This is a genomic window from Pseudarthrobacter lactosi (assembly GCF_055412785.1).
The window spans coordinates 914,292-1,027,759 of sequence record NZ_JBVAYS010000001.1; the positions used below are offsets into that span (position 1 = coordinate 914,292).

98 protein-coding genes, 4 tRNA genes and 1 pseudogene (1 of these 103 only partly in view) are annotated in these 113,468 nt (G+C 65.6%); 36 read left to right on the forward strand and 67 right to left on the reverse strand.

Features of this window, described 5'->3' with window-relative positions; all coding sequences use genetic code 11:
• Window positions 1-1,283, forward strand: partial view of a phosphomethylpyrimidine synthase ThiC gene (gene thiC / locus ACZY0Q_RS04245; RefSeq protein ID WP_463914959.1) — the 3' portion only. The gene continues 535 nt to the left of window position 1, outside the view; 1,283 of the gene's 1,818 nt are visible here — the last part of the coding sequence; its start codon lies off the left edge, out of view; it ends in the stop codon at window positions 1,281-1,283.
• A gap of 4 nt (window positions 1,284-1,287) precedes the next feature.
• On the opposite strand, the gene ACZY0Q_RS04250 is transcribed toward thiC, so the two are convergent.
• Window positions 1,288-2,022, reverse strand: coding sequence for an alpha/beta hydrolase (locus tag ACZY0Q_RS04250; protein ID WP_463914960.1), 735 nt, complete (start codon window positions 2,020-2,022; stop codon window positions 1,288-1,290).
• Window positions 2,023-2,125: 103 nt separating this feature from the next.
• Window positions 2,126-3,706, reverse strand: a complete 1,581-nt coding sequence (gene ffh / locus ACZY0Q_RS04255; RefSeq protein WP_463914961.1) for a signal recognition particle protein — start codon at window positions 3,704-3,706, stop codon at window positions 2,126-2,128.
• A gap of 88 nt (window positions 3,707-3,794) precedes the next feature.
• Here ffh and ACZY0Q_RS04260 point away from each other — a divergent pair, with 88 nt between their 5' ends.
• A complete protein-coding gene (locus tag ACZY0Q_RS04260) occupies window positions 3,795-5,198 on the forward strand; it encodes a glucose-6-phosphate dehydrogenase (protein WP_463914962.1) in 1,404 nt (467 codons plus the stop codon).
• 115 nt (window positions 5,199-5,313) lie between these two features.
• Here ACZY0Q_RS04260 and ACZY0Q_RS04265 read toward each other — a convergent pair whose 3' ends face one another.
• Window positions 5,314-5,652, reverse strand: coding sequence for a P-II family nitrogen regulator (locus ACZY0Q_RS04265; protein ID WP_056349123.1), 339 nt, complete (start codon window positions 5,650-5,652; stop codon window positions 5,314-5,316).
• Window positions 5,649-6,998 carry an ammonium transporter gene (locus tag ACZY0Q_RS04270; protein WP_463914963.1) on the reverse strand — a complete coding sequence of 450 codons (1,350 nt, stop codon included), beginning with the start codon at window positions 6,996-6,998 and terminating at the stop codon, window positions 5,649-5,651. The genes ACZY0Q_RS04265 and ACZY0Q_RS04270 overlap by 4 nt, the downstream gene beginning before the upstream one ends.
• Before the next feature lie 226 nt (window positions 6,999-7,224).
• On the opposite strand from ACZY0Q_RS04270, the gene ACZY0Q_RS04275 reads away from it, so the two are divergent.
• Complete coding sequence (locus ACZY0Q_RS04275) at window positions 7,225-8,472, forward strand: MFS transporter (protein ID WP_463914964.1); 1,248 nt, start codon at window positions 7,225-7,227, stop codon at window positions 8,470-8,472.
• On the opposite strand, the gene ftsY is transcribed toward ACZY0Q_RS04275, so the two are convergent.
• From ftsY to coaD, 9 genes are all read right to left on the reverse strand, one after another.
• On the reverse strand, window positions 8,469-9,671 hold the full coding sequence (gene ftsY, locus ACZY0Q_RS04280; RefSeq protein ID WP_463914965.1) for a signal recognition particle-docking protein FtsY: 1,203 nt from the start codon (window positions 9,669-9,671) through the stop codon (window positions 8,469-8,471). The genes ACZY0Q_RS04275 and ftsY overlap by 4 nt on opposite strands.
• 55 nt (window positions 9,672-9,726) lie before the next feature.
• A complete protein-coding gene (gene smc, locus ACZY0Q_RS04285) occupies window positions 9,727-13,317 on the reverse strand; it encodes a chromosome segregation protein SMC (RefSeq protein ID WP_463914966.1) in 3,591 nt (1,196 codons plus the stop codon).
• Window positions 13,318-13,420: 103 nt separating this feature from the next.
• Window positions 13,421-14,443, reverse strand: coding sequence for a TolB-like translocation protein (locus ACZY0Q_RS04290; protein WP_463914967.1), 1,023 nt, complete (start codon window positions 14,441-14,443; stop codon window positions 13,421-13,423).
• Window positions 14,440-15,711 carry an MFS transporter gene (locus tag ACZY0Q_RS04295; protein ID WP_463914968.1) on the reverse strand — a complete coding sequence of 424 codons (1,272 nt, stop codon included), beginning with the start codon at window positions 15,709-15,711 and terminating at the stop codon, window positions 14,440-14,442. The genes ACZY0Q_RS04290 and ACZY0Q_RS04295 overlap by 4 nt, the downstream gene beginning before the upstream one ends.
• 143 nt (window positions 15,712-15,854) lie before the next feature.
• On the reverse strand, window positions 15,855-16,802 hold the full coding sequence (mutM, locus tag ACZY0Q_RS04300; protein ID WP_463914969.1) for a bifunctional DNA-formamidopyrimidine glycosylase/DNA-(apurinic or apyrimidinic site) lyase: 948 nt from the start codon (window positions 16,800-16,802) through the stop codon (window positions 15,855-15,857).
• Between the two features lie 8 nt (window positions 16,803-16,810).
• Window positions 16,811-17,551 (reverse strand): ribonuclease III, encoded by a 741-nt coding sequence (rnc, locus tag ACZY0Q_RS04305; protein WP_463914970.1) that lies wholly within the window; start codon window positions 17,549-17,551, stop codon window positions 16,811-16,813.
• A gap of 21 nt (window positions 17,552-17,572) precedes the next feature.
• Window positions 17,573-17,776 carry a 50S ribosomal protein L32 gene (rpmF, locus tag ACZY0Q_RS04310; RefSeq protein WP_009356569.1) on the reverse strand — a complete coding sequence of 68 codons (204 nt, stop codon included), beginning with the start codon at window positions 17,774-17,776 and terminating at the stop codon, window positions 17,573-17,575.
• Between the two features lie 36 nt (window positions 17,777-17,812).
• On the reverse strand, window positions 17,813-18,337 hold the full coding sequence (locus tag ACZY0Q_RS04315) for a YceD family protein (RefSeq protein WP_463914971.1): 525 nt from the start codon (window positions 18,335-18,337) through the stop codon (window positions 17,813-17,815).
• Window positions 18,338-18,473: 136 nt separating this feature from the next.
• Complete coding sequence (coaD, locus tag ACZY0Q_RS04320) at window positions 18,474-18,974, reverse strand: pantetheine-phosphate adenylyltransferase (RefSeq protein WP_463914972.1); 501 nt, start codon at window positions 18,972-18,974, stop codon at window positions 18,474-18,476.
• Window positions 18,975-19,017: 43 nt separating this feature from the next.
• Between coaD and ACZY0Q_RS04325 the strand changes: the two genes are divergently transcribed.
• Both ACZY0Q_RS04325 and ACZY0Q_RS04330 read left to right on the forward strand, forming a co-directional pair.
• Window positions 19,018-20,247 carry an aminotransferase class I/II-fold pyridoxal phosphate-dependent enzyme gene (locus ACZY0Q_RS04325; protein WP_463914973.1) on the forward strand — a complete coding sequence of 410 codons (1,230 nt, stop codon included), beginning with the start codon at window positions 19,018-19,020 and terminating at the stop codon, window positions 20,245-20,247.
• Entirely contained in the window at window positions 20,247-21,035 is a 789-nt protein-coding gene (locus ACZY0Q_RS04330) for a spermidine synthase (protein WP_463914974.1), read from the forward strand. Before ACZY0Q_RS04325 ends, ACZY0Q_RS04330 begins: the two co-directional genes overlap by 1 nt.
• 1 nt (window position 21,036) lies before the next feature.
• Here the strand turns inward: ACZY0Q_RS04330 and rsmD are convergent, their stop codons facing one another.
• The 4 genes from rsmD to thiL are packed head-to-tail and all read right to left on the reverse strand — an operon-like array spanning window position 21,037 to window position 25,919.
• A complete protein-coding gene (gene rsmD, locus ACZY0Q_RS04335) occupies window positions 21,037-21,654 on the reverse strand; it encodes a 16S rRNA (guanine(966)-N(2))-methyltransferase RsmD (protein WP_463914975.1) in 618 nt (205 codons plus the stop codon).
• Between the two features lie 9 nt (window positions 21,655-21,663).
• Complete coding sequence (locus tag ACZY0Q_RS04340; protein ID WP_463914976.1) at window positions 21,664-23,946, reverse strand: ATP-dependent DNA helicase RecG; 2,283 nt, start codon at window positions 23,944-23,946, stop codon at window positions 21,664-21,666.
• Window positions 23,936-24,946 (reverse strand): DAK2 domain-containing protein, encoded by a 1,011-nt coding sequence (locus ACZY0Q_RS04345; RefSeq protein ID WP_463914977.1) that lies wholly within the window; start codon window positions 24,944-24,946, stop codon window positions 23,936-23,938. Before ACZY0Q_RS04345 ends, ACZY0Q_RS04340 begins: the two co-directional genes overlap by 11 nt.
• A 22-nt stretch (window positions 24,947-24,968) precedes the next feature.
• Window positions 24,969-25,919, reverse strand: a complete 951-nt coding sequence (thiL, locus tag ACZY0Q_RS04350) for a thiamine-phosphate kinase (protein WP_463916247.1) — start codon at window positions 25,917-25,919, stop codon at window positions 24,969-24,971.
• 211 nt (window positions 25,920-26,130) lie between these two features.
• Here thiL and ACZY0Q_RS04355 point away from each other — a divergent pair, with 211 nt between their 5' ends.
• Window positions 26,131-26,634 carry a DUF3515 domain-containing protein gene (locus ACZY0Q_RS04355; protein ID WP_463914978.1) on the forward strand — a complete coding sequence of 168 codons (504 nt, stop codon included), beginning with the start codon at window positions 26,131-26,133 and terminating at the stop codon, window positions 26,632-26,634.
• A gap of 74 nt (window positions 26,635-26,708) precedes the next feature.
• Here ACZY0Q_RS04355 and ACZY0Q_RS04360 read toward each other — a convergent pair whose 3' ends face one another.
• From ACZY0Q_RS04360 to leuC, 6 genes are all read right to left on the reverse strand, one after another.
• Window positions 26,709-27,857 (reverse strand): D-alanine--D-alanine ligase family protein, encoded by a 1,149-nt coding sequence (locus tag ACZY0Q_RS04360; protein WP_463914979.1) that lies wholly within the window; start codon window positions 27,855-27,857, stop codon window positions 26,709-26,711.
• 2 nt (window positions 27,858-27,859) lie between these two features.
• The gene (locus ACZY0Q_RS04365; RefSeq protein ID WP_463914980.1) at window positions 27,860-28,909 is read right to left on the reverse strand and encodes an NAD(P)H-dependent glycerol-3-phosphate dehydrogenase; all 1,050 of its coding nucleotides are present in this window, start codon (window positions 28,907-28,909) and stop codon (window positions 27,860-27,862) included.
• Entirely contained in the window at window positions 28,909-29,676 is a 768-nt protein-coding gene (locus ACZY0Q_RS04370; RefSeq protein ID WP_463914981.1) for a lysophospholipid acyltransferase family protein, read from the reverse strand. Before ACZY0Q_RS04370 ends, ACZY0Q_RS04365 begins: the two co-directional genes overlap by 1 nt.
• A 10-nt stretch (window positions 29,677-29,686) precedes the next feature.
• On the reverse strand, window positions 29,687-31,012 hold the full coding sequence (gene murA, locus ACZY0Q_RS04375) for a UDP-N-acetylglucosamine 1-carboxyvinyltransferase (protein WP_463914982.1): 1,326 nt from the start codon (window positions 31,010-31,012) through the stop codon (window positions 29,687-29,689).
• Window positions 31,013-31,170: 158 nt separating this feature from the next.
• The gene (gene leuD / locus ACZY0Q_RS04380) at window positions 31,171-31,773 is read right to left on the reverse strand and encodes a 3-isopropylmalate dehydratase small subunit (RefSeq protein WP_463914983.1); all 603 of its coding nucleotides are present in this window, start codon (window positions 31,771-31,773) and stop codon (window positions 31,171-31,173) included.
• Between the two features lie 9 nt (window positions 31,774-31,782).
• Window positions 31,783-33,237: a 3-isopropylmalate dehydratase large subunit gene (gene leuC, locus ACZY0Q_RS04385; RefSeq protein ID WP_463914984.1), complete on the reverse strand. Its 1,455-nt coding sequence runs from the start codon at window positions 33,235-33,237 to the stop codon at window positions 31,783-31,785.
• Window positions 33,238-33,350: 113 nt separating this feature from the next.
• On the opposite strand from leuC, the gene ACZY0Q_RS04390 reads away from it, so the two are divergent.
• Window positions 33,351-34,070, forward strand: coding sequence for an IclR family transcriptional regulator (locus ACZY0Q_RS04390; RefSeq protein WP_104061235.1), 720 nt, complete (start codon window positions 33,351-33,353; stop codon window positions 34,068-34,070).
• Between the two features lie 47 nt (window positions 34,071-34,117).
• A complete protein-coding gene (locus tag ACZY0Q_RS04395) occupies window positions 34,118-34,657 on the forward strand; it encodes a DUF1697 domain-containing protein (protein WP_463914985.1) in 540 nt (179 codons plus the stop codon).
• Between the two features lie 5 nt (window positions 34,658-34,662).
• On the opposite strand, the gene ACZY0Q_RS04400 is transcribed toward ACZY0Q_RS04395, so the two are convergent.
• The 4 genes from ACZY0Q_RS04400 to ACZY0Q_RS04415 all read right to left on the reverse strand — a co-directional run bounded on the left by ACZY0Q_RS04400 (window position 34,663) and on the right by ACZY0Q_RS04415 (window position 38,497).
• The gene (locus tag ACZY0Q_RS04400) at window positions 34,663-36,279 is read right to left on the reverse strand and encodes a GTPase (RefSeq protein WP_463914986.1); all 1,617 of its coding nucleotides are present in this window, start codon (window positions 36,277-36,279) and stop codon (window positions 34,663-34,665) included.
• Window positions 36,276-37,991 (reverse strand): dynamin family protein, encoded by a 1,716-nt coding sequence (locus ACZY0Q_RS04405; RefSeq protein ID WP_463914987.1) that lies wholly within the window; start codon window positions 37,989-37,991, stop codon window positions 36,276-36,278. The genes ACZY0Q_RS04400 and ACZY0Q_RS04405 overlap by 4 nt, the downstream gene beginning before the upstream one ends.
• A gap of 215 nt (window positions 37,992-38,206) precedes the next feature.
• Window positions 38,207-38,282, reverse strand: a tRNA-Glu gene (locus ACZY0Q_RS04410).
• 143 nt (window positions 38,283-38,425) lie between these two features.
• Window positions 38,426-38,497 (reverse strand) — tRNA-Gln (locus ACZY0Q_RS04415).
• Between the two features lie 296 nt (window positions 38,498-38,793).
• On the opposite strand from ACZY0Q_RS04415, the gene ACZY0Q_RS04420 reads away from it, so the two are divergent.
• Window positions 38,794-40,188 carry a hypothetical protein gene (locus ACZY0Q_RS04420; protein WP_463914988.1) on the forward strand — a complete coding sequence of 465 codons (1,395 nt, stop codon included), beginning with the start codon at window positions 38,794-38,796 and terminating at the stop codon, window positions 40,186-40,188.
• Between the two features lie 8 nt (window positions 40,189-40,196).
• On the opposite strand, the gene ACZY0Q_RS04425 is transcribed toward ACZY0Q_RS04420, so the two are convergent.
• The 4 genes from ACZY0Q_RS04425 to ACZY0Q_RS04440 are packed head-to-tail and all read right to left on the reverse strand — an operon-like array spanning window position 40,197 to window position 44,099.
• Complete coding sequence (locus ACZY0Q_RS04425; RefSeq protein ID WP_463914989.1) at window positions 40,197-40,934, reverse strand: HAD family hydrolase; 738 nt, start codon at window positions 40,932-40,934, stop codon at window positions 40,197-40,199.
• Window positions 40,934-42,448 carry a glutamate--tRNA ligase gene (gene gltX / locus ACZY0Q_RS04430; protein ID WP_463914990.1) on the reverse strand — a complete coding sequence of 505 codons (1,515 nt, stop codon included), beginning with the start codon at window positions 42,446-42,448 and terminating at the stop codon, window positions 40,934-40,936. Before gltX ends, ACZY0Q_RS04425 begins: the two co-directional genes overlap by 1 nt.
• A gap of 20 nt (window positions 42,449-42,468) precedes the next feature.
• Window positions 42,469-43,245: a fumarylacetoacetate hydrolase family protein gene (locus ACZY0Q_RS04435; protein WP_058932084.1), complete on the reverse strand. Its 777-nt coding sequence runs from the start codon at window positions 43,243-43,245 to the stop codon at window positions 42,469-42,471.
• A 56-nt stretch (window positions 43,246-43,301) separates the two neighbouring features.
• On the reverse strand, window positions 43,302-44,099 hold the full coding sequence (locus ACZY0Q_RS04440; protein ID WP_463914991.1) for an MBL fold metallo-hydrolase: 798 nt from the start codon (window positions 44,097-44,099) through the stop codon (window positions 43,302-43,304).
• Between the two features lie 99 nt (window positions 44,100-44,198).
• Between ACZY0Q_RS04440 and ACZY0Q_RS04445 the strand changes: the two genes are divergently transcribed.
• On the forward strand, window positions 44,199-44,801 hold the full coding sequence (locus tag ACZY0Q_RS04445; protein ID WP_463914992.1) for a hypothetical protein: 603 nt from the start codon (window positions 44,199-44,201) through the stop codon (window positions 44,799-44,801).
• A gap of 99 nt (window positions 44,802-44,900) precedes the next feature.
• Here the strand turns inward: ACZY0Q_RS04445 and ACZY0Q_RS04450 are convergent, their stop codons facing one another.
• The 7 genes from ACZY0Q_RS04450 to ACZY0Q_RS04480 form a co-directional block, all read right to left on the reverse strand.
• Window positions 44,901-46,013 carry a branched-chain amino acid aminotransferase gene (locus ACZY0Q_RS04450; protein WP_463914993.1) on the reverse strand — a complete coding sequence of 371 codons (1,113 nt, stop codon included), beginning with the start codon at window positions 46,011-46,013 and terminating at the stop codon, window positions 44,901-44,903.
• A 113-nt stretch (window positions 46,014-46,126) separates the two neighbouring features.
• Window positions 46,127-47,179, reverse strand: coding sequence for a 3-isopropylmalate dehydrogenase (locus ACZY0Q_RS04455; protein ID WP_463914994.1), 1,053 nt, complete (start codon window positions 47,177-47,179; stop codon window positions 46,127-46,129).
• A gap of 43 nt (window positions 47,180-47,222) precedes the next feature.
• Window positions 47,223-47,909 carry a class F sortase gene (locus ACZY0Q_RS04460; protein ID WP_463914995.1) on the reverse strand — a complete coding sequence of 229 codons (687 nt, stop codon included), beginning with the start codon at window positions 47,907-47,909 and terminating at the stop codon, window positions 47,223-47,225.
• Window positions 47,910-48,024: 115 nt separating this feature from the next.
• Window positions 48,025-48,879: a hypothetical protein gene (locus ACZY0Q_RS04465; RefSeq protein WP_463914996.1), complete on the reverse strand. Its 855-nt coding sequence runs from the start codon at window positions 48,877-48,879 to the stop codon at window positions 48,025-48,027.
• Window positions 48,880-49,200: 321 nt separating this feature from the next.
• Complete coding sequence (gene metG / locus ACZY0Q_RS04470; RefSeq protein WP_463914997.1) at window positions 49,201-50,760, reverse strand: methionine--tRNA ligase; 1,560 nt, start codon at window positions 50,758-50,760, stop codon at window positions 49,201-49,203.
• Window positions 50,761-50,794: 34 nt separating this feature from the next.
• Complete coding sequence (locus ACZY0Q_RS04475; RefSeq protein WP_463914998.1) at window positions 50,795-51,550, reverse strand: ABC transporter ATP-binding protein; 756 nt, start codon at window positions 51,548-51,550, stop codon at window positions 50,795-50,797.
• Window positions 51,547-54,342 (reverse strand): ABC transporter permease, encoded by a 2,796-nt coding sequence (locus tag ACZY0Q_RS04480; protein WP_463914999.1) that lies wholly within the window; start codon window positions 54,340-54,342, stop codon window positions 51,547-51,549. Before ACZY0Q_RS04480 ends, ACZY0Q_RS04475 begins: the two co-directional genes overlap by 4 nt.
• Between ACZY0Q_RS04480 and ACZY0Q_RS04485 the strand changes: the two genes are divergently transcribed.
• Window positions 54,272-54,478 (forward strand): hypothetical protein, encoded by a 207-nt coding sequence (locus tag ACZY0Q_RS04485; protein WP_463916310.1) that lies wholly within the window; start codon window positions 54,272-54,274, stop codon window positions 54,476-54,478. The genes ACZY0Q_RS04480 and ACZY0Q_RS04485 overlap by 71 nt on opposite strands.
• 68 nt (window positions 54,479-54,546) lie before the next feature.
• Here the strand turns inward: ACZY0Q_RS04485 and serA are convergent, their stop codons facing one another.
• The 5 genes from serA to ilvD all read right to left on the reverse strand — a co-directional run bounded on the left by serA (window position 54,547) and on the right by ilvD (window position 61,918).
• Complete coding sequence (gene serA, locus ACZY0Q_RS04490) at window positions 54,547-56,136, reverse strand: phosphoglycerate dehydrogenase (protein ID WP_463915000.1); 1,590 nt, start codon at window positions 56,134-56,136, stop codon at window positions 54,547-54,549.
• Window positions 56,137-56,263: 127 nt separating this feature from the next.
• On the reverse strand, window positions 56,264-57,289 hold the full coding sequence (gene ilvC / locus ACZY0Q_RS04495) for a ketol-acid reductoisomerase (protein WP_193342386.1): 1,026 nt from the start codon (window positions 57,287-57,289) through the stop codon (window positions 56,264-56,266).
• Window positions 57,290-57,388: 99 nt separating this feature from the next.
• Window positions 57,389-57,901 (reverse strand): acetolactate synthase small subunit, encoded by a 513-nt coding sequence (ilvN, locus tag ACZY0Q_RS04500; RefSeq protein ID WP_028271611.1) that lies wholly within the window; start codon window positions 57,899-57,901, stop codon window positions 57,389-57,391.
• A 2-nt stretch (window positions 57,902-57,903) separates the two neighbouring features.
• Window positions 57,904-59,811 carry an acetolactate synthase large subunit gene (locus ACZY0Q_RS04505; RefSeq protein ID WP_463915001.1) on the reverse strand — a complete coding sequence of 636 codons (1,908 nt, stop codon included), beginning with the start codon at window positions 59,809-59,811 and terminating at the stop codon, window positions 57,904-57,906.
• A 385-nt stretch (window positions 59,812-60,196) separates the two neighbouring features.
• On the reverse strand, window positions 60,197-61,918 hold the full coding sequence (ilvD, locus tag ACZY0Q_RS04510; RefSeq protein ID WP_463915002.1) for a dihydroxy-acid dehydratase: 1,722 nt from the start codon (window positions 61,916-61,918) through the stop codon (window positions 60,197-60,199).
• A gap of 181 nt (window positions 61,919-62,099) precedes the next feature.
• On the opposite strand from ilvD, the gene ACZY0Q_RS04515 reads away from it, so the two are divergent.
• The 3 genes from ACZY0Q_RS04515 (at window position 62,100) to ACZY0Q_RS04525 (ending at window position 64,584) form a co-directional block, all read left to right on the forward strand.
• Window positions 62,100-63,254, forward strand: a complete 1,155-nt coding sequence (locus ACZY0Q_RS04515; RefSeq protein WP_463915003.1) for a sunset domain-containing protein — start codon at window positions 62,100-62,102, stop codon at window positions 63,252-63,254.
• A complete protein-coding gene (locus tag ACZY0Q_RS04520) occupies window positions 63,166-64,395 on the forward strand; it encodes a PQQ-dependent sugar dehydrogenase (RefSeq protein ID WP_463915004.1) in 1,230 nt (409 codons plus the stop codon). Before ACZY0Q_RS04515 ends, ACZY0Q_RS04520 begins: the two co-directional genes overlap by 89 nt.
• Before the next feature lie 116 nt (window positions 64,396-64,511).
• Window positions 64,512-64,584: transfer RNA gene (locus tag ACZY0Q_RS04525), tRNA-Lys, on the forward strand.
• Window positions 64,585-64,933: 349 nt separating this feature from the next.
• Here the strand turns inward: ACZY0Q_RS04525 and ACZY0Q_RS04530 are convergent.
• Both ACZY0Q_RS04530 and ACZY0Q_RS04535 read right to left on the reverse strand, forming a co-directional pair.
• On the reverse strand, window positions 64,934-65,431 hold the full coding sequence (locus ACZY0Q_RS04530) for a DUF805 domain-containing protein (protein ID WP_463915005.1): 498 nt from the start codon (window positions 65,429-65,431) through the stop codon (window positions 64,934-64,936).
• A gap of 275 nt (window positions 65,432-65,706) precedes the next feature.
• Window positions 65,707-66,162, reverse strand: a complete 456-nt coding sequence (locus tag ACZY0Q_RS04535; protein WP_463916249.1) for a MarR family winged helix-turn-helix transcriptional regulator — start codon at window positions 66,160-66,162, stop codon at window positions 65,707-65,709.
• Between the two features lie 95 nt (window positions 66,163-66,257).
• Here ACZY0Q_RS04535 and bcp point away from each other — a divergent pair, with 95 nt between their 5' ends.
• From bcp to ACZY0Q_RS04575, 8 genes are all read left to right on the forward strand, one after another.
• A complete protein-coding gene (gene bcp / locus ACZY0Q_RS04540) occupies window positions 66,258-66,731 on the forward strand; it encodes a thioredoxin-dependent thiol peroxidase (protein WP_463915006.1) in 474 nt (157 codons plus the stop codon).
• 154 nt (window positions 66,732-66,885) lie between these two features.
• A tRNA-Leu gene (locus ACZY0Q_RS04545) sits at window positions 66,886-66,967 on the forward strand.
• A 256-nt stretch (window positions 66,968-67,223) separates the two neighbouring features.
• Window positions 67,224-67,895 carry a fasciclin domain-containing protein gene (locus ACZY0Q_RS04550; RefSeq protein WP_463915007.1) on the forward strand — a complete coding sequence of 224 codons (672 nt, stop codon included), beginning with the start codon at window positions 67,224-67,226 and terminating at the stop codon, window positions 67,893-67,895.
• 142 nt (window positions 67,896-68,037) lie between these two features.
• Entirely contained in the window at window positions 68,038-69,711 is a 1,674-nt protein-coding gene (locus tag ACZY0Q_RS04555) for an ABC transporter substrate-binding protein (RefSeq protein ID WP_463915008.1), read from the forward strand.
• 79 nt (window positions 69,712-69,790) lie between these two features.
• A complete protein-coding gene (locus ACZY0Q_RS04560) occupies window positions 69,791-71,293 on the forward strand; it encodes a malate:quinone oxidoreductase (protein WP_463915009.1) in 1,503 nt (500 codons plus the stop codon).
• An 82-nt stretch (window positions 71,294-71,375) separates the two neighbouring features.
• Window positions 71,376-74,609 (forward strand): efflux RND transporter permease subunit, encoded by a 3,234-nt coding sequence (locus tag ACZY0Q_RS04565; RefSeq protein ID WP_463915010.1) that lies wholly within the window; start codon window positions 71,376-71,378, stop codon window positions 74,607-74,609.
• Between the two features lie 112 nt (window positions 74,610-74,721).
• On the forward strand, window positions 74,722-75,831 hold the full coding sequence (locus ACZY0Q_RS04570; protein WP_463915011.1) for an LLM class flavin-dependent oxidoreductase: 1,110 nt from the start codon (window positions 74,722-74,724) through the stop codon (window positions 75,829-75,831).
• Entirely contained in the window at window positions 75,831-76,301 is a 471-nt protein-coding gene (locus ACZY0Q_RS04575; RefSeq protein WP_463915012.1) for a MarR family winged helix-turn-helix transcriptional regulator, read from the forward strand. Before ACZY0Q_RS04570 ends, ACZY0Q_RS04575 begins: the two co-directional genes overlap by 1 nt.
• Before the next feature lie 46 nt (window positions 76,302-76,347).
• Here ACZY0Q_RS04575 and ACZY0Q_RS04580 read toward each other — a convergent pair whose 3' ends face one another.
• Both ACZY0Q_RS04580 and ACZY0Q_RS04585 read right to left on the reverse strand, forming a co-directional pair.
• On the reverse strand, window positions 76,348-77,154 hold the full coding sequence (locus tag ACZY0Q_RS04580) for a transglutaminase-like domain-containing protein (RefSeq protein WP_463915013.1): 807 nt from the start codon (window positions 77,152-77,154) through the stop codon (window positions 76,348-76,350).
• A 69-nt stretch (window positions 77,155-77,223) separates the two neighbouring features.
• Window positions 77,224-78,039, reverse strand: a complete 816-nt coding sequence (locus ACZY0Q_RS04585; RefSeq protein WP_463915014.1) for a hypothetical protein — start codon at window positions 78,037-78,039, stop codon at window positions 77,224-77,226.
• A 94-nt stretch (window positions 78,040-78,133) separates the two neighbouring features.
• Between ACZY0Q_RS04585 and ACZY0Q_RS04590 the strand changes: the two genes are divergently transcribed.
• From ACZY0Q_RS04590 to ACZY0Q_RS04600, 3 genes are all read left to right on the forward strand, one after another.
• Window positions 78,134-78,796, forward strand: coding sequence for a DUF1684 domain-containing protein (locus tag ACZY0Q_RS04590; RefSeq protein WP_463915015.1), 663 nt, complete (start codon window positions 78,134-78,136; stop codon window positions 78,794-78,796).
• A gap of 68 nt (window positions 78,797-78,864) precedes the next feature.
• On the forward strand, window positions 78,865-79,713 hold the full coding sequence (locus ACZY0Q_RS04595; RefSeq protein ID WP_463915016.1) for a fumarylacetoacetate hydrolase family protein: 849 nt from the start codon (window positions 78,865-78,867) through the stop codon (window positions 79,711-79,713).
• A gap of 17 nt (window positions 79,714-79,730) precedes the next feature.
• Window positions 79,731-80,222, forward strand: a complete 492-nt coding sequence (locus ACZY0Q_RS04600; protein WP_463915017.1) for a GtrA family protein — start codon at window positions 79,731-79,733, stop codon at window positions 80,220-80,222.
• Here ACZY0Q_RS04600 and ACZY0Q_RS04605 read toward each other — a convergent pair.
• The 5 genes from ACZY0Q_RS04605 to ACZY0Q_RS04625 are packed head-to-tail and all read right to left on the reverse strand — an operon-like array spanning window position 80,219 to window position 86,134.
• Window positions 80,219-81,373 (reverse strand): cysteine desulfurase family protein, encoded by a 1,155-nt coding sequence (locus ACZY0Q_RS04605; protein WP_463915018.1) that lies wholly within the window; start codon window positions 81,371-81,373, stop codon window positions 80,219-80,221. The genes ACZY0Q_RS04600 and ACZY0Q_RS04605 overlap by 4 nt on opposite strands.
• A gap of 7 nt (window positions 81,374-81,380) precedes the next feature.
• Entirely contained in the window at window positions 81,381-82,253 is an 873-nt protein-coding gene (nadC, locus tag ACZY0Q_RS04610; protein ID WP_463915019.1) for a carboxylating nicotinate-nucleotide diphosphorylase, read from the reverse strand.
• Window positions 82,246-84,051 carry an L-aspartate oxidase gene (locus tag ACZY0Q_RS04615; RefSeq protein WP_463915020.1) on the reverse strand — a complete coding sequence of 602 codons (1,806 nt, stop codon included), beginning with the start codon at window positions 84,049-84,051 and terminating at the stop codon, window positions 82,246-82,248. Before ACZY0Q_RS04615 ends, nadC begins: the two co-directional genes overlap by 8 nt.
• 53 nt (window positions 84,052-84,104) lie before the next feature.
• Complete coding sequence (nadA, locus tag ACZY0Q_RS04620) at window positions 84,105-85,427, reverse strand: quinolinate synthase NadA (protein ID WP_463915021.1); 1,323 nt, start codon at window positions 85,425-85,427, stop codon at window positions 84,105-84,107.
• Complete coding sequence (locus ACZY0Q_RS04625; RefSeq protein ID WP_463916250.1) at window positions 85,424-86,134, reverse strand: NUDIX hydrolase; 711 nt, start codon at window positions 86,132-86,134, stop codon at window positions 85,424-85,426. The genes nadA and ACZY0Q_RS04625 overlap by 4 nt, the downstream gene beginning before the upstream one ends.
• 284 nt (window positions 86,135-86,418) lie before the next feature.
• Here ACZY0Q_RS04625 and ACZY0Q_RS04630 point away from each other — a divergent pair, with 284 nt between their 5' ends.
• The 3 genes from ACZY0Q_RS04630 (at window position 86,419) to ACZY0Q_RS04640 (ending at window position 89,410) form a co-directional block, all read left to right on the forward strand.
• Complete coding sequence (locus ACZY0Q_RS04630) at window positions 86,419-87,816, forward strand: amino acid permease (RefSeq protein WP_463915022.1); 1,398 nt, start codon at window positions 86,419-86,421, stop codon at window positions 87,814-87,816.
• Between the two features lie 90 nt (window positions 87,817-87,906).
• Entirely contained in the window at window positions 87,907-88,734 is an 828-nt protein-coding gene (locus ACZY0Q_RS04635; RefSeq protein WP_463915023.1) for an alpha/beta fold hydrolase, read from the forward strand.
• 28 nt (window positions 88,735-88,762) lie between these two features.
• The gene (locus tag ACZY0Q_RS04640; protein ID WP_463915024.1) at window positions 88,763-89,410 is read left to right on the forward strand and encodes a phosphoribosyltransferase; all 648 of its coding nucleotides are present in this window, start codon (window positions 88,763-88,765) and stop codon (window positions 89,408-89,410) included.
• Between the two features lie 105 nt (window positions 89,411-89,515).
• Here ACZY0Q_RS04640 and ACZY0Q_RS04645 read toward each other — a convergent pair whose 3' ends face one another.
• Window positions 89,516-90,850: an MFS transporter gene (locus ACZY0Q_RS04645; protein ID WP_463915025.1), complete on the reverse strand. Its 1,335-nt coding sequence runs from the start codon at window positions 90,848-90,850 to the stop codon at window positions 89,516-89,518.
• Between the two features lie 281 nt (window positions 90,851-91,131).
• Between ACZY0Q_RS04645 and ACZY0Q_RS04650 the strand changes: the two genes are divergently transcribed.
• The gene (locus ACZY0Q_RS04650; protein ID WP_463915026.1) at window positions 91,132-91,857 is read left to right on the forward strand and encodes an IclR family transcriptional regulator; all 726 of its coding nucleotides are present in this window, start codon (window positions 91,132-91,134) and stop codon (window positions 91,855-91,857) included.
• A 56-nt stretch (window positions 91,858-91,913) separates the two neighbouring features.
• Here the strand turns inward: ACZY0Q_RS04650 and ACZY0Q_RS04655 are convergent, their stop codons facing one another.
• The 4 genes from ACZY0Q_RS04655 to ACZY0Q_RS04670 all read right to left on the reverse strand — a co-directional run bounded on the left by ACZY0Q_RS04655 (window position 91,914) and on the right by ACZY0Q_RS04670 (window position 98,653).
• Window positions 91,914-93,206, reverse strand: a complete 1,293-nt coding sequence (locus ACZY0Q_RS04655) for an MFS transporter (RefSeq protein ID WP_463915027.1) — start codon at window positions 93,204-93,206, stop codon at window positions 91,914-91,916.
• A gap of 136 nt (window positions 93,207-93,342) precedes the next feature.
• Window positions 93,343-96,420, reverse strand: coding sequence for an AAA family ATPase (locus tag ACZY0Q_RS04660; protein WP_463915028.1), 3,078 nt, complete (start codon window positions 96,418-96,420; stop codon window positions 93,343-93,345).
• Window positions 96,417-97,598, reverse strand: coding sequence for an exonuclease SbcCD subunit D (locus tag ACZY0Q_RS04665; RefSeq protein ID WP_463915029.1), 1,182 nt, complete (start codon window positions 97,596-97,598; stop codon window positions 96,417-96,419). Before ACZY0Q_RS04665 ends, ACZY0Q_RS04660 begins: the two co-directional genes overlap by 4 nt.
• A 71-nt stretch (window positions 97,599-97,669) precedes the next feature.
• Window positions 97,670-98,653, reverse strand: a complete 984-nt coding sequence (locus ACZY0Q_RS04670) for an MIP/aquaporin family protein (RefSeq protein WP_463915030.1) — start codon at window positions 98,651-98,653, stop codon at window positions 97,670-97,672.
• A 142-nt stretch (window positions 98,654-98,795) separates the two neighbouring features.
• On the opposite strand from ACZY0Q_RS04670, the gene ACZY0Q_RS04675 reads away from it, so the two are divergent.
• Window positions 98,796-99,878, forward strand: a complete 1,083-nt coding sequence (locus ACZY0Q_RS04675; protein ID WP_463915031.1) for an ADP-ribosylglycohydrolase family protein — start codon at window positions 98,796-98,798, stop codon at window positions 99,876-99,878.
• Here the strand turns inward: ACZY0Q_RS04675 and ACZY0Q_RS04680 are convergent.
• On the reverse strand, window positions 99,865-100,383 hold the full coding sequence (locus ACZY0Q_RS04680) for a DUF4395 domain-containing protein (RefSeq protein ID WP_463915032.1): 519 nt from the start codon (window positions 100,381-100,383) through the stop codon (window positions 99,865-99,867). The two genes, ACZY0Q_RS04675 and ACZY0Q_RS04680, sit on opposite strands and share 14 nt — an antisense overlap.
• Window positions 100,384-100,486: 103 nt before the next feature.
• Complete coding sequence (locus ACZY0Q_RS04685; RefSeq protein ID WP_463915033.1) at window positions 100,487-101,479, reverse strand: 3'-5' exonuclease; 993 nt, start codon at window positions 101,477-101,479, stop codon at window positions 100,487-100,489.
• 127 nt (window positions 101,480-101,606) lie between these two features.
• Between ACZY0Q_RS04685 and ACZY0Q_RS04690 the strand changes: the two genes are divergently transcribed.
• The gene (locus ACZY0Q_RS04690; protein ID WP_463916251.1) at window positions 101,607-102,380 is read left to right on the forward strand and encodes a DedA family protein; all 774 of its coding nucleotides are present in this window, start codon (window positions 101,607-101,609) and stop codon (window positions 102,378-102,380) included.
• 102 nt (window positions 102,381-102,482) lie between these two features.
• On the opposite strand, the gene rdgB is transcribed toward ACZY0Q_RS04690, so the two are convergent.
• The 6 genes from rdgB to clpS all read right to left on the reverse strand — a co-directional run bounded on the left by rdgB (window position 102,483) and on the right by clpS (window position 106,879).
• Complete coding sequence (gene rdgB / locus ACZY0Q_RS04695; RefSeq protein ID WP_463915034.1) at window positions 102,483-103,139, reverse strand: RdgB/HAM1 family non-canonical purine NTP pyrophosphatase; 657 nt, start codon at window positions 103,137-103,139, stop codon at window positions 102,483-102,485.
• Window positions 103,140-103,150: 11 nt separating this feature from the next.
• On the reverse strand, window positions 103,151-103,909 hold the full coding sequence (gene rph, locus ACZY0Q_RS04700) for a ribonuclease PH (RefSeq protein ID WP_463915035.1): 759 nt from the start codon (window positions 103,907-103,909) through the stop codon (window positions 103,151-103,153).
• Window positions 103,910-103,996: 87 nt separating this feature from the next.
• Window positions 103,997-104,794 (reverse strand): MBL fold metallo-hydrolase, encoded by a 798-nt coding sequence (locus ACZY0Q_RS04705; protein WP_463915036.1) that lies wholly within the window; start codon window positions 104,792-104,794, stop codon window positions 103,997-103,999.
• The gene (gene murI / locus ACZY0Q_RS04710) at window positions 104,791-105,858 is read right to left on the reverse strand and encodes a glutamate racemase (RefSeq protein WP_463915037.1); all 1,068 of its coding nucleotides are present in this window, start codon (window positions 105,856-105,858) and stop codon (window positions 104,791-104,793) included. Before murI ends, ACZY0Q_RS04705 begins: the two co-directional genes overlap by 4 nt.
• A 69-nt stretch (window positions 105,859-105,927) precedes the next feature.
• Window positions 105,928-106,494 (reverse strand): DUF2017 domain-containing protein, encoded by a 567-nt coding sequence (locus ACZY0Q_RS04715; protein ID WP_463915038.1) that lies wholly within the window; start codon window positions 106,492-106,494, stop codon window positions 105,928-105,930.
• Complete coding sequence (clpS, locus tag ACZY0Q_RS04720; protein ID WP_463915039.1) at window positions 106,487-106,879, reverse strand: ATP-dependent Clp protease adapter ClpS; 393 nt, start codon at window positions 106,877-106,879, stop codon at window positions 106,487-106,489. Before clpS ends, ACZY0Q_RS04715 begins: the two co-directional genes overlap by 8 nt.
• A gap of 273 nt (window positions 106,880-107,152) precedes the next feature.
• Between clpS and ACZY0Q_RS04725 the strand changes: the two genes are divergently transcribed.
• Both ACZY0Q_RS04725 and ACZY0Q_RS04730 read left to right on the forward strand, forming a co-directional pair.
• Window positions 107,153-108,481, forward strand: a complete 1,329-nt coding sequence (locus ACZY0Q_RS04725; RefSeq protein WP_463915040.1) for a nicotinate phosphoribosyltransferase — start codon at window positions 107,153-107,155, stop codon at window positions 108,479-108,481.
• A 9-nt stretch (window positions 108,482-108,490) separates the two neighbouring features.
• Complete coding sequence (locus tag ACZY0Q_RS04730) at window positions 108,491-109,123, forward strand: isochorismatase family protein (protein WP_463915041.1); 633 nt, start codon at window positions 108,491-108,493, stop codon at window positions 109,121-109,123.
• Window positions 109,124-109,210: 87 nt separating this feature from the next.
• Here ACZY0Q_RS04730 and ACZY0Q_RS04735 read toward each other — a convergent pair whose 3' ends face one another.
• Window positions 109,211-109,645: a hypothetical protein gene (locus ACZY0Q_RS04735; protein ID WP_463915042.1), complete on the reverse strand. Its 435-nt coding sequence runs from the start codon at window positions 109,643-109,645 to the stop codon at window positions 109,211-109,213.
• A 453-nt stretch (window positions 109,646-110,098) separates the two neighbouring features.
• On the opposite strand from ACZY0Q_RS04735, the gene ACZY0Q_RS04740 reads away from it, so the two are divergent.
• From ACZY0Q_RS04740 to ACZY0Q_RS04750, 3 genes are read left to right on the forward strand one after another with little or no spacing between them, the layout of a single operon-like run.
• Window positions 110,099-111,202, forward strand: a complete 1,104-nt coding sequence (locus ACZY0Q_RS04740; protein ID WP_463915043.1) for a TerC family protein — start codon at window positions 110,099-110,101, stop codon at window positions 111,200-111,202.
• Window positions 111,192-111,656, forward strand: a complete 465-nt coding sequence (locus ACZY0Q_RS04745) for a hypothetical protein (RefSeq protein ID WP_463915044.1) — start codon at window positions 111,192-111,194, stop codon at window positions 111,654-111,656. Before ACZY0Q_RS04740 ends, ACZY0Q_RS04745 begins: the two co-directional genes overlap by 11 nt.
• On the forward strand, window positions 111,653-112,084 hold the full coding sequence (locus ACZY0Q_RS04750) for a MarR family transcriptional regulator (protein ID WP_463915045.1): 432 nt from the start codon (window positions 111,653-111,655) through the stop codon (window positions 112,082-112,084). The genes ACZY0Q_RS04745 and ACZY0Q_RS04750 overlap by 4 nt, the downstream gene beginning before the upstream one ends.
• Before the next feature lie 47 nt (window positions 112,085-112,131).
• On the opposite strand, the pseudogene ACZY0Q_RS04755 reads toward ACZY0Q_RS04750, so the two are convergent.
• Window positions 112,132-113,336, reverse strand: a pseudogene (locus ACZY0Q_RS04755) (IS110 family RNA-guided transposase).
• Window positions 113,337-113,468: the final 132 nt, after the last annotated feature.

A 113,468-nucleotide genomic window follows, 5' to 3' on the forward strand; every position in this document is an offset into this window, starting at 1 on the left:
ACAACATCAACCATCCGGAATCCGAACCGATGATTATCGGCAAGGCCTTCCTGGTCAAGATCAACGCCAATATCGGTAACTCCGCCGTGACCAGCTCCATTGCTGAGGAAGTGGACAAGCTCCAGTGGGCCACCCAGTGGGGCGCCGACACGGTGATGGACCTTTCCACCGGCGATGACATCCATACCACCCGGGAATGGCTCATCCGCAACGCTCCCGTGCCCATCGGCACGGTGCCCATCTACCAGGCCTTGGAGAAGGTCAACGGCGAGGCCAACGCACTGACGTGGGAAATCTTCCGGGACACCGTCATTGAGCAGTGCGAGCAGGGCGTGGACTACATGACCATCCACGCCGGTGTGCTGCTGCGTTACGTGCCGCTGACGGCCAACCGCGTCACCGGCATCGTCTCCAGGGGCGGTGCGATCATGGCGGGCTGGTGCCTGGCCCACCACCAGGAGAACTTCCTCTACACGCACTTCGACGAGCTGTGCGAGATCTTCGCCAAGTATGACGTCGCGTTCTCCCTGGGCGACGGACTGCGCCCGGGAGCGACGGCTGACGCCAACGACGCCGCCCAGTTCGCGGAGCTGGACACCCTGGCGGAGCTGACGCAGCGGGCGTGGGAATTCGATGTGCAGGTCATGGTGGAGGGCCCCGGGCACGTCCCGTTCCATTTGGTGCGGGAAAACGTGGAACGCCAGCAGGAACTCTGCAAGGGCGCACCGTTCTACACACTGGGGCCGCTGGTCACGGACATTGCCCCGGGCTATGACCACATCACGTCCGCCATCGGCGCCACTGAAATCGCCCGGTACGGCACAGCCATGCTTTGTTACGTCACGCCCAAGGAGCACCTTGGCCTGCCGAACAAGGACGACGTGAAGACCGGGGTGATCACCTACAAGATCGCCGCCCATGCAGCGGACCTTGCCAAGGGACACCCGGGCGCCCACGAACGGGACGATGCCCTGTCCAAGGCCCGGTTCGAGTTCCGCTGGCGGGACCAGTTCGCGTTGTCCCTGGACCCGGTTACGGCGGAGGCCTTTCATGACGAGACGTTGCCGGCCGAGCCGGCGAAAACGGCGCATTTCTGCTCGATGTGCGGCCCGAAGTTCTGCTCCATGAAAATCAGCCAGGACATTAGGGACGAATACGGTTCCGCAGATTCGCAGGCGGCCATCGCCGAGGCCTACAGCGGGATGCGCGAAAAGAGTGCGGAGTTCCTGGCCGCCGGCGGGAAGGTCTACCTCCCCGAGCTTCGGATCCCTGCCGGGAGCTGACGGCTCAGGAAGCCTGAACCGAGCGTGACTTGCCGACGCTGGCGATGAAGGACCGGATGGCTCGGTCACCTTCGGCAGAGTCCTGGGGCCGGTGTCCTCCCGCAGCAATGCGGTGCAGGGCACCGGTTTCCTGCAGGTATCCGGCGATTTCCTCGTAGAGCGGTTCCCAGCCGCCAGTCAAGACCATGGTGGGAACGCCAGGAACAATGTGCAGCGGGGCATCCCAGGACGGGGCCTGCAGCCGGAGCCGGCGAGCTGACCGTTTTTCCTCCGGCGTTGCGGGCTCCTGCAGGTCCGCCGCGAACATTCTCCTTACGAACTCACGCTGGAAGTCGTCATCGCTGAGTTGGTGCCGGATGTCGAACAGCGGTTGCATCAGCGCCCTGTGGGCAGACGTGGCCGGCAGTTCCGCGGTAAGTGACAAGCACGCCGGTTCAACCAGCGTGAGGGAAAACACCAGGTCAGGGCGTTCGACGGCGGCCATCATGGCCGCAATGGCGCCCTCGGCGTGGGCCACAACATGGCCGCCGGCGGCACCGCGGCCGTCGTCGGCCAGTGAGCGCAGGATGATGGCGGTGTCTTCGGCGAACGAGGACTCCAGGGGCTCAGCAACGGGGTCAAAGCCGTGCCGCCGCAGGAACAGGGCGTCGTACGTCAGCGCCATTCCGTGCTGGCGCGTCCACGCCGCCGCACCGAAAGGTCCGGCGCCGTGCACGAACACTACCCGCTGTTTGAACATGACCCAACCCTATTCCACGGCGCCGACATCCCGATTGGGCAGCAGTAAGTGTAGGCGTGAGTGCTCAACACAACACCTGCTGCTACCCGGCCGGGAGGGGTGGTTACTTGCCGAGGAACTTGTCGAATCCCTTGGGCAGGTTCAGCTGCGAAGGGTCGAAGTCGCCGCCCTGCTGGCCGAACGACGCCCCCGTGGGAAGTGCTTTCGCCGCGCCGGCCCGCCGGGCTTCGGCGTCCTTGAGCTCCTGGGCAGCCTTGGCAGGGTTGCCTGAACGGGCCTTCTTCTTCGGCGCGTTCTTACCGCCCTTCCGCGCACCGCCGGGGCCGGCCATGCCGGGCATCCCCGGCATTCCGGGCATGCCGCCGCCCTGGGCCATTTTCTTCATCATCTTCTGGGCCTGGCCGAAGCGCTCCAACAGGCCGTTGACCTCGGATACGTGCACACCTGAACCGCGGGCGATGCGTGCCCGGCGGGAGCCGTTGATGATCTTCGGGGCGACGCGTTCGTGCGGCGTCATGGAACGCACAATCGCTTCGACACGGTCGATCTCGCGCTCGTCAAAGTTCTCCAGCTGCTCGCGGATGTTCTGCGCACCGGGCATCATCATGAGCATCTTCTTCATGGAGCCCATATTGCGGATCTGCTGCATCTGGGAGAGGAAGTCGTCCAGGGTAAAGTCTTCCTGGTCGGCGAATTTCTTCGCCATCCGGGCGGCTTCGTCCTTGTCCCAGTTCTTCTCGGCCTGCTCAATCAGGGTGAGTACGTCACCCATGTCCAGGATGCGGGAAGCCATACGGTCCGGGTGGAACAGCTCAAAGTCATCCACACCCTCGCCGGTGGAGGCGAACATGACCGGCTTACCGGTGACCGACGCAACGGACAGTGCGGCACCACCGCGGGCGTCGCCGTCGAGCTTTGACAGCACGATTCCGGTGAAGTTCACGCCCTCGTCAAACGCGACAGCCGTGTTCACGGCGTCCTGTCCGATCATGGCGTCAATCACGAACAGCACTTCATTGGGGACAATGGCGCGGCGGATCTGGCTCGCCTGCTCCATCATCTCGGCGTCAACACCGAGGCGCCCGGCGGTATCAACAATCACGACGTCGTGCAGCTTCTGGCGCGCTTCCTCGACGCCGGCGCGGGCGACGGCAACCGGGTCACCGGCGGGGTGCTCCAGTTCCGAGGTGGCTCCGGGGTGCGGTGCGAAAACAGGCACGCCAGCACGCTGGCCGACAACCTGGAGCTGCGTGACGGCATTGGGCCGCTGAAGGTCACATGCCACCAGGAGGGGGCTGTGGCCTTGGGCCTTGAGCCATTTGGAGAGCTTGCCCGCGAGGGTGGTCTTACCGGCACCCTGGAGGCCGGCCAGCATGATGATGGTGGGGCCGGTCTTGGCCAGGCGGATGCGGCGGGTCTCGCCACCGAGGATCTCAACGAGCTCCTCATTGACGATCTTGACGATCTGCTGGCTAGGGTTCAGCGCCCCTGAGACCTCTGCCCCGAGGGCACGCTCGCGGACGCGGGCCGTAAATTCACGCACCACGGAAACGGCGACGTCGGCATCCAGGAGGGCGCGGCGGATCTCCCGGACTGTGGCATCAACGTCGGCCTCAGTGAGGCGGCCCTTGCCACGGAGATTCTTGAAGGTTGCTGTCAACCGGTCAGAGAGTGAATTGAACACGCGCCGCGCACTTCTTTCAGTGGATTTACAGGGGGGACTCGACTATCTAGGGTACCAAGTCGGGCTTGCCGGATGGCATGCTGGCAGGGTGACGAGCCAAACGAGTGTAAAAACCCTGCTCATTCTGGGCGCCTCAGGCGATCTGACCGGCCGCCTCCTGCTGCCGGGACTGGCCCGGCTGGTGGCTACCGGCCGCGCCGATGGCCTGACCCTGGTGGGCGCCGGATCCGACGCCTGGACACCGGAACAGTGGCGTTCCCGGGTGCACGAGGCCTTTGCCCCCGCCGCGGAGACCGCCGACGCGGCTGGAAAAAAGGCCCTCACCGCTTTGGCGAAGGCCACGGCTTACCACCAGCTTGATGTTACGGCGGACGGAGCCCTCGCGGCACTGTTGGCCGGACTGGAAGGCCCCACCGCCATTTATTTTGCGTTGCCTCCCCATGTCAGCCAGCTGACCTGCGAGTCCCTGCACCGCGACCAGGTTCCGGCCGGAACACGGCTGGTCATGGAGAAGCCCTTCGGCTCCAGTGAGGCCTCGGCCCGTTCCCTTAACCACACGCTCGCTGCGCTGGTGCCGGAGGACCACATCCACCGGGTGGACCATTTCCTGGGCAAGGCAACGGTGCTGAACATCCTGGGCCTGCGCTTTGCGAACAATTTCCTCGAACCCGTCTGGAACCGCGAGCATGTGGAAAAGGTCGAGATCATCTTCGACGAGGACCTGGCGCTGGAGGGCAGGGCAAGGTATTACGACAATGCCGGCGCCCTGCGCGACATGATTCAGAGCCACCTGCTGCAGATCATGGCGCTGATGGCCATTGAGCCGCCGGCCACCATCGGGGAACGCGACCTACGGGACGCCATCGCAGCCGTGCTCCGCGCCAGCAGCATCAGGGCGCCGTACGCGAAATCCACGCGCAGGGCCACGTATACGGCAGGGTCGATTGCCGGCAGGAACGTCCCGGACTATGTGCAGGAAGACGGGGTGGATGCCGCCCGCGGGACAGAGACCCTGGCGGAAGTCCGGGTGGACATCGACAACTGGCGCTGGAAGGGGGTTCCGTTCATCCTGCGTTCGGGAAAAGCCCTCGGAGTCAAACGCAAGGAGGCCGTGGTCACCTTCCGCCCCGTCCCGCATCTGCCGGGAGGCTTCACCGGCGTGGACTCACCCAACCAGCTGCGGATCGGGTTCGGGCCGGATACCCTGGCGTTCGATGTCGACGTCAACGGCCCCGGCAGCATCTTCAGCCTGAGCCGCACAACGCTGAATGCGGAGCTGAGCGCGTCTGAGCTGCTCCCCTACGGAGAAGTGCTGGAAGGCGTCCTGAGCGGCGATCCGCTGCTCTCGGTGCGCGGCGACACCGCCGAGGAATGCTGGCGGATTCTTGAGCCAGTCCTGAAGGCCTGGCAACGGGGCACGGTTCCGCTGGAAAAGTACGACGCCGGTTCGGCCGGTCCCGCCGGATGGTCAGGTTCCGCGGCGGCTGGATAAGTGCTGGCTGGCTAATGGGCGGCGGTTGGATACGCCGGAACAAACGGAACGGGCAGGGAACCTTTCGAGGTTCCCTGCCCGTTCCTACGTATGGATCTATAGACTGCTGGAACAGCTAGATGGCGGCGACGCCGCGTTCGCCGGTCCGGACCCTGACCGCTTCGAAGACGTCCACGGTCCAGACCTTGCCATCGCCGGCGCGGCCGGTGTTGGAGCTGGCGATGATGACGTCGAGGATGTCATCGGCCTGTTCGTCCGTGGCGAGGACTTCCACCCGGATCTTGGGCAGGAGGTCCACGTTGTATTCAGCACCGCGGTAGACCTCCGTGTAGCCGCGCTGGCGGCCGTAGCCGCTGGCCGCACTGACCGTCAGCCCCTGGACCCCGTAGGACTCCAGGCCTTCCCGGATGGCTTCGAGCTTCTCCGGGCGGACAATAGCTGTAATCAGTTTCATGCTTCCACGCTCTCCTTGCCGACTGCCGGCTCGGTCTTCTTGACGCCGGCAGCTTTGCCCTCAGTGGCCGTTGGCTTGCCCGTGATCAGTTCGTGGAGCGGCTGGAAGCTCCCGCCCTGGCCGCCCACACCGAACTCGTAGGCAGTCTCAGCGTGCAGGCTGAGGTCAACACCAACAGCTTCCTGCTCCTGCGAAACGCGGAAGCCCATAGTCTTGTGGATGGCGAAGGCGATGATTGCCGTAAGGACTGCGGAGTAGGCAATGGCGATACCGGCTGCTGCGAGCTGGGCCCAGAGCTGAGTCAGGCCGCCGCCGTAGAAGAGGCCGCCGCCCACACCGTCGGTGGGGAGGGCGATGAAGCCCAGTGCGACGGTGCCGATGATGCCCGACACGAGGTGGACACCCACAACATCCAGGGAGTCATCGAATCCCCAGCGGAACTTGAGGCCAACTGCAAGGGCGGATGCGACACCGGCTACGACACCGAGACCCAGTGCACCGACCGGGCTGACGTTGGCGCAGGCCGGGGTGATGGCCACGAGGCCGGCAACGACGCCGGACGCGGCACCAAGGGAGGTGGGGTGGCCGTCGCGGATGCGTTCTGTGATGAGCCAGCCGAGCATTGCCGCGGCCGGGGCTGCGAGGGTGTTGATCCAGATCAGGCCGCCCTGCTCAGCGGTGGTGGCGGCGCCGCCGTTGAAGCCGAACCAGCCGAACCACAGGATGGCTGCACCGAGCATCACGAACGGGATGTTGTGCGGGCGGTGGTTGGGGTCCTTGCCGAAGCCGCGGCGGTTGCCGATGATCAGCACGAGTACGAGGGCTGCCACACCGGCGTTGATGTGAACCACGGTGCCGCCGGCGAAGTCGATGGCCGGGCCGAGGGCCTGGCCAATGGCGCCTTCGGGGCCGAAGAGGCCGCCGCCCCAGACCATGTAGGCCAGGGGGCAGTAGACGAGGGTGACCCACACAGGGACGAAGACGGTCCAGGCGCCGAACTTGGCACGGTCAGCGATCGCGCCACTGATGAGGGCTACGGTGATGATGGCGAAGGTGGCGGCGTAGCCGACCTTGATGAGCCCGTCCGGGGTGGTGATGCCTTCAAGGCCGAAGGTGGCAAACGGGTTCCCGACAATCTGCAGGAATCCTTCGCCGGAGCTCATCGAAGCGCCCCAGAGGACCCAGACCACGCCGACCATGCCGATGGAGATGAAGCTCATCATCATCATGTTCAGTGCAGCTTTGGCGCGCGTCATGCCGCCGTAGAAAAATGCCAGACCTGGTGTCATGAACAGCACGAGTGCTGCTGCCACCATGAGCCATACGTGACCTGCGGTAAGTTCCATGGTGCACGTCCTCCCTATGATCGATGCTGCGGAATGCTCCGCTTTACTAACGCCTTTTGCGTCCTGTATCGAGTCTGTCGCTGCCGTGTTTCGCCCGCAGAGGATTTACATTGCGGGCTTGTTACAACAACCTCCCGGAAGTAAATGGTGCATATCTGGCTTGTTACGGTTATGTTTCACCGCTGCCGCCGACCCTCGGCTGCCTACTTTGCAAGGAAACCGCCCCATGACGGCACCATCTCGCGTGAGCCGCGCCACAATGCGGATTTTGTCCGTTATCCGCCCGCAGAGGCCCGCGCTTCCGCGCGACATCAAGGTGATGCTCGCTGCGGCGTTCCTGATTGCCCTCGGGTTTGGGCTGGTGGCGCCGGTCCTGCCCCAGTTCGCCACCACTTTCGACGTCGGGGCGACGGCCGCCGCCGTGATCGTGAGCATCTTCGCCTTCATGCGGCTGGTGTTCGCGCCGGCGGGCGGGGCCTTGATTGCCCGATGGGGTGAGCGGCCGATCTATGTGGCGGGGCTGCTGATTGTTGCGGTTTCAACCGCGGCGTGCGCCTTTGCCCAGGACTATTGGCAGCTCCTGGTCTTCCGGGGGCTTGGCGGTGTGGGCTCGGTGATGTTCACGGTGGCGTCGATGGCCCTTGTGGTGCGGCTGGCGCCGCCGGAAAGCCGGGGCAGGGTTTCGGGCGCTTACGCGTCCGCGTTCCTGATCGGCAGCGTCCTGGGCCCCGTGGTGGGCGGGCTGCTGGCCGGGTTCGGCTTGCGGGTACCGTTCCTTTGCTACGCCATCGCGCTGATCCTTGCTGCCGCGGTGGTGCAGACCCAGCTCAGCCATGCGCCGTCCGCGGCCCGGTCCAGTATGGGCCGCGCCCCTGACATGCCATTCATCGAGGCCTGGCGAGTTGGTGCGTACCGCTCGGCGCTGATGTCCAGCTTCGCCAACGGCTGGGCCACGTTCGGTGTGCGGATGGCCACCGTCCCGCTGTTTGCTGTCGCCGCGCTCGGCGCCGGTCCGGAGGCCGCGGGCCTGGCGCTGGCCGTCTTCGCTGCCGGCAATGCCGCAGCGCTGACGTTCTCCGGCCGGCTGGCGGACAGCCTGGGCAGGCGGCCGTTGATGGTCGTTGGGCTCCTGGTCGCCGGGCTCGCCACGGCCGCCATCGGCTTCACGTCCCACCTGGGTTGGTTCCTGGCCGCGTCGGTGGTGGCCGGGGTGGGGTCCGGCCTGCTGGGACCTGCCCAGCAGGCCGCCGTCGCGGATGTCATCGGCAATGAGCGGTCCGGCGGGCGGGTCCTGGCCGCGTACCAGATGACCTCGGACGTCGGTGCCATTGCGGGACCGGTGCTGGTGGGCATCCTGGCGGACCGGCTGGGCTACGGCTGGGCATTCAGCGTCACCGGCGCCGTGCTAATGCTCGCGGCCGCCTGCTGGTCCATAACGCGCGAGCCGCTGAAACGAATCGAACCCGCTCCCTAGTTCAGCAGGGCGTCGACAAAGCTCTCAACTTCAAACGGGGCCAGGTCATCTGCGCCTTCGCCAAGACCGATCAGCTTGACCGGCACGCCGAGTGATTTCTGGATGGCCACCACGATGCCGCCCTTGGCAGTCCCGTCCAGCTTGGTCAGGACAATGCCGGTGATGTTCACTACCTCGGCGAAGACGCGGGCCTGGTTCAGGCCGTTCTGGCCGGTGGTGGCGTCCAGAACCAGCAAAACCTCGTCGACCTCCGCCAGCTTCTCGATGACGCGCTTGACCTTGCCGAGTTCGTCCATCAGGCCGGTTTTGTTCTGCAGCCGGCCGGCGGTGTCGATCATAACAACGTCGACTTCCTGCTCAATGCCGGCCTTGACCGCCTCATAGGCGACGGACGCGGGGTCTGCGCCGTCGACGTCGGACTTCACGGTGGGTACACCCACACGCTGGCCCCACGTGGCCAGCTGTTCGGCGGCCGCGGCGCGGAAGGTGTCCGCCGCGCCGAGCAGGACGTCCTTGTCCTCGGCAACAAGCACGCGGGCGAGCTTGCCCACGGTAGTGGTTTTGCCCACACCGTTGACTCCCACCACCAGCACGATGGCCGGCTTGTCCGCGTGCCTGTCGGTGCGCAGCGCGCGGTCCATGGTGGGGTCCACCAGCTTGATCAGTTCCTCCCGGAGCAGAGCCTTGACCTGCTCGGGGGTCCTGGTGCCGAGTATTTTCACGCGCTCCCGGAGGGCGTCGACCAGCTGCATGGTGGGTTCCGTGCCGAGATCGGCCAGCAGGAGGGTCTCCTCCACTTCATCCCAGACGTTCTCGTCGATCTTGTCGCTGGACAGCAGCGCAAGCAGGCTCTTGCCGAGGATGTTGTTCGACCGGACCAGACGCTCGCGGAGGCGGGTCAGGCGGCCGGCAACGGGAAGGGGGGTCTCAACCGGGATAATTTCCAGGCCGGCCACGTCATCAGGAACATCGGTAACTTCAAGGTCGTCGAGGTCGACGCCGGCGGGAGCGTTGCGCTCGGCCGGAACCACGGGCGAATCCTCGAGCAGTGTTCCCCCGCCGGTGGCGGGGTCATTGGCGTCGCGGGTCCCGGGGTACTGGGTGATGTTCTTCCGCGTCTTCAACAGGACCGGGATCAGCCCGCCAATAACCGCCAGGGCAGCAACAATGGACAGAATAATGGGGAGGATGTCATTCACTCCCCTAGCTTCTCACAAACGTGGCAGGCCTTCGGGGCGGCCACCTGCGCGGACGTTATACGTCGGCGCCCAGCCGCTGGCTGATGACGGTGGACACGCCGTCGCCGCGCATGGTGACGCCGTACAGGGCATCAGCTACTTCCATGGTCCGTTTCTGGTGGGTGATCACGATCAGCTGGCTGGACTCCCGGAGCTCCTCGAAGATGGTGATGAGCCGGCCGAGGTTGGTGTCATCAAGGGCCGCTTCAACCTCGTCCATGACATAGAACGGCGAGGGGCGGGCTTTGAAAATGGCCACCAAAAGGGCGACGGCGGTGAGGGACCGCTCGCCTCCTGACAACAGTGAGAGCCGCTTGATTTTCTTGCCGGCAGGTCTCGCTTCGACTTCGATTCCGGTGGTGAGCATGTCCGAAGGGTCCGTGAGGACCAGCCGGCCTTCGCCGCCGGGAAAGAGACGTTCAAAGACGTGGACGAACTGGTCCCGGGTGTCCTCAAAGGCTTCGGTGAAGACACGCTGGACCCGGTCATCCACTTCCTTGATGATGTCCAGCAGGTCCTTGCGGCTGGATTTCAGGTCCTCCAGCTGGGTGCTGAGGAACTGGTGCCGTTCCTCCAGGGCGGCGAACTCCTCGAGTGCCAGCGGGTTGACCTTTCCCAGGGCTGACAGGTCCCTTTCGGCCTTACGGAGGCGTTTCTCCTGCTCCTCCCTAACAAAGAGCCTGCCTTCAGGGACCGGTGTGCCGTCGTCGTTAACGGGGGTCCGCAGGGCCGCCCATTTGTCGCCGCTTTCCTCTGCGGGGACGGGCACGGGAACGTCCGGGCCGAAGTCCGCCACCAGGATGTCGGGGGTGATCCCGAGTTCCTCGATGGAACGTGTTTCCAGGGCTTCAATCCGTGCCCGCTGCTGCGTGCGGGCCAGTTCGTCGCGGTGAACCGAGTCCGTCAGTTCCGCCAGTTCGCGGGTCAGAGTGTCATTGGATGTCCGGGTCTCATGCAGTGCACGGTCCCGTTCTTCCCGGTTCTCTTCGGCAAGGTCTCGTTCCTGCCGGGCCAGCTCAACAGACACGTCGATGAACCGGATTGCCAGCTCCACCGCAGCGGAGACCGCGGCCGCCCGTTGGGCCTGCATCCGACGGCGCCGCGCGCGTTCGGCGGCCTCTTCACGTGCCCGGCGTTCGGTGGCCGCGGCACGTTCCAGCGACAGAGCCCGGTTGCGGGTAGCCGTCAACTGCTCTTCCGTGCTGCGGAGCGAGAGCCTCGCGTCCATCTCCGCGGACCTGGCCAACGATGCCGCCAAGGCGAGGGCATCACGCTGTTCGGTTGAGGGTTCGTCTTCGGCTGGCGCCTCCTGTGCCGCAGCAAGGCGCGCCGCAACGGCGGCGAGCGCCTGCTCCTCTGCCACAACATTGGCCTCGGCCCTTGCCAGCGAGGTGGCCAGCCTGTCGCTTTCGCCGACGGCGCTGCGCAGGATGGAGTTCAGGTGGCCGAGTTTTTCGGCCACGGCCGCCAGCCGGGCGTCGGAATCGTGCAGGCGGTCCAGGGCAGCCTCTGCCCTCGTCCGGGCTTCGGCGCGCCGAAGCTCCGCGCCGGCCAGTGCGAACCTGTTCCGTTCCAGATCCGCGGTGACAACGGCCAGGCGGGCCTCGGCGTCGTCCACGGCGGCCTGCACCTCGAGCAGGGACGGCGCCTTCGCCGAGCCTCCGGTCACCGTGAGAGCGGTGAACACGTCCCCGGCACGGGTCACGGCTGTCAGGTCAGGGTGTTTGGCGACCAGCAGTGCCGCGCCCTCCAGGTCTTCAACAACTGCCACCCCGGTCAGGAGCGCGGCCACCACGGTGTCGGGCCCGCAGTTGGCGGATGCCAGGTCCACAGCCCAGCGTGCGCCCGCCGGCAAGGATGTGTCCGAGCCAGCGGTCGCGTCCCCTGTAGGCCCAGCAGACGCCAGCAGCAGGGAGGCACGGCCCGCATCGTCGTCCTTCAGAAACTGCACCACGACGGCGGCCACGTCAGGATCCCGGACCACGATCGCTTCGGCAGCCCCGTCCAGCGCCGCGGCAACCGCGGCCTCATAGCCCGGCTGAATAGTGAGGCTAGAGGCAAGCGTTCCCACAATGCCGTCCAGCCCGGAATTGAGGGCATGCGCCGCGCCGTCCTTGCGGTTAAGGCCGAGCTGCAGCGCATCCCGGCGGGCCACAAGGGCGTCACGTTCGCGGACAGCCTCTCCCCCCACGGAAGTCAGCTCGGCAATCTCCTGCACGACGGCGTCGAGCTCTGCGCTGGCGTCCTCGTAATCGGCGTCGAGGCTTTCCTCCCCTTCTTCCACCCCCGCCACCTGGGTTTCCAGGGCGGTGAACTCGGACTGCGCCCGGCGGCGGCGTTCCTGTCCGGCGGCGAGTGACTCCCGCAGCCGGCCCAGCTCGGCCTGCGCGGATTCAACCCGTGATCTTGCCGCACCCACCTGTCCGGCCAGCTTCGCCAGACCCTCGCGGCGGTCGGCGGCGGCCCGGAGGACGGCAGTGAGCCTTTTCTCCTCCGCGGACGCCTCGAGTTCGGCCGCGTTCTTCGCCGCCGTCGCTGAGTCCAGCGCGCTGCGCCGGTCCATAATGTGGCGCTCCAGCTCTCTCAGCTCATCCCGGACCCGGACGGCCTGCCGTTCCAGCTGTTCGGGATCCCTGCCCGAGTACGGTTCAGCATCAGCGGCACCCAGCAGCCGGCCGCGTTCCTGGGCCAGCGACCCCAGGGAACGAAGCCTTTCCCTGGACGCGGAGAGCCGGTACCAGGTATCCCGCGCGGCGTTGAGCTTTGGCGTGGCCTCGGCTGCGAGCTGTTCCACGGCTGCCTGTTGCCGGCGCCCCGCCTCCAGCTGCTGCTCCACTACCGCGCGGCGGGCCTTCAGTGCCGTTTCATCGGCCACATCCTGCTCGAGTGAATTCTGTTGCTCAACGAGGTCGTCGGCCAACAGCCGGGCGCGTGCATCGCGCACGTCGAACTGGACCCGCTGGGCGCGGCGCGCCACATCGGCCTGCTTTCCGAGTGGCGTGAGCTGGCGCCTGATCTCCCCGGTCAGGTCGCTCAGCCGCTGCAGGTTCGCCTGCATGGCTTCAAGCTTGCGGACGGTTTTTTCCTTGCGGCGGCGGTGCTTGAGGATCCCGGCCGCCTCCTCGATGAAGCCGCGGCGGTCCTCCGGCGTGGCGTGCAGGACCTTGTCGAGTTGACCTTGGCCCACAATGACATGCATTTCCCGCCCCATGCCGGAATCCGAGAGCAGTTCCTGGATGTCAAGGAGGCGGCAGCTGGCACCGTTAATAGCGTATTCAGAGCCCCCGGTGCGGAAGAGAGTCCGCGAGATGGTGACCTCGCTGTACTCGATGGGGAGTGCGCCGTCGGTGTTGTCGATGGTCAGGGAGACATGGGCCCGGCCCAGTGGTGGCCGCCCGGACGTCCCCGCAAAAATGACGTCCTCCATTTTGCCGCCGCGGAGCGTTTTGGCTCCCTGCTCTCCCATCACCCAGGAGAGGGCGTCCACCACGTTGGACTTGCCCGAACCGTTCGGCCCCACCACCGCCGTTACGCCCGGCTCAAAATCGAAGGTTGTGGCCGATGCAAACGACTTGAACCCACGGACGGTAAGGCTTTTGAGGTGCAAGGTGTTTCTGTTCTCCTGAGTGGCTGAAGCGGCGGCTTTGCTGCCCCAAATCTACTGCGTCATGGCGGAAATCCGCGGATTTGCGGCCTATCCGCTGTGACAGCTACTGCCGGACCACCGCCGGAGACCAGGCATGCTCGATGAAGAGCGAGGGCTGCGCCGCCGGATCAATGGACAGTGACCAAACATCGCTGTCCTGACCGGAATCATCCCGCGGAACGCCGTAGACAACTGTACTTGCGTCGAGCCACTCAAGCTGGTCGTCGATGTCGCGTTGTTCCGCAAGGACAGTTTCCGTGCCCGCGGCAACGTCCAGCACCGCGATGTTGCGGTGTCCCACGAGCGTGCCGGTGACACTCTTTTTGTAGGCAATCCGGGTTCCGTCCGGCGAGACCGAGGGACATTCAATGCCCGTTGCGGTCACTGTCAGGGTCCGGTCCTTCAGGCTCCCCAGCACAAGCCAGAATTTCCCCTGGGAGGAGGCCGTGGCGTAAAACGCATCGGGCTGGCCAGGAACGAAGGTCACACCCCAGACATTGCGGTCCGAGGCCTTGATCTGCGTTCCGCCCGAAATCAGTGCGAATTCTTCGAGGTTGCCGTGGATGGTGCCGTCCCGCCCACGGACCACTGTCTCCGTGGAAAACCCTGCGCTGGAGTATGAGTGCCCGGAAACAAACACGGTGCTTGCCAGCAGTGACCCGTCGGCGCTGATGCGGGTGCGGCTCGGAATTCCTGCCAACGGCCACGATTCGACGGCGTCCAGGGAGTCGTCGTACGTGGTCGCCTCAAAATTCGTGGGGATCTCGTTCCTCGTGCGCAGGCAGCTGACCAGGCCACGCACCGCGTAGACGCGGTCACACGCGTGTCCGCTGAGTGCCCGTTGGCCAGCGGGGTCAGAGAGCAGGACTGTGGCGGCCTCCCCGAAGCCCTGGCCCGGCGCAGTATTCCTGAACATCACAAAAGGTGCGGAGGGAAGGGATTGGGCGGCGACGGTTTCAACGGACGACGGCGCCGCCTGGCTGCTTCTTGCCGTCTGGAACGCCGAGACGGCGTACGCTGCCGTACCGGCCGCAACCAGAACCGCCACGGCGAGCAGGACAAGCCACCGTGCCCAGCGGCGGCTCACGCTGTCACCATCCACCGGCGGACTCCGCCCATCAGGACCGTGCCGGTGGCGAGTGCTGCGGCCAGAAGCACAGCCACGCAGATCATGGCTGTCACCGGTCCGAGCAGGAACCACAGCACGCCGAATCCGGCGGCCGCAAGCATTCGTGTCAGGGCAACCACTGTCTGCGCGGTACCAAGCGCCGTTGCCACGTTCGCTGCCGGTGACAGCTGGCTGACGATTGCGGCGAGGACCCCGTCGGTGGCGGCGTAGAAAATTCCCAGCAGGAGCAGGCACCCGAGGGTGGCGCCGAGGCCGCCGAAGGGGAGGGCGGCAAGGACGTAGCAGGCCAGCAGCGCCAGGTGGCCGCCCAGGAAAACCGGAACGCGTCCCCACCGGTCAGCCAGTTTCCCCAGCGGGATGGCGAACAGGAGGAAGACAATGTTCGTTCCGACATACAGCAGCGGAAACCACTGAACGGCAAAGGAACCCTTGTCCTGAAGGATCAGGTAGATAAAACCGTCGCCGATGGTAAGGATGCCCAGCAGGCCGGCGGTCACCAGGAGACGTGCCAGTCCGTGCCTCTTGAGCGTTGCCCATCGCAGCTGCGACCACCGGAATCGCGGACGGACCTCACGCGGCGGCGCACCAGGGCCCCGCCCGCGGCCCGGGACCATCAGCACCAAGACGGCCACGCCGAGGACCGAGAAGGCCAGCGAGACGATAAATACGGTGCTGAATCCGTTCGGAATCAGCACGAGCACCAGGAATGCCAGCAGCGGCCCGGTGGCGGCACCGATGCTGTCCAGCATGCGGTGAACGCCGAAGGACCGTGCAAGGTAGTCCGGTTGCGCAGCCCCGGAGATCAAAGCGTCGCGGGGCGCCGTCCGGATGCCCTTTCCGATCCTGTCACCGGTCACGACGCCGGCGATTGCCCAGAACCCTCCGGCAAACAGGAATCCGATGCGGGCCGCCGCGGAAAGACCGTAACCGGCAACCGCAACGCGCTTGGGCTGTCCCGTGCGGTCCGAGGCCCAGCCTGCGGCGATCCGCACCACAGCACTGGCTCCCTGGTTGATGCCGTCGATGATTCCGAAGGCGATAGTGGACAGGCCCAGGAAGCCCGTGACGTAAAGCGGAAGGATGGCAGCCACGGACTCGGTGGAAATGTCCGTCATCATGCTGACGATCCCGAGCCAGATGATCACCGGGGACAGCCGGAACGCCGTAGCGGCGACAGCGGGCGTGACTGACTGCCGGTCCTTCTGGCCGCCGGTGCGGTCCGACATCGAAAGGTACAAAGGCTTGCCTGGTTCCTACTCAGGGACAGGGCACGGAGAGCCGCCCGCAGGCGCCGAACCGTCTTATGGCCTCAGTCTGCCAACGGAATCCACATTGCGGAACCGCAGAATCCGCACACTTTCGCTTCGGGCTACCAGCGGCCGTTGCGCGGGCGCGGCTGACAAACCGGGCAGGAGTATGAGGATCGGTTCATGAACTGCTCACGGCGGATGGTGGAGTTAATTCCGACGGCGGCACAACGGCTGCAGGGTTTGCCTTCCCGCCCGTAGGCGCTCAGGGAGCGGTCGAAGTAGCCAGAAGCCCCGTTGACGTTGACGTACAACGCATCGAAGCTGGTGCCACCTGCTGCCAGAGCGTCCAGCATGACCTCGCGCGCGCTGGCGATGAGCCGTTCCGCGTCGCCGCGCCGCAGCGTATCGGTGGGCCTGGCGTAGTGCAGCTTTGCCCGCCACAGGGCCTCATCGGCATAGATGTTGCCGATACCTGAGACCAGTCCCTGGTCCAGCAGCGCGCGCTTGAGGCCCGTCTTGCGCTTCCGCAGCCTGCGGTAAAAAAGGTCAAAGGAAAATGCCGGGTCAAGCGGGTCCCGGGCGATGTGGGACGCTTCCTCGGCGATCAGGGCCACGGGAGATTCCGCTTGGCCACCCGGGCCGCCGTCATCCGTGGGAACCATGCCAGTGACGAACAAACCGCCGAAAATCCGCTGGTCAACAAACCGAAGCTGTTCAGGCATTCCGGCCACGGGACTCAGGCACAGCCTGACCTTGAGGTGTTTCTCGTCCGGCACTTCGCCGTCCTGCATCAGGAGCTGGCCGCTCATCCCAAGGTGGGCCATCAGTGCAACTGGCGGTGCGCCGGCGGACTCCGCAGCCTCACTCAGCGGCATCCACAGGAATTTTCCCCGGCGAACAACGTCCACAACCGTGGTGCCCTGGAGGTTGCCCCTGAAGTCCTCAGTGCCCATGGCATGCCGGCGGAGGGAGCGCGGGTCAAGCACGTCTACCGCAGTGATGGTTCGGCCGCGGACCCAACTCACCAGTCCGCGGCGGACCACTTCAACTTCAGGCAGTTCCGGCACGGCTCAGCCTAGACGCTGCGGGAAGACTCTGGAGGCGCGCCCTCCGCTGCAGGGGCAGAGGTGGCTCCCGCGGTTCCGGAGAGCTGACGCCAGGCGTCCGCGGCAGCTTCCTGCTCCGCTTCCTTCTTCGAGTGGCCTGATCCGTTGCCGTACGGTTTGCCACCAATATTCAGGACAGCTGTGAAGGTTCGGGCGTGGTCCGGCCCGGCACCCTCAACGGCGTAGTAGATAGTGCCCATCTGCCTGCTGGCTGCCAGTTCCTGGATGCTGGTTTTCCAGTCGGTGCCAGCACCGAGGGCGGCCGCATCCTTCAGGAGCGGGCCAATCAGTCGCATTACCAGCTGACGGGCAGTCTCGATGTCGTTGGACACGTAGGTGGCACCAATGAGTGCTTCCATGGTGTCCGCCAGGATGGAAGCTTTGTTCTTGCCCTCGGTGAGCTTTTCGCCCTGCCCCAGGTAGATATAGTCTCCGATGCCGAGGCTTCGGCCGATGCCGGCGAGGGCGCGCGTGCTGACAACCGCAGAGCGGCGTTTGGCAAGGTCGCCTTCTGGCAGGGTGGGGTTGTCCCGGTACAGGGCATCGGTCACGGAGAAGCCCAGAATGGAGTCGCCCAAGAATTCGAGCCGCTCATTGGTGGGGATGCCGCCGTTTTCGTAGGCGTAGGAACGGTGTGTAAGAGCAAGACGAAGCGTCCCGGCGTCAATGGAGACACCGAGACGCTTCAGAAGCTCTTCAGTTGAAGACATCATGTCAGCCCAAGCGGCCGATTAGACGTCTGCGACCTTGCGGCCCTTGTACTCAAGGAACAACGCAGTGCCAGCCGAGTCGGTAACGACCTTCGCCTGGTGCGGCAGGCTGTAAGTAACCTGGCCGTTCTCTACGGTCTTCACCAGGTGGGGGGCAGTTGCCTTCCACTGGGAGCGGCGGGCGCGGGTATTCGAGCGAGACATTTTCCGCTTCGGGACAGCCACGGCTAACTCATTTCTCTCTAGAAAAACACTTACAAATCAGTTTTGCCGGTCAGGCTTAGCCAAGTCGGCTAGGGCAGCCCAGCGAGGATCTACGACCTCGTGGTGGTGCCCCGGCTCGTCTTCCAGGCGTACTCCGCATTCGGAGCAAAGGCCCTGGCAGTCTTCCCGGCACACCGGCTGGAACGGCAGCATGGTTACAACTGCGTCCCGCAACACCGGCTCAAGATCGATTAGATCGTACTCGATTCGATATTGCTCTTCTTCGTCTTCTCCGTCGGAGAACGTAGCGCCCTCGTAGAAGAAAAGTTCCTGCACATTGACCTCAAGGTCATACGCAAGGGGATCCAGGCATCGGCCGCATTCGCCTTTAACTTCGGCGACCGCGGTTCCTGATACCAGAATTCCTTCGTGTACGGCCTCAAGCCTCAGATCCAGCTCGATATCCGAGCCTTCCTGAACGCCAATGAGTGCCACACCAAGATCACTTGGTGCGGGTACATGTTCTTTCAGTGTCCGCATGCTTCCCGGGCTGCGCCCGATATCCTTGACGTCGAACGCCAAGGGCGAACTAGCATCTCGTTTAATGAGAACTCCTGTTGAACATATGACCGACGTACCATCTTAGCCTGAAGAACCGCAGGGACTCAAACCAGGCCTGCGAACCACAAGGCAGCGGACGTCGAAGTACCGGACTAGCCTACCCTCTCGACAGCTGTTCGGGCGCAGACCCGCCCGCTAGCAACCTTTTATGTACCGACCGGGGCACATAGTCGGACACACTGCCGCCCAGACCGGCCACTTCTTTGATCAGGGTGGATGACAAATGCAGGTAGTGCGCCTCGGCCGGCAGGAACACCGTTTCGACGCCGCTGAGCTGGCGGTTCATCGTGGCCATCGGAAGTTCGTAGTCGAAGTCCGAGGATGAGCGGAGACCTTTGACGATCGCGGACACCCCGCGCTGGCGGCAGTACTCGGCCAACAGACCGTCGCCCACGGGTTCCACCACAATGCCTTTGAGGGACGCCAGCGTTTCGCGTGCCATGTCCAGGCGGTCCCCCAGGCTGAACATGTACTTCTTCGCATAATTGGTCGAAACCGCCACGATCACCTCATCGAAGAGGCCGGCGGCACGGGCGATGACCTCGAGATGGCCGTTGTGAATGGGGTCAAAGGATCCGGGGCAGACAGCGCGTCTCATGCACCGAACCTACCGCATGGGACGGCCGGGATACCATGACTGGATGCATCCACCACGGGACCTTTCCATGCCCACGGCGCCTGCCCCGTGGCAGCGCACCGCCTCAGGCGCCAACCTGCTGGGACCTGCCGGCCAACTCGGCGTCACGATCTTCGAGGAGATGACCACGCTGGCGGCGCAGACCGGCGCCATCAACCTCGGGCAGGGCTTTCCTGATGAGGACGGACCGCTGGAAATCAAGGCCGCCGCGATGGCCGCCATCGAGGCCGGGGCCAACCAGTACGCACCCGGCAAGGGCATCCTGGAACTGCGTGAGGCCGTGGCTGCGCACCAGGAGCGTTTCTACGGGCTGACTACGGACCCGCAGACCGAGGTCATCATCAGCACCGGCGCCACCGAAGGGATCGCCGCAACGTTGCTGGCCTTCGTTGGCCCCGGTGACGAGGTGCTGACGTTTGAACCCTTTTACGACTCGTACGGCGCCGTCATTGGCCTGTCCGGCGCCACCCACGTCACGTCCCCGCTGCTGGCTCCGGACTTTCACCCGGACATGACGGCCCTGGAAGCGGCCTTCACCGACCGCACCAGGGTGGTGCTGTTGAATAATCCGCACAACCCCACCGGCGCCGTCTTCCCCCGGCATGTCCTTCAGCGCGTCGTCGAGCTTGCCACAAAGCATGACTGCCTCATCATCACCGACGAGGTGTACGAGCACCTCACCTTCGGTGTCAGCCACATTCCTGTCGCCACCCTGCCGGGTGCGGCTGAACGGACCATCACGATCTCCTCCGCCGGAAAGACCTTCTCCTTCACCGGCTGGAAGATCGGCTGGCTGACCGGCCCCGAACACCTGGTGGCGGCCGTCCGCACGGTCAAGCAGTTCCTGACCTACAGTTCCGGCACACCGTTCCAGTCGGCCATTGCGACTGCGCTCGCGCTGCCGGACGAGTTTTACCAGGGCGTTTCGGCCACCCTCCAGAGGAAACGGGACATCCTCAGCGAAGGCCTCCGTGCCGCAGGATTCGACGTTTACACGCCGCAGGGAACTTATTTCGTCAATGTGGACACCGCACCCCTTGGCATCAGCGACTCCGTGGACCTGGCCCGAAGGCTGCCCGGACTGGTGGGAGTGGCCGCCATCCCCGTCCCTGTCTTCTGCCACCCGGCGGGCGCGGAACGGACACGGAGCCTGCTGAGGTTCGCGTTCTGTAAGAAAGTGGAGCTCCTCGAGGAGGCCGCTGCCAGGCTGGCGACCCTCAGTGGAAAGCTCTGATGGCGGAGCCGGGCGGCACACGTTCCACGCGGTTCCTGCGGACAACTGGCCAGCATGCCTCCATCGAGCCCGATGCTTTCACCGACGGCGGCTTCGTCCTGAGCATCGGCGGGGCCGAGCAGTCCCATGTCAATCTGGCGCATCCTGAGGAGATCTTCTACGAGTACCTGCGGCGGATCGGCCATCTGGTGGACCTAGCCGGTCCCGAAGGCCAGCCGATCGCAGCCCTGCATCTTGGGGCCGGGGCCCTGACCCTGGCGCGCTACATCCAGGCGACGAGGCCCGGATCCGTCCAGTATGCGGTGGAGCTGGAACGCGAGCTCCTCGACTTTGTCCTGCAGCAACTCCCCCTGCCTGACGGAACCGAGCTGCACACCGTCATCGGCGATGCCCGCGATGCCCTGGCGGACCTGGACCCGGAAATTCAGTTCGACGTCGTGATCCTGGACATCTTCTCCGGACCGGAGGCCCCGGCCCACATCGCCTGCCAGGAGTTCTATCAGGAGGGCCGTGCACGCCTGGCCCCGGACGGCTTGCTGATCGTCAACGTGGGCGACGAACCGGGCCTGACCCTGGTGCGAAGCCAGGCCGCCGCCATGCGCCGCGCCATGACCGACGTGGCGGCTTTCGCCGAAACCGGAATGTTCGCGGGCCGCTACCCCGGCAACATCATTCTCGCCGGAACGCAGACCCCGTGGCCCGAAGCCTGGACAGCCGAACTAACGGCACGAGGCCCGCACCCTGCCAAGGTTCTCGCCGGCGTGGACCTGGATGGCCTCGCCCGCTGAGCTAAACCTGCTCCTGCTCCTCGATAACAACGTCCGGCGCGATGGCGTCAGGCACCGAGGGCTCAGCAAACCAGAGCCGCGTTTCGCCGTACTTCTTCTCTGCGAACCGTTCCAGGCCGACCGGCCAGAACGGCTCGGGTGAACGCGTGGACCGCTCCACCACTACTACTGCCGCCGGAGCCAGGTGAGCGGCGAGTTTGCCCAGCACCGCCGACAGGGCAGGGTCATCCAGCGGATACGGCGGGTCCAGGAACACCAGGTCCCAGCTGGCCGTCTCCGCCGTACGCTCCAGGAAGGACTCCACCTTGGACCGGTGGACCGTCACGGCCTTGCGGCCCAGCACACCGTTGATCAGATCCGCATTACGCTGGCACACGGCACTGGCCTTGGCATCGAATTCCACGAGGTCAACGGCCTCAGCGCCCCGGCTGCCGCTCTCCACGCCCAACGATCCGGACCCTGCGTACAGATCCAAAACCCGGGCCCCGGCAATGATCCCGAAGGCATCGAGCCTGGAGAACAGCGCTTCCTTAACTCGGTCTGTGGTCGGCCTAGTGAGGGAGCCGGGAACGCTGACCAAGGTGGTCCCGCCTGCGGCGCCCGCGATGATGCGGCTCATGGCCGCCTCCTATCCGCGCTCAAGGAACGCCTCCTTCTCGGGGTTCAAATACTCGTCAATGGCCTCCGCCAGCCGCGGATGCCGCGTCAGGGCCGGATCTCCGCCCACAATTTCCTGGGCGTCCTGGCGCGCCTGCGCAATGATGTCCTCATGCTCCAGCACGCGCAGCAGTTTCAGGGTGGAGCGGCCACCAGACTGAGACGCGCCCAGGATGTCGCCTTCGCGGCGCAGCTTCAAGTCCTCCTGCGACAGCGCGAAGCCGTCGGTGGTTGCCGCCACGGCGTCCAGCCGGCGCCGGCTCGGGTGCCCGCGTTCCAAGCTGGTGACCAGCAGGCACGTTCCGGGAAGCCCGCCGCGTCCGACCCGGCCGCGCAGCTGGTGCAGCTGGGAAATACCGAAGCGGTCGGCGTCGAGGATCACCATCAGTGTTGCGTTATGGACGTCGACGCCAACTTCGATGACGGTGGTGGAGACCAGGAGCTTGGTCCTGTTGGCAGTGAAGTCTGCCATCGCCGCGGTCTTCGCGGCAGGATCCAGGCGGCCGTGCATGGGCCCCAGCGGCACGCCGGCCAGGGCCGGCTCCTGCTGGAGATGTTCGACGACGGCGGTCACCGACGCGAGTTCCCGCGCAGCGCCGTCCCCTGCCAGGTCAGCCGCGGAAGGTTCCGCTTCCCCCGGACTGAAGTCGCCGTCGTCGTCCGTTCCGATCCTGGGGCACACCACATATACCTGGTGCCCGGCGTCGATTTCCTCGCGGGAACGTGACCAGATGCGGTCTGCCCAGCCGGGGTTCTCGGCGAGGCCCACAACATGCGTGGAAATCGGCGCCCTGCCAGCGGGCAGCTCATCCAGGACGGAGGTCTCGAGGTCGCCGAAGACTGTCATGGCCACGGTGCGTGGAATGGGGGTGGCCGTCATGACCAGCAGGTGCGGCGGCTTGTTGGCCTTCGACCTGAGCACGTCCCGCTGCTCCACGCCGAACCGGTGCTGTTCGTCCACCACGATCAGGCCAAGGTCGTAGAACGCAACATTGTCGCTGAGCAGCGCGTGGGTGCCGATCACGATCCCGGCCGCGCCGGATGCGGCGTCCAGCATGGCCCGTTTCCGGGCGGCGGTGGGCATGGAGCCGGTGAGGAGAGTGACCTGCACGGCCTGTTCGGCCAGGCTGCCCAGCAGCCCGTCCGGGGACAGCATGGGGTCGCGGGACAGGGAGCCCAGGGTCCGCCGGATGGAATCGAAGTGCTGGGCGGCGAGGACCTCCGTTGGCGCCAGAAGAGCCGCCTGCCCGCCGGCATCCACCACCTGCAACATGGCCCGCAGCGCCACGATGGTCTTGCCCGAGCCGACCTCGCCCTGCAGAAGCCGGTTCATGGGGCTGTCCTGCGCCAGTTCAGTGGCAAGCGTTTTTCCGACGGCGGCCTGGCCGGCGGTGAGCGTGAAGGGTAGCTGGCTGTCGAAGACCGTCAGCAGCCCGTTGACGGCCGGGCGCCGCGCCGTGGCTTCCTCGGCGGCAAGCTGGGCACGGCGCCGTGCCAGTGCCGCCTGCAGGACAAGGGCCTCCTGGTAGCGCAACCGCTCCTGCGCCTTCTTCCAGTCAGCGGGCGATTCCGGCATGTGTATGAGCCGGTAGGCCTCAGCCACCGGCAGGAAGTTCTCCCGTGCGGCGACCCACTCCGGTAACGGATCCGGCAGGGCGTCAAGCTCCACGGTTTCCAGGAGCGTGGAGATGACTTTCTGAATCGACCAGCTGGTGAGTTTTGCGGTTGCCGGATACACCGGGATCGGCATGGCGGCGAGCTTTTCGGGGTTCGCGGCCGGCATGTCCGGGTCCTCGTCGAGGAGGTGGAAGTCCGGGTTGGTCAGGCCCAATGACGGGCCGTACCTGGTCACTTTCCCGGAGAACATCACGCGCCGGCCGGGCAGGAGCTGGGATTGGGCCCGGTAGCCGCTGAAGAACGTGATCTTGAGCGTGCCGTGCCCGCTGCCCGGGCCAACGGCCGCAAGGCGCGGACGGCCGTGGGAGGCGGCGTCGTCAGTAATCACGACGTCGGTGATGGAACCGCGGCGGGTATGCATCTTGCGGGTGCTGTTGGAGAGCACCCGCGCAATGAGGGTGACCTCTTCGTCCACCGGGAGCTCGCTGATAGGTGTCAGTTCGCCGCGGTTCAGGTAACGGCGGGGGAAGTAGTTCAGCAGGCCGCCCACTGTGGCGATGCCCAGGTGCTTCTCAATAGCCGACGCTGACCTTTTTCCGATCAGGCGTTCCAGGCCCAGGTCGAGTTCAGCGTTCATGCCCACTGGAGTTCACCGGAGCAGGTTCGGGATCCCGGGGCATGGCAAGTTCGCTGACCGAAATGTCGCTGGGTTCGCCGAGGGAACGGATCAGGGCGACCGCGGGTGCGGCGTCCGGGACGTGGACGTGGACCCGCCACCGGTAGCTGCCCTCAGCATCGGCGAGGCTGTCCACCTGGCTCATGATGACGGACTCACCGATTTCGTCGAGCCGCTGGCGCAGCGTGGCCGCGCTGAGCGGCGAAAGGCTGATGGTGCACATAACCTCAACGCCGTCGTCAACCGGCATGTCAGCGTGGATGTGGGGGTCCTGGACGTCATAGCCGTGCAGCCCGTCGAGGAGTTCGCCCTGCAGCCCTTCGCCCAGGACGGCGGAACGGAGGCAGTCGAGGATGAGCAGCATGCCAACGCCCCCTGCATCGACCACATGCGCGGCTTCAAGGGCGGCCAGCTGGCTCTCGGTGCTTACTACGGCTTCCAGTGCACCGTTGACGGCAGCATCGAGGGCTTTGCCCAGGGCTTGGTTGCTGTCGTCGCCATTGTGCCCGGCGTCAACTGCCGCGGCGGCGCGGGCGGCGGCTTCCATGACGGAAAGCATGGTGCCGGGTACGGGATCGCTCAACGCGGACCAGGCCCGGATCTGGGCGCGGTTCAGGGCGGCGGCCAGGAGGGTTGAGGTCAGGCGGGTGTGACCGGCCAGAGGCTCGGCCGCGGCGCAGAGGAAAACCGCGAAGAGGGTTCCGGAGTTACCGCGGGCCTGCTCCATCGCGGCCCGGCCGGCGCGCGCCAACACTGCTCCGACATCAGCCTGGCCGGCGTCAGCGGGGGCTGCCGCATACTGGCCTGGCGGGTCACTGTGCAGGGCCCGGGCGGCTGCCCGCACGGTGAGGTAAAGGTTCGTGCCGGTGTCACCGTCCGCCACGGGGAAGATGTTGATGGCATTGAGGCGGTCGCTGTGGTTGGCAACGGCGGTTTCAGCCTTGTCCAACCACCGCTTCATCGCTTGCGCGTTGGCGGCAACCTTAGTCTGCAAAGTGATCCCATCCCCCGGTGCCAGCTGCGTGGCCCGCAATTGTGACGCCCGGAAGTGTAGTGCTGCCCAGGGCTTGTACTGAGCCTATCGCAGTGAATCCGGCAGGCAGCTGAACGCCGGCCGGGAATGTGGCCAGCAGCCCGTGGTCCTCTCCCCCGCCCAGCACCCAGGCCATGGGGTCAGCCCTGAGAAGGTCCGACGCCGGTCGCAGGGCTTCTGCGAAGGGTTTCAGTGCGTCGGGGTCAAGGTCAAGGACCACGCCGCTGGCGGCGGCTAGGCGGCTGCCGTCGCGCACCAGGCCGTCAGAGACATCCAGCATGGCGGTGGCTCCGGCGGCCTTGGCCAGCGGCCCGGCGGTCAGCGGCGGCCGCGGTCTGCACTGAAGTTCCAGGAGCACCCGCTGCGCCGGTGCCAGTGACTGCACCGCGTTCTCCGATTCCAGGAGCGCAAGCCCGGCCGCTGCCCGGCCCACCGTCCCGGCCAGGGCCACAACGTCGCCGGCACGGGCCCCTGACCGCAAAACCGCTGTGCCGCCAGCGAGTGAGCCCAGCACGGCGACCGTCACGGAAATTTCCCTGCCGCGGCCCAGATCGCCTCCGGCGACCGAGCAGGCAGTGGCCCCGAGTTCCCTGATACCCGCAGTCAGGCCGTCCGCCAGGTCCGCCACCCAGCTGACTGGAGTTGCGGGCGGCAACGTCAAGCTCACCACCAGCGACGTGGCCACGCCGCCCATGGCGTTGATGTCGCTCAGGTTCTGGGCCGCCGCCTTCCAGCCGACGTCGAAGCCCGTGGTCCGGTACCCGTTGGGCCACTGAAGCCGGAAGTCCTGGTCCTGCACCTGGGTGTCGATGCTGATTACCGTCCTGCCATCCGGAGCGGCGACAATGGCGGCATCGTCTCCCGGGCCGAGCAAGGTTGCCGAAGCGTGAGCTCCACCCATTTCCAACCGCGGAAAGATCCGGGCAAGCAATTCGGTTTCGGACAGCGCGGCGACGGTCAGCGTTTCTTCGGTCAACGGGATTTCAGGCACGCCCCTACGCTACAGCGCGGCGCCGACATTGCTGATCCGCCAATGCCGGTCAGGTGCTCAAAGCGGCCCCACGGTCCATGGCACGTCCCGTTCCTCACGGCGGCGACGATAGGCTGGATGGATGCTCAATCCCCGTTTTCCCCTGCCTGTCCGCGTGTCCGGGATCCTGCTGACTGCGTCCCTTGCAGGAGCCCTTCTGTCCGCCTGCGCCCCGACCGTGGATGTCACCGCCGCCGGCGACGCGGCGAACCCGGCCTGCGCTCCCATGATGGTGGCCCTCCCGGACGCCATCGGCGATGCTGCGCTGCGGAAAACCAACAGCCAGGCCACAGCCGCCTGGGGGGACCCATCACAGGTAATCCTGCGCTGCGGCGTCAACGTTCCGGGCCCGACGACGGACCGGTGCGTGAGCGTCAACGGCATCGACTGGGTCATCAAGGAGGGCGATCCGGTGTGGACCCTGACTACCTTCGGCCGCGAACCCGCCACGGAAATCCTGATGGACCCGGAAAAGATCAGCTCCGCGACAGTCCTGGCGGATCTTTCCGCCTCAGCCGGAAAAATCCCGGCCAGCCGAAACTGCGTGGGTCAGGAAGACCTGCAGAACCTGCCCACCAGCAAGTAGGTCTCGACAAGCTCGACCACCGGGGACAGCGCTCGGCGACCGAGGTTTCGACAGGCTCAACCACCGCTGCCCCGTTAGCGCAGGCCGGTCTTCCGGTTCAGGGCCAGGTAGATCAGCTCGTCAATCAGGTCCGCGTAGTCCAGGCCCGATGCTGCCCACATCTGCGGGTACATGCTCTTGGGCGTAAACCCCGGCATGGTGTTGATCTCGTTGATGATCAGTTCGCCGTCAGGCGTATAGAAGAAGTCCACGCGGCTCAGGCCTTCAGCACCTACAGCGTCAAAGGCGGCTGCCGCGAGTTCACGGACACGAAGAATGGCTTCCTCGGGAATGTCGGCGGGACAGCTGAGTGCCGCCGCGTCGTCCTCAACATACTTGGCGTTGAAATCGTAGAATTCGTGCGTTCCGGCGGCGACGGAAATTTCGCCGGGCATGGATGTCCGTGGGGAATCGGTCCCGCGTCCTTCCAGGACGGCACACTCAATTTCACGCCCTACGATGCCGGCCTCGATGACCAGCTTGAGGTCGTGGCGCCGGGCTTCTTCGACGGCTGCGTCCAGCTCGTCAAGCGAGTCAACTTTGGAGATCCCCATGGACGAGCCTGCCCTCGCCGGCTTGACGAACACGGGAAAGCCGAGCTGATCCACCTGTTTGCGGACAGCCTCCGCGTCCTTAACCCACTGACGGTCCGTCACGGCAATATACGGCCCCACGTGCAGCCCGGCGGACTCGAAGACCACCTTCATGTAGTGCTTGTCCATGCCCACAGCCGACGCGAGCACGCCTGCGCCGACGTAGCGGGTGTCGGACAGTTCCAGGAGTCCTTGGATGGTGCCGTCCTCGCCAAAAGGACCGTGAAGCAGCGGAAACACAACGTCCACCGTGCCGAGTTCCTGCGGGACCTGGTTCGGTGCGGCGACGATCAGCTGGTGCTCGCCGCCGATCTCGGCCAGAGTCACTGTTTCCGACGACGGCGGGACCTCCGGCAGTGACGAGGCGGACAGCGACCACTGGGCGGTATCCCCCGCGGCCAGCACCCACTGCCCTGATTTCGCGATACCGATGGGGATGACATCGTATTTGTCTTTGTTGATGGCGCCGAGCACGCCGGCGGCGGTCACGCAGCTTACGGCATGCTCGCTGGACCGGCCACCAAAAAGCACCGCGACGCGGGGTTTGGCCCGGGGGGCTGAGTCCGCTGCGGTCAGGTTATCGTCGGACATCGTCAGTAATCGCCTTCGGGTTTCAGGTCCCGGGCCAGCAGCAGCGGCCCCAGTTGGTCAACGGATAGTTTGCCGGCCAGGACGGCCACGACGGCGGCAGTAATGGGCATCTCGACGCCCAGCTTCCCCGCAAGTTCATGCACGGCCTGGCCGGATTTGATGCCTTCGGCGGTTTGCGTCATCTTCAGGGCTAGCTCATCAAGGGTGAGGCCCTCACCCAGCAGCCGCCCGGCTGTATGGTTTCGCGACAGCGGCGAGGAACACGTTGCCACCAGGTCCCCCAGGCCGGCGAGCCCGGCCATGGTCCGGGCCTCGCCACCGAGTGCAAGGGCAAGCCTGGATGTTTCGGCCAGGCCCCGGGTGATCACGGAGGCCTTGGTGTTGTCCCCCATCTGTTTACCTTCACAGATGCCCACGGCCAGCGCTATAACGTTCTTGACGATGCCGCCGATTTCCACGCCGACCACGTCCGCCGTGGTGTACGGACGGAAGTACGGTGCGGTGCAGCTCCTCGCGATCCAGCCTGCGGCGGCCGCGTCGGTACAGGCCACCACGGAGGCCGTGGGTTCCTCGCGGGCGATCTCCATGGCCAGGTTGGGGCCGGAAACCACGGCGATGCAGTCCGCGGGAATCCCCAGTTCGTCGCTGATGACCTCGCTCATCCGGGCGTCCGTGCCGAGCTCCAGGCCCTTCATCAGGGACACCACCATGGCGTCGGGAGCGATCAGCTCTTTCCATTCACGAAGCTGGAGGCGCAGTGACTGGGCCGGAACGGCGAGGACCACCAGGTCCGCACCCGCCAGCACGGCACGGACGTCCGTGGAGGCTGAGATGCTGGGCGGCAGCACGGTGTCCTTCAGGTACTGGACGTTGCGGTGGGAGCCATTGATCTGTTCAACCACTTCGCTGCGGCGGCCCCAAATCCGGATGCTTCGTGCTTCCCCCGCTGCGCCCGCCGCATCGGCGAGGATTTTAGCGAATGTGGTCCCCCAGGAACCGGCGCCCAGGACGGCGACAGAGCGGGCCGAACCCTGGCGTGTTCCGTCCGCCATCAGGTGGCATCCGCGGCGTCGTCAGGATTTCCGCGCTCAACGAAGCGACCGTGCGTGGCCTGATTGTGCTTGGACGGGTCCCAGCGTTCAGCGGGAGGCTCCTCCCCGCGGATGCCGGCCAGCAAACCGGTCACAGCGTCCATGATCTTCTCGGTAGCCGCGGTAAGCGTTGCCTTGTCCAGTGGCCGGTCCATGAACTGGCTAAGATCCACGGGCTTGCCCACCATCACCCTGGACGTCTTGCGCGGGAAAAGATGGAACCGCTTCGCATAGCGAGGGAACACCTCGTGCGCGCCCCAATGTGCAATCGGGACAACGGGAATTCCACCCTCGAGGGCGAGCCGGGCTGCGCCGGTGTGGCCCTTCATCGGCCACAGCGCGGGATCACGCGTGAGCGTACCTTCCGGGTAGATGATGATCGCCCCGCCATCTGCAACGATCTCCTGGGCGAGCTGCAGCGAGCGGTTAGCTCCCGCCGTCGAGCGTTCCACCGGGATCTGGCGGGTGGCACGCAGGACCGCGCCCACGACCGGAACTTTGAAGAGCCCGGCCTTTGCCAGGAAGTGGGGCGCACGCTTCTGGTTGTACAGCACGTGGCCCACGATCAGCGGATCGATTTCCGTGCAATGGTTGGGCGCGGCAATGAACCCGCCGGCGGGGAGGTTCTCGAGGCCTTCCCACTTTTTGTTCATCATGGCGTTCAGCACCGTCCGCACGATGGCTGCGACCACAACGAATGTGGCCTGGCTCTTGGCCGATTCCTTCACGTACCCACCGCTACTTTGTCGAGGTGATGTCGAAGTCGGCGCCGAGGCCGGACAGCTTTTCGGTGAAACGCTCGTAGCCGCGGTTGATGATGTCAATCCCGGTCACGCGCGACGTGCCGGAAGCGGCCAGTGCCGCGATCAGGTGGCTGAAGCCGCCACGCAGGTCCGGTACGTCGATGTCGGCGCCCTTCAGCTGGGTGGGGCCGGAGATAACGGCGGAGTGCAGGAAGTTGCGCTGGCCGAAGCGGCACGGCACACTCCCCAGGCACTCGCGGTGCACCTGAATGCTAGCGCCCATCCGGATGAGCGCATCGGTGAAGCCGAACCTGTTTTCATAGACAGTCTCGTGAACGATCGAGACGCCTTCGGCCTGGGTCAGGGCCACCACGAGCGGCTGCTGCCAGTCGGTCATAAAGCCGGGGTGCACGTCCGTTTCCAGGACCAGCGGGTTGAGCTTGCCGCCGCGGTGGTAGAAGCGGATGCCGTCCTCGCCGATATCCATGCCGCCGCCCACCTTCCGGTAGGTGTTCAGGAACGTCATCATGTCCCGCTGCGAGGCACCTTCGACGAAGATGTCGCCGCGGGTCACCAGCGCTGCGGAGGCCCACGACGCCGATTCGTTGCGGTCCGAAAGGGCGCGGTGGTTATAGCCGCCCAGGTCCCGGACGCCTTCAATGCGGATGGTTCGGTCCGTCTGGACGCTGATGATGGCGCCCATCTTCTGCAGCACGGCAATGAGGTCGATGATCTCAGGCTCGGTGGCGGCGCCGGAAAGCTCGGTGATCCCTTCGGCGCGGGTGGCGCTGAGGAGCACTTGCTCCGTGGCGCCAACCGAGGGGTAGGGCAGATTGATCTTGGCGCCGTGCAGGCCCTTGGGGGCCGAGATGTGAATGCCGCCTGGCCGCTTTTCCACCACGGCGCCGAACTGGCGGAGCACGTTCAGGTGGTAGTCGATGGGCCGGTCACCGATCTTGCAGCCGCCAAGGTCCGGAATGAAGGCCTCACCGATCGCGTGGATCAGTGGCCCGCAGAGCAGGATGGGGATCCGCGAATCACCGGCGTGGGCGTCGATCGCAGTGCTCGGGGCGGTTTTGGCCGTCTTCGGATCCAGGGTGAGGTCGCCGCTGACGGGATCCTTGACCACCGTCACCCCGTGCAGCTGCAGGAGTGAGGTGACAACCTCCACGTCCTTGATTTCCGGAACGTTCCGCAACACGGACGGTTCGTTGCCCAGCAACGCGGCCACCATGGCCTTGGGGACCAGGTTCTTGGCCCCCCGGACGGTGACGCGGCCTGTAAGCGGGACTCCGCCGCGGATTGTCAGAACACTACTCATATACCGGTTTCCTTACGATTACTCGCCCCCAAATCCTTGCAAAGGCTCCAGCTAAGCATAGGAGGTTGCGTTACCGAACCGAAATACCGGCGCCGAAAGCCGCCTGCGCGGCGCCACGCAGGCGGCTCCGTCCGGGGCGGGAAATCCCGGGCTCCGGCTCAGGAAAGGCGGGCTGGAAGCGTGGCGGGCATAAAGGGCGGACGGGTGAACTCGAAGGCGGTGATGTCCTCTTCATGCTGGAGTGTCAGGCCAATGTCATCCAGGCCTTCCAGGAGGCGCCAGCGTGTGTAATCGTCGATTTCAAAAGGCGCCACGATGCTTCCGCAGATGACAGTCTTTGAAACGAGGTCGACGGTGACTTCGGTGCCTGGGGCGTTTTCCAGTTCTTTCCAGATCAGCTCAATATCGTCCTGGGCGAGCTCGGCGGCAAGCAGCCCCTGCTTGCCGGAGTTGCCACGGAAGATGTCAGCGAAACGTGAGGACAGGACGGTCTTGAAGCCGTAGTCCTTCAAAGCCCAGACGGCGTGTTCACGGGACGAACCAGTACCGAAATCCGGGCCCGCCACCAGGACGGAGCCGGCGTTGAACGGCGCCTGGTTCAGGATAAAGGCAGGATCCTTGCGCCAGGCGGAGAACAGGGCGTCTTCGAAGCCGGTGCGGGTGATCCGCTTGAGGTAGACCGCGGGGATGATCTGGTCCGTGTCAACGTTGCTCTGGCGGAGCGGGACGCCGATGCCGGTGTGGGTGGTGAACTTTTCCATGGCGGCCTCCTAGGCTGCGTCGGTGCGGATGGCGGCGGATTCGGGAGCCGGATCGAGGTCCGACGGCGAACTCAGGGTGCCCCGGATGGCTGTGGCCGCTGCCACCACCGGCGAAACCAGGTGCGTACGGCCGCCCTTGCCCTGACGCCCTTCGAAGTTACGGTTGGAGGTCGAGGCACAACGCTCTCCCACCTCGAGTTGGTCCGGGTTCATGCCCAGGCACATCGAGCAACCGGCGAAGCGCCATTCGGCGCCGAAGTCCTTGAAGACCTTGTCCAGGCCTTCAGCCTCCGCCTCCAGCCGCACGCGGGCCGAACCGGGTACCACCAGCATCCGGATATTGGGGTCCTTCTGGCGCCCGCGGATGATATCCGCAGCGGCGCGGAGGTCCTCCATGCGTGAGTTGGTGCAGGAGCCCAGGAAGACCGTGTCCACCCGGATGTCCTTCATCGGCGTCCCGGCCTCGAGTCCCATGTACTGCAGGGCGCGTTCGGCGGCCGCCTTGGCGTTTTCGTCGCCGAAGTCCTCCGGGGACGGCACCTTGGAAGAAAGCGATACGCCCTGCCCCGGGTTTGTGCCCCACGTTACAAACGGTTCCAGCGTGTCGGCATCCAGGTCCACCTCGACATCAAACGTCGCGTCGTCGTCGGTCCTCAGCGTGTTCCAGTACTCGACGGCGGCATCCCATTCCGCACCCTGCGGCGCGTGCGGGCGGCCATCCATGTAGTCGTACGTGATCTGGTCCGGGGCCACCAGGCCGGCGCGGGCACCGGCTTCGATGGACATGTTGCAGATGGTCATCCGCGCATCCATGGACAGCGCGCGGATGGCGGAACCGCGGTATTCCAGGACGTAGCCCTGGCCTCCGCCGGTGCCGATCTTGGCAATGACGGCCAGGATGATGTCCTTGGCGGTGACGCCGGTGCGCAGGGTGCCTTCAACGTTGATGGCCATGGTCTTGAACGGCTTCAGGGACAGCGTCTGGGTGGCCATAACGTGCTCCACCTCGGATGTGCCGATGCCCATCGCCAGGGCTCCGAAAGCACCATGGGTGGACGTGTGGGAGTCGCCGCAGACAACGGTCATGCCAGGCTGGGTGAGGCCCAGCTGCGGGCCAACAACGTGCACGATGCCTTGTTCCGCGTCACCGAGCGAGTGCAGGCGGACGCCGAACTCCGCGCAGTTGTTGCGCAGCGTCTGGATCTGCGTGCGGCTGGTGAGGTCGGCGATAGGTTTGTGAATGTCCAGCGTGGGAGTGTTGTGGTCCTCCGTGGCGATGGTGAGGTCCGGGCGGCGCAGCTTGCGGCCGGCCAGGCGCAGGCCCTCGAATGCCTGCGGGGACGTCACCTCATGGACAAGGTGAAGGTCAATGAACAGGAGGTCGGGCTGGGCGTTGGCTCCTTCGCCGTCGCCTTTGCGCACCACGTGCGCGTCCCAGACTTTCTCGGCCAGTGTCTTTGCCACGGCCATCTCCCTTCACTGCTGTTTGGCTGTTTGGTTCCACTGAACCAGCAGGGCCGCATTATGTGCCAGCCCAAAGATTTGCATCTCAGATAATGAGACGGCAATATCATTACATGGACAATTCTAGTGGAGTCGGCGTCATTGATAAAGCGGCCCATGTGCTTGATGCATTGGAGGCCGGACCCACCACGCTGGCACAGCTGGTGGCCGCCACGGGCCTGGCCCGGCCCACCGTGCACAGGCTCGCCCTGGCCCTGATCCACCACCGGCTCGTAAGCCGCGACATCCAGGGCCGGTTTGTCCTCGGCAGCCGCCTGGTGGAGCTTGCCTCAGCCGCCGGCGAGGACCGCCTCATCGCTTCCGCCGGGCCAGTCCTGATGCAATTGCGCGACGCCACCGGCGAAAGCTCCCAGATCTTCCGCCGCCAAGGCGAATGGCGCATTTGCGTCGCCTCCGCGGAACGGCCCATCGGCCTGCGCGACACCATCCCCGTGGGCACGAAACTTTCCATGAAGGCCGGCTCCGCCGCGCAGGTGCTGCTCGCCTGGGAAGACCACGACCGGCTCCTTGAGGGCCTGCAGGCGGCGCGTTTCACGCCCACCGTTCTGGCAGGCGTACGACGGCGGGGCTGGGGCCAGAGCCTCGGCGAACGCGAGCCCGGGGTCGCCTCAGTCTCGGCGCCGGTCCGGGGACCGTCCGGACGCGTCATCGCCGCCGTGTCAATCTCCGGCCCCATCGAGCGGCTCACCCGCCAGCCGGGCCGCCTCCACGCCGAGGTGGTCTGCAACGCCGCGCGGCTCCTCACCGAGGCCCTTCGCAAGAGCAACGATTGAGGCCTCGCCTTCGTCCGGACCCGGCAGCCCGCAGCTAGGCTGTCCGCATGAACAGCTACGCAGTCTTCCTCCGCGGTATCAACGTCGGCGGGATCAACATCAAGATGGCCGATCTCAAAAGCGCCCTTGCATCGCAGGGATTCGCCGACGTCAAGACACTGCTGGCCAGCGGCAACGTGGTGTTTGCCAGCGACGAGGATCCTGCCGCGGTCAAGCGGACCTTTGAGACGTGCCTGCGTGAGGCGTTCGGCTACGACGCCTGGGTGGTGGTTTTGACGGCACAACGGGTCTCCGAACTCGTGGAGGCATGCCCATATCCGGCGGACGACAAGGCAACGCACACCTACATCACGCTTGCCTCGGACACCGCCATGCTGGATGAGCTGGACGCGGCTGGCGCAGCCCTTGACGGGACTGAGCTAAAACGCCTCGGCCCGGAGGCGCTGGCCTGGCTGGCTCCGGCCGGCGGGACCCTGGACAGCCCTTTCAGCAAGATCTCGTCCAAGGCTAAGTTCAAGGCAACCACTACCACCCGCAACCTGCGGACGCTGATCAAGGTCAGTGACGCCGCCGCCGCCCTGGCGTAGCTGCCTTAAGTTCCGCCCGCGTTCTTCAGTGCTTTATTGAACGCAGTGAGCCTGGTGACCTCTACTTCCACCGGCTCCACGACCAAGTCACGGGCAACCTCGCCCACGGCTGCCCGCAGCCGTTTCCTGGCCCTGGCTGCGCGCGCCGTCGCGGCTCCTGCCCCAATGAACTTTCCGGTCAGCGCCAGGAAAATCCCCAGCACCACGCCGAGGGCAATCATCAGTGTTGGCACTGGCCAGCCTTCCACTTTGGGAACCTCAGGGACGGGCATCTGGAGATAGCCGATCCCCGCCAGCACGCCAAGCCAGCCCAGGCCGCCCAGGACCGTCAGCAGGGCGAGCCACTGGACCACGTTGAATATTCCCCACCACCATGACCTCCGGGACGCCATCAGGTCTGTTCCCGCGATGGCCTGGTCCAGGGCATCCGGCAACGCGTCCCTCCCTTCCCGGGCGGCACCCCGGATGGCCGCACGCCACGGGCCGGGCGCTCCCGCACTCGCCGCGTCCGCAAACTCACGGACGGCAGCATCCGTCCTGGCGCGTTCCGGGGCGCCGGCGGCCGGGAGCGAGGTCCGGTTAAGTTGTGACGGTGAAGAGCTTCTCAGATTGAGCCGGCGGAGCGGATCCGGCCGGAACCGCACCAGCCACCGCGTCACCGGCCATCCCGTGCGGCGCGTCGACTCGATGCGGTAGGACCGGGCGACGGCGTCCACCACGACGGGCACGTTGGCGGCCGTTGCCAGCTCATCGGTGAGCCGGGTTTTCGACGCCGGCCTGGCACCGGCGGCTTCCCCAGCACCGGCGGCTTCCCGGAGCTGCCCGGAGGCCCGCGAAACGTCCGCGGCCAGCCGCTGGGAAAGTGCCTGGCGCTGCACCGCCACGGTGCGGATGGCGCTCCGGACCTTGTCCACGCCGGTGCCCTTCAGCGCGGAGGCTCCCAGGACCTGGACCTTGCCCAGCCCGTCTCGGGCGAGGATACCTTTCAAGGACTCCAGCACAGGCTGCACGTCCCGTTCAGGCAACCGGTCCACCTGGTTGAGGACCACCAGGGTCACGGCGCCATGTGCGGACAGGGGTGCCAGGAAATCGTTGTGGACTGCCGCGTCGGCGTACTTTTGCGGATCCAGGACCCAGACCAGGACATCAACCAGGCCAACCATGCGCTCCACGATCTCGCGGTTCGCGGCCCTGGTGGAATCGAAGTCAGGCAGGTCCAGCAGGATCAGCCCCGTGCCCTCATCCGCGAAGCCTGCCACGGGCTCGGCACGGTGGCGGTTGCGCACCTCAAGCCAGTCCAGCAGCGGCTCGCTGCCGTCCGCTCCCCAGACACCTGCCAAGGGTTCCGACGTTGTGGGCCGGCGGGCGGCCGCCGTCGCGATTTCAGCGCCGCTGACCGCGTTGAACAGCGACGATTTGCCGCTGCCGGTGGCACCGAAAAACCCTACAACGGTGTGATCAGCCGAGAGGGACCGCCGGGAGCTCGCGCGCTCCAGGAGCCGGAACACCCCCTCAAGTGCGGCATCCGGCAAGACGCCCTCGGCGAGTTCGCGGGCATCATTGAGGGCTTGGAGCCTGCGGTCCAGCTGCGAGGCTTCACGGGCGACGCTGTGGCGGTTCATGCCGTGTCCGCCAGCCGGGCCAGGGCAGCGGCATGGTGGGTCAGGATCCGGACGGTGTCCGCGCCGCCCTCCGGCAGGCGTTGAAGGAACTTCTCCTGTTCGGCCTGCAGCAGCCGCTGGCACCGGGCGTGGAGGTCATCCCGCGCCGTCTGCGCGAGACGGCGGACAGCGTCTTCGCCGAACACTGCCTCCAGGAGTCGCTGGCCCACCACCGCGGTACCGCCCGCCACGCCGATCTCCAGCCCGGTGAGGCCGGCGGTCATGGAAAACACCACGATCATCAGTGCGGCACCCAGCCCGTTGATCCCGAAGGAAAGCCAGCGGGCCTGCGTCCGTTTGCCCTGCCCTTCCGTGCGGATCAGTTCCATCAGGCCGGCCTGCCAGGCCCTGATCTCCGCTGCGGCCACCTCGGCAAACCCGGGGCCGGTGCCGGACAGATCGTCCGTCCCCAGGAGCTCGCGGCCTGCCGGGTCCGAGCGCCAGCGCTGGTCGGTTTCTTCGCCGGCATTGGCGGCCTCGTCCAGGATGACGGCCTGCAATCCCGTTTCGATGGCGTCCTCAACCCGTACGGCTGGTGTCGGCTCGCCCCGGAAGAACGCTCCCATGCGGTCCCGCAGGCGTCCGATGTTCTGTTCGAGCGCCCGAAAGAATTCCCCTGTTCCGACAAAGTCCTGCCAGCGTGCCAGGACTTCCCCGCGGAGGAGCGCGCCGTCCTTAGTTGCGTCCAGGATCCGGGTCCCGGCATCGCGATAGGCATCCTCAGCTGCTGCCCGGAGCGTGGCTGCGGCCCGCTCCTGCCCCTGGACGGCGTGCGCCACGGTGCCGACCCGCCCGGCCAGCGCCTTCACCGTCCCGTTGAGGGTCCGGCGGGCAATGTCGGACCGCCCCGCGGCGTCGGCCGCAAGTTCCTGCAGCCACCGCCGCAACGGCTCCACGGCGCTCGATGGCAGCATGCCGAGACTGTCCAGGTCAGTCTCCGGCACAATGAACAGTCCGGCATTGCCGAGGCCTTCCTTCTGCAGCAACGTGCGGAGATCGGCGCTGACTTCGGCTTCCGCCTCCGCCGGTACACGATCCAGGACCACGGCCACCATGATGTCCCGCGAGGACGCGTCCAGGAGCAGCTTCCAGGGGACCGCGTCTGCGTAGCGGTTGGCAGTGGTCACAAAAACCCAGAGGTCCGCGGCGGCCAGCAATTGACCGGCGAGCCTGCGGTTGTCATCGGAAATGGAGTCGACGTCGGGAGCGTCCAGCAGCGCGATCCCCTGCGGAACAGCATGGTCCGCCACCAGCACGAGGGAAGAAATGGCTTCCGCATCGGGTGTTACGCCGGCCCGGCTGGCCGGGACGGCTTCCGTGGAGACGGTGCCCCGGATCCGGTTGAGGGTGGGCAGCACACGGTGGCCCTCGAACCAGCCGGCATCAGCCGGGTGGTGCAGCAGAATGGGCTGCCGGGTGGTGGGCCTGATGGCGCCGGAGCGGGTGACCGGGTGCCCCACCAGGGCGTTGACCAGCGTTGATTTGCCGGCACCGGTGGAACCCCCGACGACGGCCAGTAGCGGTGCGTCCAGGCTCCGGTACCGCGGGAGGATGTAATCGTCCAGCTGGGCGACGGCCTTCCGGGTGTCCTGGCGTGCCTGTTCAACATCCGGAAGGGCAAGCTGCAAGGACACCGCGGAAAGGTCTCCACGCACGGCCTCGAGCAAGGCCACAGTCGGCTCCGACTCAGCGTCTCGCTGGCCAGGCTGCGTTTTCGGTGCGCGCAGTGGCGGCGGAGGCTGGGTGGGACGAAGCCCGTCTGAGGAGGTCACAGCATCATCATGCCAGTCGCGGCAGCTTTTTCACCCGGGCCGGGTTTGCCCTGTTGCCGCCAGTGCGGGGTCCACCACGGAAAAACGGCCCCGGGCTGATGCCCGGGACCGTTTTATGGTGACCCCAGCGGGATTCGAACCCGCGTTACCGCCGTGAGAGGGCAGCGTACTAGGCCGCTATACGATGGGGCCGCGTACTTCCAGGAAGCTTTCACTTCCATCCGGCGCCAGGCCGGTTTGCTAAGTGAGTATTTCATACACTCAACGTCTGTTTCAAATCGGTGAACCGAATCAAAACCACTGATTTGCCGCGGTTAGCCTGCGACCAAACAGAGCTGGGATACCAGGACTCGAACCTAGAATGACGGTACCAGAAACCGTAGTGTTGCCAATTACACCATATCCCAATGATTACTTTCGGGCCGGAGTTTCGGGCTTCAAGCCGCGCTCCGTGCGCCTCAGCACGAGAAATTACTTTACCCGAGACTTTGGGCTGGCACAAATCGGCGCCGAAGTCGCGAAGGGCTGGACCCTTGCCAGATCGACCGGAATAAGTTTACTCTCGGTAAGTTACCCGAGAGTAACCACCCTCTGCCTTCGCTGCAGGCGCTTCGGAATTCAGTTTTTGGATCCGGACTGCCGCCCCTGGTTCAGATGGGTGGCCGGCAGCTTTCACTGCCGGCAAACCGTCGAGAGGACCCCCGTGACACAAAGTCGTGCCGCCGCGCCCAGCAAAACCCGAACCAGGGCACAGCAGCTGGCTATCGCTGTCCTGGCCCTGATGCTTATTGCTTTGCTTGGGTTTTACACCCTGGTCACGGGCAGGATCACTGACGGATCGGCCAAACTCCAGGACGGGGCGGGCCAGGCCTCGGCGGGCGCTGACAAGCTCAGGGACGGCGCCGGTCAGCTGGCGGCCGGCGCGGGCCTTGCCGACACCGGAGCAGGCAAGCTCTCCTCCGGCGCCGATAAAGTCTTCCTGGGTGTCAGCGAGAAGCTGGCCCCGGGCGCCGAAAAACTGCAGACCGGTGCAGACCAACTCGCCGCCGGCGCGGTCAAGATCGAAACTGACGTCAATAACAAGCTCGCGCCCGGTGTCTACAAAGTGGATGACGGCGCCCGCAAGCTCGCCGCCGGAGCCACCCAGCTCGCCGCGGCACTGACGCCTACGGCCGCAGGAAATGCCGAGATCAACCTGGCGGACGGCGCGACTGCGCTGAATGCAGGTGCCGGCCGTCTGGCCTCCGGAACCGGCGAGCTGGCCGCCGGAACGGCCCAGCTCAAAGGCTACCGGGGAGCGAACAACTCTCCAGAGGCAGGCACCGGCACGGCGGCCTTGGCACAGGCCCTCGAGCTGCTGGAAGCGGCAGCGTCGGACCCGCTTCAGGGGCTGGTTCCACTGGCCGTTGTCAAGGACAAGATCGCCAAGATCACCGCTGGAGCCCACAAGCTCGACGCCGGGGCGCAGCAACTGCAGGCTGGCGCCGGGAAGCTCAATGAAGGAGCCGGACAGTTGCACACGGGAACAGGCCGTCTCACCGCTGGCTTCGCCACGCTGGGTGAAAAGCTCAACAGCCGTGATCCCAACAACCCCGGCATGGTGCTGGGTACCGAACTGCTGGCCGCCGGAACGTCCCAGATCCGCACCGGCATGGATGGCGTCCCTGGCAATGCCGACCGCCCGGGCCTGATCAAAGCCGTCGCCAAGATCACGGACGGCAGCTCACGCCTGGCGGACGGCACGTTGGCACTGAATGCAGGGATCAAGGGCGATCCGGCCGATCCCTCAAACCCTGGCCTGCTCCACGGGTCCCAGGCACTGGCGGCCGGCGCCTCGGAACTGGCCACAGGCAACACGAAGCTGGCCTCGGGTTCGACAGAGCTGGCGAACGGTGCCGGGAAACTCGCCGACGGCAACGCCCGGATTGCTGACGGCACGGACACCCTGCACTCCAGCGCAGCGGCCATCTCGCCTACCAGCATGGTGGGGAAATCTGATACCGCCGTCGCCTTCGGCCTGGTTGCGGTGCTTGTGTTCGGATCCGTCGGCATCTACATGGTGCTGTGGAACAGGCGCAGACTGCGGCCTGCTGACTAAACGGCCGCTCAGCCCAGCAGCTGCAACAGCGAGGTGACCTCGTGGCCGGCGAAATCCGGCGCCGGCTCCCCCACCCTGTTGAGCCAGACGCCTACCAGGCCCGCCGCCGTCGACCCTTCAGCGTCCAGCATCCTGTTGTCCCCCACGTAGAGGGTCTCCTCCGGTGCGGTCCCCAACAGGCGGACGCCTTCGAGATAGATGGCAGGCTCGGGTTTGGCGACCCCTACGGTGTCCGTGCCAACCAGTCGCATGACGCGATCCAGGCCAGCGCCATCCAGTTTGGCCCGCTGGTAGTCGTGCACGTTGTTACTGACGGCGCCGTAGGGGATACCGGCAGCGTCCAGCACATCCAGGAGCGGCAGCACGTCCTCAAAGGCGCGCACATACGTGGGCTGCAGCCGGCTGTAGGCCGAGAGCCACCCGTGCGCTTCTTCGCCGTCGGCAAGATCCACGCCGAAGTGCCCCAGGGCGGCGCGACCCCGCAGGAGGCGCTGGTCGTTGAAGGTCAGCTCCCCCGCAAGGTACCTGTCGTAGTAGTGCGTGGTCTCGTGCGTGAAGATCCTGCCGAAACGCTCCCACCCGGTCTGGTCCAGACCGGGCAGGAGGTGTTCGCTGACCTCGCGCAGGGCTGTGGTCATGGCGTATTCAAGGTCCACCAGGGTGTCGTCGATGTCGAACAGGACGCCCCGGATGGTCCCGAAGCGCGACTGCAGGACTCCGCCAGAAGTGGTGCCGATGGCGGACATCAGCCGCGGAAGGTGCGGAGCCGGCTCAGGGACGAGTCTTTGCCCAGGATCACCATGGATTCGAAGAGTGGCGGCGAGATCCGGCGCCCGGAGATCGCCGTGCGCACAGGACCGAAGGCCAGCCGCGGCTTCAGCCCAAGGTCCTCCACCAGTGCCTGCTTCAGGGCCGTCTGGATCTCCTCAGGGTTCCAGTCCTGAACAGGCTCAAGGGCCGCCAGCGCGGCGTCCAGTACTTCGGTCAGGTTGGCGGGCAGGCCCTTGCGGGCGTCGTCCGCGACGTCGATCGCGTCGTCGGCCTTGAACAGGAAGGCGAGCATCTCGGGGGCCTCCCCCAGCAGGGTGATCCGCTCCTGGACCAGGGGTGCGGCCTCGGTGAGGATCTCTTCCTCCCGGTCCGTGAGGATCTCCCCCACCAGGTCTGCCGCCCGAAGGTACGGCACCAGGCGCGCACGGAAATCGGCGGCCTCAAGCAACCGGACGTGCGTACCGTTGATGGCCTCTGCCTTCTTCAGGTCAAAACGTGCCGGATTCGCCAGCACATCGTGGATATCGAAGTGCTCCACCAGCTGCTCGACGGTGAAGATGTCCTCATCGGCGCTCAGCGACCAGCCCAGCAGCGACAGGTAGTTCAGCAGGCCCTCGGGGATGAAACCTCGTTCGCGGTGCAGGAACAGGCTGGATTCCGGGTCGCGCTTGGAGAGCTTCTTGTTGCCCTGGCCCATGACATAGGGAAGGTGGCCGAATTCCGGCATGTACTCGGCCACGCCGATGGCGTAGAGCGCACGGTACAGGGCGATCTGGCGGGGCGTGGAGCTGAGCAGGTCTTCGCCGCGCAGCACGTGGGTGATTCCCATCAGGGCATCGTCCACAGGGTTCACCAGCGTGTACAAAGGTGCGCCGTTGGCACGGACCACCGCGAAGTCCGGCACGGAACCGGCCTTAAACGTGATTTCGCCGCGAACCAGGTCCTTGAACGTGAGGTCCTCATCCGGCATCCGCAGGCGCAGCACGGCCTGGCGGCCCTCTGCCTTGTACTGAGCCAGCTGTTCCTCGGTGATGTGCCGGTCAAACCCGTCGTACCCCAGCTTGGGGTCGCGGGACGCCGCACGGTGGCGGGCTTCGATTTCAGCCGGTGTGGAGTAGGACTCGTAAATGTGGCCGCCGGCCTTGAGCCGCGCGATGACATCCTGGTAGATGTCGCTTCGCTGGGACTGGCGGTACGGCTCGTGCGGGCCGCCCACTTCGACTCCCTCGTCCCAGGTGATGCCCAGCCACTTCAGCGCGTCCAGCAGCTGGTGGTAGCTTTCCTCGCTGTCCCGCGCCGAGTCCGTGTCCTCGATGCGGAAGACCAGGGTTCCCTTGGTGTGCCGGGCATAGGCCCAGTTGAACAGCGCAGTGCGGATCAGTCCGACGTGCGGGGTACCCGTGGGTGAGGGGCAGAACCGCACCCGGACCGGGGTTTCGGCAGTGACGGACGGGATGGCGGCAGGGTTCAGCGCAGGGGCAGTAGTCATAGTGGTTCCAACTTTACCCGTCAGCGGCGGACCACCGGGTTGGACAGGCGTCCGATGCCCTCGATCTCCACGTCGTAGCGGTCCCCCGCAGTGACGAGGTCGACGCCGGCCGGCGTGCCGGTCATGATGACGTCGCCCGGGAGCAGGGTGAAGGCTTGGGACACGATGGAGACGATTTCCCGGACGCCGCGGATCATCTGGCTGGTACTGCCGTCCTGGCGCAGTTCGCCGTTGAGCCAGCCCTTGATGGCTAGGTCTTCGGTATCCAGCTCGGTCTCGATCCAGGGTCCGAGGGGTGCGGAGGTGTCGAAGCCCTTGGCCCGGGCCCACTGCAGGTCCGTTTTCTGGACGTCGCGGGCCGTGAGGTCGTTGCCGCAGGTGTAGCCGAAGATGACGTCGTCGACGCGGTCTTCCGGGACGTCTTTGCAGATCCGGCCGATGACCACGCACAGCTCGGCTTCGAACGAAACTTCGTCGGAGAATTCCGGCAGCACAATGGGGTCGCCCGGGCCGATGACGGAAGTGTTCGGCTTCAGGAACAGCAGCGGCTGCTGCGGGACTTCATTGCCCAGCTCGGCGGCGTGCTCGGCGAAGTTGCGGCCCACGCCGATCACCTTGCTGCGGGGAATGATCGGCGCCAGGAGCCTGACGTCTTCGAGCTTGTGCTTGACGTGGGTGCGCTCCACGCCGTTGAAGAAGGGGTCGCCGTTGATGACAGTGATTTCCTCACTGCCGGGCTCGCCTTCAACAACGCCGTAGAGGGGATCAGAATCGACTACAAACCTGGCAATACGCATGGTTGCTAGCCTACCGTCTTGAGCTGGCGCCCCTGCCTTTGCGTCATGTTCTTCGGTCAGGCGCCGGGCAGTCCTCGGAGGTAGTCGAGCTGCGCGGCCACCGACATTTCGGCTGCCCGGCGGACGGAAGGGTCGACGTCGGCGTACACGGCGTCGGCCACGTCCGCCACGGTGGCGTCCCCGCCAAGCCGGACCAGTGTTGAGCGGATCTGCGCCAGCCGCTCCTGCCGGTGCTCGCGGTAGGCGCGGGTGATGGCCTCCAGGGAGGGTAGGACCGGGCCGTGCGCCGGCAGGACAGTGGCCTGGCCAAGGGCTTCGAGCCGGTCCAGGGACTCGAGGTAGTCCCCCAGCCTGCCGTCCGGGTAGTCCAGCATCGTGGTACCGCGGCCCAGGATGGTGTCGCCGGTCAGTACGGAACCGTGCGGGCCGTCGTGGGGAAGATGGAAGCAGACGGAATCGGAGGTGTGGCCCGGCGTCGCCAAGACCTGGACCGTCACTCCTGCCGCTTGGATGGTTTCTCCGTCCTGCAGGGGTTCGCCGCCGCCATAGCAGTGCCGGGGGTCGGCCGCGCGGACCGGGGCTCCGGTGATTTCATGCAGCCGCCGGGAGCCCGCGGTGTGGTCGGCGTGCCGGTGCGTCACGAGGATGAGCTCCACGGGGCCTGTGTCCGCGACTCGGCGGAGGTGGCCGTCGTCCGCGGGGCCTGGATCAACCACCACCGATGTACTGGCTCCGGGGGCGGAGATGACGTACGAGTTGGTGCCGTCCAGGCTCATGGGCCCGGGATTGGGTGCCAGGATGAAGGCCGTCAGTGGGCTGCACGTATGGAGAGAGCCGCTCGAGGTGGTGTTCACTGCACCATCTTCGCATCAGGCCGGCACGGAATAACCTCACCCCCGGCGCGGGTTATGGCTGGTGAACCCATTGCCAACAGAGAGTAGCCACGCACACCCATGAGCACTTCATCCAGTATCTCGTTGTCTGAACTCTTGTCCGGCGCCGACGCCGCGGGCCACGACCACGCACTGACGGAGAAGAACAGCGGCCTGCAGCACATCCACAACCACGCGACGGGCACCATTGTTTGGTTCCCGACGTGGCAGAAGTTCCGCCAGACCACCGACTGGCGCGAGGCGGTGGACGGTGTTGCCGAGGAATTCCGGTCACATATCGAGGACGTCGATCAATGGGCGGCCACGTTCCTGGCTGGAGACCTGGCCATACTCCTCGAGCGCGCTGCTGCCTCCGGCGACGCAAACATTTTTGTCCAGGACAATCTCACGCACCACCTGACCCGGACCTGGGCTCTTGCCGACGCCGTCGCCGAGGCAACAGGGAAGGACCTGCCCACCGGCGGCACCAAACCGGCCATCTTTGCCGACTATCCCTATGACGTATACGCGCAGGACGGCGGTGCCTTCGCCACGGCACTCTGGAACGACGTCATCGATGCCCGCCGCAACCGGGCTCTGGCCGACGAAGCGGCGCGCAAAGCCCTGAAGCCGGTCTCCCGCAAGGCCCTCAAGAACGCTGCCCGGAAGGCCGCCCGCCGCTGAGGCCATCCAGACACAGCAACGCGGGGTCACTTCATGCCCTATCCGATGGGAATATCGGGCGTGAAGTGACCCCGCGTTGTTGGCCAGGGTTGTGGAGGGTCAGGCCAGGCGGGTCAGCCAGCCGTGGGTATCCGGCACGGTTCCGGTCTGGATGCCCAGGAGCTGTTCGCGGATGGCCATGGTGGTCTCCCCTGCCTTCGCGTCCTCGGAGCCGATGAATTCGGTGGCGTCCTTGAGGACACCGATGGGCGTGATGACCGCCGCGGTGCCGCAAGCGAAGACTTCGGTGATCTCGCCGGAAGCAACGCCGTCGCGCCATTCATCAAGGGTGATCTTGCGCTCAGTCACTTCACGGCCCATGTCCTTGGCCACCTGGATGACGGACATTCGGGTCACGCCTTCCAGGATGGTCCCGCTCAGCGCTGGAGTGACCAGTGAGCCGTCCTTCATCACGAAGAACACGTTCATGCCGCCGAGCTCTTCGACGGCGTTGTCGTTGAACAGGTCCAGGAACAGCACCTGCTTGCAGCCGTTGGCTTCGGCTTCCTGCTGGGCGATCAGGGAGGCTGCGTAGTTGCCGCCGCACTTGGCGGCCCCGGTGCCGCCGCGTCCGGCACGGGCATACTCCCGCGAGATCCAGATGGATACGGGCTTGAGCTCGCCGCCGAAGTAGTTGCCGGCGGGCGATGCGATGACCCGGAAGGACACCTCACGCGCTGCCCGAACACCCAGGAACGCCTCGGTGGCGATCATGAACGGGCGCAGGTACAAGGCCTCGCCGTCACCGGCGGGAACCCATTCCTTGTCCGCCTGCACCAGTTCCCGGATGGCGCCCAGGAAGTACTCCTCGGGCAGTTCCGGCAGCGCGAGGCGTCGTGCCGACTTGTTCAGGCGGGCCGCATTCGCCTCCGGACGGAAGGTCCAAATGGAGCCGTCGGCGTGTCGGTATGCCTTGAGGCCTTCGAAGATCTCCTGGCCGTAGTGCAGCACTGCGGCGGACGGGTCCAGGGAAATGGGTCCGTAGGCCTCTACGCGCGCGTTGTGCCAGCCGCCTTCGCCTTGCTCGTCGACGCTGTAGTCGACGACCGCGGTGTGGTCGGTGAAGTAGTTGCCAAATCCCGGGTTCGCCAGGATGGCTGCACGCTCGTCAGCTGACTTCGGGGTTGCCGAGAGCTGCTGGTTAAATTCGACGCCATGGGCGGTCTGAGTCATGGTTCCTCCACGATCGGCTGCCTTTAGAACGTGGTTCAGCACTGAACCGCTGGGCAGCATTTGGTGATTGAAACTAGCTTACGCCGGTTAACCGAGTCTCAAGAGCGCACGGTCTAGAGCGCTGCAGCGATGGCGTCCCCGACGGCGCTGGTACTGCGGGCGCCGCCGTCGCGGGTTTCGACGTCGGCGATCACCGCAGCTTCGATCCTGCGGGCCGCGGCGGTGTAGCCGAGGTGGTCCAGCAGGAGCACCGCGGACAGGATGGCCGCAGTGGGATCGGCCTTCTGCTGGCCGGCGATGTCCGGGGCCGAGCCGTGGACGGGTTCGAACATGGACGGCGCGGTGCGGTCCATGTTGATGTTGCCGGATGCCGCCAGCCCGATGCCGCCGGTGATGGCCGCCGCGAGGTCAGTGAGGATGTCGCCGAAGAGGTTGTCGGTGACGATGACATCGAAACGGGACGGATTGGTGACCATAAAGATGGTGGCCGCATCAACATGCAGGTAATCGTGGGTGACCTCGGGGAATTCCTGGGCCACCGCCTCGACCGTGCGTTTCCACAAGTGGCCGGCGTAGACCAGGACGTTGTGCTTGTGCACCAGGGTCACATGCTTGCGTTCCCGGGCGCTGGCGCGGCGGAAGGCGTCGCGGACAACACGCTCCACGCCATAGGCCGTGTTCAGCGAGACCTCGGTGGCAACCTCGTGCGGCGTGCCGGTACGGAGGGAGCCGCCATTTCCCACGTACGGACCCTCGGTCCCCTCGCGGACGACGATAAAGTCGATAACGCCGGGATCCGCCAGCGGGCTGCCGACCGTTCCGTACAGCCGCGACGGCCGCAGGTTGACGTAGTGGTCCAGGCTGAAGCGGAGCTTGAGCAGCATTTCCCGCTCGATGATGCCGGACGGAATCCGGGTGTCGCCGGGAGCGGCGCCCACAGCACCGAAGAGGATCGCGTCCCGTGTGCGCAGGTCGGCGAGGACTTCGTCCGGAAGGGTCTCGCCGGTGGCCAGCCAGTGCTCGGCGCCGAGCTTGTAATGGGTCTGCTCAAGGACAACGCCTTCAGCGGCGACAGCCTTTTCGAGGACTTTCAGTGCCTCGGCAATGACCTCTGGGCCAATGCCGTCACCGGGAATGACAGCGAGATTGATCGTGGATGCGCTCATGCTCCAAGAATATTAAGATCATCCGCATGCCGGACAATCAGTCTCATTTGTTGAGACGAAGGGCTGGGTCCTCCGGCGAGGCAACCACCACCACGTTAGTGCCCCAGGGATCATCCGTGTAGCAGGAAATAAGGACCAGCCTGTTAGGTACCCCTTGCCAGATGGGACTGTCCTTAAGACCGGATTTGTCGTAGGTGGTCACCGAATCCACCAGGTAGGCCACTTCCCCCGTGGCCGTGATCACGGTCAGCCTGTCACCTACCGCCGCCTTGATGCTCAGGTGGTTGAACGGCGCGTCCCTGTCCGTCCAGCTGTGGCCGGCGATATAAGTGGTGTTGACCGAGCCCGTTCCGGGCACACCATACGGCGTGAGCCAGTAGCCGTCCATGGTGGGTGGCGGCACGATGGTCTGGGTGGCCTGGTCCGCGCCGGTGGGCTCGAGCGGATGGACCACCGCATCGATATCCGCGGCAGGGTACACCAGCCTCTGAGGCGGCGACGCTGCCGGACCGGCCGGGACAGGGGCGCTCGTGGCCATCGAAGGGGTGGGTGTAGGGGTGGATGTTGGTTGAGCCGGGGCCGTCTGCTGCACAGCAATCCCGGTCACCCCTGGCGATGGCGCCGGCCCGGCCAGGTATGGGAGGAATGCGAACGCCAGGTAGGCCAGCACGCCACAGAGCACCACAAAAACGATGCTTCTGGCGGTGAAGAGCCTTCCTTCGCTGTCCATGGTTACCCCGTATATCCGTCGGATTTGCCTGGTTTGCCGGCAGGCGCCGTGCCCATGCGGCCACGGCGCCTGCCAGTGTTTCAAACAGCGCCCCATCGGGCGCCTGAATCCCGCGTTATTCCTTCCGAGGACCGGACACGGTACCGCCGGCTGCCAGAGACTTGCGGGCAACAACTCCCGCTGCAGCGAGCAGCATCACAATGAGGCCGGCCGCCCAGGGAGCAAGCCCCGTGCCGGAAGATGCCACGGCAGTCTGGACGTTGAAACCGGGGTTGGCAACCACGACGGCTGCACCCGCCGGCGTTCCTACAACCGCCCCACGGGGAGTTTCGGCCGGCGTCACCGGAGTGACTACCGGCGTCTCCGGAGTGACTACCGGGGGAACAACCGGAGTGACTACCGGGGGAACAACCGGCGGTACCTCCGGGGAGCAGGTGCAGGGCTCGCAACCGTTGTTGTAGATCTCCTGCCCTGCCTCGTCCCAGTTCTGGCCACCCGGCACACTGTCATTTGGAGGAATGATGTCTTCACCATTCTGGTGCCCCGCGTGGGCCTCCGCCGCATGCACGTCAACCGTGATGGCCACGTACGGGTTGGTTTCCGAGCCGGTGGCGTGGCAAATGGTGATCTTGTGCCCGTCGTCGCCGTTCCCATGACCGTCATCGCCGTTCCCGTGCCCGCCAGGGACCGCGCAGCCGGCATTCCAGATATCTACCTTGTCAAGGTTCTGGCCCCGGGGAAGTACTTTCCCGTCGTTGGCCGGAATGATGTCCTCATCGTACTGGTGTCCCACGTGGCCGTTGAGCCCGTTGAGGTTGATGGTCACCGACACGTAGGGGTTGGTTGCCGAGCCGGTGGCGTGGCAAATAGTGATCTTTTTCTCATCGTCGGAAGGCGACGCGGTAGCCGGCGCTGTGGCACCCAATAGCGCAAGACCCGCGACACCAAAAGCGGCAAGGATCCGTTTCATTTCCGTCTCCATCCATTGTCTGATCCAAACAGATCCAACAAACGGGAGAACAGCGCCATCCCCGACACGGAGGACAAAAGGCAAACAGACAGCATCGGGGGTTGACGGTTCTCCCAGATGCGAATCATCAGTTTGCTAACCAGACAAGGCTAGGCAGGCGGCTAGCAACAAGTCTCCAGTACTCACTACCCGCCTTCCGAGCCCGGTCCTACTGCCGGCCCAGGAACCGTACTCAGTACCCGCCTGTCACGGCAGGCCCTACTTACGGGCCCCGGAAACATACTCAGACCGGGTACAAACAAGTAGCCAACCCGGAATGGACTAGGCTTCGGCCGGCTCCTCATACTTGGGGAAGACGGGTGCCGGAGCAGGCAGCAGCGTACCGGCCACAATCGGCGTGGTGAGGGCGGCGAACTGGCGGGATCCGCCGTCGGGCTGTCCCAGAGTCTCCAACAGCGCGGCCGTGGCCGTGGGCATGACCGGCTGCGCCAGGATGGCGACGATGCGCAGCACTTCCAGCGTCACGTAAAGAACAGTGTTCATGCGTTCGACGTCGGTCTTCCGCAACACCCACGGGGCCTGCTCGGCGAAGTAGGCGTTGGTGTCCCCCAGGACGCCCCAGATGGCCTCCAGCGCGCGGCTGAATTCCTGCTTTTCGAAGGCCGCGCGGGCCGTTTCGAGGAGGCCGTTGGCCTGCTGCAGAATCGCGGTGTCTTCAGCCGTAAACGAACCCGGAACCGGGACCCGTCCCTCGCAGTTCTTGGCCACCATGGACAGCGAACGCTGCGCCAGGTTGCCGAAGTTGTTGGCCAGGTCCGAGTTCATGCGGCCCACGATGGCCTCATGGTTGTAGCTGCCGTCCGCACCGAACGGGACCTCGCGGAGGAAGAAGAACCGTACCTGGTCCAGTCCGTACTGCGCCACGAAGTCTGCCGGCGCCACCACGTTGCCGAGGGACTTGGACATCTTCACGCCGTTGTTGTGCAGGAAGCCGTGGATCATCACGCGCTTGGGAAGTTCTATGCCTGCACTCATCAGGAACGCCGGCCAGTAGATGGCGTGGAAGCGTGAGATGTCCTTGCCGATCACGTGCACGTCGGCGGGCCAGAACTTCTTGAACGATTCCGATTCGACGTCCGGATAGCCGACGCCGGTCAGGTAGTTGGTGAGCGCGTCAACCCAGACATACATCACGTGCTTGTCGTTGCCAGGGACGGGGACGCCCCAGTCGAAGGTGGTGCGGCTGATCGACAGGTCTTCGAGGCCGCGCTTGACGAAGCTGATGACCTCGTTGAAGCGGGACTGCGGTGCACCGAATTCCGGCTGGGCCTCGTACAGCGCCAGCAGGCGGTCCTGGTAGGAGGACAGCCGGAAGAAGTAGCTCTCCTCAGCCGTCCACGTCACCTCGGTGTCCGTCTCCTTCGAGTACCGCACGCCGTCGTCCTTGACCACGGTGTCGTCCTCGACATAGAAGGCCTCGTCCCGGACGGAGTACCAGCCCTCGTACTTGGACAGGTAGATATCGCCGTTGGCTTCCATCTTCTTCCAGATGGCCTGCGACGCGGCGTAGTGGTCAGCGTCCGTGGTCCGGATGAAGCGGTCGTACGTGATCCCCAGCGCGGCGTGGGCAGACTTGTAGACTTCCGCGTTGCGGTCCACCAGCTCCTTGGGCGTGAGGCCTTCCTTCTCGGCCGCCTGCGCAATCTTCATGCCGTGCTCGTCCGTGCCCGTCAGGAACATCACGTCAAAACCGTCAAGCCGCTTGAAGCGCGCCATGGCGTCGGTGGCGATGTACTCGTAGGCATGCCCGATGTGCGGAACACCGTTCGGGTAGGTGATGGCCGTGGTGATGTAGAACGGGGTTTTGGCTGTTGCGCTCACGTGCGGACGTTACCTTTGGTGCGAAGGGGTAGGGCTAGATCAGTTCAGTCAGCGTATCGCTCAGGCGGACCAGTTCGTGGTCGTGTGAAGCGACCAGCACTGCGATTCCGTCCGAAGTAGTGTCCTTGAGGATGCTGATGATGCGGTTGGCGGAGGCCCGGTCCAGGCTTGCCGTGGGCTCATCAACCACCAGCACACGCGTGCCCAGGATCAGGGCGCGCGCAATCGCCACACGCTGGCGTTCACCACCGGACAGCTGGGCCGGGCGGTGCCGCATGCGGCGGCCCAGGCCTACCAGGTCCAGGAGGTCCTTGGCCATGTCGCGGCGCTGGTCCACCTCACCGTCGGGCACGGCCGGCAGGAGGACGTTTTCGAGGGCACTCATGCCGTCGATCAGGGCACCGCCCTGGTCAACGTAACCGATCAGGGCCCGACGGCGGTCGGCGATTTCGTCGTCGCCCATGCTTTCGAGGGAATCGCCTTCCCAGAAGACGCGTCCCGACGTCGGCAGGGTCAGGCCCGCGCCGACAGTCAGGATGCTGGTCTTGCCGGATCCGCTTCGGCCGGCCACGCAGTGCATCTCGCCGGCGTGCAGCGTGAGGTCGAAACCCTCCACGACACTGACTGCTTCGGCACCGCTCTTGCCGCCGCCGTAGCGGATGGTGATGTCGCTCAGTTCCAGCGGGGTCCCGTGGTCCGCGGCCTTGACGATGGTGTTGGCACGGGTCTGCAGGGGCGTCTCAGCCAGGCCGGACCTCCGGCTCCGGTGAACATTCGTCTCGTTTGTCATTGGACCACTTTCGTTGCAATCGGTATCCAGCAAAGTACAGCCACCAGGCCGGCGACTCCGGCCCACAGCGCGGCATACGGGGCAAGCAGCAGCCCGATGCCCAGCGCGCCCAGGACGCCCAGTGGCAGGGCCACCGTGCCCACCAGCGCGTTTTCGAAGAGACGGACCTGGCGCAGCATGTCCGGGTTCCAGCCCATGGCCTCAAGGATGCCCAGGTACTGGCGTTTGGCGTTCAGCTCAAACCTGCCGGTCACCAACGTCAGGGTGAGGCCCACGGCCACGCCGGCGAGGGCCAGGAGCATGCTGGGCAGCGCCACGCTTGCTGCGGCCAGCCCGCTGAGCGCACTCGCGCCCGCTGCACGGGGGATGTCAATAAGCAAGGCAACCAGCCCGCCCACCGCGGCTCCAAAAACGCCCACCGCGACGGCCAGGGACAGGGTATTGAACTTGTTCGTGCTGAGCTGCCGGTTGGCAAACGTCAATGGAGAGTCCACCGGGATCAGCCGCTCGTCGTGCTGCGGTTCCTGATCCACCTCATCACGGTGACGCAGCTGTTGCGCCGCGAAGAAGGCTGCTGCCGCATACAGGGCCAGGACGGAGGCCGAGACGATCGCTGTGGTCACGCTCCAGCTCACCAAGCTCAGGACGATCCCAGCTACCGCGAGCAGCGCAGCGCCTACGGCGAATTCCTCGAGCACCCACTTCCTGATACGCAGCTGGGTCCAGCCCATGGCGCGGAGGGTTCCGGCTTCACGTTTGCGTTTCCGGATGTAGCTGACGGTGGAGGCGCCGGTCAGCAGCGCGGCTCCGCAGAGGGTGAGGAAGAGCAGTGTGATGTTTGTCCCGGTCAGCGAACCGGAGACAGCGTCGGCAGCGTTCTGCCGGACCCAGGACTGCTGGACGGTGCCCAGCGCTGACTCCTTGCCGGCGTCGTCCTTTGAGTATCCGGGGACAAAAATGCTGGCGTCTTCACGGGCCGAACCGGCCACAACCGTAGCCTCAAGACCCATCTCGCGGATCTCGCTGGCAAGCTTTTCGACGTCCGGCTGGGCTTCCTTCCAGCTGCCAGGGGCCTTGGCCCGGACACGCACCGCATCGATCACGGAGGCGTTGTCCTTGTAGCCGCGGGCTGCGGCCAGGCCGTAGAAGTCCGTGATAGCGCCAGCCGACTGGCTTGCCAGTCCGGTGGCACTGAGTGAAGGCTTGAGGCCGGTGTCGGTGACCGTCTTGCCGTCGGCGTCCTTGGTGAGGGTAAACGGGGTGGGGTCGTAGCCACCCAGCGGGAGGCGGTTGACGTCGCCAGCAGCCTTCTCCACGGCGGCGGGGTCAAAGGTCCCGTAAACCATGGCCAGCGGAGCCGCGAGCTTCTCCCCCGTTGCCAGGTCTTCCCGGTAGGAACGTTCATCCACGGGTTCACGCTGGGTCTGGTCCACCGGGGCGCCGTTGGCACCCTTCTCCGGCAGCCGGTTCACGGTGACCCAGTCGCGGGGGACGGCGGTCTTCTGGACTGCGCCATTGGCCGCGGCTTCGCCGTCGGTGTATTTCGGCGCGGCAGCGAAGTCAGTGCTCCAGGTGGCCGGGGTGTAGAGCCCCTGGTTGAAGTTGCCGCCACCGCCGAGGAGGCCGGAGTGGTCGGTGGAGCCGGGCCAGGACAGAGCGAACGGGTCCTTGGACACGAACGGCAGGTAGTCCTTGCCGAGGGAACGCGTGGCGGTGCCGACGTCCTTGACCACCTTGCCCGCTGCGTCGATCTCCTCGATCTTGACGTTGTACTTGAGGTCCAGCGAGGTGCCGGAACGGACAATCAGGGGAATGGCCTGCGAGTCCGCGGTCAGCTGTCCGCTGCGCTTGGCCTGCTGGTATTGCGTCATCAGAGGTGCCCAATATTTGAGCTTGACGCCGAGGAAGTCGGGGCCTTCGTTGAGCTCTTCCGTGCTGATGCCGTTGGTGAAGAGGCTTTCGAAGTGCCGGCCAATCGCTCCCGCGTTCCGCGCGTCAGCGGGCGGAGCCTTCTCCAGCGGGGCCAGGAAGTCGCCGGCCGAGCCAAGCAGTGCGCGCTCGGAAACGGGGTCCACGGCGACCACGGACTCGGTCACTTCGGGAGACATCGGCAGCGACACCGATAGGTTGAACAGGTTGTGTTCGGAGCCACCGGCAGGAGCGGGGAACTTGATGCCTGTCTCGCCTGCTGGAGGTGCGATCCGGATGCTGGTGCCCCCGGCCGTCTGCTCTTCGATCAGGCGGGCCTTGCCCAGGCTGCCCTCCGCGGTGGACTTGAACAAGGTCTGCTCAGAGACGCCGTCGGAGCTGACGGCGCTGGCGGTCAGGCGGTAGTTTTTGGCTTTGTCGCCAAGCACGGACTCGGCAGCGGGCCACTTGCTGGGCTCTGTGGCGCCGGCGGCCTGGTCTGTGGTGGCCGTGCCAGCCAGTCCCGAGTTGTAGCCAAGGTAGTCCATGGCGTCCAGCCGCGGGGCTTCCAGGTTCTGTGTCACGCGGGACACCAGGCTGATGGGGGCTGCCACGGAGGTACCGGAAAGCTTCCGGATGTTCTCGAGCTGGTCAAAGCCGATGCCGCCGCCGCCGTTGGCGATCTCCGGCTGCATCAGCGCCCCGGAGCCTGCCTTGGCCTGGACGAGGACGTCGTAGAGACCCCGCGAGTTCTCATCCACCGTTCGGTTTAGAGCGGCCTGAGACTGGCCTTGGACGAGGACCGACAAGCACATGGCTGCGATCAAGATGGCCGCGGTCAGCAGCAGCACTTTGCTTCTGATGAATCGCTGGACGGCGTTCATGGGGCTCCCTGAAACCTGGATTGCGTGCGCACACCGAGATCCGCAGGCGGCGGATATGAAGGATTTCCTGCCTGGTGTGCAAAAAGTATTGGCCGGTCTGCCAGCCTGGTCCCGAAACGGGACCCAGCCATTGTAAGCAGACCGGCCAATCATACGTGGCCGACGTTAAGCTTCGGTCACGCGTAGTTGATGGCGGTGCGGTTCTTAGTCCTCGAGGTCCACTTCGCGGACCATCTCCGCGCCGATGCCTGCCTTGATGGCGTCAAGCACCTGCTGCGGAACGGAACTGTCGATGGTGAGCAATGCCAGAACCTGGCCGCCCTCCGCCTGCCGTGCCACCTGCATGCCGGCAATGTTGATGTTGTTCATACCCAGGATGTGTCCGATGGTTCCGATCACACCGGGCCGGTCGGCGTAGGCCACTACCACGAGGTGCTCGCTGATGGGGATCTCCACGTCGTAGCCGTTGACTCCGACGAGCTTCTCCACCTGCTTCGGGCCCGTGAGCGTACCCGCCACGGAGATCTGGCTGCCGTCGCTCAAAGCACCCCGGATGGTCAGGACGTTGCGGTAGTCCTCTGCTTCGGCCGTCGTGATGAGGCGGACGTTGATGCCGCGCTGTTCGGCGATGACCGGGGCGTTGACGTAGGAAACCTGCTCGGTCACCACATCGGCGAAGATGCCCTTGAGCGCGGCAAGTTCCAGGACCTTGACGTCAAGGGCCGCGATCTCGCCGGCCACCTCGACGTCGATCTGGGTCAGCGAGGCGTGGGTCAGCGCGGTGAAGATCCGGCCCAGCTTTTCGATCAGCGGGATGCCCGGGCGGACGTCGGGGGCGATCACGCCGCCGGCCACGTTTACGGCATCCGGTACGAGCTCACCTGCCAGCGCCAAACGCACGGACTTGGCAACGGAGACGCCTGCCTTCTCTTGGGCTTCGTCGGTGGATGCACCAAGGTGCGGGGTGACCACCACGTTGTCCAGGGCGAAGAACGGCAGGTCCGTGCTGGGCTCCTTGACGAACACGTCAACGGCCGCGCCGGCGATCTGGCGGTCCTGCAGGGCTGCGTAGAGTGCCTCTTCATCCACGAGGCCGCCACGGGCCACGTTGACCACGTAGGCGGTGGACTTCATCTTGGTGAACGCGTCAGCGCCAAGCATGCCGACGGTTTCCGGCGTCTTGGGCATGTGGATGGTAACGAAGTCCGACTGGCTCAGGAGCTCATCCAAAGTGACGAGCCTGACGCCGAGCTGCGCGGCACGGGCCGAGGTGATGTACGGATCGTAGGCGAGGATTTCGGTGTCGAAGCCCTGGAGGCGGGCAGCAACGAGGGCGCCGATGCGGCCCAGGCCGATGATGCCGACCTTCTTCTCGAAGAGTTCGATGCCGGTGTACTTGGAGCGCTTCCATTCACCGTTTTTCAGCGCCGAGCTGGCCTGCGGGATGTGGCGTGCCAGGCTCAGGATATGGCCAACCGTCAGTTCGGCTGCCGAAATGATGTTCGACGTCGGGGCGTTGACCACCATCACGCCGGCCTGTGTGGCGGCTTTGATGTCAACGTTGTCCAGGCCAACACCAGCGCGGGCGATGACCTTGAGATTCTTCGCGGCGGCAATGGCTTCTGCATCCACCTGCGTGGCGGAGCGGACCAGGATGGCGTCCACGTCCGCGATGGCGGCAAGCAGCTGGGTCCGGTCGGCGCCATCGGTGTGGCGGATCTCGAAGTCCGGGCCGAGGGCCTCGATGGTGGCGGGCGAAAGTTCTTCGGCGAGCAGTACTACGGGTTTTGACACGGCTGATCCTCTGCGTTGCAGTCCTGGGGATGGGAACAAGTCTAGGCTGACAGAAAGGCCGGGCTCACATTGTTAAGTGTGAGCCCGGCCTCACTGTTGCACGGTGAATGGCGCCGGAAGGGCAGACTTAGCGGGCTGCGGAGCCGTCTACGTAGTCCTCGTCCGTCTGCTGCCAGGCGAACAGGGAGCGCAGCTCGCGGCCAACGGCCTCGATCGGGTGCTGCTCAGCCTTGGCACGCAGTGCCATGAACTCGGCTCCGCCGTTGTCCTGGTCGTCAATGAAACGCTTGGCGAAGGCACCACTCTGGATGTCGCCGAGGACAGCCTGCATGTTTTCCTTCACCGCGGGGGTGATGACGCGCGGGCCGGAGACGTAGTCGCCGTACTCTGCGGTGTCGGAAACGCTCCAGCGCTGCTTGGCGATGCCGCCTTCCCACATGAGGTCAACGATGAGCTTGAGCTCGTGGAGCACCTCGAAGTAGGCGATCTCCGGCTGGTAGCCGGCCTCGGTGAGGGTCTCGAAGCCGTACTGGACCAGCTGGGACACGCCGCCGCACAGGACAGCCTGCTCGCCGAAGAGGTCGGTTTCGGTCTCTTCGGTGAAGGTGGTCTTGATGACGCCGGCGCGGGTGCCGCCGATGGCCTTTGCGTAGGACTTGGCCAGGTCCCAGGCTGCGCCGGAGGCGTCCTGCTCCACGGCGATGATGTCCGGGATGCCACGGCCGGCTTCGAATTCGCGGCGCACAGTGTGGCCTGGGGCCTTCGGAGCGATCAGGATGACGTCAACGCCCTCAGGCGCCTCGATGTAACCGAAGCGGATGTTGAAGCCATGGGCGAAAGCCAGTGCCTTGCCGGGGGTCAGCTTGTCCTTGATGGACTCGTTGTAGATCGAGCGCTGGTGCTGGTCCGGTGCCAGGATCATGATGACGTCGGCCCATTCGGCGGCGTCGGAAACGGTCAGGGCCTTGAAGCCGGCTTCTTCGGCCTTGGCGATCGACTTCGAGCCCTCTTTGAGGGCAATGACAACCTCGACGCCGGAGTCGCGCAGGTTCAGCGCGTGGGCGTGGCCCTGGGAGCCATAGCCAACAATGGCAACCTTGCGACCCTGGATGATCGACAGGTCGGCGTCGTCGTCGTAGAACATTTCAGTCACTTGAGTAACTCCTCTTGAGTGTTTTCACTGGGTAAATAGTCTGGGGTGTTGCGGTACTGCACGGGCAATGCGCCGCAGGTGGGGACGCGCCCCGCCTAACTAAGCGCTGCGCAAAGCCCTGTCACTCATGGAGCGGGATCCCCGTCCAACGGCCAGGGTGCCGGACTGCACAATTTCGCGGATGCCGAAGGGCTCGAGCACTGAGAGCAGCGCCGTGAGCTTTTCGGGGTGGCCTGTTGCTTCAATGACCACGGAGTCTGTGGAGACGTCAACCACTGAAGCACGGAACAGGTCTGCAGCCTGGGTCACCTGCAGACGAGTTGCGGCATCCGCACGTACCTTGACCAGGATGTGGTCTCGCTGTACGGAAGATTCGGAGGTCAGCTCAACAATCTTGATCACGTTGACCAGCTTGTTGAGCTGCTTGGTGACCTGTTCAATGAGGTCACCGTCGGCGTCGACGACGACGGTCATCCGGGACATGCCCGGAACTTCCGTCGGGCCGACGGCCAGGGAGTTGATGTTGAAGGCGCGTCGGGCGAACAGGCTCGCGACGCGGGTCAGTACACCGGGCTTGTCTTCAACCAGAACGGACAATGTGTGGCGGGTCATGTTCAGTCCTCCTCTTCCCATTCCGGGGTCATGTTGCGGGCAACCTGGATCTGGTCGTTGCTCACGCCGGCGGGCACCATTGGCCACACCATGGAGTCGGGGCTCACCACGAAGTCGATGACTACGGGGCGGTCATTAATTTCGAGGGCCTTCTGGATGGTGGCATCAATATCCTCGTCCCGCTCGCAGCGGAAGGAAGCACAACCGTAGGCCTCCCCCAGCTTGACGAAGTCCGGGATCCGGACGGTCTGGTGGCCGGTGTTGAGGTCCGTGTTGGAGTAGCGGCCCTCGTAGAACAGGGTCTGCCATTGGCGGACCATGCCCAGCGAGGAGTTGTTGATGATGGCAACCTTGATGGGAATCTTGTTGATGGCGCACGTGGCCAGTTCCTGGTTGGTCATCTGGAAGCAACCGTCGCCGTCGATGGCCCAGACCACACGGTCCGGCTCCCCTACCTTGGCGCCCATGGCAGCCGGCACGGCATAGCCCATGGTGCCGGCGCCGCCTGAATTCAGCCAGGCGTGCGGGCGCTCGTACTTGATGAACTGCGCCGCCCACATCTGGTGCTGGCCAACGCCGGCAACGTAGATGCCTTCGGGGCCGGTCAGCGCGCCGATGCGTTCGATGACCCGCTGCGGAGCACTGAGCCCGTCCTCCGGCTCGGTCCAGCCCAGCGGGTACGTTTCCTTGAGGTTATTAAGGAACGCCCACCAGGTGGTGAGGTCCGGCGTGCCGGCGGATTCGAACTGTGAGCGGACCGCCTCGGTGAGTTCGGGGATGATTTCCCTGACGGAACCCACGATCGGCACGTCAGCCGTGCGGTTCTTGGAGATTTCGGCGGGATCAATATCCGCGTGGATCACCTTGGCGTTCGGTGCGAAGGACTTCAGGATTCCTGTCACCCGGTCATCGAAGCGGGCTCCGAGGGTGATGAGCAGATCGGACTGCTGCAGCGCGGTGACGGCGGAAACCGTGCCGTGCATGCCCGGCATACCCACGTGCTGCGGGTGGGAATCGGGGAACACACCGCGCGCCATCAAGGTGGTGACAACGGGCGCGCCGGTCAGCTCAGCCAGTTCACGGAGTTCCGCAGAGGCGTGAGCCTTCACCACGCCGCCGCCCACGTAGAGCACCGGCTTGGTGGCCGCAGCGATCAGCTTGGCTGCTTCGCGGACCTGCTTGTTGTGGCCGCGCGTCACCGGGCGGTAACCGGGGAGGTCGATCTTCGGCGGCCAGGAAAAGGTCATCTGACCCTGCTGGGCGTCCTTGGCGACGTCCACGAGGACCGGGCCGGGACGTCCGGACGAAGCCAGGTGGAACGCCTCCGCCATAACGTGCGGGATGTCGTTGGGGTCAGTCACCAGGAACGAATGCTTGGTGATCGGCATGGTGATGCCAACAATGTCGGCTTCCTGGAACGCGTCGGTGCCGATCACACCGCTGGATACCTGGCCGGTAATGGCTACTATCGGCACGGAATCCATGTGGGCATCCATGATGGCGGTAACGAGGTTGGTGGCACCGGGGCCGGAGGTGGCGATACAAACGCCCACCCGGCCGGTAACCATGGCGTAGCCTTGCGCGGCGTGGCCGGCTCCCTGTTCGTGACGGACCAGTACGTGATTCATGCTGGAGGCCATCAAGGGGTCATAGGTAGGCAGGATCGCGCCACCGGGCAAACCAAAAATATCGTCGACGCCGAGTTCTTCGAGCGAGCGGACAATAGCTTGCGAGCCGGTCATCACCGTTGGGGGTACAACGTTGTTCGGCCCAAGGACAGGAGAGACAGCGGCAAGATCAGCGACGACGGCGGCCTGATCGGCCGTTCGGTCGGCGCGTTCCGGAGCCTTGGGGGCTCCAGCGGACTTAGTAGCCATCAGCGAGGGGCTGATCGGCGATCCTTTGCTCATCGGACTCTTCCTTGTGGATCATCTTTGTACTTGGAAAATGCGGAAATAAAAAAACCCCTCAGCCTGGTGGCTTTTCGAGGGGTTGCGCGTGACGGTTCGTTACCAGTCGGGCTAGTCAGCCACGCGCTTGGTAAGGACGACGGATACACCCAAAGCGGCGCCGACAGTAACGAATGCGATCATGCGATCAGTTTTCCCTCTGCATGAGATGCCTGTCAACGAGGACTGTGCGCATCTCACTATGTGGACTTCATTGTCCACGGACTGACCCTGCCCCGACCCTCCGGCGCAAGCGCCGTCCGGCCGGGGGCCCTGGATCAGCCCTTATTAAGCCCTGCCGCCTCCGGCAGTCGCGTCGCCACCGGAGGCTTGAGGTACTTGAGTATCACCCGCAGTATGCGCCGGTCGAGGCGCTGTGCACCAGCTTGGCGTACTTGGCGAGCACGCCCTTGGTGAACTTGGCCGGGAGGGGCTCCCAGCCGAGCTTGCGGGATTCGAGCTCGGCCTCGTCAACCAGCAGGTCGAAGCTGCGGGCGGCGATGTCCACGCGGATCCGGTCACCGTCCTGGACGAAGGCGATGGGGCCGCCGTCGACGGCTTCCGGTGCCACGTGGCCGATGCACAGGCCGGTGGTTCCACCGGAGAAGCGGCCGTCGGTGAGGAGCAGGACGTCCTTGCCGAGGCCCGCACCCTTGATGGCGCCGGTGATGGCGAGCATTTCGCGCATGCCAGGCCCACCCTTGGGGCCTTCGTAGCGGATGACCACGACGTCGCCGGCCTTGATCAGGCCCTGGTCCAATGCGGCCAGGGCGCCCTGCTCACGCTCGAACACGCGGGCGGTGCCTTCGAAGACGTCGGCGTCGAAGCCGGCGCTCTTCACCACGGCACCTTCAGGCGCCATGCTGCCGTGCAGGATGGTGATGCCGCCTGTCTTGTGGATCGGATTGTCCATGGCACGGAGGATCTTGCCGTCCAGGTCCGGCGGGTTGATCGCGGCGAGGTTCTCGGCCACGGTCTTGCCCGTGACGGTGAGGCAGTCGCCGTGCAGCAGCCCGGCGTCGAGCAGTGCGCGCATGATGACCGGCACACCGCCGATCTTGTCAACGTCCGTCATGACGTAGCGGCCGAACGGCTTCAAGTCGCCCAGGTGCGGGATCTTGTCGCCGATGCGGTTGAAGTCCTCCAGGTTCAGCTCGACCTCTGCTTCGCGGGCGATGGCCAGCAGGTGCAGGACGGCGTTGGTGGAGCCACCGAAGGCCATGGTGACGGCGATGGCGTTTTCGAACGCCTTCTTGGTCATGATGTCCCGTGCGGTGATGCCGAGGCGGAGCAGGTTCACCACTGCTTCGCCGGACTTGCGGGCAAATTCATCACGACGGCGGTCTGCCGAGGGCGGGGCCGCGGAGCCGGGAAGGGACATGCCCAGCGCTTCCCCGATGCAGGCCATGGTGTTGGCCGTGTACATACCACCGCAGGCGCCTTCGCCGGGGCAGATGGCCTTTTCGATGCGGGTCAGGTCTTCGAGGCTCATCTTGCCCGCGGCGCAGGCACCGACGGCTTCGAAGGCGTCAATCAGGGTGACTTCTTTTTCCGAGCCGTCCTCGAGCTTGACCCAGCCGGGCATGATGGAGCCGGCGTAGAGGAACACACTGGCAAGGTCCAGGCGGGCGGCAGCCATGAGCATGCCCGGCAGGGACTTGTCACAGCCGGCGAGCAGGACGGAGCCGTCGATGCGCTCTGCCTGCATAACTGTTTCCACGGAGTCGGCAATGACTTCGCGGGAAACGAGCGAGAAGTGCATACCTTCGTGGCCCATGGAGATGCCGTCGGAGACCGAGATGGTGCCGAACTGCATGGGGAAACCGCCGCCTGCGTGGACGCCTTCCTTGGCGCCCTGGGCCAGCCGGTTCAGGGAGAGGTTGCAGGGAGTGATTTCATTCCAGGAACTGGCAACGCCGATCTGGGGTTTCGCGAAGTCGTCGTCGCCCATGCCCACTGCGCGGAACATACCGCGCGCGGGGGCGGCATGGATCCCGTCGGTGACGACCCGGCTTCGGGGCTTGATGTCGATCTTGTTCTCGGTTGCTGTTTGGGTGTCCTCACTCATGGGTCAAAGTCTATGACTCCGATCGGGACGCCAACGACTCGAACGGCCCCTTCGGCCCATTTTCCGGAATATTTCGATCAAATAGTGGACGCTCGTCTCAAAGTCTGAGACGGCCCCGTGCGGGCCTCCCGGAACCTAGACAGCCCTGTTCGCGCCGACGTACCGTCAGGGAACGGCAACCATGCCATTCGGACTGAAGGGCCCTGCTATGGATTTTGTCTTCTGGATTATCTTGATTGTGCTGATCGTGGGCGTTGTGTGGTGGCTGCTGAACCGCAGCAACTCCTCGGGCACCGGCGAATCCACGCCCATTAGGACGGACGGGGGCCTCTCCGGCGGAAGCGCGGCTGCCTCGGCGGAAGCCGCCGGCACGACGGGCATCCCCAGCGCTGCGGGCTTCGGCACTGCTGAGCCGGCACCACCGACGACGGCGGACGACGCGCCCGAGCGGTCCAGCACGGCGAAACACCAGGACGCCGGCGCCGGACACCAAACCGGTCTTGAAGGAGTCCACGTTCAAAAGGACACCAGCGTTGGGCAGGACGCCGGCGTTGAACCCATCGCAGCCGGTTCCACACAAGCTCCCGGTGCCGCAGACACCCCCACAACTGAACCATCGGAACACCGACCCGCCGAGGAACTGTCATCCCCCGAAAAGCTGTCATCCCCTGAAGTGCTGACATCCCCTGAAGAGCCGGCCGGCGTTGCGGAGCCTTCGTCCCCTGAGGGAGAGGCCCGTCCTGGGGAGCCGGCACGCTCTGAGGACGTATCAACGCAGGAACCTGAAATCCACGACCCCGGCAGCCAGGAGCCCGTGAGCCGGCAAGAAGACGAAGCTGAGTGGGAAACCCAGTGGTCAGAGGCAAGTGCGCCAACCCAACCCGCGGCCAGCCACAGGCCACCAGACGACGCAGCCACCGCTTTTGCAGATACCCCGCTCTCCGAAGCGCCACCGGCCCAGGGCACCGGCCCTGTGCATCATCCGGAGTACACGGAGCCCCACTCACCCACGCTGCCCGGCGCCGAAACGGCCGCTGCCGAAGCCGTTGAAGCCGAATCCGCGCCCATTGAGCCCACAGCGCCGGCGGATTCCGACGCGGCGCCGGAACCGTCAGGGCATCTGGCCGCGGACCAGCCCTACGGCGCCGGTTCCGCGTCGCCCGGCCCGGACGGCAGCGGACCGGCGGATTTCGACGTCAAGGCCGACGCCGGAACCATGGTCTACTACGAGGAGGGGCATCCTGACTATGAGCAGACGACAGCCGACGTCTGGTTTGAGTCGGCGGCCCACGCCGAAGCTGCCGGTTTCCGGGCTCCCCGGCGCACCCGCATCTGACCAGGCGGGGGCGCTCTTCCGTACCTTCGCGGCGGCCACGGCTCCCGCGGGCGCCTTCGCAGTGATCCTGGCCCTGCTCCTGTCGGGCTGCACCGGGGACGCCGCCGATGCTCCCACCGGCAACATCAATGGAACCGCGACCGGGACCGGGACCGAAATCGCGACAGGCACTGGAACCACCACGCCACCGAAGATAACGGCGCGGCTCGATCTTCAGCTCGACATTCCCTGGGCCGCGGTATTCCTGCCGAACGGAACCGCCGTCGTCTCCGAGCGTGACTCTGCGCTGCTGAAAGCTGTCCGTGATGGCAAGGCCACCACCATCGGCCAGGTCCCCGGCGTTGTCCCAGGCGGCGAGGGAGGACTGCTGGGCCTCGCCCTATCCCCCGAGTTTCCGGCCGACAGCTACCTCTACATGTACTTCACGTCCGCGCAGGACAACCGCATCGCGCGGTTGAAGCTGACGGAACAGCCTGACGGAACCCTGGATCTTGACGATCCCGAGGTGGTCTTTTCCGGAATTCCGAAAGCGTCCACCCACAACGGCGGCCGGATCCGGTTCGGCCCGGATGGGTTGCTGTACGTGGGAACTGGAGACTCCCAGCGCCGGGAACAGCCGCAGGACCCGAACGCCTTGGGCGGGAAGATCCTGCGGCTGACTCCGGAAGGTGACCCCGCCCCGGGTAACCCTTTTGGCAATGCCGTGTACAGCCTGGGGCACCGAAACGTCCAGGGTCTGGCGTGGGACAGTTCCGGTCGGCTCTGGGCCAGCGAGTTCGGCCCGGATGTCGACGACGAGCTCAACCTCATTGAGCCGGGCGCCAACTACGGGTGGCCGACAGTGACGGGTGCGCCACACCGGGAGGAGTACCGCGACGCGACGGTGGTATGGCCTTCGACGGCGGATTCCTCACCCAGCGGCCTGGAAATTGTCGGGTCGACCGCATACCTCGGCGCCCTGCGCGGCCAACGCCTCTGGACGGTGGCCCTGTCCGGCGCGGAGGCAGGCGCACCTGTGGCCTATTTCACACGTGAATACGGCAGGATTCGGGACATCATCCGGACCCCCGACGGCGGCTTCTGGCTGCTCACCAACAACAAAAACCCTGATTTTGTGCTGGTTATTGCCCCTCCCGGCTGAGCCTGCCGGCCCCAGCGGCTTCGATTTCACATGGTCCGAAAGTTCGTGTAGAGTTTCATGTCGTTGCGGAGATCAACCGGGAAAGAAAAAGCCCGGAAGGTAACCACATAAGAGATGCACCTCTAGCTCAATTGGCAGAGCAATTGACTCTTAATCAATGGGTTCCGGGTTCAAGTCCCGGGGGGTGCACAACAGAAACCCCGTCTTCATAGGCCTCAAGCCTGAAGGCGGGGTTTCGCTTTGCCCTGAAATCACTACAGGGGGTATTTAGGGGCTATCTACTTCAGCCAACGGTGCAGCTGATACTGGGCGGTCCGAGTTCAAACCGCTTCCTGGTTATCGGGTGCGCCGGGCTGCAGTCGCCCGTTTTGTAAGGCCGCATCCGGCTCAGGGCCGGATCGTGAAGATGAACCGACCGTCGCAGAGTGGCTCGCAGACCCTGCAGCCACGATGCGGGCCATTCCTGTCGTAACGCTGCGAAGCAGAGAAGACCCCGCCGTCCACAACGGCGGGGTCTTCTGCGGTCAGTTCTGGCTGTTTAGTGCCCGGTGGGCTGGTCGAAGCGCTGACCCGCCGGGTTGGACGGGAGGATCATCATGACCAGGACGGCGATGCTGCCCAGAATGGGAACCAGGTGCAATAGGAGCAGCCAGCCACTGAAGTTCCCGTCATGCAGTCGGCGGACCGACACTGCAAGAGAAGGCACAAGGGTGGCCAGCCCCCAGATAACGCCGAGGATGATTCCGACGATGGCAACCGGCCCGTACGACGGGGTTGCACCCAGGGCGGCGGACGTCGGTGCGGTCGTGCCGGCTCCGATGATGATGTTCAGGACGATGCCGATGATGGCGGAGACGAGCGTCCACCACCAGTATTCACTCCGGCTTGCACGGCCCGAGAATGCAGCGTACTTCTTGAAGAAACGCTTCACGGCGACCGGCAAAGGGGCGCCGTAATACGGTGCCCAGAGCGGCGGTTCACCGCCCTGCAAGTTTTGCTGCTGCGCCGGTGATTGTGGGTATTGCGGATAGCTCAAGGTTTCCCCCAGTAGTTTGGTGTGTTGAGACGGGCTCATCGTACGTCGAAACGGACCTAAGACACACTGTCGGTGACGACATAACCGTTAATCGCCCAGCCGAGAGCGGTCACGCAAAGGGGCGGTACCACACGATGCCGCCCCTCAGATGATCAGCGCGTCCGGCCGTTCCAGTGAGAGCGCCGCCTGCGAACCCGGATTCGGTCGCGGCGGCGCTCTCACTATAAAAACCTCAGCGCCGATACCGGCGGGGCTTTCCCGGATTTCGGGGATTGCTAGCCGAGCGGGGAACCGTCCACCAGGGCGCGCGTTGACGGCGAGGCGAACTGACTGGCCAACTCCCGGACCACTGACTGGAGCTCCTGCCGCAGGGCGTCAGGATCAATCGTCGCCGCGGCGAGTACCGAGCGTTCCATCTCAACCGCTGCGGCGGCGGCTTCCCGGCCGCTGTCGGTGAGGGACACCACCTGGCTGCGGCGGTCCGAGGTGCTGCGGACGCGGGCAATGTGGCCGTGGGACTCCAGCCGACTCAACGTCTTACCCATGGTCTGGGCCTGAACGCGCACATATTGGGCGAGTTGGGCCTGAGTCAGTGGCCCTTGTGCTGAGAGGACTTCGATAGCGATCACGCCGGCGTGCGTCAGTCCGATGGCGCTTAGCTTTTCGTTCCACGAGTGTTCAACGAGGCGTGCCGCAGTGGACAATAGGCGCCCAGTGGGCCAGCGATCCATGTCAGGCATACCAGCAAGTATAGCTAAGGCTGGTTAGCATCGGCCCTGGAGGATTACTAAACTGGTGTGTTCCGCCTGCAACGAGGAGATTAATAGTGGCTGACAGACTCTTGACCGGCGACGTGGCGCCCGGTTTCACCCTGAAGGATTCGTCGGGCAACGACGTCAGCCTGGCGTCGCGTCACGGCGGCAGCACCATCGTCTATTTCTACCCGGCCGCCGCCACCCCCGGCTGCACCAGGCAGGCCTGCGACTTCCGCGACAGCCTGGCGTCCTTCACATCCGCCGGCTACCGGGTCCTGGGCGTCTCGCCGGATTCTGTGGACAAACTTGCCGCCTTTGCCGCCAATGAGGACCTGAGCTTTCCGTTGCTTTCGGACGGGGACCACACCGTCGCCGAGGCCTATGGCGCCTGGGGCGAAAAGAAGAACTACGGACGGACCTATGAGGGACTCATCCGCAGCACCGTGGTGATCGATCCCGACGGCAAGGTGGCATTGGCCCAGTACAACGTCCGGGCCACCGGCCACGTGGCAAAACTGCGCCGCGACCTCAAGCTGGACGCATAACGCCTTAGGTGTAAAGGGCCGCCCGTACGGGCGGCAGGAACCGGCTGACCGGAACCCCGCCGGCCCGAGGCTACAATGGAAACTGGCATCCGCCGTCGTACGTTTTTTCCCAGGCCATCCGGCCAGGGTTGAGGACAACGGCGGCAATTGCCAAGCGCGAGTGGTGAAATTGGCAGACACGCAGGATTTAGGTTCCTGTGCCTTCGGGCGTGGGGGTTCAAATCCCCCCTTGCGCACACTTATACAGAGATCCCGGGCCAGAAGGCCCGGGATCTCTGTCGTTTAACTGCAGCCAGACACGGCACACTCCCTGGTTTGGGGTAATTGAAAAAACTTTTGGCGATCCACCCATCCGCTTCCGCGCACCGGCCGAATACCCATTGAGACACCAGCCAAGGGCAGGTGCCCAACAGTCGGAAAAGGCCACGCGGCAGGCAGCAAGCCTGCAGCAGGGAACAAATCGGCAGAAACCAAAAACCAAGGAGAACCGAAATGCAGTCATTCAAGCGCACATCCTTCACCGTCGCAGGCGTTGCAGCTGCAGCCCTGCTCAGCCTCACCGCCTGCGGTGGAAGCACCACGACGGCACCGAGCTCCTCCGCTCCGTCCGCCGCACCGTCCGCCTCCAGCATGGCCCCGTCACCTTCCGCCAGTGCCAAGGCCATGGATCCGGCAGCAAACCTCGTTGGCGCAGGCTGCGCCGGCTACGCGGAGAAGGTCCCCACCGGTGCAGGCTCGGTTGCCGGGATGGCCCTTGACCCGGTAGCGGTCGCGGCATCCAACAACCCCATCCTGACCACCCTCACGGCAGCTGTGTCCGGCAAGCTGAACCCGAAGGTTGACCTGGTTGACACCCTTAACGGCGGCGAGTTCACAGTCTTCGCTCCGGTGGATGAAGCCTTCGCCAAGATCGATGCCGCCACGATCGAAACGCTCAAGACGGACGATGCCCTGCTGAGCAAGATCCTGACCTACCACGTGGTTCCCGGCCAGATCACCCCGGACAAGATCGCCGGCACCCACGCCACGGTCCAGGGCGGATCCGTCACCGTGACCGGCAGCAAGGATGCCCTCATGGTTGATGGCGCCAGCGTGATCTGCGGCGGCGTCCAGACCAAGAACGCCACCGTTTACCTGATCGACTCGGTGCTGATGCCCAAGTAGTCCCCGCTCAAACCCAGAGGCCTGTTCCCACTGGAACAGGCCTCTGGCGTGTGCCCAGGGAGCATGGAGGTCTGTCAACTAGACTGTGTCCTTGGCCCGCAGTCGGCGGCGCCGCCCAGTTGCAGCCAGAGGTGATAGACGAGTGCCCAGCAGTACTTCGCGGCGGACGGTCATCAAGACCGGCGCCGTTTTTATGGCGTTAAGCCTGACATCCTGTACCGGCATCCCGTCGCCGTCACCAACACCCACGTCGCCCTCAGGGGAACCCGCCGGCGTTGAGCCCAGCGAAACCTTCACTTTCGGCACCGCGTCCCAGCCCCTGGGCCTGGACCCTGCGCTCTCAAGCGATGTAGAAAGCTACCGGATCACGCGGCAGATCCTCGAGGGCCTGGTGGGCGTTGACCAGACCACCGGGAAACCCACGCCGCTGCTGGCAACGGAATGGTCCGAAGAGGACGAGGGCCGCTCCTACACGTTCACACTCCGCAGCGGCGTAACGTTCCAGGACGGCACGCCCTTTAACGCCGACGCCGTGTGCGCCAACTTCAACCGCTGGTTCGCCTTCTCCCCGGAACTGCGCCGGCAAGCGCCGGGAAGTTCGTTCAAGAGCGTGTTCAAGGCACATGCCGACGATGCCGCACTTTCCATCTTCAAGAGCTGCACGGCCCTTTCCGCTGACACTGTCCGGATCGACCTGACCCAGCGCTTCACCGCGTTCCTCCAGGCGCTCACCCTCCCGGCGTTCGCTATCGCGTCCCCGGCCGCCCTGACCGCGGGCACGGCGGATGTCCTGGACCAGACCCGTGGCGGAAACCCGGTCTCCCGGTTCGCCACCAACCCTGTCGGAACCGGACCGTTCAGCCTGGCCGCCTGGGACGAGGCGAGTGTCCGGCTCGTCAGCCACAAAAACTATTGGGGTGACCGCGGGCAGATCTCCACCATCAATTTCGTCACATACGACCACCCCCAGACGAGGCTCCAGGCCCTGCTGGACGGCAAGATCGACGGCTACGACGCCGTCACGGTGGGCAACTTCGACCAGCTGGTCAAGCGGGGCATGCAGATCGTCCAGCGTGATCCGTTCTCGGTAATGTACCTGGGCATCAACCAGGAAATTCCGGTGCTACAGAACGAAAAGGTCCGGCAGGCCATTGAGCTGGCCATCGACAAGGAAACCCTGATCCGCAAGTTCTTCATCGACAACACGGCCAAGGCCTCACAGTTCGTCCCGCCCAAGATCAGCGGTTTTAATAACGATGCTCCCGCGCTGGGCCACGATCCGGTCAAGGCGAAGGCCACCCTGGCCGAGGCCGGCTACCTCGGGGAAGAGATCAGGTTCTACTACCCACTCAACGCCACCCGCCCGTACCTGCCCACGCCGGAGAAAATCTACGCCGAAATCAGCAGGCAACTGACCGCCGTCGGGCTCAACATCAAACCTGTCCCGGTTGACTGGTCTGAGGGCTATCTCCAAAAGGTGCAGTCACCCGGGGACCACGGGCTCCACCTGCTGGGCTGGAACGGCGCGTATGCCGATGCCGATAACTTTGTGGGCCCGCTGTTCGGCGAAAAGAACGGCGAATTCGGTTACCAGGACCCGCAGGTCTTTTCCAAGATCAACCGCGCCCGCGGCCTCCCTGCGGGCAAGGAACGCGACGAGCAATACCACACCATCAACGCCCAGATCGCGGCCACGGTGCCGGCCGTTCCCATCGCCTTCCCCATCTCGGCCCTGGCACTCTCGGACCGCGTCAGCAGCTACCCGGCGTCCCCGGTCCTGAATGAAGTTTTCACGAAGGTACAGCTAAAGCCTTGACGGTCCGGCCCAATTTCAGTATGCGGGCTGCCCGGGGATATTCTTTGACAGCCAGAGCCGCTGCTATCGGAGACTGATTGTGACCTTCATATCCAAGACCCAACATGCCGACGTCGTACTGATTGGCGGCGGCATCATGAGCGCCACGCTCGGGGCGTTCATCAAGCAGCTTGAACCGAACTGGACCATTTCCCTGTTCGAACGCCTGGATCAGCCGGGGCTGGAAAGCTCCGACCCCTGGAACAACGCCGGAACCGGCCACGCCGCGCTGTGCGAGCTCAACTACTCCCCCGCAGCCAAAGACGGCTCGGTGGACCCTGCCAAGGCACTGCTCATCAACGAACAGTTCCAGCTGTCCCGCCAGTTCTGGTCCCATCTTGTGGACGAATCCCTGATCGGCTCGCCCAAGGGCTTCATCAACACCGTCCCGCACATGAGCTTTGTGATCGGCGAGAACAACACCACGTTCCTCAAGACCCGCTACGAGGCGCTCAAGCCCCACACGCTGTTCCGCAGCATGGAGTACTCCGAGGACCACGCTCAGATCGCCAAATGGGCGCCGCTGATCGTCAAGGGCCGGGACCCCAAACAGAACATCGCCGCCACGCGCGCAACCGAGGGGACCGACGTCGACTTCGGGGCACTGACCCGCGAACTCACCACGTACCTCGGGAACAACGGCGTCGAAATCAATTACGGCCATGACGTCAGTGGCATCTCCAAAGCGGCCGACGGCGGCTGGGACCTTTCGATCAAGCACCCGGCTTCCGGGGAACACGGCAAGATTCACGCCAAGTTTGTGTTCGTGGGCGCCGGCGGCGGCGCACTGCACCTCCTCCAGGCCTCCGGCATACCGGAGAGCAAAGGCTTCGGCGGTTTCCCCGTGTCCGGCCAGTTCTTCCGCTGCACCGACGAGAAACTCGCCGCCCAGCACAGCGCCAAGGTCTATGGCCAGGCGTCCGTGGGTGCCCCGCCCATGTCCGTCCCGCACCTGGACACCCGCTACGTGGACGGGAAGCGTTCACTGCTGTTCGGCCCGTACGCCGGCTTCTCCACAAACTTCCTGAAGAACGGCTCGTACCTTGACCTGCCGCTGTCCATCCGGCCCAGCAACATCATCCCGATGCTTGCCGTGGCCAAGGACAACATGGACCTCACCGCCTACCTCGTCAAGGAGGTGGCCAAGCGCCACGGCGACAAGGTCGAGGCACTGCGCGAGTACTACCCCGAGGCCAAGGACGGCGACTGGGAGCTGATAACCGCAGGCCAGCGTGTACAGATCATCAAGAAGGACCCGAAGCGGGGCGGCGTGCTGCAGTTCGGTACCGAGGTCATCGCCGGCCGCGACGGCACCATCGGCGCGCTGCTGGGTGCGTCGCCCGGCGCCTCCACGGCCGTGCCCATCATGATTGAACTGCTGCAGAAATCCTTTCCCAAGAACTTCAAGGGCTGGCAAGGCAAGCTCAAGGACATGATGCCGGGCTACGGCGTGAAGCTGGATGAGAATCCGGATCTGGCCGCCGAGCTTGAGGCCGCAACGGCCAAGGCATTGCAGCTGGAGAGCGTTTCCGCCACCCACTGACGCAGGCTGTCCGGCGGGCGTGAAGACCCGGCTGGACCGTCTGGTCCTCAGGAGTACGTCAACCCCACAGGAGAGACCCGCGATGTTCCGGCTGGCACAACTTTCATTGGCAAACCGGGCGCTGATCGCGCTGATCACCGTCTTCGCGACGGTGTTCGGCGTGATCACCATGTCATCGCTGAAACAGGAACTCATCCCCTCCATCGAGTTCCCGCAGATCACCGTCCTCTCCGCCATGCCCGGCGCGTCACCCGAAGTCGTGGACAAGCAGGTCAGCGCACCTCTCGAAACTGCCTTGAACGGCGTCGAAGGCCTGGAGTCCACGTCCTCGACGTCGCGTAACGGCGTCTCGCAGATCTCCATGGTGTTCACCTACGGGACAAACCTCGACCGCGCCCGCAACCAGATTGACAGGGCAATCTCCAACGCCAAGCGCTCCCTGCCGGAGGACGTGCAGCCGCAGGCCATCGCGGGCAGCATCAGCGACTTCCCCATCGTGTTCCTGGCAGTGTCCTCGGACAAGCCGCTGAGCGAACTGAACGCCGACCTGGCACGTTTGACCGTTCCCCGGCTCCAGAAGATCGACGGTGTCCGCGGAGCCGACGTGACCGGCGGCGCCACCCAGCACATCGAGATCCTCCCCCGGCCGGAGGTGATGGCCGCCAAGGGCGCCACGCTCGAGTCCATCCGGAGCGCCCTCTCCAACAACGGCGCGCTGATCCCGGCGGGGACCATCCAGGAGCAGGGCAAGACGCTCTCCCTCCAGATCGGCAGCCCGGTGGATTCCCTGGACGCCATCAAGGCATTGCCCCTGGGCGGAGCCAAGGATGCCGCGACGATCGGCACGGTGGCCGACGTCAGCCTGCAGGACAACGAACGGACCTCCATCACCCGGACCAACGGCCAGGAAACCCTGGCGGTGTCCGTGACCAAGAAGCCCGAGGGAGACACCGTGGGAATCTCCCACGCCGTGAACGACTCGCTGGCGGCCCTTGAGGCCGAACTGGGGTCCAATGCAAAGTTCACGGCCGTGTTCGACCAGGCCCCGTTCATCGAAAAGTCCATCAAGGACCTCACCACCGAGGGCCTGCTCGGGCTGGGCTTCGCCGTCGCCGTCATCCTTGTTTTCCTGATGTCGGCCCGCTCCACCCTTGTTACCGCGGTGTCCATCCCGCTCTCGCTGCTGATCACGTTTATTGGCCTGTCCGCGACCGGCTATTCGCTGAACATCCTGACGTTGGGCGCGCTCACTATTGCGATCGGCCGGGTGGTGGACGACTCGATTGTGGTGATCGAAAACATCAAACGCCACCTCAGCTACGGCGAGGAGAAAGTCTCGGCGATCCTCACCGCTATCCGTGAGGTGGCCGGAGCCATCACAGCTTCTACTCTGACCACAGTGGCGGTCTTCCTGCCCATTGCCTTTGTGGGTGAGCTCGCCGGCGAACTCTTCCGGCCCTTCGCCCTGACAGTCACCATGGCGCTGCTGGCGTCCCTGCTGGTATCACTGACCATCGTGCCGGTCCTGGCCTACTGGTTCCTCAAGAGCCCCGCCGGTTCCGCAACAAGTTCGCCTGCTGGCCGCGAAGCTGCCGCCGCTGTTGCCGCTGCCGCCCGCGCCCAGGCCCAGGCCGCCGAACAGAAGAGCCGGCTGCAGCGCGCCTACCTGCCCGTCCTCAGCAAGACCCAAAAGCATCCCGTGGTGACCCTGGTCGCCGCCGTCCTGGTCCTCGGCGCCACAGGAGCCATAACGCCGCTGCTTTCCACCAACCTCCTCGGCAATTCCGGCCAAAACAGCATGACCGTCCGACAGGTGATGCCGGCGGGCACCAGCCTGGCCGACACCAGCGCTGCCGCCGTCAAGGTCGAGGAAGTACTCCGGGGCATCGAGGGTGTGAAGAATGTCCAGGTCACCTCCGGCAACGCGCAGGCGGGTTTTGCCGCCCTGACATCCTCCGGCTCAGCCAACTCCTCGTTCACCGTGGTGACGGATGAGAAGGCGAACCAGGCAAAGCTGCAGGAAACCGTCCGGACTGAAATAGGTAAAGTCGCGGGTTCGGGGAAGATTACGGTGGGCACCCAGCAGGGTGGCTTCGGAACATCGTCCACGGTGGACATCACCATCAAGGCTGCCACGTCCGAGGATCTCCGCAAGGCCAGCGAAGCCATGGTGGAAGCCATGACCGGCGTGCCGGAAACCAGCGAGGTGGCAACCAACCTCGCGGCCAGCCAGCCGGTGGTCCAGGTCAAGGTTGACCGGGCCAAGACTGCGTCGGCCGGACTGAACGAGGACCAGGTGGCCGGCGTCCTGGCTGCCACCATCAGCCCCATCCCCGCCGGGACGGTCCGGATCGACACCAACGACTTTCCAGTCCAGATCGGCAAGGGCACCCGGTTCACCAGCATCGATGCCGTGCGCAACATCGCACTGCCCGCAGCGGGCGCGCCCGTGACCCTGGGCAGCATCGCGTCCGTGGAACAGGTGGATGTGCCGGTCTCCATTACCGCCAGCAACGGCCAGCGGACCGCCAAAGTGTCAGTCACGCCGTCGGGCTCCAACCTTGGCGCGGTGAACGCGGAGGTGCAGAAGCGCCTCACGGACGTCAGCCTCCCCGCCGGCGTCACCGCCGAACTCGGCGGCGCCACCACCCAGCAGGCCGAATCCTTCCAACAGCTGGGCCTGGCGCTACTGGCGGCGATCGCCATCGTCTACGTCATCATGGTGGCCACCTTCAAGTCGCTGATCCAGCCCCTGATCCTGCTGGTTTCCGTTCCCTTTGCTGCCACCGGAGCCGTGGCCCTGCTGCTGGCCACGGGTGTTCCCCTGGGCCTGCCGTCGCTCATCGGCATGCTGATGCTGGTCGGCATTGTGGTCACCAACGCCATTGTGCTCATCGACCTCATCAACCAGTACCGGCAGCCACGGGACGGCCGCGCCGGGATGAGCGTGGCTGACGCCATCACGCACGGCGCCCGGCAGCGCCTCCGGCCCATCCTGATGACCGCGCTGGCCACCGTTTTCGCCCTGACCCCCATGGCGCTGGGCCTGACCGGGGGCGGCGGTTTCATTTCGCAGCCGCTGGCCGTGGTAGTGATCGGAGGCCTGGTCTCGTCCACAGCGCTGACCCTGGTGCTGGTTCCCGTGCTGTACAGGCTCGTGGAGGGGCGGCGGGAACGCAAAGCGCTGCTCCGCGCCATGCAGCAGCGCCCGGAGTTTGCGGCAGCGGACGACGTCGACGCCGAGTTCAGCGACTGGACCACCGGCACGGTGCCCCGCATCAGTGGCCGCCGCGCCGCTCCGGGCGACCCCCAGTAACACCTGGAATATTCTCGCCGGGGATGCGTTATATCCGTCGATACATGCAAATGCATGAAAATCGGGTATAGTGGAAGCAAGCCCGGAGAAGTCCAGAAACGGAAGGCACACCATGCAGATCGGCGTATTCAGCGTCAGTGACATCACCACTGACCCCACCACCGGCCGGACACCCACGGAGAACGAACGCATCAAAGCGGCCGTGGCGATCGCCAAAAAGGTCGAGGAAATCGGCATGGATGTCTTCGCCCTCGGCGAGCACCACAACCGGCCGTTCTTCTCGTCTTCGCCCACCACCACCCTCGCCTACATCGCCGCGCAGACCGAGCGGATCACCCTCTCCACTGCCACCACGCTGATCACCACCAACGATCCGGTCAAGATCGCCGAAGACTTCGCCATGCTGCAGCACCTGGCCGACGGCCGCGTGGATCTGGTCCTGGGCCGCGGCAACACGGCTCCCGTGTACCCGTGGTTCGGCAAGAACATCCAGGACGGGGTGGAACTGGCCATCGAGAACTACAGCCTGCTGCGCCGGCTGTGGGATGAGGACACTGTGAACTGGTCGGGCAAGTTCCGGACCCCGTTGCAGAACTTCGCGCCCACCCCGCGCCCGCTCGACGGCGTAGCCCCCTTTGTGTGGCACGGCTCCATCCGCACGCCGCAGATCGCCGAAGTGGCCGCTTACTACGGCGACGGGTTCTTCGCGAACAACATCTTCTGGCCCAAGGAGCACTACCAGCAGCTGATCAGCCTCTACCGTGAGCGCTACGAGCACTACGGCCACGGCAAGGCTGACCAGGCCATCGTAGGCCTCGGCGGCCAGTTCTTTATGCGCAAGAACTCCCAAGATGCCGTGAAGGAATTCCGGCCCTACTTCGACAACGCGCCCGTCTACGGCCACGGCCCGTCGCTGGAGGACTTCACCTCCCAGACGCCGCTCACTGTGGGAAGCCCGCAGGAAGTGATCGAGAAGACCCTGACGTTCCGGGAGTACTTCGGCGACTACCAGCGCCAGCTGTTCCTGATCGACCACGCGGGCCTGCCCTTGAAGACAGTGCTGGAGCAGCTTGACCTGTTCGGCGAGGAAGTCCTCCCGGTCCTCCGCAAGGAATACGCGGCCCTCAAGCCAGCGCACGTCCCGGACCCGCCCACCCACGCCGGCCGCGTGGCCACACTGATGGCTGCGCAGGCCTCTGACACGGCCCCTTCGGAGGCGTGATGGCTGCCAGCGGCAACGAATCACCCATCCGGTTGGCAGCGGAAACTTGGGAATCCCTGTTCCGGGCGCAGGTCGCCGTGATGCGCAGGCTGCAGGCCGGGCCCGCCTTCCGGAAAGTGGCCCTGAACGAATACGACGTGCTGTTCACGCTCTCCCGGTGTCCATCCGGCTGGCTCCGGCTCAACGAACTCAATGACCATGTCCTGCTGAGCCAGTCGAGCCTCAGCAGGCTGGTTGAGAGGCTGGAGAAGCGCGGGCTCGTGGTCCGGATGGCGGCCCCCGACGACGGCCGCGGCGTGCTGCTGAAGCTCACCGAGGAGGGGTCTGCCCTCCAGAAGGAAATCGGCCGGGAGCACGTCCGCGACATCTCCAGCCTGGTAGGCCCGGCCCTGACCGCTGCCGAGCAGAGGGAACTTCAGCGGCTGACCGAGAAACTCCGGCATTCGGTGGGAGCGCGGCCTGGGAAGTGACTGCCCGGCCGCGACCGGACCCTACGGGGACCGGACCCTACGGGACCTAGCCCAGCATAACCAGCCTGGCCGGATCTTCCGACGGCAGCTGGCCGTTGACCACGGCACCGACGCGCAGCTCGTTCAGCGTCAGGCGCCCGCCCACGGTGGACAGGAACGCGGTGTCGGACGAGTCCCGGCCGGCTGTGATCCGCAGCATCGACTCCCGTGGGGCCAGCCCCGTGGGGTCGATGACGTGCCAGGCGCCATCGACATGCGCCTCGGCTACCGCGTGGAAATCCATGGGGCTCAGCCCCGGCGCGTAAACGGCCGCGAGGCGGGCCGGGACGTCCTTGGAACGCAGCAGGGCGATGGCCAGGTGCGCGAAGTCCCGGCACACTCCCCTGCGGTGCAGGAGCGTTTCCACGGCCCCGTCAGTGCCCCTGGAGGAACCGCTGATGTACCGCAATTCCCCGAAGACCCAACTCCGCACGGCCTGGAGCAGTTCAGTGCCGTGCAGGCCGCCAAATTCGGCATAGGCCGTGGGCAGGAGCCGGTCCGACTCCGCGTAGCGGCTCGGCCGCACGAAGCGGATGCGCTCAGCCAGGGTGGCCTCTTCCGGGACCGCTTGCCCTGCCACCGTCGCCGAGTACTCGACAGTGACCTCTGCGGGTTCAGCGAATTCCATATAGTGCAGGCGGCCGCCATGGTGGTCCTCGAGTTCCTGCAGCGGAACCGGCCGGCCGTCGGCCGTGACGGTGAGGAATTCATCAAACGAGGTGTAGCCGGGATTCCTGGCCACAGCGATGGCCAGGGCTGCCTTCGTGTCGGCGATGGTCCTGAAAACCATACGTGCAGAAACGGTGCGTTCCATGTATCTCCGGATGTGAGGTAGTGGCAGAACTTCCCGCCCGGCCCGGGGATGACGGCGCCGGGGGCGGGACTAGTTTTTGATCTCCAGAGACATTAGCATCCGCTGGACGTTCGCGAATTCCGAGCTCTCGTCCACGTACTTTTCGGCCTGGCCCAGGGTGTCGAACGCCTTGGCCGGGGCCACCTTCTCATCCGGGGCGAAGGCCTTCAGGACGCCGAGGTCGCCGAACGAGTAGTCCCCTTTCCCGGCCGGGCCACGCACCACGTTGCGCAGTTCGCAGGCCTGGCCGTCTGCCCCGCCCACAATATTGGTGATGCCGTAGGAGCCGAAGTAGCGGTAGCCCTGGATCACGCGGAACACCACGTGCGGCGCAATGGTGCCTTCCCCCGTCAGGCCGGGAATATCCAGCGGGACGCTGCTGATCACCACATAGGGTTTCCGGGCCGCTTCGGGGCACTCGGACGACGCCGGGGGAAGTCCTGTCCGCAGCGTGGCCACAACCGTTCCGTCCTGCTTTTTCACCTCGACCTTCAGGGCACCCGGCAACGTCCTCTCCTCCGGCGTAACGGACTGGGCGATCCATTCCTCCGGCAGGTCGAAGCTGACCGTCTTCGCCGGGTCGGTAAAGGTCTTCCAGGAAGTTGCCGTTGCGGCAGGGCCAGGCGTTGCGGACGTAGAGGCGCCAGCTGTGGCAGAAGGATCCGACGACGCGGACCCGGTAGCGCCGGCGGTTGAGCTCGTGCTGGCGCCAGGGCTGGCCGAGGTGTCCGGCTGCGCAGTCCACGCTGGATCGCTGGTACCAGGGGCGCTGCACCCGGCTGCCAGCGTCCCTGCCATCAGCAGCGCGGCCGTCCGCACTCCCCACATTGTCGCCTTGTGTGTCATCCAGCCACCCTATCGGCGGACGACGGCGGCCAGGAGCCGGAGCCCCGTGTCGCCGTCGGACATTCCCCGCACGCAAGGGACTAGGCTGGTGCCTATGGCGGATCAGCAGTATGGCACGGACCTTGAGAGCCTGGCGGACATCTCCGCCATCGACATTGCGGACTGGCGGCTGCGGACCTTTGCCCTGTATGACACGGTGCGGAAAGTAGCCGCTGAAGATCCGGCAGAGGCACATTCCCTGTGGCGGCATGAACGCGACCGCATGTTCGCAACGCATCCGGCCTCAGCCCTCAGCGCCAAGGACAAGTCGCAGTTCTCCGGCCTGAAGACGGCCGACTACGATCCCATCTACCGCTTCTACGTGCCGCTGACCCTGGAGGGGGCCGGCCGGGAAATGACGGTCGAAACCGCCACGGACGGCGTGGTCCGTTTCGTCCGGCTGGGCACGTTCGATCTACCCGAACTGGGCCAGCTTGGTGTGTGGAAGCTGCACGGTTACGGCGGCGGGATCTTCGTTCCGTTCCGGGATGCAACAGCCGGCCAGCCCGGCGGAACGTACGGGGCCGGCAGGTACCTCCTGGACACCATCAAGGGGGCATTCCACGGGGTCCACGGTTCCGGGGCGGACGCCGAATTTGTCCTGGACTTCAACTTTGCCTACAACCCGTCCTGCGCGTACAACGAGGCCTGGGCCTGCCCGCTGCCCGGCCCGTCAAACCGGCTGGCCGTGGAGATCCCGGTGGGCGAGCTGTACTGAGCCTGTCCACCGGGTGATCGGCCCGTCGCAATCCGGTTGCGGCTTGCCCGAGGACGTAGGATGTCATCATGACTGCCAGCGCTCCCCGCCGCCTTGCCCGTGTCTGCCCCCTGTCCCCGGCTGTTGCCGACGAGCATTTCTTCGTGGCCAATGACGCCCCGGATTTCGGCTCCGCCGCCGGCCGGTCCTGGACAGTAGTCGATTGCCCCTTCGAGGCGCCCCGTGCAAACGCCAACCACCAGGCCCGGACCGGGTGGGAGAACGGCGCCGTTGTAGAGCAGGACTCGTTCACTTTCCTGGCACCCTCCGTCCCCGCCAACGTGTTCGGCATGGCGCACAACACCGGCCAGGCCGGCCGGGACCTCCCGCCGCAGGCCTTCCACAAGGCCGCATCCAGCGTGATCGGCCCCGGCGACGCCATCGAACTGAGCTCAACGGTGGGCTACGTGGACCCGGAAGCGGAGCTGACCGTCGTCGTCGGCCGCACCGTGCGTGGCCTGACGCTGGAGACTGCCCGGAGCGCCATCCTTGGCTTCACCATCGGCAACGATGTCTCGGCCCGCGATCTGCAGAAGTCGGACGAACTGTGGATCAGCGCCAAGAGCCAGGACACGTTCACTCCCGTGGGCCCCTGGATCGTCACGGACCTCGACGACTCTGACTTGGCCATCAGCATCGTCCACAACGGCGCCGAGCTGAAAGCCGCCAGCAGCGCCGATCTCGGCTGGAAGGTGGACGAAATCCTCGTTTACCTCAGCTCGTTTATGACCCTGCACGCCGGCGATCTGGTCCTCACCGGATTCCCGGCGGAGTGTGCACGCATCCAGCCTGGTGACACAGTTGTGTGCCGCGTGGAGGGCATTGGCGAGCTTAGCAACCCGGTCAAGGCCGCGTCCTGGGAGGAAAATCCCGCTTGATATGTCAGGCTTAAGCCATGGAATCCCCTGCTGCGCCCAGCGCCCAGCTGACGCAGCAGCCCACCCGTAGCGCTCCTGCCACCAGGCACTACAGTGGAATCTTCAGGTTTCCACTGGTGCGGCAGCTCCTCCGCTTCACCGGCGTCGGCATCATCTGCACCGCCACGTCCCTGGCGTTGTATGCGTTGCTGCGCCCCTGGCTGGGACCGCAGCTGGCCAACGCGGCCGCCCTGGTGCTGACGTCGTTGATGAACACGGCGCTGAACCGCAGGCTGACTTTCAAGATCTCCGGGCAGCGCCGGATGGCCCGCGACCACCTCAACGGCATGATCGTCATCGCCGTCGCGCTGGTCATCACCGGCGGCAGCCTGGGCGTGCTCCATTGGCTGCACCCGGATGCCACCGTGTCCGACGAACTGTGGACCACCACGCTGTCGGGCTTCGTGGCAACCGCCGTGCGGTTCACGATGCTGCGGCACTGGATCTTCCGCCGCGCCCGCCATATCTAGCGGCCGAGGGTCCTGACGCTTCCGACGGCGGTGCTCACGGCTGCTGCCGCCTGCTCCAGTTCGTCCGCGGTCACGGCCGAGGTGAAGCTGAATCGCACAGCTGTCTGCGCCACTTCGGCGTCGTAGCCCAGCGCGGTCAGCACCGGCGACGGCGCATCGGAACCCGCGGCGCAGGCCGAACCGCTCGAGCACACCACATCCTGCCGCTCCAGCTCCAGCAGCACGGATTCGCCGCTGGTGCCGGGGAAGCAGAACGAGGCCACTGACGGCAGCCGTTCCGTCCGGTGCCCGGTGAGCAGGGCGCCGGGAACGGTGTCCAGGATGGTGGCGATGAAGCGTTCGCGGAACCCTGCCACGCGGGCGGCGAGTTCCGGGCGTTCGGCGTGGGCGAGCGTCAGGGCCGTAGCCAGCGCCACGGCCCCGGCAACGTTCTCGGTCCCCGACCGCCGGCCGCGTTCCTGGCCGCCGCCGTGCACCAGGGGCTCCATGCGGGTCCGGCCGCGGACGTACAGCACGCCGCACCCCTTGGGTGCGCCGAGCTTGTGGCCGGAAATGCTCAGGGCGTCCACGCCCAATGCCTTGACGTCCAGGGGCAGCCATCCTGCGGCCTGGACGGCGTCGGTGTGGAACGGGATGCCCTGCGCCCGGCCCAGCGCCGCCAGTTCGGCGATGGGCTGGATGGTGCCCACTTCATTGTTCGCATACATCACGCTGACCACGGCAGTTTCCGGCCGGAGCAGGGCGGCGAGCGCCTCCGGCGTTACCCGGCCGGTCCGGTCCACCGGAACCACGTCCACGGTGAACCCGTGGAACCGCTCCAGGTAGCGCGCAGACTCCTCTACGGCGGGATGTTCGACGGCGCTGATCACCACCCGGTTGAGCGCCGGGTCCCCAGCCTGCCGGGCCAGGGCAATGCCCTTGACCGCGAGGTTGTCTGCCTCCGTGCCTCCCGAGGTGAAGGTGACCTCGCCAGGGCGGCAGCCGAGCACCTTGGCCACGGCCGCGCGGGCGCCTGCGAGCGCGGACGCCGCAGCCTCGCCCAGCGCGTGGTGGCTGGAGGGGTTGCCGAACTCGCCGCTCAGGTAGGGCCACATGGCTTCAAGGACTTCGCGGCGGACGGGCGTAGTGGCAGCGGCATCGAGGAAGATCATGGCTGACTCAGCCGACACTCAGTTCGACGTCGAGGCCCAGGTCCAGGGCAGCCACGCTGTGGGTGAGACCACCGATGGAAATGACGTCCACGCCCGCCGCGGCGATATCCGCGACGGTGCCGACGTTCACGTTGCCGCTGGCTTCCACAATGGCGCGCCCGTCCACCTGCTTGACGCCGGAGCGGAGCCCGTCGAGGCTGAAGTTGTCCAGCATGATGGTGTCCACACCGGCGGCCAGGACAGGTTCGATCTGCTCGGCGCTGTCCACCTCCACCTCGAAGTGCGTGGTGTGCCCCAGCTGGGCCTTTGCCGCGGCGAGCAGGGCGGTGAGCTTGGCGGGATCTCCCCCGGTCATCACGGCGAGGTGGTTGTCCTTGGCCAGCACGGCGTCGGACAGGCTGTAGCGGTGGTTGGCTCCCCCGCCGCAGCGGACGGCGTAGCGCTCCAGCACGCGCAGTCCGGGTGTGGTCTTGCGGGTGTCCGTGATGCGGGCCTTCGTACCCTCGACGAGCCGGACGAATTCCGCGGTCTTAGTGGCGATGGCACTCATCCGCTGCACGAGGTTCAGCCCGACGCGTTCGGCCAGCAGCACCGAGCGTGCGTTGCCGGTGACACGCGCGAGGTGCGTACCGGCGTCGAACGCAGTCCCCTCGGCGAGCAGCAGTTCCACGTCGGTGTCCGGGTCCACGATCTTCATGGCGTCGCGGAACACCGTTCCACCGCTGAACACGCCCGGCACGCGCGCGTTCAGCACCGCGGTGGCGCGGGCATCGGCCGGGATCAGCAGCTGCGAGGTGATGTCCCCGTTGGGCGCGTCCTCGGCAAAAGCCCGCTCCAGGATGTCCCGGACGGGTGCTGCGGGGAGGGTCAGGCTAGTCATTTACGAGGCTCGCTTTCCGGCTCATGGTGTAACGCTTATCAAGATATTCGACGGCGGCATCCGCGGGCACACTGTCGCTGCGGTAATGCGCCCCCAAGGATTCCCGCCGCTCCCGCGCGGAGTGCACGAGCAACTGCGCCGCCAAAAGGAGGTTGGCATCCTCATGCTCCCGAGGATCAAGGGAATCGGGAACATTGATGGGAAAAACATCGGCCGCCCAGGCAGTCAACTCCACCCCAGCCTCCCGCAGTAAGCCACCATTGCGAAGCACCCCAGCGTTGGCAGTCATCAACGAACGCAGAGCCACCCGGGAAAACGGCTCGGCGGCCGGGGCCTCTACAACTGCCGGCTCCGGATCAAGCTGGAACGACCAATCGGGCGTGTCATCGGCTCCCAAGGCGACCGCTCCGTCGTCGTCCGAGGGTGTTCCGGAAGCGAGCGTCAAGGGGAGGCCGCCAGCGGCCGAGACAGCGAGCGGAGGAACAGCGTCGGGCGACACCCCACCCCGCGCCGAGGGACTTCCGGAACTGCCGGCCAGGAACGCAGCAACGGCCCGCCGCCCAAAGACAAGCCCTTCAAGAAGGGAGTTGCTGGCAAGCCGGTTAGCGCCCTGGACGCCGGTGCAGGCAACCTCGCCGGATGCCAGCAATCCAGGCACCGAGGTCCGTCCGTAGAGATCGGTAAGGACGCCGCCCATCCAGTAGTGCGCGGCCGGTGCCACGGGGACGAGTTCCCGGGTCCAGTCGACGCCGGCTTGGCGCGTGCGGGCGCTGATGGTGGGGAAACGCTTTTCGAGGTAGCCCTTGCCGTGCAGGGCCTCGACCGCCATGGCGTCGAGGAACACGTGCCCGTTGGGATCCCCCAGGGTTGCCAGGTGCAGGGCGATGCTGCGGGAGACAACGTCGCGCGGGGCAAGTTCTGCGTCCGCGTGATAGGCGGGCATAAAGCGTTCGCCGTGGGCGTCCAGCAGGATGGCGCCTTCGCCGCGGACGGCTTCGGAAATCAGGAGCGGTTCAGCTCCGTTGCCGGCTGCCTCGAGGGCATCGGCCGGGAGCACCATGCAGGTGGGGTGGAACTGGAAGAACTCCAGGTCCGCCACGGCGGCTCCGGCCCGCCACGCGAGCGCCACCCCGTCCGCGGTTGCCACGGCAGGATTGGTGGTCTGGGCAAACAGCTGGCCCGCTCCCCCGGTGGCCAGGAGCACGGCATCACCGTGGATCCCAACTTCCCGCCCGTCGTGCAGGAAGTTCACGCCTGCCACGTGTCCTTCGCTCTGCGACAGGGACGTGACCTGGGCGTGCCCGATCACCTGGATCCGGCCAGCTGCCTGCGCATCCAGAACCGTCTTGATGAGTGCCCGGGCTACGCCGGCACCGGTCGCGTCGCCCCCGGCATGCAGGATCCGCGGCGCGGAGTGGGCCGCTTCGAGACCCAGCGAGGGGTCGCCGTCGTCGTCCATATCAAAACGCACGCCGAAGCGTTCCAAGCCGGCGATATCCAGGCGGGCCTCCGTGCAGAGCACGCGGACGGCCTCTTCGTCGCAATGCCCGGCCCCGGCCTTCAGCGTGTCTGCGATGTGCGCGGCCCCGGTGTCTCCGGGCGCGGGTTCGTCGAGCACGGCGGAGATGCCGCCTTGGGCGTAGTAGGTGTTGCTGTCCGCGAGCGCACCCTTGGTCAGCAGCACCACTTCGGCGCCGGCATCGGCAGCAAGCAACGCGGAGTACAGTCCCGCAATGCCGCTCCCGACGACGATCAGCCGCCGGGGCGCCGGACCACCGGCTGGGCTCTCTGCGCTCATGTGGGGCTCGTTTCGGTTTCCTGGGTTACAGCGGGCGGGACTGCAGCTGCGGGCTACAGGGGACGCGCGGCGAGCATACGCTCGAGCGCGGTTTTGGCGTTGTCCTGGACGGAACGGTCCACGCTGATGCGGTTGACGATGCGGCCTTCGACGAGTTCCTCCAGGACCCAGGCGAGGTAGCCGGGGTGGATGCGGTACATCGTGGAGCAAGGGCAGATCACCGGGTCCAGGCAGAAGATGGTGTGCTGCGGGTACTCAGCGGCGAGCCGGTTCACCATGTTGACTTCCGTGCCGATCGCGAAGGTGGTCGGTTCGGTGGCGGCTGCGATGGCCTTCTTGATGAAGTCGGTGGAACCGGCGGAATCGGCCGCGTCAACCACCTCCATGGGGCACTCGGGGTGGACAATCACGTTGACGCCGGGGAACTCGGCGCGGGCCTTTTCGATCTGGCCCACGTTGAAGCGCTTGTGGACAGAGCAGAAGCCGTGCCACAGGATCACGCGGGAATCGAGCAGGGCCTGTTCGTCGTTGCCGCCCAGTTCCTTGCGCGGGTTCCACATGGGCATCTGCTCCAGCGGCACGCCCATGGCTTTGGCGGTGTTGCGGCCCAGGTGCTGGTCCGGGAAGAAGAGGACCCGCTGGCCGCGCTCGAACGCCCATTCCAAGACCACCTTGGCATTGGAGGACGTGCAGACGATGCCGCCGTTGCGGCCGCAGAAAGCCTTCAGGGCGGCGGAGGAATTCATGTAGGTGACCGGAATGACCGGAACCCGCCCGTCGGCGTCGGCCTCGGTACCGAAGATCTCCTCGAGCTGTTCCCAGCACTCCTCCACGGAGTCGGTGTCCGCCATGTCCGCCATGGAGCAGCCGGCGGCGAGGTTGGGCAGGATGACGGCCTGTTCCGGGGTGGAGAGGATGTCCGCGGTCTCGGCCATGAAGTGCACGCCGCAGAAAATGATGGCCTCGGCGTCAGGCCGGGTGAGGGCGGCGTTGGCCAGCTGGAAGGAGTCGCCCACGAAGTCGGCGTACTGGATGACCTCGTCGCGCTGGTAGAAGTGGCCCAGGATCACCGCGCGATCACCGAGCGTGTCCTTGGCGGCCCGGATGCGGACGTCGAGTTCTGCATCGTTGGCGAGCTTGTATTCTTCCGGCAGCTGGCCCTGGCGCGGCGTTGCCGCCGGGGCGACGTCCGCGCTGGAGGCCCCTGGTCCGTAGGCAGGGGCACCTGCGAGGGCTTCGGCCAGGTCGTATTCCCACGGGCCCTTGGCGAGCGCCGGGCTGCAGGTGGCAGCTGTTTTGCCTGCCGCCGCGTTCCGGGACGCGCTTTCGGCTTGTTCGCGCGTGATCAGCTGGATGGCTGTGTTGACGCTGCTCATGGTGTGCTCCTGTTATCGAGGTCAAGGCCAGGACGGCCGGTGAAGCGGTAAAGACGAGGCGGACGGTGTTTGCCGCCCTGGAGGTATTCGCCGGTTTCTTGGATCTCCGGCGTGGAAGTGAGTTGGCGGCGGAAGTTCGCCGGGTCCAGCCGGGTGTCCAGGACTGCTTCATAAACTTCCCGGACCTGGGCCAGCGTGAAGTACTCGCCCAGGAAGTGGTAGGCCACCGACCCGTAGGCCAGCTTGTTCCGCAGGCGCCGGAGCGCGTAGTCAACAATGGCGTTGTGGTCGAAGGCCAAGTCCCCCACCTTGTCTGCCCTGAACCACTTCACGTTCTCCGATTCGTCGGCCAGGGCGGCCTCAGTGGGCTGGACCAGCGCCCAGTAGACGATCGACACCACACGCTGCGTGGGTGAGCGGTGCAGCCCACCGAACGCGTAGAGCTGCTCCAGGTAGCTCGGAGTGAGTCCGGTGGTTTCCCGGAGGTTCCGGGACGCGGCATCCTGCAGGGATTCAACATGCGTCAGTGGTCCGCCGGGAAGGGCCCAAAGGTCCTTGTACGGCTCACGAATCCTACGGACCAGGGGAAGCCAGAGGGTAGGCCGGCCCGAGGATTCGCTGGGCCGTAAGGCGAAGATGACGGTGGAGATAGCGAGCGAGGGTGCAGCGGTAGCGCGTTCGGAGACGTTCGCTGAGCTGCTGTACACGGTCACTCACCCGCTCCCTGCTTCTGGGCTTCATTGCCATCGTTAGTTAAAGTCACTTTGACTAGAACTGATTCTACGGCCACATTCCTTCGATTCAAAATGTTTCGCAATGCCACGGCCACGGACCGACCGGGAGTAAGGGTTGCCGTACTCGACGCCGGCGTCTTAGGATTCACGCCGCCACCCGTCGTCGACCCGCCACCGCCCGCGGGCCGGCCTCAAAGGGGGTAGATTCAAATGGTCCCCGCGCGGACACCCCCTCCACCCCAAGAAAGTTCACAGGCATGACATCGAAGTCCACGGCAGTGCGGCCGGAATCCCACCTCGGCCACACCATGAAGCCCCGGCAACTCACCATGATGGGACTCGGCAGCGCCATCGGCGCCGGCCTGTTCCTCGGTTCAGGGGCCGGCATCCAGGCCGCGGGGCCTGCCGTGCTGATCTCGTATCTGGTCGCCGGGACGCTCATCATCCTGGTGATGTGGGCGCTGGGCGAGATGGCCGCTGCAAATCCAACGAGCGGCGCGTTCTCCGTGTACGCCGAACGGGCGCTCGGAAAAACCGCCGGCGCTACGGTGGGCTGGCTGTGGTGGCTCCAGCTGGTGGTGGTCATCGCCGCGGAAGCGCTGGGCGCAGCGGGACTCCTGTTTTCCGTCTGGCCGGTTATCCCCGTGTGGGCCCTGGCCCTGGCTTTTATGGTCGTATTTACGGCCATCAACCTGACGGGCGTCAAGAACTTCGGAGAGTTCGAATTCTGGTTCGCCATCCTGAAGGTTGCCGCCATTGTGGCGTTCCTGGCCGTGGGGGCCGCCCTGCTGCTGGGCCTTCTGCCCGAGGTTGCATCGCCCGGACTCGCTAACATCACCACTGATTTTGCCCCCGCCGGGCTTGGCGGAATCGCCACAGCATTGTTCGTAGTGATCTTTGCCTTTGGCGGAACCGAGATCGTGGCCGTGGCCGCCGCGGAAACGGCGGACCCGGAACACAGTGTGGGTAACGCGATACGGACGGTGTTGTGGCGCATCCTGGTCTTCTACATCGGATCGGTCTTTGTCATCGCGGCTGTCCTGCCGGTCTCCTCCGAAGGACTCGCCTCGCCCTTTGCCGGCGTGCTCGACGCGGCCCGGATCCCGGGCGCCGGCACGGCAATCACCCTGGTAGCCGTGGTCGCGCTTCTCTCCGCACTGAACGCCAACCTCTACGGCGCGTCCCGCATGGCGTACTCGCTCGCCGAACGCGGCGAGGCGCCCCGGATCCTGGCCAGGCTCAGCGGCGCCAGCGTGCCGATGATCGCCGTAGGCGTGTCCGTGGCGTTCGGCTTCTTCGCCACAGTTCTTGAGCTGCTTTTCCCGGACCGGATCCTGCCCGCCCTGTTCCAGCTGGTCGGATCCACCTGCCTGGTGGTCTGGGGAACGGCCCTCGTTTCGCAGCTGATCCTCCGGCGCCGCGCGGACCGGGCCAATACCGCCCTCCCGCTGCGGATGAAGGGATTCCCGGGCCTGACTATCTTCGGACTCGTCCTCCTGGGCCTGATTTTCGCGGTCGGCTTAAGCGCGGAAAGCAGCCGTGTTCAGCTGCTGAGCACGTTCGTTCTGGTTGCCTGCCTCGCTGCCGCCTGCTGGATCGGCGCCCGGCTCACGAAGTCACGCACCACCCCCAAGGAGCAGTCCGCAGGCAGGTAAAGTGGTGCGTATCTTCGGTGGGCAGGCCGAAGGATGAGGCACCGACGCGCCGGGTCCGCCTGAGCGCCGTACTTGATGAGGACTGACACCATGAGCGGCAGGCACACCGGCGAGATGCATTCCCACACCGTTGAGGGCACGGACCCCGAGCTGTACGTGGAGGCGCACGATCCGCAGGACGACGCCGGGCTTCGGCCCGTGCTGCTGCTCCACGGCTTCTCCTCGTCCAGCAAGCTCAACTGGCATGACACCGGCTGGGTGGCGGCCCTGCTGGAGGCCGGCCGCCGCGTCATCACCGTGGACCTGCCCGGACATGGCCGCAGCGGCGCTCCCGAGGACATGGATTCCTACTCCCCCAGCCGGATCCGCGCGGACCTGCTCCAGATAGCGTTCGACGCCGGCGTGCGGCCCTTGCACAGTGGTGACCCCACCAGCGGGGTTGACGTGGTGGGATATTCCTTGGGTGCCCGGCTCGCCTGGGAATTCGGCGCCACCCAGCCCGAGATCGTCCACCGCCTGGTTCTGGGCGGACCGAACATCGCCGATCCGCTAGCGGCCTTTGACCTCATTGCCGCCCAGAACTACCTCGCCGACGGAACCCCCATCGCCGACCCGTCCACTGCTGGGCTGCTCAAGATGGCCATGCTCCTGCCGAGCAACAACATCTTCGCGCTGCTGTCCCTGGTGGATGCCATCAAGGCCGAGCCCTTCGATCCTGCCGAAGCCGTGCCACACATGCCGATGCTCCTTGTGGCCGGCGATCAGGATGAACGGGCGGCCACCATGCCGCAGCTCGCCGCACTCGGAATCCGGGCTGGGTCCATGGCCGAACAGCTGACGTTGCCTGGCCGCAATCACACGAACGCCATCACCAGCCGGGCCTTCAAACAAGGCGCCATCGCTTTCCTGGGAGTCTGATCACTACGCGACAGCCGGAGAGGGAACAATGAGCACGCGTTTTGAAGACCGCACCGATGCCGGTGAACGGCTGGCGGCGGTGCTCACCCAGTTCCGGGAACGCCCCGACAGCATCGTCCTGGGGCTGGCCCGCGGCGGTATTCCCGTCGCCGCCGCGGCCGCCAAGGCCCTGTACCTGCCGCTCGGCGCCATTCTGGTCCGCAAACTCGGCATCCCCGGCCACGACGAAACAGCCTTTGGCGCGCTGGCGTGGTCCGGAGGCCGCGTTGTCCGCCTGCTCAACCGTCCCCTGATCAACCGCATCCTGGACCACGGCGTCCGCCAGGAGTGGCTGGACGAGGTCGAGAAACGCGAGAGGGCAGAGCTGCTCCGCCGGGCCATGACTTACCCGGGGATCAGCAGCAATCTCACCGGCAAAACAGTCCTACTGCTCGACGACGGCCTGGCCACCGGAGCCACCATGCGCGCCGCCGTCGAGGCCGCCCGTTCCGGTGGTGCGGCACGCGTCGTCGCCGCAGCACCGGTGGGTTCGGTGGAAGCCTATACGGCAGTGTCCAAGGTGTGCGATGCCGTGCTGTGCCTACATCTGCCGGGGAAGTTCCGCGCCGTGGGCAGCTTCTACCGGCACTTCGAGCAGTTAGCCGATGAGGATGCCATCAGCCTGCTGAACCAGTAGTCGCCCCACGGCAGCACCAGGCCCGCGCGGCGCTACCGGGCTCACGGCAAAAAGGCGGGCCCAGGCCGGATGGCCCGAACCCGCCGTTCTGCGCTTCGGACAACCCTAGTGGTGGCTGCTGACGCCGAGCGGGTTGCCCTTGGTCTCCTTGGCAAGCAGAACACCGGCCGCCGAAATTACGCACAGGATCATGATGTAGATGCCGATGGATCCGGTCCATTTGGTGCTCTGAAGAAGCGTCTCGGCAATGGTCGCAGCGAACGCACCACCGAGGATCGCCCCGAAGGCGTACCCGATGGAGATGCCCGAGTAGCGGACATTGGCCGGGAACATCTCGGCGTACATGGCCGACATGGGGCCGTAGGAGAGGCCGAGGCCGATGGTCAGGACGAAGAGCGCCAGACCGTAAAGCATGATGTTCCTGGTGTCGATCAGGGCAAACATCGGGATCATCCAGACGAAGATGATGGCATACCCGATCAGGAACGTCTTGACCCGGCCGATCCGGTCCGAGAGCCAGCCACCTGCGAGCGTGAAGATCAGCCAGCCGAAGGATGCAAGCGTGGTGGCCAGCAGGATTTCCGGGACGGGCATCTTCAATGTCCTGGTGGCGTAGGAGATGAAGAAGGCGATCAGCAGGTAGCCAGCGGCGTTGTTGCCGATGAAGATCATGGTCGAGTAGAGCACGGGCCTCTTATGGCTACGAATGAGCTCGCCGAGGGGGGCCCTGCTTTCGGCCTTGCGAGAGGCCATCTCCTGGAAGACGGGGCTCTCGGCCACAGCCCGGCGGATCAGGTATCCCACCACAATCAGCACGATGGACAGGAGGAAGGGCACCCGCCAGCCCCAGGCCGCGAAGTCTTCCTTGGACATGTTCGAGTTGAGAACAAACAGCAGGCCGGTGGCCAGGATCATGCCGACCGGAACCCCGATCTGCGGGTACGCACCGAACACGCCGCGGCGGCTCTTGGGGGCGTGCTCGACAGCCATCAGGGCAGCACCGCCCCATTCGCCTCCGGCGGAGAAGCCCTGGGCAATGCGAAGAAGGATCAGCAGGATGGGGGCCCAGACGCCGATCTGGGCATAAGTCGGCAGCATGCCGATCAGCGAAGTGGCTGCGCCCATCATCAGGAGGGTGAAGACCAACATGGCCTTGCGGCCGAGCCGGTCGCCGAGGTGGCCGGCTACCACCGCACCCAGCGGGCGGAACAGGAAGCTGATGCCGATGAGCGCGAAGGACAGGATCTGTGCCAGGCCCGGGTTGGATTCGTTCAGCGGTGCCAGGAACAACGGGGACAGCAGCGTGCCCGTCAGTTGGGCGAAGATGAAGAAGTCGTACCACTCGATGGTGGTGCCGACCAGCGTTGCTGCGAGGACCTTGCGTTCCTCGTGCTTGCTGCTCGGGCCCGCCTCGGAATCGACGCGTGAAGTTTCGGTCATTGGAACTCCGTGGCTTGGGGCAGCCTGGCTGAGAATTACGGCTGCCGACGGTGGATGCAAACTGTCCGAATTACTGATCGAACGGTCAGTTAGTATGACGTTACGCGAAGATGTGATGAAACGCACTATATTTCCTGATTCTGCAACGGATCATTTCCCCGGTTGAACTGCTTTTTGGAAGAATCAGCACCGGCCATTTCGAAATCAGCGCACAGTCCGAGTGCGGGAAGCACCGTCACGGCACACCGTCTGGGCCCGTGCAGCCGCCTAGGATGGAATCCATGACCCCCACCGCAGTCCCCTCCGGAGCAGCTCAGGCTTCGCCGTCCCAGACCCTGTCGCGCGGAATCCGGGCACTGGAAATCCTGGCCGCGGCGCCGGCGGCGTTGACCATTGCGGAACTTGCCGATGCCATGGGAGTCCACCGCTCCGTGGCCTACCGGATCCTGCGGACCCTGGAAGACCATTCTTTGCTGGTGCGCGATGACGCGGGCAAGGTCCAGCCGGGGCCCGGGCTGGCTGTCCTGGCCCGTGGGGTTGCCCGCAACCTGCAGACAGCGGCCCTGCCGGAGCTGACGCAGCTCGCCAATGTCCTGAACATGAGTGCGTTTGTGGCCGTCTGGGATCGCCATGACTGCGTCACCCTGGTCACCGTTGACCCGCGGCACACGGGCGCGGCCGTCGTCCAACATCCCGGCTCCCGGCATCCCATCAGCGCCGGCGCCCCCGGGATTGCGATCCAGTCCGCCTATTCAGAAGCTGACTGGCAGGTGGCCGGACAGGGAATCCCCTACCGGCCCGAGGCCGGAACCGCTCGGCAGCTGGGCTTTGCCGCAAGCCACGATGAAGTCATCGCGGGCGTCTCCTCGTTGGCAGTTCCGGTTAAGGTCCCTGGCGGCCGGCCGGCCGCGCTGGCCGTCGTCTACATCCGGGCAGACCAGAATCCGGATGAAATCGCCGCTGCACTGATGGCTGGTGCCGGGCGCATTGAGGCCCAGCTGGGCTGACCACCGCACGCACCGTCTGGCTGTGACCAGCGCCAGCGCCCGGCGCCCGGCGTCGGTCAGTGGCGTTTGCGGAGAATGACCGCCGCGGCGGCACCAAGCACCAGCAGTCCACCTGCGGCAACCACAGGCACAATGAATGCCGTGTGGTAGCCGTGGGCCTGCGCGAGCTGGCCACCAACGGCGGCCCCTAAGGCGGTGCCCGCCACGATCCCGCTGGCCAGGGCAGTCATCACGGTTCCCAGCCGTTCTGCAGGCGCCACCAGGCCTCCGATCGCGAAGACCGTGACCATCACGGGACCCACCGGCAGTCCCAAGACCAGCAGCACCACAACCATGCCACCCAACGATCCCGGAACCAGAAGCAGCAACGCGAGCACCGTCATCAGTGCTGCGCTGACCAGCCAGCGGGTCGCCGGGGTGATGCGCTGGGGCCAGTACGCCACGGACAGGGCTGCGGCGGCAGAACTCAATCCCATGACGGCATACAACAGTCCGGCGATTTCGGAGGTGGCGAAACTCGCGGAGAAGGAGCTCAAGGCGGTCTGGGCGGACCCGAAGAAGGTGCCCATGGCCACCATTGCCAGGACGGGCAATGCGACGACGGCGGGAATCCTCGCTGCCTTAGGCGAGGCAGCGGTGCGCCGGTTTACGGGAACCGCCTCGTGGGTGGAGTGCATGGCAAAGGCGGGCACCAGCGTGATGGTCATGGCTGCAGCCAGGGCCAACGGCAGCCAAGGGGCCACCAGGCTGGCCAGGATTCCCACAAGGGCCGGTCCCAGCACAAACGTCAGTTCATCGGCGGTGCCCTCGTAGGACAGGGCCGTGTCCAGGTCCCTGCCGGCCTTCGCTCCCTTGCCCCGCGATGTGAGCGCCATCCAGCGCACCCTGGCCAACGGACCTACCTGCGGGCAGCTGGCACCGGCAAGAAAGGCGGCGGCGATCACGGCCATGGGAAAGGACCCTGTTTCGGGAGCGGCCCAGGCCGTGCCGATCAGCGCCAGGACCGCCAAGGTATTGAGCACAGCCGCAACCAGAAGTACAGGCCGCTGTCCCCTGCGGTCGGCGAGGGCACCAAAGACCGGAGCGCCAAGGGCCGAGCCGATCCCCACAGCCCCGGCGGCAGTGCCGCCCAGAGCGTAGGAGCCGGTCACGGACGTGACGAGGGTCAGGGCACCGACGGTCAGCATGGCCAGGGGCAGCCGGGCGAACAGACCCAGGGGGATAAAACTGCGGCCAGCGAGGTGCGGGAGCCTGGCGAACCGCCCCGTGGGCGGGGCCAGGGCAGCGGACGCTGGCGATTCAGGAGAGACAGTGTCGGGGGAAAGCGGCGCTTCCTGGGAAGCGGGCATGGGGGACATCGTTGAAGATTTCAAGGTTCCGGGCTCGTTCAGTAATGCGCATCGTCCCTCCTCCCGATGCGCGCGACCCGGTAACTGTTCAATTGTATCGGCCTGTCAGTCCCAGTCCAGCCCGGCATGGCCGCAGTCACACCAGCGCCTCGGCGGCGTCGGAAATGCGCAGCGTGGAACCATTCCGGCCCTTGAGCACCTGGAGTTGGGTGCCGATGCGCTGTTTCATCTCCCCCACATGGCTGACCAGCCCCACAACGCGCCCGCCGTCCCGAAGCCCTTCGAGGGCATCCATGACCTGTTCCAAGGATTGTTCGTCCAGGCTGCCGAAACCCTCGTCCACAAAAAGTGTCTCGATCTGGATGCCACCGGATTCCTGCTGGACAACGTCTGCCAGCCCCAGGGCAAGGGACAGGGACGCCATAAAGGATTCGCCACCGGAAAGGGTAGACGTGTCCCGGCGATGCCCGGTCCACTGGTCCACCACTTCCAGCCCCAACCCGGATTTTGCGCCGCGCGCGGCCTTGGCATCTGAATGCTGGAGCAGGTAGCGGCCATCGCTCATGGCGACCAGCCGTTCGGAAGCAGCCAACGCCACCTGTTCGAGCCGTGCCGCTAGGACGTAGCTGTTCAGGCTCATGCGGTAGTTGTTGTCTCCACGGCCGGCAGCGGTATCAGCCAGGGCTGTCAGCATCTGGGCGCGTTCCCTGGGAATCCGCCCGGAACCGGCCAGTTGTTGGTAGTCGTTGCGGACAGCGGCCAGCGATTCCACACAGCGCGCGGCCACGCCGGCGGCGAGATCGGCGGCCCGTGCTTCCTGCCCGGCCTGCTCCACGGCAGCCTGCAGTTCCGCGAAGAGGGCCTCGTCCACCAAGGGATCTGCTGCCTCCTCAGTCAGTGCCAGCAGCAGATCCTCGGACGCGAACAGCTCGGCAATCCGCGCCTGTTCGTCCTGGCCGGCCCGGATCTCGGCCTGCAGGGCAGCAGCATCAGCATTCGACAGCAGCTGTGCGCGGGCCACCTCGCCCGAACTGAAGCCGGCGTCCGGCAACGCCAGTTCAAGCTGGGTCCGTGCTTCCTCGGCCCTGGCCTTGGCTCTGCTGAGCAATGCCTGGGCCTCCACGGCCTTCTCCAACGTGGCGGCGGCGTCCTGCAGCGAGCGCAGCCTTTGCGTGAGGCTGCGGTGACTGCCACGCAGCGCAGAGAGGGCGCTGTCAAGGGACTCCAGCTGGTCCGCCAGTCCCGACAATTCAGCGGTGACCTGCGCGAGTTCTGCTGCTGCGCTGTGCATGGCAGAATCCGCTGCCGCAATTCTGGCCTCAGCGGCTTCAAGCTGCTGCCGGAGGTCCTCGAGGTTTTTCACCGCAAGCTGCGACTCGGCGGCGGCGGTGCGGGCGGACTCGAAGGCCGCCAGCGCATCCGCTTCGGGCAGGTCGCCGCCCTGGCTTTCAAGGACAGCCACCAGCTGGTCCGCGTCGCCCAGCTCACGGGCCCGCGCTGCCAGCCTGGTCTCTGCGGCCTCGTGGTCCTGCTGCGCGGCTTCCTCGGCCTGACTGAGGCCCAGCGCGGATGCCGCAGCCTCCGCGGGAGCCGGGTGGTCCGCACTGCCGCACACGGGGCAGGCCTCTCCCTCGGACAGCTGGGCGGCGAGTTCGGCGGCGGCGTTGGCGAGTCTTTCCTCGCGCAGGTCCAGCCAACGGACTTTCTTCCCGAGCTGGATCTCCCGGGACGCTGAGTGGCGCTCCGTGGCGAGCGCCTGCGCCGCGCGTGCAGCCGCATAGCGCCGTACGACGTCAAGAAGCTCCCCCGCCGCAGCGGCTTCCTTGGCATGCAGGGTGGCGGCCGAAGCCAGCTCCACCAGGGGCTCCAGGCCTGACGTCAGGGTTTCCTGCTCAGCGCGGAGGCCCTGCAGCGCAACGCCCAGGTCAATGTCCTTCTGTGTGAGTTCGTGCTGCTTCGCGGTGAGCGCGGCGCGCCTGGCAACCAGTGCATGGAGGCGTTCCTCATCCGGCAACCTGGCTTCCACAACGGCCAACAGTGACCTGAGCCGGCTGAGCTCACCCCCCACGTCAAGTGCCCCGACGGTGGAGAACCCGGCATCGTCATTGGCCGCATCCAGGGCGCCAAGGTCCAGCTGGCCCAGTTCGGGGTCTTCATCAGCGGCCATCCGCAGGAGTGTGATGGCGGATTCCATGGCCCCCGCCGCATGCCGGACCTGGGTCTGGCTGGACTGGACAGCTTGCAGCTGACCGGTGAGCACCTCGGCTCGGCGGTGTTGCTCGAGCCGGGCACCATGGAGCTCCAGGGACGGCAGGATTGCCTCAGCGGCTGCTTTCCGGGCCTCGGCGGCTGCCAGCTTGCGGTGGCGCTCCCGCCGCGTGGCCGCGCTTTCCAGCCGGTCCGACGTGTCCCTTCTGACAGCCGCTGCGGCCTCCGCCGCGACAGCCAATTCCCCGGCGCGGTGGGTAACGGCTTCCTGCAGCCATTCGATCCGGGCCGCGGATTCCTCCTTGGCAGGAGCTGCAGAATCATCAATGGTCAAGGAGGCAGCCTCGGCTTCGGCCCGCGCTGCCAGCAGGTCAAGCTCTCCGTTCAGCCGGGCAACATCGTTCCGCGCGGCCTGGGCCTGCGCCGACAGTTCCTGCTCCAGGGCTTCGAACCGCTGGGTGCCGAAGAGCTTCTGCAGCAGTTCCAGGCGATCGGCGGCCTTGGACCGCAGGAAGGCGGCAAAATCGCCCTGCGGCAGCATCACCACGCGGGTGAACTGTTCCCGGTCCATTCCCAGCAGAGCGGTGATTTCGGCGCCGGCTTCATCATTGCGACCGGATCTCTCCGTCCACGTCCCGCTGATGCGTTCCCGGAGGAGCGTTTTGGCCTGTTGTGTGGTGAAGCCGTTCTTTCCCCGGGCACTGGGTTTGTCCCAGGCCGGCGACCTGGTGACTTCGAAGTGGCGGCCCTGGGCCGAAAACTCGCAGGTGACCGCCGGCTCCAGCGAAGGCTCGGCATGATCGCTGCGTAGCCGCTTGCCCTCCTGGCGTGCCCCCGGCACGGATCCGTACAGCGCAAAGCAGACAGCGTCCAGCACGCTGGTCTTCCCCGCTCCGGTAGGTCCGTTGAGGAGGAAGAGTCCGTGGGCGCTCAACCGGTCGAAGTCGATTTCCTCGGTGCCCGCAAAGGGACCAAAGGCGGAAATGACCAGGCGGTGGATCCTCATAGCGATGACTCCTTGAGGCGTACGTTATCCAGCGCCGCGGCAATAGCCGACTGCTCGGCGTCGTCCGCGTCCCGCCCCCGCACGTGATCGAGGAATCCGCAGCAGAGCGAGAGATCATCCTGGGCTTCGGCGAGCCGGCTGCTGTAGCTTTTGGACGCCTTGACGGCGCCGCCCTGCGGATCAAACCCCAGGACCAGAGTGTCCGGAAAACGGGCCCGCAGCCGTTCCATGGCCTGCGCGGGCCGCTGCTCATCCGTCAGCGTGATCTGGCAGTACGCCCCTTCGGCCCCGGAATGCTCTGCGGACTCCAGGAGTTCCGAGATTTCGCCGCGGAGCACGGCTAGCTTCCGAGGCGCTTCCCACGACAGTTCCGATACCCCGGTCACGCCGTCCGTGCCGACGTCGATCAGCCAGCTTCCCTTGGTGTGTTTGGCTTCGGAGAACGAGTAGGCCAGAGGCGATCCCGAGTACCTGACCTGCGGCGACAGGGTCTGCCGGCCGTGCAGGTGCCCCAGTGCGGTGTAGCTGAATCCGTCGAACAGGTCCAGGGGCACGGCTCCGACTCCCCCGATGCTGAGGTCCCGCTCGCTGTCGGAGCTGATCCCGCCGCTGGCGAACGTGTGGGCGAGGACCACCGAGTGGACCGTTCCCGCAGCGCTGCGCTGCGCGAGGTCCGCCCGGATGCGGTCCGTGGCGGCGCGGGTGACTTCGAAGTGGCTGGCGGTCTCCACGCCGAGTTGTTCGGCGACGAGGCGCGGTTCCAGCCAGGGGATTCCGTAGATGGCCAGGACGGCGCCGTACGCAGCGCCGGCACCTGCGCCCAGCGGCAGTACCACCGGCTGGTCCAGGTCCGCGAGCCTGGTCCGCAGGTGGACGCCGCCACGTTCCAGCAGCCTGGAGGCGAAGCCGAGCCGGATGGCGGAGTCATGGTTGCCGGATGTCAGCACCACCGTGGCACCGGCCGCTGTCAGCCGCACCAAAGCATCGTCCAACAGGCCCACAACGTCGACGCCGGGCAGGGCGCGGTCGTAGACGTCGCCGGCGATCAGGACAACGTCGACGCCGTTTTCAGTGACGGCGCTGACGAGCTGATCAACAAATGACCGTTGGGCGTCCAGCATCCCGACGCCGTGGAAGGACCTGCCCAAGTGCCAGTCCGATGTGTGCAATAACCGCATATTCTTACGCTAGCGGCTGCCACCGACAGTTTAGGACACCGCCGCAACAGGCCGTGGCCCGGTCAGGCCAGCTAGCCGCGCTTTCCGTCGAAGAAGTCCTGCGCCTCGTCGCGACTGTCCGGCAGGTCCGCAGTCGCCTGAACCGGCGCGGGCTTGGCGGGGACAACGGCCTTGGCAGGCACCGCAGCGGCCTCGTCGGCGACGTCAAAATCCTCGTCGTCAAGATCTTCAACGTCGTCGGCACTGTCGTCCAGCACTGAGCCGTCAGCGGCCGAGGCCGTACGTGCAGCAACAGGGTCGGCGAAACCACGGAAGACCAGCCCGGCGATGGCCGCGCCCGCCAAGGGAGCAACCCAGAAAAGCCACAGCTGCTCAAGGGACCAGCTGGAGCTGAAGAGGGCCGAGGCCGTGGCGCGGGCGGGGTTGAACGGCGCGTTGCCTACGGACAGGCCCAGCTGCAGCAGGACAGCGAAGGCGAGGCCCACGGATACGGCAGCTGCCGTTTTGTTGATGTTGTTGCGTGCCGTGGTGCCCAGGAAGACGGCGACCAGGATCGCGGCCCCGAGTACCTCCAGCAGGAGCACGCCGGCGAGGGGCGCCTGGATGATGGAATGCTCGCCGAATCCGGCGGTCACGGTGTCGAACGCCGTGCGGCTGTCCTTGATCCCCGGCAGCGTGCGCAGTATGCCGAAGAGTGCGAGGGCGCCCAGGAGCGCGCCCACCAGCTGCGCGCCGATGTACGCGGCGGCGTCACCGAGCCGGATCCGGCCGGCGACGGCGTGGCCGACCGTCACCGCCGGGTTGAAGTGTCCGCCGGAAACGTAGCCGAAGGCCAGCATCGCCGCGGTCACTGCCAGGCCAGCTGCGAGCGCGGCCGGCAGCGGGCTGGACTGCGGGATGGAGAACAGCGGGACGCCCAGCCCTGCCACCACGATGAAAAGGCTGCCAAAGGCTTCCGCAGACAGTCTGGACACCAGCCCGTGCCGGATTTCGCCACCGCTGCCGGCAGTCAGCCCGGAGGCGGGATCACGGTGGACGGGCACAGGCGTGGTCATGGTGGGGCAATCCTTATCGTTGGGGTTTGGTGCCTTTGCATTCTGCCAAGGGATTCTGGGCGTTGGCTGAGTCCGAGCTTAGTGGACGGACGGCGTGGCACCCCGGCGAGTTCCACCGCCGCCCCACGGTAAATTTACTGTCATGAGCATCGAACCGGGCGCCGTTGCCGCGCCCCCGCTGAAGTCCCGCATCCACGGCTGCCTCCTGGGCGGCGCTTTAGGCGACTCGCTGGGCTACGCGGTGGAGTCCGACTCGATCGGGGCCATCCGCCGGCGCTTCGGCACGGCGGGCCTGACGGACCTGGCAGCGCTGGACGGCGGCAGCCACTTTTCGGACGACACGCAGCTGACGCTGTACACCGTGGACGGGCTGGTGGAGGTGCTCGAATGGGCCAATGACGGCGTGGGCGCCGATGCGAACGCCTGCGTGTGGCTGGCCTATCTCCGCTGGCTGGACACCCAGGGTGAGTCTGTGCCGCCGCAGGCCCCGGCACAGCCGCCGCGGTGGATCGATGGCAACGAGGTGCTGAGGCACCGCCGCGCCCCGGCAGAAACGTGCATCAGCGGCCTGGCCACCGGTGAAATGGGAACGGTCTACCGGCCGGTGAACCCTGACTCGAAGGATCGCGGAACGGTGATGCGGTCGGCCCCGTTCGGCCTGATTCCCTACATAGCGTCCGACGCCGTCTATAAGTTGAGTGCCGACGCCGCCTCCCTGACGCACGGCCATCCGTCCGCCCGGCAAAGTGCCGGCAGCTTCAGCCTCCTGATCCACCGCCTGGTGGCCGGTATCACGCTGGCGGACGCCGCGACAGCGCTCCTGGAGGAGGTGCGTGGCCTCAAGGAAGTGGCGGCGGAACTTCCCCAGCGGCTTGAAGCGGCCATCCGCTGCGCGGGAACAGGCATCCTGTCACCGGAGGAACTGGTTCGGCAGCTGGGCGACGGGTGGGTCGCGGAGGAGGCGTTCGCCGTCGGGCTTTACGCGGTCCTGGCCACAGCGCCTGGTACAGACTCCACCCTGTCGCCGCAAGACCATTTCCGGGCCGCCATTGCGCTGGCCGTCAACCACAGCGGAGGCAGTGGCTCCACGGGATCCATCGCGGGAAACATCCTGGGCGCTTACTACGGCGAAGAGTGCCTGCCCCCGGAATGGCTCGACGCCCTGGAAGCTCCGGACGTCATCCGCGGCATGGCCGATCTGTTGGTGGGGGTTACGACCGCTTAAGCGCCACGTTGTTGCAGGCCTCGCAGATGTCCTCCGGGATCAGGCCGCGGCGCTGCAGGACTCCGAAGATGACGCAGCCCAGGCAGAATCCGGCGAACGCCTCCAGCGAGGCAGCCGCAATAAGAACAGCCAGCGAGATCCAGGCGGCGGGGGCGGCTCCGGCAAGGAACAGGAGCAGTGCCGTAGTGGACACCACCGTTCCCATGCCCTGGGCGAAACGCTTGGGCGGTCCGGGAACCAGGCGTGCGCTGCCCAGACGCGGCGCCAGGACCTTGACGGAGAGCAATGCCAGTGGCGAGATCCGTGGCCCGAACAGCACCCGCAGCCAGAAGCCCGCGGCGATCAGCACCAGTCCCCACACGGACCCGCTCAGCAGCGTGGCACCGGCGAGCAGCACCACCAGGCCTGCCGTGATCCGGGCCGCGTATTCATTGACGGGGTTGGGAAAGGCGAACACGGCGGACCAGTTGATTCCGGTTGTTGGGCCGTCCGTTGGTTTGCTCATCCTGCAAGGCTAGGAGCCGGGCCTGCCGCAGGGAAGATTTGTTGCGCCGGATGAACGCTGCATGCGGTTAATGCAGCCGGATCCGTGCAGGAAAAGCAGCGGCTCAGCCGCCCACCATCTGCAGGAACTCGCCTTCGGATAGCACTTCGATGGGCTGGCCGCGGTCGTGGAGCTCCAGGACGCGCCGGGCCTTGCCGGTCAGCCTGCCGGAGCGCAGGTCGGCGGCCACAAAGCCGTCGCCCACCACCAGCACCGTGGTGCGGGCCGTCACGCGGCTTTCCGGCCGGGCACCCAGCTCGGCGGAACGCACCTTTGCTCCCGGCCGTGCCATGGAGAGCTCGCCGGTAAAGACGACGGTCTGGCCATACAGCGGGTGGGAGGGTTCGGCGTCGGCATTGGGGACGGGGTTCTCCCCCTCCTCCGGCCACCCGGACTGGAACGGGCGCACCAGCGCGGCGCTGTTTCCGCCGGCGGCGCCGGCCAGGGCGGTCAGGCTGGCCTTGGACAGGACATCGCGCGCCGGGTCAAACGCCTCCTGATGCGGCAGGATCAGGCCCAGAGACAGGTAGAGCTCGGCGATGCTGTTGGCGTTGTTCCGAGCAGCGATATCGATCAGGATGCCGGCGCAGGCCCGGGCATCCTCTGCGGCATCGTGATGGTTGACCAGCGGCACGCCGGCTTCCTCCGCGGCGAACGGCAAGGAATTGGAGACCAGGGAGTAGCAGCGCCGGGCCAGCATCACAGTACAGACGTAGTCGTAGGCAGGACCCGACAGGCCGGAGACCTCAAGCCCGGACCGGATCACGCCCAGGTCAAAGGCCGCGTTATGCGCCGCCAGGATGTCGCCGCCGATAAAGGCGCCAATCTCCGGGAACAGCTCACCGAAGCGGGGACGGCCGGCCACATCTGTGGCCTTGATGCCGTGGACCCGGACGTTGTGGTACTCGAAGTGGTCATGGTTGACCGGCGGCCGCATCAGCCATGATGCCTCCTCCACTACACGCCCGCCCCGGACTTTCGTCAGGCCAACCGCGCACGGTGAACCCCGGAAGCCATTGGCCGTCTCGAAGTCGATCGCCGTAAAGTCCAAACCCACGGCCCATACATTACCGCCGGACAGGGCCGTTCCCGTGTCACCGGGGCGGTCCTGTCGCGCATGTCACGCGTTCGACGCCGGGCGGCGCGGGTGCGTCAAGTACCCTGAGAAGGTGAACATTCTTGCGATCAGCGACCTTGCCGCGCCCATGCTGGGAGGTGCAGGACCGGTCCAGCCGCAGCTGGCTTCCTTCCTGCCCGACTGGCTGAACCCCCAGATTTTCCTGGCCGATCCAGCACTTGCGCCCTGGGTGGTGCTGCTGGTCTGCGGAATTGTCTTTGCCGAAACGGGCCTGCTGGTGGGATTCTTCCTTCCCGGCGACTCAATGCTGTTCACCGCCGGGCTGCTGGTGGCAACGGACACCATCCAGTTCAATGTCTGGCTTCTGGCGCTCCTGATCACCATTTCCGCCATCATCGGCAACCAGACCGGCTACCTGATCGGTTCCAAGGCCGGCCCCGCCATCTTCAACAAGCCGAACTCCCGGCTCTTCAAGCGCGAAAACGTGGAGAACGCCCACGCCTTCTTCGAAAAGCACGGCGGCAAGGCACTGATCCTCGCCCGCTTCGTGCCGATCATCCGGACGTTCGTGCCTGTGATCGTCGGCGTGGCGCAGATGGACAAAAAGAAGTTCTTCCTGTTCAACGTGATCGGCGCGGTCCTGTGGGGCAGCGGCGTCACGTTGTTGGGCTACCTGCTCGGTGACAGGGTCCCGTGGGTCCGGGAGAACCTGGACATCATCTTCATTGCCATCGTGCTGGTCTCCGTAATTCCGATCGGCATCGAGGTACTCCGCGGCCTCTCGGCCAAGCGCCAGGCTGCCACGTTCGGCACTGACGCCGTCGACGAATTCATTGAAGAACACGCTCCCCGCGAAGAGCGCAAGACCAACCTGGACTAGGTCCTTGCAGCGCCGCTGGCCGGCGCTGCATCCAAGGCAAAGCTAAGGGAGCCCCACCATCTGGTGAGGCTCCCTTAGCCGTTAAGGCATTTCCGGTGGGCCTTACTGCCGCCCCAGTGCGTCGACGATGGCCGGCAGGAGGGCACGGAAGGCCTGCCCGCGGTGGCTGATCGCGTTCTTTTCCGCCGCCGATAATTCAGCGCAGCTGCGGTGCTCACCGGCTGGCTGCAGCACGGGGTCGTAGCCGAAGCCGCCCTCACCGCGGGGTTCGCGCAGGAGAGTCCCCTCAAGCTGGCCGTACTCCACCACTTCGCGGCTCCCGGCACCGGGTCCCGGCACCGCCAGGGCCGCAGCGCAGACAAACGCGGCACCGCGGTGCCCGTCCGGGACATCGGCGAGCTGGTCCAGCAAAAGCCTCAGGTTGGCGGCGTCGTCACCGTGCCGGCCAGACCAGCGCGCGGAAAAGATTCCCGGCGCCCCGCCCAGCACGTCCACGGCCAGCCCCGAATCATCGGCAATTGCCACCAGTCCGGTGGCCTCGGCCACGGCCCGCGCCTTCAACAGCGAATTCTCGGCGAATGTCACACCGGTTTCGACGACGTCGGGCGCACCTGCCGCCGCGGCGTCCACCACCTGAGTGTCGACGTCGAGCTCGGGGACCTGTCCCCGCAGCAACTCGCGGAGCTCCTTGAGCTTGCCCTTGTTGTGCGTGGCCAGGACAAGGCGAAGCACGGGCGCGCTGCCGGATTCAGCGTTCACGGCGTTCGGGTTCACAGTGCGTCTGCGAGGGTTTCGCGCTGGATCGCCGCCAGTGCGGTGGTGCCCATCAGGGCCAGGTCCAGCAGTTGGTTCAGTTCGTCGCGGTCGAAGGGTGCGCCCTCGGCGGTGCCCTGGACTTCCACGAACTTCCCGGAGCCGGTGACCACCACGTTCATGTCGGTTTCGGCGCGGACGTCTTCAACGTAGGGCAGGTCCAGCATGGGCACGCCGTCGATGATGCCCACCGAAACGGCTGCGATCGTGTCGATCAGGGGCTGGGCGTTCTTGGCGATCAGTTTGTTGTCGCGGGCGAACCGGATGGCGTCCGCAAGTGCCACGTAGGCGCCGGTGATGGCCGCGGTGCGGGTTCCGCCGTCGGCCTGGAGGACGTCGCAGTCCAGGACGATCGTGTTTTCGCCCAGGGCCTTGGTATCAATGATGGAACGCAACGAGCGTCCGATCAGCCGGGAAATTTCGTGGGTCCGCCCACCGATTTTCCCCTTGACGGACTCGCGGTCGGAACGGGTGTTGGTGGCCCGTGGAAGCATGGCGTATTCCGCCGTGACCCAGCCGCGGCCTTCGCCCTTGAGCCAGCGCGGCACTCCCGCCGTCAGGGACGCCGTGCACAGGACCCTGGTGTTGCCGAATTCAATGAGGGCCGATCCCTCGGCCTGCTTGGACCATCCGCGGGTGATGCTGATGGGGCGGAGCTGGTCGGGGGCGCGGCCATCGGCGCGCACTACGGGCACTGCGGTTGTTTCAGAAGTCATGCCTTTAGCTTATCGACTCGCGGCGATCCGTCCCGCCGGAGAGAGTGCAACCGACCACGCAGGGCGGCGAACCAGAGCAGTGTTGGATCAGACGGTGTAGTGCACACCGGCCACGGCGACGGCCACGTCGCCGCCGAACACGGGGCGCGCTTCGGCCATCACGGTGGTGGGCGAAGTCCACACGGGGATATGCGTGAGCAGCAACCGGCGTGCGCCTGCGCGCCCTGCCGCCTCTCCGGCGCGTTTTCCGGTCAGGTGGACATCCTTGATGTCGTCGTCGCGGCCTTCCTCAAAGGCGGCCTCGCACAGGAACAGGTCAGCATCCTTCGCTGCTTCCTCCAGCCCGGCACAGGAATCAGTGTCCCCGGAATAGGTGAGGACCCGGCTGACCGGGTTTCCCTGCTTGTCCGGTTCTGTCACTTCCACCCGCAGGGCGTAGGCCTCCTCCACGGGGTGGTTCACCGCGAACGGCGTCACGGTGAACGGCCCCACCGTGACGGATTCGCGTTCGGTCCAGTTGGTGAAGTCGAATTCCTCGTGCATCCCCGGATCCAGCTCCAGGCCGTAGGCGGTGGCCATCCGGTCCGCCGTAGCGGCGGGGCCCCACACCGGAATCCTGCCGCGTCCCCAGCCGCCCGGCTTCCAGCGGACCGCCACGTGCAGCCCGCACAGGTCCATGCAGTGGTCCGGGTGCAGGTGGGTCAGGAAGATTGCATCGATGTCTTCAAGGTCCGTGTAGCGCTGGATGGCGCCCAGGGCTCCGCTGCCCAGGTCCATCACGATCTTCCAGGTCCGCTCGCCGTCGTTGGCGGTCAGGAGGTAGCAGGACGCCGGCGAGCCGGGGCCGGGAAAGGATCCCGTGCAGCCGACGATGGTGAGCTTCACTGGGCAGGACCTCCGGCCCGGTGGGCGCCCACGAAGTTCGAAATCCTGGGTCCGGACGACGACTGCCGGGCGCTGGCAGTCTGCGCGGCGGCGATCATCTCGGGGGTGATCCGTGCCAGGCTGCCGGTGGGATACTGGGCCGCCACGTGGTCCACATGCCTGACGGACAGGACCTCCGGGCCCAGGAAACGGCGGGCCAGCGTCTCGAACTGGCCGGCGTCACCGGTGGCGATGAAGTGGTGTTCCGGGGGTGTCGCCGCGGTGCGCTGAAGATCGTGGGTGGCGAGGGCCCGGTACACGTCCTTGGCAGTTTCCTCGGCGCTGGACACCAGCGTCACGGCCTCGCCCATCACGAAGGAAATGACGCCGGTCAGCAGCGGATAGTGTGTGCAGCCCAGCACCACGGTGTCCACGCCGGCTGCCTTCAGCGGCGCCAGGTATTCTTCGGCGATGGCCAGCAGGGCGGTGCCTGTGGTGATCCCGGCCTCCACGTAGCTCACGAACTCCGGGCAGGCCACGGACGTGATCGTCAGGTCCGGCGCGGCGGCAAACGTGTCTTCATAGGCCCGAGATCCAACCGTGGCGGAGGTCCCGATAACGCCGATACGCCCGCTCCTGGTGGCGGCGACAGCCCGCCGGACGGCGGGCTGGATCACCTCGATGACGGGGATGCCGTATTTCGCGGTGTACCGCTCGCGGGCGTCCCGCAGGACAGCGGCCGACGCCGAGTTGCAGGCAATGGTCAGCAGCTTGACGCCGGAGTCCACCAGTTCGTCCATCACGCCTAGGGCGTTGGCGCGGACTTCGGCAATGGGCAACGGCCCGTAGGGCCCGTTGGCGGTATCCCCCACATAGAGGATGGACTCATTGGGGAGCTGGTCGATGATGGACCGCGCCACAGTCAGTCCACCGACACCGGAATCAAAGACGCCGATGGGGCGGGACCCTACCGGGCCGGTGGTGCTGCTGGCTGCGGAGTCCGATGCGGCTGCGCCTGACGGATCCATGCTCGAGGCTGTAGTCATGATTATTCGAGGATAGGTCTTCCCCGGGGCCGCAGCCATCACATTGTGGCGCCCGACTCATGTCAAATTTGTCACACTGGCGGACGTATCCCGGAACAGGACAGCTGTTCAGGCCCGGGAATCCAGGGACTGGAGCATCGCCTGGACCAGGGATTCCTGCAGCCAGGTGGTGAAGTTGTACACCAGGGCGAGGTAGCTTTCCACGTCCTCGGCCTGGGACCAGTCCTGCATCAGGTGCACGTGTTCGGCGTCCTCTTCATCGCGGATGTCCAGGCGCTCCGCCAGCACCAGGCGCACATCGTTCAGTGCCATGGACCAGAGCCTGGCCCCTTCGGCGGTGAGGACCACCTCGTCCTTGTCCAGGTCCAGGGACGCGGCGCGCAGCGCGCCGATCTTGGTTTCGCGCAGCGAGCGCTCGGTGAGCTGGCGGAACTCCAGGGACGCGCCGTCGTCGTTCTTCATCACGTTGGGGAGCAACCGCTTAACCGCACGGTCCGTCGGTTCCTGGACGTCCATGTCCAGCCCGATCAGGGCGGCGAGCGGATCCTGGCTGGCGTGTTCGGCCGGCTGGAGCATGGAGATGACGTCATCGATCAGGCTGCGGAGCAGCTCCCGTTCCGCGGGTTCCAGGAACCCGGTGATGCCCTTGAGCCCGTATTTGAATGCCTTAGCCACGTTTCCCCTTGCCCTGCCCGGACCCGCCGGATTTTCCTGAGTTTTTGGAGTTTCCACCATTCCCGCCGGTGGCCTTCTCCACGGTGGCCCAGAGGCCGAAGCCGTGCATGGCCACGGCATGCCGCTCAACCTGTTCCTTGCTGCCGTGCGCAACAATGGACCGGCCCTTTTTGTGGACTTCCATCATCAGTTTGTTGGCTTTGGACTCGGAATAGCCGAAATAGCTCTGGAAGACGAAGCTGACGTAGCTCATCAGGTTGACGGGATCGTTCCAGATCACCAGGTTCCAAGGGATGTCCGGGGCGGTCAGGGAGTCGGTGGACGCCTCTGTCCCGGTCCGGGTGCCCTCCTGTGTATCAGGGCCGAGCGCAACGCTTAAGGTCATCTGTCCATTCTATGGGGATGCTGGGCCCACGCCGGCGAGGGCCCAGCATCGAAGCGAAGCGAGACGAGGGAGCCGGTGGGTGGGCCCACGCCGGCGAGGGCCCCGCGGCGAAGCGAAGCGAGACGAGGGAGCCGGTGGGTGGGCCCACGCCGGCGAGGGCCCCGCGGCGAAGCGAAGCGAGACGAGGGAGCCGGTGGGTGGGCCCACGCCGGCGAGGGCCCCGCGGCGAAGCGAAGCGAGACGAGGGAGCCGGTGGGGACTAGAGTGAATTTCGTGAGTACCTCCGCCGGCTGGGACCATCCCCGCACGTCCTTTTACACAGACCACTACGAACTGACCATGCTGCAGGCGTCGCTGCATTCGGGCGCCGCACACCGCCGGTCGGTCTTCGAGGCCTTTGCCCGGCGCCTGCCCGACGGCCGGCGGTACGGGATTGTGGCGGGAACAGGCCGCCTGCTGGAAGGCATCGCCAACTTCCGCTTCGGCGAAGCGGAACTGGACTACCTGGGCCGGACCGGGGTGGTCAACCAGGACACCCTGGACTACCTGGCGAACTACCGGTTTTCCGGTGACATCTGGGGCTACCCGGAGGGCGAGGCATACTTCCCCAACTCCCCCATCCTGATTGTTGAATCAACGTTTGCCGAAGCCTGCATGCTGGAGACCTACGTGCTCTCGGTCCTGAACCATGACAGTGCCATCGCCTCCGCCGCGTCCCGCATGATCACCGCGGCCGGCAACCGGCCCTGCATCGAGATGGGATCCCGGCGCACGCACGAGGAATCGGCGGCAGCGGCCGCCCGCGCCGCCGTCATCGCCGGATTCGACAGCACCTCCAACCTCGAGGCCGGCATTCGCTACGGCATCAAGACGGTGGGCACCGCCGCACACTCCTTCACGCTTCTGCATGACACCGAACGTGACGCCTTCGAGGCGCAGATCGCCTCCCTCGGTCCCGGCACCTCGCTGCTGGTGGACACGTACGACGTCGAAGCAGCGGTGCGTGCCGCCGTCGAGTTGGCGGGGCCCAAGCTGGGGGGCGTCCGGCTGGACTCCGGGGACCTCGTGGCCCAGGCCCAGTGGGTCCGTCAACTGTTGGACGAGCTCGGCAATGTGAACACGAAGATTGTAGTTACCTCGGACCTGGACGAGTTCGCCATTGCCGCGCTGCAGTCCGCTCCGGTGGATTCGTACGGCGTGGGCACGTCTCTGGTCACCGGCTCCGGTGCACCCACCGCGAGCATGGTCTACAAGCTCGTCAGCCGCACCGACGACGCCGGAAATTTCGTCTCCGTGGCGAAGGCCGCCAAGAACAAGACCAGCATGGGCGGCCGCAAATATGCGCTGCGCAAGCTCAACGAGCGGGGGGTGGCCACCCAGGAAATCGTGGGCATCGGCCATCGCCCCGAAGACGACGGCAACGACCGGCCACTGCTTCAGCAGTTTATGAAGAACGGCGAGCTGCTGCCGGGCTGGACCGGACACGAGGGTGTGGTCCGCGCCCGCCAGCGGCATGCGGACACCATGGCCGAACTGCCCGGCGTCGTCAACCGCCTGCAGCGCGGCGAGCCTGCGATACCTACTCTCTATGAAGAAAACTGAGGAGAACTGATGTCCCGCGCCCTGATCATCGTTGACGTCCAGAACGACTTCTGCGAAGGCGGCTCCCTGGCTGTGGCCGGCGGTGCCGATGTTGCCGGAGCCATCAGCGAGTACGTGGACGCCCATCACAACGAGTTCGACCACATTCTTGCCACCCAGGACTGGCACATCGATCCCGGGGCGCATTTTTCCGACGCGCCCGACCTCAAGGACAGCTGGCCCCGGCACTGTGTCGCCGGCACGCGCGGCGCGGAGCTCCATCCGGACCTGGACACCGAATACATCCAGGCCTACTTCCAGAAGGGCCAGTTCACCGCGGCGTACTCTGGCTTTGAGGGACTGCTGGCTCCTGAGGACGCCGTCCCCACCGGGGAACGCCAGCCGGGCGCCATGCCCGCTGACCCGGATGCCTACGCCCCGGCGGAGAACGCCATCGGACTGGACGACTGGCTGCAAAGCCACGACGTGGAAGACGTCGTACTGGTGGGGATCGCCACAGACTACTGCGTTATGGCCACCTCGCTGGACGCGGTCCAGGCCGGCTACTCCGTCACGGTCATCCGTTCACTCACCGCCGGCATCGCCGAAGACCTTGAGGATGCCGTCGCCGAAATGGAGCTCGGCGGCGTCGAAGTCGCCTGACATAGGAATCTCAATGATGTTGTCAACGGATGTCGTCGTGCCTTGCAGGTGTCCCGGCCGGTCTTGGCCGGGACACCTCAGGAGCTTTTAGCTGGTCCAGCCGGGGTAGGGCTTGCGGTCCTGGTCGGGGAGTTCCGCGGCCGTGGCGGGGAGGTTGTCGGAGCCGTCGGACTGACCGGATGCCCAGTGGAAGAACACCTCGTCGGTGATGGCTTCGAAGCAGGCGTTTTGGGAGCGGAACCAGTGGGTGGAGGTGTCGCCCTCGACGCAGGTGCCGTAGCCGAACAGTTCCCCATGGCTGTCGTGGGTGCGGGCGACGGTGAAGATGATGTAGGGCCACGATCCGGCGTCCCAGCCTTCGCTGGCCCAGTTCGGCAGCAGAGACCAGGCGGCGCCTTCGAGGGTGTCCGTCCAGTCGTATCCGTCCCCTGCCTTGTTATAGGCGGGAAGGACCGGTGCGGTGACCGCTTCCGCGGGGATGGATTGTGTGAGGAAATCAGCGCAGCGCCGAAGCCAATCCATCTGCTGCGCGGGCGTCCGCAGGACGGTTGCGCCGGTGGAGCGGGCACGTAAGATCCAACGGACAGCAGCAAAAAAGACAAAAGAGCTTGTACTGCCCGAGCACAGCGAGGCCCGCGAACTACCTCGGCGCTGTCTGAGCGAAGCTTGGCAACGAGGGCGTCCGTCACCCGCCGTTCAGGAGCACCTGCATTGCCGCTGCGACTGTCGTAGCCAGTGTTCTAGTGTCTTAGCCGGCAAGTCTGCAGTAATCCCTGGGGCGTCGGGGCTAGCCAGGCCAACGACGACCCGTTGCCGTAATAGATGAAGTATGATTCACTAATTGTGTGGAGGGGAGTATCCCCCGAATGTCCCGTCGTCAGTACGGCCGACCCTGAGCGGCCCGGCGGGACAGGTCCCTTGGGACCGGGAAAGACCTCCAGTTGGTTTGAACTGACTGGAAGCGGGTACTCCCTGATGAATGTTCCTTTTTGGGCCTGGCTGGCCGTTCTTGCCTTTATTGTCCTGATGCTTGCCGTGGACCTGTTCGCGCACCGCAAAGCGCACCTCATCCGTGTCCGGGAAGCCGCGCTCTGGTCCGCCGTCTGGGTCGCCTTCGGTGTTGGCTTCGGCGTCCTGATATGGCAGGTCTACGGTGCGGAGTTTGGCCAGCAGTACTTCGCCGGATACCTGATCGAGAAGTCCCTCGCAGTGGACAACGTGTTCATCTGGGCGATCATTTTCACGTACTTTGCCGTCCCCCGCGAGTACCAGCACCGGGTGCTGTTCTTCGGGGTCCTGGGCGCCCTGATCTTCCGGGGCATCTTCATCGCGGCGGGCTCCGCCATCATCGCCAGCGCCGAGTGGGTGCTATACATCTTCGCGGCGTTCCTGCTCATCACCGGCTACCGGATGATCCGCCACCGCAACGTCATGCTTGACCCGGCAAAGTCCCGGGCGCTGAAACTCTTCCGCCGGCGCGTGCCCATGACGAACGACTTCCACGGCCAGCGGTTCCTGATCCGCAAAAACGGCATCTTGCTGGCCACCCCGTTACTCGCGGTGCTGGTCCTCATCGAGGTCACGGACATCATCTTCGCCGTGGACTCCATCCCCGCGATCTTCGCCGTCACCGACGAAGTGTTCCTAGTCTTCACAGCCAACGCCTTCGCTATCCTAGGCCTGCGGGCCATGTACTTCCTGCTCGCTGACATGATCCACCGCTTCATCTACCTCAAGATCGGACTCGCGCTCGTCCTGATCTGGGTCGGCATCAAAATGCTCCTCAAAATCGACATCTACTACATCCCCACCCCACTGTCCCTGGCCGTCATCGCCACTATCCTCGGTGTGTCCATCGGCGTCAGCCTCTGGGCCACCCGCGGCCAAGAACGCCGGGCTTCCGAGGGGCCGGCGCACTCCCCCTTCGGAACCGCATCACCCGAGGAGATCGTGGCCCTGGAACCACTATGGGGCAGACGCCTTGGCACGAAAGCCACCTCAACACCCCAACAGGGCGACGCCGAGAAATCAGACGCGGACCCGCACTCACCTACAAAGGGTGACGCGCATGAAAGATGAACCGGTCCGCCCGGTGGCGGCACTGATACTTGATGGGGCAGGAGCCCCTGAGACTGCGCGGCGCGCAGCGGCGCTGGCCAGGATGGAGGGCAGGCCCCTGATACTCCTGGTGCCCGTGGAACGGACCGGATTCAGCCTCAACCCCCTCACCCACCGGCTCGCAGCCATCCGGCAGACTGCAGAAGCAGAGGCGATCGCTGCCCGGGTCCGGCCGGTGCTCGAAAGTACCGCGAGCGATTTCCAAGTCCGGGCGGTTCCCTGTCTTTTCTCACAAGCAGGGACCACCGGGGGCGCCTCGCTGAAAAGCATCAAGGCCGCCGCACGGCGAATCCGCGCTTTCATCCTCGTAACTCCAATCAGGCAAGATGGTGGAACGATCATCACGAAGGCCCAGCGCCTGCGTCCCGACAGGCATGCGGGCGCCATCGGAGACGTCAGCGAGGAGCAACCATGACAATCCCGCCGCCAGTTCCGGAAAGTGGCCTGCAACCACCGCTTCCTGCAGCACCGCCAACACCTTTGCGCCCAACATGGACCTTTCTCACGAACCACGGCCACGTCCTGCTGGCGGTGGCAACAGACCCTGACGCCCGCGTGAAAGACATCGCCGAGAAGGTCGGGATCACACCACGATCGACCCTGCAAATCCTCAAGGATCTCGAAGCCGGCGGATACCTGCACCGCAGCCGGGACGGACGACGAACCCGCTATGCCATTGAACCCCACCAGCACTTCCGGCACCCCGCCACAGCAACCAGGGAAGTCGACGGACTGATCGGCCTCTTCGCAGACCCCCCGCCCTCAATCGCGGCGGAGCCACCCCAGGACATTCGTTCATCCCGACCGCATGACCGCCCCCGGAAACGGTATCCCGCAACCTAATTTCGCGCATTCGAATGATCGCGTTCACCACGGCCTGTAGCCGCTTGTCAGGCGGCCAGCCGTGCTGTCGAGACCGGGACCGGTGTGTAGGTGCTGCCGTCGCGGAGCATGGCCCAGAGGACGTTCAGGCGGCGCCGGGCGAGGGAAAGCATGGCCTGGATGTGGGTTTTCCCTTCAACACGTTTGCGGTCGTAATAGGCGCGCGATGCGGGGCAGGATTTCAGCGCCGAGAGGCCGGAGGGGTAGAAGACACGCAGGAGCCGGCGGTCGTAGCGGCGGGGGCGGTGGTGGTTGCCGGTGATCCTGCCGGAGTCCCGCGGTGCGGGGGCGAGGCCGGCGACGCCGGCGAACCGGTCGGCGGTTTCAAAGACGGTGAGGTCCCCGCCGGTGGCGCCGAGGAACTCCGCGGCGAGGACGGGCCCCAAGGCGGGCATGCTGAGCAGGGACCGGGTGTGCCGGTGTTCGGTGACTTTCTCGCTGATCGGCTCATCAAGTTCGGCCAGTTCCTCATTCAGGGCGAGGATTTCCCGGGCGAGGGCGGCGACGATCCCCTCCCCCATGTGCTGGGCCGGGACGGTGGTGTGCTGGGATTTCGCGGCGTCCACTGCGGCCTGGGCGACCGCGGCCGCTGACCGGGCACCGTGCTTCTTTAGCCACGCGTGGAGTCTGGTCTGTCCTGTGCGGCGGATCCCGTCCGGGGTCCGGTGTTTGGTCAGCAGCAGCAGGGCGGCTTTGGAGCGGCTGTAGTCAAAGGCCCGTTCCAAAGCGGGGAAATATTCCAGCAGCTGGGCCTGCAGCCGGTTGATCGCTCGGACCCGGTCCGCGGATTTGTCCGCCCTGCGGGCGGTGAGGATCCGCAGCCCTGTGCTGATCTCATCCCCGGCCCGCAGTGGCTGCAGGTCTTTCCGCATCCTGGCCTGGTCAGCGATGACTGCGGCGTCTTTGGCGTCCGTTTTGCCCTCGCCGCGGTAAAGGCGGGAGGCGTGGTGGACGATCCGGCCCGGGATGTAGAGGATGTTCTGTCCGTGGGCGACGAGGATGGCGATCAGCAGCGCCGGGCCGCCGTGGTTCAGATCGTCGCCCAGATGACCTCGTCCCCGTCCCCAAGTTTCAGGACGTTGGCGATGAGTTCGAGCAGGGCGGGTTCGTCGTTGGGTATTTTCTGCGAGAGCAGACGGTTTCCATCGGCGTCGATCACGACGCAGTGATGATGGGCTTTGCCGGCGTCGATATCGGCCCACACTTTCGCCAAAACTGCCTCCAGTCTGTTGATTGGGTGAAATCCCAGCAGATAACCGCGCCGTCGTGTCCTTATCCGGCGATTCAAGTAGCGTCTCTCAATGAGCGGTCGGGTCATCGCGGGGTGGCGGGCGGCCAATCCTAC

What these genes read in the sequence shown, in the direction of transcription:
- ACZY0Q_RS04505 (WP_463915001.1), bottom strand. Translation starts at nt 59,811, where the DNA reads ATGAGCAAAGGATCGCCGATCAGCCCCTCGCTGATGGCTACTAAGTCC.
- ACZY0Q_RS04665 (WP_463915029.1), bottom strand. Translation starts at nt 97,598, where the DNA reads ATGCGGTTATTGCACACATCGGACTGGCACTTGGGCAGGTCCTTCCAC.
- rsmD (WP_463914975.1), bottom strand. Translation starts at nt 21,654, where the DNA reads ATGAGCCGCATCATCGCGGGCGCCGCAGGCGGGACCACCTTGGTCAGC.
- rph (WP_463915035.1), bottom strand. Translation starts at nt 103,909, where the DNA reads ATGACTTCTGAAACAACCGCAGTGCCCGTAGTGCGCGCCGATGGCCGC.
- ACZY0Q_RS04480 (WP_463914999.1), bottom strand. Translation starts at nt 54,342, where the DNA reads ATGAACGCCGTCCAGCGATTCATCAGAAGCAAAGTGCTGCTGCTGACC.
- ACZY0Q_RS04550 (WP_463915007.1), top strand. Translation starts at nt 67,224, where the DNA reads ATGCAGTCATTCAAGCGCACATCCTTCACCGTCGCAGGCGTTGCAGCT.
- ilvD (WP_463915002.1), bottom strand. Translation starts at nt 61,918, where the DNA reads ATGAGTGAGGACACCCAAACAGCAACCGAGAACAAGATCGACATCAAG.
- ilvN (WP_028271611.1), bottom strand. Translation starts at nt 57,901, where the DNA reads ATGACCCGCCACACATTGTCCGTTCTGGTTGAAGACAAGCCCGGTGTA.
- ACZY0Q_RS04570 (WP_463915011.1), top strand. Translation starts at nt 74,722, where the DNA reads ATGCAGATCGGCGTATTCAGCGTCAGTGACATCACCACTGACCCCACC.
- ACZY0Q_RS04730 (WP_463915041.1), top strand. Translation starts at nt 108,491, where the DNA reads ATGTCCCGCGCCCTGATCATCGTTGACGTCCAGAACGACTTCTGCGAA.
- ACZY0Q_RS04445 (WP_463914992.1), top strand. Translation starts at nt 44,199, where the DNA reads ATGAGCACTTCATCCAGTATCTCGTTGTCTGAACTCTTGTCCGGCGCC.
- ACZY0Q_RS04275 (WP_463914964.1), top strand. Translation starts at nt 7,225, where the DNA reads ATGACGGCACCATCTCGCGTGAGCCGCGCCACAATGCGGATTTTGTCC.
- ACZY0Q_RS04270 (WP_463914963.1), bottom strand. Translation starts at nt 6,998, where the DNA reads ATGGAACTTACCGCAGGTCACGTATGGCTCATGGTGGCAGCAGCACTC.
- ACZY0Q_RS04340 (WP_463914976.1), bottom strand. Translation starts at nt 23,946, where the DNA reads ATGAACGCTGAACTCGACCTGGGCCTGGAACGCCTGATCGGAAAAAGG.
- ACZY0Q_RS04460 (WP_463914995.1), bottom strand. Translation starts at nt 47,909, where the DNA reads ATGGACAGCGAAGGAAGGCTCTTCACCGCCAGAAGCATCGTTTTTGTG.
- murI (WP_463915037.1), bottom strand. Translation starts at nt 105,858, where the DNA reads ATGGCTGCGGCCCCGGGGAAGACCTATCCTCGAATAATCATGACTACA.
- ACZY0Q_RS04735 (WP_463915042.1), bottom strand. Translation starts at nt 109,645, where the DNA reads ATGGATTGGCTTCGGCGCTGCGCTGATTTCCTCACACAATCCATCCCC.
- ACZY0Q_RS04355 (WP_463914978.1), top strand. Translation starts at nt 26,131, where the DNA reads ATGCTCAATCCCCGTTTTCCCCTGCCTGTCCGCGTGTCCGGGATCCTG.
- ACZY0Q_RS04590 (WP_463915015.1), top strand. Translation starts at nt 78,134, where the DNA reads ATGGCGGATCAGCAGTATGGCACGGACCTTGAGAGCCTGGCGGACATC.
- ACZY0Q_RS04425 (WP_463914989.1), bottom strand. Translation starts at nt 40,934, where the DNA reads ATGTCCGCCATCGGCACCACTTCTGGCGGAGTCCTGCAGTCGCGCTTC.
- ACZY0Q_RS04585 (WP_463915014.1), bottom strand. Translation starts at nt 78,039, where the DNA reads ATGACACACAAGGCGACAATGTGGGGAGTGCGGACGGCCGCGCTGCTG.
- ACZY0Q_RS04630 (WP_463915022.1), top strand. Translation starts at nt 86,419, where the DNA reads ATGACATCGAAGTCCACGGCAGTGCGGCCGGAATCCCACCTCGGCCAC.
- leuD (WP_463914983.1), bottom strand. Translation starts at nt 31,773, where the DNA reads ATGGAAAAGTTCACCACCCACACCGGCATCGGCGTCCCGCTCCGCCAG.
- ACZY0Q_RS04325 (WP_463914973.1), top strand. Translation starts at nt 19,018, where the DNA reads ATGCATCCACCACGGGACCTTTCCATGCCCACGGCGCCTGCCCCGTGG.
- murA (WP_463914982.1), bottom strand. Translation starts at nt 31,012, where the DNA reads ATGAGTAGTGTTCTGACAATCCGCGGCGGAGTCCCGCTTACAGGCCGC.
- ACZY0Q_RS04600 (WP_463915017.1), top strand. Translation starts at nt 79,731, where the DNA reads ATGGAATCCCCTGCTGCGCCCAGCGCCCAGCTGACGCAGCAGCCCACC.
- ACZY0Q_RS04345 (WP_463914977.1), bottom strand. Translation starts at nt 24,946, where the DNA reads ATGAAGCGGTGGTTGGACAAGGCTGAAACCGCCGTTGCCAACCACAGC.
- ACZY0Q_RS04645 (WP_463915025.1), bottom strand. Translation starts at nt 90,850, where the DNA reads ATGACCGAAACTTCACGCGTCGATTCCGAGGCGGGCCCGAGCAGCAAG.
- ACZY0Q_RS04520 (WP_463915004.1), top strand. Translation starts at nt 63,166, where the DNA reads ATGAGCAGACGACAGCCGACGTCTGGTTTGAGTCGGCGGCCCACGCCG.
- ACZY0Q_RS04330 (WP_463914974.1), top strand. Translation starts at nt 20,247, where the DNA reads ATGGCGGAGCCGGGCGGCACACGTTCCACGCGGTTCCTGCGGACAACT.
- ACZY0Q_RS04595 (WP_463915016.1), top strand. Translation starts at nt 78,865, where the DNA reads ATGACTGCCAGCGCTCCCCGCCGCCTTGCCCGTGTCTGCCCCCTGTCC.
- ACZY0Q_RS04295 (WP_463914968.1), bottom strand. Translation starts at nt 15,711, where the DNA reads ATGTCGGACCGCACCGGCGGCCAGAAGGACCGGCAGTCAGTCACGCCC.
- rnc (WP_463914970.1), bottom strand. Translation starts at nt 17,551, where the DNA reads ATGTCTTCAACTGAAGAGCTTCTGAAGCGTCTCGGTGTCTCCATTGAC.
- ACZY0Q_RS04535 (WP_463916249.1), bottom strand. Translation starts at nt 66,162, where the DNA reads ATGGATCGCTGGCCCACTGGGCGCCTATTGTCCACTGCGGCACGCCTC.
- nadA (WP_463915021.1), bottom strand. Translation starts at nt 85,427, where the DNA reads ATGAGCAGCGTCAACACAGCCATCCAGCTGATCACGCGCGAACAAGCC.
- ACZY0Q_RS04465 (WP_463914996.1), bottom strand. Translation starts at nt 48,879, where the DNA reads ATGAAACGGATCCTTGCCGCTTTTGGTGTCGCGGGTCTTGCGCTATTG.
- nadC (WP_463915019.1), bottom strand. Translation starts at nt 82,253, where the DNA reads ATGACTAGCCTGACCCTCCCCGCAGCACCCGTCCGGGACATCCTGGAG.
- ACZY0Q_RS04390 (WP_104061235.1), top strand. Translation starts at nt 33,351, where the DNA reads ATGGACAATTCTAGTGGAGTCGGCGTCATTGATAAAGCGGCCCATGTG.
- ACZY0Q_RS04265 (WP_056349123.1), bottom strand. Translation starts at nt 5,652, where the DNA reads ATGAAACTGATTACAGCTATTGTCCGCCCGGAGAAGCTCGAAGCCATC.
- ACZY0Q_RS04670 (WP_463915030.1), bottom strand. Translation starts at nt 98,653, where the DNA reads ATGACCACGCCTGTGCCCGTCCACCGTGATCCCGCCTCCGGGCTGACT.
- ACZY0Q_RS04455 (WP_463914994.1), bottom strand. Translation starts at nt 47,179, where the DNA reads ATGAGCGCATCCACGATCAATCTCGCTGTCATTCCCGGTGACGGCATT.
- ACZY0Q_RS04615 (WP_463915020.1), bottom strand. Translation starts at nt 84,051, where the DNA reads ATGAGCGCAGAGAGCCCAGCCGGTGGTCCGGCGCCCCGGCGGCTGATC.
- ACZY0Q_RS04750 (WP_463915045.1), top strand. Translation starts at nt 111,653, where the DNA reads ATGACAATCCCGCCGCCAGTTCCGGAAAGTGGCCTGCAACCACCGCTT.
- ACZY0Q_RS04635 (WP_463915023.1), top strand. Translation starts at nt 87,907, where the DNA reads ATGAGCGGCAGGCACACCGGCGAGATGCATTCCCACACCGTTGAGGGC.
- ACZY0Q_RS04360 (WP_463914979.1), bottom strand. Translation starts at nt 27,857, where the DNA reads ATGTCCGACGATAACCTGACCGCAGCGGACTCAGCCCCCCGGGCCAAA.
- ACZY0Q_RS04740 (WP_463915043.1), top strand. Translation starts at nt 110,099, where the DNA reads ATGAATGTTCCTTTTTGGGCCTGGCTGGCCGTTCTTGCCTTTATTGTC.
- ACZY0Q_RS04485 (WP_463916310.1), top strand. Translation starts at nt 54,272, where the DNA reads ATGGCTGCGATCAAGATGGCCGCGGTCAGCAGCAGCACTTTGCTTCTG.
- ACZY0Q_RS04655 (WP_463915027.1), bottom strand. Translation starts at nt 93,206, where the DNA reads ATGCCCGCTTCCCAGGAAGCGCCGCTTTCCCCCGACACTGTCTCTCCT.
- ACZY0Q_RS04580 (WP_463915013.1), bottom strand. Translation starts at nt 77,154, where the DNA reads ATGGAACGCACCGTTTCTGCACGTATGGTTTTCAGGACCATCGCCGAC.
- ACZY0Q_RS04640 (WP_463915024.1), top strand. Translation starts at nt 88,763, where the DNA reads ATGAGCACGCGTTTTGAAGACCGCACCGATGCCGGTGAACGGCTGGCG.
- ACZY0Q_RS04450 (WP_463914993.1), bottom strand. Translation starts at nt 46,013, where the DNA reads ATGACTCAGACCGCCCATGGCGTCGAATTTAACCAGCAGCTCTCGGCA.
- ACZY0Q_RS04365 (WP_463914980.1), bottom strand. Translation starts at nt 28,909, where the DNA reads ATGGCGGACGGAACACGCCAGGGTTCGGCCCGCTCTGTCGCCGTCCTG.
- ACZY0Q_RS04515 (WP_463915003.1), top strand. Translation starts at nt 62,100, where the DNA reads ATGCCATTCGGACTGAAGGGCCCTGCTATGGATTTTGTCTTCTGGATT.
- ACZY0Q_RS04395 (WP_463914985.1), top strand. Translation starts at nt 34,118, where the DNA reads ATGAACAGCTACGCAGTCTTCCTCCGCGGTATCAACGTCGGCGGGATC.
- ACZY0Q_RS04650 (WP_463915026.1), top strand. Translation starts at nt 91,132, where the DNA reads ATGACCCCCACCGCAGTCCCCTCCGGAGCAGCTCAGGCTTCGCCGTCC.
- ACZY0Q_RS04605 (WP_463915018.1), bottom strand. Translation starts at nt 81,373, where the DNA reads ATGATCTTCCTCGATGCCGCTGCCACTACGCCCGTCCGCCGCGAAGTC.
- clpS (WP_463915039.1), bottom strand. Translation starts at nt 106,879, where the DNA reads ATGACCTTAAGCGTTGCGCTCGGCCCTGATACACAGGAGGGCACCCGG.
- gltX (WP_463914990.1), bottom strand. Translation starts at nt 42,448, where the DNA reads ATGACTACTGCCCCTGCGCTGAACCCTGCCGCCATCCCGTCCGTCACT.
- ACZY0Q_RS04680 (WP_463915032.1), bottom strand. Translation starts at nt 100,383, where the DNA reads ATGAGCAAACCAACGGACGGCCCAACAACCGGAATCAACTGGTCCGCC.
- thiL (WP_463916247.1), bottom strand. Translation starts at nt 25,919, where the DNA reads ATGGGTGGAGCTCACGCTTCGGCAACCTTGCTCGGCCCGGGAGACGAT.
- coaD (WP_463914972.1), bottom strand. Translation starts at nt 18,974, where the DNA reads ATGAGACGCGCTGTCTGCCCCGGATCCTTTGACCCCATTCACAACGGC.
- ACZY0Q_RS04250 (WP_463914960.1), bottom strand. Translation starts at nt 2,022, where the DNA reads ATGTTCAAACAGCGGGTAGTGTTCGTGCACGGCGCCGGACCTTTCGGT.
- ACZY0Q_RS04400 (WP_463914986.1), bottom strand. Translation starts at nt 36,279, where the DNA reads ATGAACCGCCACAGCGTCGCCCGTGAAGCCTCGCAGCTGGACCGCAGG.
- ACZY0Q_RS04575 (WP_463915012.1), top strand. Translation starts at nt 75,831, where the DNA reads ATGGCTGCCAGCGGCAACGAATCACCCATCCGGTTGGCAGCGGAAACT.
- ACZY0Q_RS04435 (WP_058932084.1), bottom strand. Translation starts at nt 43,245, where the DNA reads ATGCGTATTGCCAGGTTTGTAGTCGATTCTGATCCCCTCTACGGCGTT.
- ACZY0Q_RS04660 (WP_463915028.1), bottom strand. Translation starts at nt 96,420, where the DNA reads ATGAGGATCCACCGCCTGGTCATTTCCGCCTTTGGTCCCTTTGCGGGC.
- ACZY0Q_RS04475 (WP_463914998.1), bottom strand. Translation starts at nt 51,550, where the DNA reads ATGACAAACGAGACGAATGTTCACCGGAGCCGGAGGTCCGGCCTGGCT.
- ACZY0Q_RS04745 (WP_463915044.1), top strand. Translation starts at nt 111,192, where the DNA reads ATGAAAGATGAACCGGTCCGCCCGGTGGCGGCACTGATACTTGATGGG.
- ACZY0Q_RS04565 (WP_463915010.1), top strand. Translation starts at nt 71,376, where the DNA reads ATGTTCCGGCTGGCACAACTTTCATTGGCAAACCGGGCGCTGATCGCG.
- ACZY0Q_RS04675 (WP_463915031.1), top strand. Translation starts at nt 98,796, where the DNA reads ATGAGCATCGAACCGGGCGCCGTTGCCGCGCCCCCGCTGAAGTCCCGC.